Raw genomic sequence first — 115,343 nt, forward strand, 5'->3', positions numbered from 1 at the left:
ACCATTCGTAAAGACGGTGTGCTTAATCTGGCAGAGGGTAGCGTAGCAACCAGCACCACCCTTGATGGCGGTGAATTTAATATTAAAGCTGGCGCGATTGCCAATAAAACTGACCTGATTAGTGGCACTTTGGATCTGGTGAACGGTGCCCGCGCCAATGAAACCACCATTCGTAAAGACGGTTTGCTTAATCTGGCAGAGGGTAGCGTAGCAACCAGCACCACCCTTGATGGCGGTAAGTTTATTATTCAAGTTGGTGCTATTGCCAATAAAACTGATCTCATCAATGGCACTTTGGATCTGGTGAAAAATACCCGCGCCAATGAAACCACCATTCGTAAAGACGGTGCGCTAAATCTGGCAGAGGGTGCCATAGCCACCCACACTATCATTGATGGCGGCGTGTTTGATGTTAAAGCCGGTGCTATTGCACAAAATACTGTGCTTAAATCCGGCAACTTCCAGCTGATTGACGGGGCTACCGCCAATAACACCACCGTCAATGGCGGCGTATTTACTCTGGCTGAGCATGCAGAAACCATCGGCACTATCATTGATGGCGGCGTGTTTGATATTAAAGCCGGTGCTATTGCACAAAATACCCGACTTAAATCCGGCAACTTCCAGCTGATTGACGGGGCTACCGCCAATAACACCACCGTCAATGGCGGCGTATTTACTCTGGCGGATAAAGCAGAAACAACCGGCACTATTATAGATGGCGGCGTGTTTGATATTAAATTCGGTGCTATTGCACAAAATACCCTACTTAAATCCGGCAACTTCCAGCTGATTGAAGGGGCTACAGCTAATAACACCACCGTCAGTGGCGGCGTATTTACTCTGGCGGATAAAGCAGAAACTACCGGCACTATCATAGATGGCGGCGCGTTTGATGTTCAAGCCGGTGCAGCCGCCTACGATACACTGGTGAAAAAAGGTAAATTTAACCTGATGGCGCTTGCGCAGGCCCATAAATTGGTAATTGAAAGCGGTGACGCCCTGATTGCTGGCCTGTTAACCGGCAATACTGAGCTGAAAGGGGGCACCACCACTTTCGATAAAACAGCTAATGTTAGCGGCTCTATTAATGCCGCTGAAAATAGCATTATCAACCTGCATGAGGGTGCAACAACAAAAGATTCAGACCTGGTCTTAGCCGGTCACATGACCTTGCTTTCCCCGGCACAAATTGCTGCCCAAACCCCTGGCCGCGCTGTTTTTGCCCGCTCAGCCTTTGCTGGTAATAATGGTCAGCCTGCACAGTTCGCCTTTAAAGATGTGAATCTGGCTGGCGGTACTATTGATTTGAGTAAGTCTCCCGCTAAGTTGACTATGGCGTCACTGACGGGTAACGGCCGCTTTAACTTAAGTACTAACCACAGCAGCGCGCCGCTAGCTGTTACCGGTAATGCTGAAGGTATGTTCGACATTCAACTTGATAGCAATGGTATTACCCCGACTAATCTGAATGTGATTGATGTAGCAGGAACCAATAAAGCCAGATTTGCACTGGTAAATGGGCATGTAGATTTGGGCAATTACCAGCATACATTGGTGAGTGACAACAATGGCGGCTTTAAACTGGTGGCCAATAAGAGTGCCATGACGCCAAGTGCGGCCGGGGCTTTAGCAATAGCAAACACCACGCCAGTTATCTTTGATGCCGAATTAAGCTCAATTCAGAATCGTCTTGATAAACAAAGTGTTTCTGCCAATGAAAGTGGTGTTTGGGGCACTTATCTGAATAACAATTATCAGGTTAAAGGGACTGCCACTAATTTCAGTCAGAAACTGAATGGCATGACATTGGGTGGCGATAAAGCCTTTGAAGTGGGCAATGCTATCTTTAGTGTCGGTGGTTTCGCCAGCCACAGCAGCTCAAACATGAAATCTGATTACCAGAGCACCGGTAGCATTGAGAGTAACTCTTTGGGTGCTTATGCCCAATATCTGGCTAACAGTGGTTACTACTTTAATACTGTGTTGAAAACTAACCAGTTTAAGCAAAACCTTAATGTGGTATCGCAAGGTAATAACGCCACCGGCACCACTAACTACTCTGGTCTGGGGGTTGCCGCAAAAGTGGGTAAACACATCAATATTGATGCAATGTATATTTCTCCTTTTGTTGGCCTGAGTAGCTTCACCTCCGGTAAAAGCACACAGCAGCTGTCTAACGGCATGAGCGTTCAGAGCCAGGGGTCAAGTAAGACCACTGGAACCATAGGGGTTAACTCCGGTTACCGCTTTATCTTAAATAATGGCGTAGCTTTAATGCCATACGGGACTTTCTCGTTAGATAGTGACCTGGTCAATAACAATGAAATCATGATTAACAATGAGAATTTTGATAATGGCCAGAAAGGTAGCCGTGCAAATGCGGGTGTCGGTGTGAATGTAAACCTGACCCCTAACCTGTCAGTCAACTCTGAAGTAGCAGTATCTAAAGGCAAGAATATTGCGACACCAATGACCATTAATGCGGGGGTTGCTTACTCCTTCTAAGTTACGCGATAAGTTATTCATGTAGCAATGATAAATATGCGTAATAAAATGGGAGCCTATATTGGCTCCCATTTTTATTAATGATTGGTCGATGGAATCACATTCCGTAGCCAACTGCCCCACTTACGTTGGTAAAACGCCTGAGTGTGGGTCATCAAATAATGACTTACTCCGCGCTCTTTCTCACTTACCACACAAAAATCTACCGGCTCATCATCCGGGGCATGGTCACTGGCCACATTACCGGCTTCTTGAATCAGTTGGTCAATCTCATCATCAGTGCCATCGACTTCCAATCCCACCAATAAGTTAGGCTTTTCATCCACACTTTTATCATGCATCAGCGCCAAAAATGCTCGCCGCACGGGTTTACGCTGGCTGAATAATTGGATCAGCGCATCAACCATAGCCGCAGGATATTCTGTTGGCTGCCCTAATAGAATTTGGCTCTCTTTATCCACAACCATTTCAGCCGGTTGCGCCAAACCGCCATTTTCCAACAGCATTGCCACTTCTTGCGGCCAGAACTCTTTGCCGTGCTCTGATTTAGGGTTCAAAAACAGGTGCGCGCCCTGCGTCATTTCAAATAACACCCGCACCGGCATGGCAACAAAGGGCTGTTTTTCACTGTCAGTGTGGTTGTCTTCGGCAATCTCCAGCGCCTGTTGTAGCACCTCTACTGAGGTAAAAAAAGGAATGACGGATTCGCCATCCTGCTTTTCCCAATGCAGAATATTCACGCCATTGCCCGCCGTGAATGTCATCGCACCATCCTCAGCGCGCTGCTCTGCATCATCCACCAGCACTAATACGGTAGCATCCAGCAAAGCACGGAAAAAAGCCGTGCGATACATGGATTCCGTTGCTGCCAGCTTTAACAGGGACTCAAGATTGTGGTCATTCTCATCATGGTGGTGATGGTCATGGCCATCATCAACAGGGGGTTGCGGCAAACTCATGTTCTACTCCGAAACTATCTTACGATGGGTAAATGGGCGGGGAGAGACAGCAGAATAAACTGTTCGCGCCACGAATGGCGCGAACCTAACCTATATGGCTTTCGCTAGCTATTTTGCTTTCGCTAACTATTTTGCTTTCGCTAGCTATTTTGCTTTCGCTAACAACAGATTAGCAATTGTGCGAACCCCTAAACCGGTGGCACCGGCAGACCATTGCTCAACCGCACCTTTGCGGTAAGTCGCAGAGCAGTCAATGTGCAGCCAGCCTTGCTGATAATTTTTCACAAAATGGGATAAAAATGCTGCGGCAGTGCTGGCACCCGCACTGTAGGCGGCACCCGCTACATTATTCAATTCAGCAAAATTAGACGGCAATTGGCTGCGGTGGAACTCAGCCAAAGGCAAGCGCCAGAAAGGTTCATGCTCGCTTTGCGCACTACCAAGTAACTCTTGCGCCAGTTCATCATCAAAGCTGAACAGTGCATGGTAATCATTGCCCAAGGCGGTTTTTGCCGCGCCGGTTAAAGTCGCTGCATCAATAATCAATGGGGCCTGCTGCTCAGAGGCATCAATCAGGCCATCAGCCAATACCAGACGCCCTTCTGCATCGGTATTCATGATTTCGACCGTCTTACCATTGCGATAACGAATAATATCACCCAACTTGAAGGCATTACCGCTAACCATATTATCCGCACAGCACAGATACAGTTTCACGCGCTGTTTTAAACCACGGGCCGCCGCCAAAGCCAGGGCTCCGGTCACTGTTGCCGCGCCGCCCATATCGGACTTCATCGAATCCATAAATCCGCTCTGTTTCAGGCTGTAACCACCTGAATCAAAAGTAATACCTTTGCCGACCAGACAAGCCATAACTGGCGCATCTGGGTTACCGGTTGGGTTATAGTCCAGCGCTAACAATACTGGCGCGCGATCAGAACCGCGACCAACAGTATAAATCCCGGCATACCCCTGCTCGCGCAGATCTTCACCTTTGGTGATGCGGTAGGTGACAGCATCACAGGACACCGCACACAACAAATCAATGGCGTTTTTAGCCAGCTGTTCTGGCCCTAAATCTTCGGCTGGCGCGTTAATGGTATCGCGCACCCAGTCAATAATCTTCAGCCGGTGCTCCAGCTCAGTTTTTTCTTGCTCTGGCAGTTCTGCCCACGCCACATTGCGCTGGCCTTTTGGCCCGCGGAACCCTTGCCAGAATGCCCAGCTTTGTTCCAGACCCCAGCCCTCACCGGCCAGTTTTACTTGTTTGATTCCTTGCCCATCGATTTTGCGGGCTGCGCGTTGAATAGCATCCAATTCACCCTTCCCCGTCAGGTGAATCGTGATGCCTTCTGCATCGGTACTGAGCAGGGCTTTCTCGCCCCAGCGGGCATCTGCCGGATTATGGGATAGGGATATTTGCATCATTTCTGTTGTCATGACAACCTCTTCATTATTATTTTTTACTGTTATTCAGCGGTTTATGCGCAGGTCTATATTGACCGCGGCGGATACCCATCTTGCTGTAAAATACTTAACTTACTTACGTAGACTTCTAAGGTATCAGATCAGATACAAAAAAGGGCCGCTTCCGCGACCCTATTGATATTTATTCGAACTCATCTAACCAAACGAGCAGAATCGCTTCCAGTATTTTTTCATTTGATCCCTGCGGGGAGTCATCGAAATCTTCCAAATCACAAATCCATTGGTGCATATCAGTAAAACGCACCGTTTTAGGATCAGTATCCGGGAACTGGTCGTAAAGGGCTTCGCCAATCTCGCGAGTATCTTGCCACGTTAAGCTCATATCAGTGTTCTCGTGCATGGTTAATGGTATAACGCGGGATCTCAACCACTAAGTCTTCGTCAGTCACTCTGGCCTGACAACTCAGACGGCTTTCCGGCTCCAAACCCCAAGCTTTATCCAGCATATCGTCTTCCAGTTCACTGCTTTCTGGCAGAGAATCAAAACCTTCGCGCACTACACAGTGGCAAGTCGTGCAGGCACAAGATTTCTCACAGGCATGCTCGATATCAATTCCATTGCGCAAGGCAACGTCCAGTATAGTCTCACCTTGAGTTGCTTCCAGTACTGCGCCATCCGGGCAAAGATCTTTATGGGGCAGAAATACTATTTTGGGCATGATTAAACCTCATCCACTGAATGGCCAGCCAAAGCACGGCGAATAGAAGCATCCATCCGGCGTGCGGCAAAATCTTGCGTTTGTGCATCTAACACTTTGATCGCAGCTTCGATTGCCTGTGGGTCAGAGCCCTGCATCTGCTGCTGTAATGACGTTATCGCCTGAGCGATAGCGTGACTTTCTTGCTCACTGAGTAATGTAGCGTCTGTGGCCAATGCGCCTTGTAAGCTTTCCAGCACCCGAGACGCTTCGACCTGTTGCTCCGCCAGCTTACGCGCGCCAATATCACTGTGCGCATTCGCCATCGAATCTTTAATCATATTGGCAATTTCATCATCAGATAGCCCATAAGATGGCTTCACCTGAATCGATGCCTCGACACCCGTGGATTTCTCCATCGCCGTGACACTCAATAAACCGTCAGCATCAACCTGGAAAGTCACCCGAATATGTGCCCCACCGGCAGGTAATGGTGGCAAGCCCCGTAAGCTAAAACGCGCTAAAGAGCGGCAATCTTGCACCAACTCGCGCTCGCCTTGCAGCACGTGGATAGCCATTCCAGTTTGCCCATCTTTAAAGGTGGTGAATTCTTGCGCGCGGGCTACCGGAATAGTGGTATTACGTGGAATCACTTTTTCCACCAAACCGCCCATTGTTTCCAGCCCTAATGACAGCGGGATAACATCCAGCAGCAGCATGTCACTGTCAGGTTTATTCCCCACCAGAATATCTGCTTGAATAGCCGCGCCAATGGCGACCACTTTATCGGGATCAATCGAGGTCAATGGCGTGCGGCCAAAGAATTTCCCAACCTGCTCGCGCACCAAAGGCACACGGGTCGAGCCGCCAACCATCACCACTTCCAAGACTTCATCGGCGCTGACACCGGCATCTTTTAATGCACGGCGGCAGGCCATTAATGTGCGTTTGACCAGTGAGCCAATCAAGGTTTCAAACTGTGCGCGGGTAATTTTCCCTTGCCAGCCAGCGACCGAAACATCAACAGTGTCGGCATCACTTAACGCAATTTTAGCCGCAATAGCCGCATCAAGTAATTGCCGCTGAATCCCGTGATCATCACGTGAATCAATACCGGCTTGCTCACGCAGCCAATCTGCCAATAAATGGTCGAAATCATCGCCACCAAGCGCCGAGTCGCCGCCCGTCGCCAACACTTCAAACACCCCACGGCTCAAGCGCAGAATAGAGATGTCAAATGTCCCGCCGCCCAAGTCGTAAACAGCAATCACCCCTTCCTGACCTGAATCCAGGCCATAGGCGATGGCGGCAGCGGTGGGTTCATTTAGCAAACGCAACACATGCAGCCCAGCTAGACGGGCAGCATCTTTGGTTCCCTGGCGCTGTGCATCATCAAAATAGGCGGGAACAGTGATAACGACGCCGTCCAACTCCCCTTCCAATGCTGCTTGCGCCCGCTGTGCCAGTATCTTGAGAATGTCCGCAGACACCTGCACCGGATTGACCAACCCGGCTGCGGTTTGGATCATTGGCAAGCCATTTTCACTTGGCTGGAATTGGTACGGCAGATTAGGGTAACGCTGGAGGATATCCGCTAAAGAGCGGCCCATCATACGTTTGACTGAGCTGATAGTGTTGGCCGGATCTAACGCCGCTAAATCACGCGCATTCCAACCAACATCAATGCCATGTTGTTGATAATGAACCACTGAGGGCAGCAAGTCCCGCAGCTGTTCATCTTCCAGTGTTTGCGCTTTACCGCTGCGCACTGTCGCTACCAATGAATTGGTGGTACCTAAGTCTATTCCTGCGGCCAACCGGCGTTGATGTGGTGCCGCTGTTAAACCAGGCTCACTAATTTGTAATAAGGCCATGTTGAGCTTCCATCAATCATGAATCTATATCCTCAGTCCTTAAAGCCACAGGAGCTAGACGCTTTTACTCATTCGCATCACTTATATATGTAAGTGCATTTGAATGTGCTTAATTGCAGCCTACCTGTCACTCCAAGTTCGTTGGCTATATAAAAAATTTGGCGACACGCTCTAATAAGAATCAGTCGGACATTATAGTAATCAATAACTTTATTTTTATTTATTCTTATCAATGAGTTGAAAAAATCTCACTCTATTAAATTTCGTATTCTTCTAGATAATCAGGCAAAATCGTCAAACAGGCGCTCTTCCAATTGCTCAACCTGCTGCTGTAATTTATCCAAAAAACGTAATTTTCGGACGGTATCAGCTGCAAGTTCCCACTGTTGGTTATCCAGTTGTTCGACCATCAGTTGGCTACGCGTGCCAGTCATCAGGGTAAGGCGATGACTGAAAGCCTCAAGCCGTGTTTCGGCATCAGACTGGTGCTCAATAGCATCAAGCTCTTCGCGCAGTTCTAATTGCTCCATCAGAAAAGCGGTATCGCGCATCGTGTGTTGTTCATTACCTAAATCAAAACCCTGCAAAGATAGCATATACTCGGCCCGTTTTAATGGGTGCTTGAGGGTTTGATAGGCATCATTGATGGTCGCGGCCTGCTGTAAAGAGGCTAAACGTTCGCGTTCTGGCTGGTTGGCAAAGCGATCGGGATGGAATTGGCGTTGCAATTCCTGATAGCGGGCAGTGAGTTGGTTACCGTCAATCCGGTACTGAGCCGGCAACCCGAATAATGTGAAATAATCCATAGCATGCTCTGGGAGTTAACACCCTTCGTCTTTGAAGTTGCAGGGCGGTTCGCCGGAGTCCTCCTAAAATGACTTACTTAAGTAAGCTTATTAGGATTTTCTTACTGGCTGATGACCTACAACTCCAATGATATTAGGTATATATGAAGCATCAAATGCCTAAGGCAGGGACAAAAACAGGTATTAGACGTTAAAGCTTTCGCCACATCCGCACTCACCAGAGACATTCGGATTGTTGAACTTAAAGCCTTCATTCAGCCCTTCTTTGACGAAATCCAGTTCGGTACCGTCAAGATAAACCATGCTTTTGCCGTCGATGATCACTTTCACACCTTTGTCTTCAAAAACGATATCGTCATCGTTCATTTCATCAACAAATTCCAGGACATATGCCATACCGGAGCAGCCCGACGTTCTTACGCCCAAGCGCAGACCCAAGCCCTTACCACGGTGATTTAAAAAGGCGCTGACCCGTTGTGCAGCACTGTCGCTGATTGATATCGACATACAACTACCTCAACTCTTAAAAACTGCCCATAGAGACAATATCGCAATATGGGCTAGCTATTAATAACCTATTTTACAACTACTTAGCAGTATGTTTGCTTTTGTAGTCGGCGATAGCTGCTTTGATGGCATCTTCTGCCAGAATCGAGCAGTGAATTTTGACTGGCGGCAACTCCAGTTCTTCTGCGATCTGGGTATTCTTGATAGCAGAAGCTTGATCGAGAGACTTGCCTTTCATCCATTCAGTTACCAGAGAGCTGGAAGCAATGGCAGAACCGCAACCATAAGTCTTGAAACGTGCATCTTCAATGATGCCGGCTTCGTTAACTTTGATCTGCAATTTCATGACATCACCACAAGCAGGTGCGCCAACCATGCCGCTACCAATGGTAGGATCTTCGTTGTCGAATGACCCAACGTTACGTGGGTTTTCGTAATGATCTATTACTTTTTCGCTGTAAGCCATGTGATTACTCCTGAGTCTTAAAGTCTGGAATTAATGGTGAGACCATTCAATGCTGCTGATATCCACGCCCTGCTTGAACATATCCCACAACGGAGATAAATCACGCAGACGACCAATGGATTTACGCACCAGCGCAATGGCGTAGTCGATCTCTTCTTCAGTGGTGAAACGCCCCAAAGAGAAACGAATTGAACTGTGAGCCAGTTCGTCGTTCATCCCTAACGCACGCAACACGTAAGAAGGTCCAGACTCGCGGAGGTACAGGCTGAACCAGATGAAACAGCCAAATCTTTTAATGCCATGATAAGCGATTCACCTTCAACATAGTTGAAGCTGACGTTAAGAATGCCAGGTGCACCATTCTCCAAATCGCCATTCAGGTAAACTTCTTCGATATCTTTCAGGCCATCCCACAAACGCAGACGCAGTTTACGCAAGCGCTCAGCTTCGCTTTCCATCTCTTCTTTAGCAATACGGTAAGCTTCACCCATGCCAGCGATTTGATGTACTGGCAAGGTGCCGGAACGCATACCGCGCTCATGACCGCCGCCGTGCTGCTGTGCTTCAATGCGAATACGTGGTTTGCGACGCACAAAAAGTGCGCCAATGCCCATCGGGCCATAAACTTTATGGGCAGAGAAGGACATCAAATCCACTTTCAGCTTGCTTAGGTCAATAGGTAATTTACCGACACTTTGGGTGGCATCAACATGGAAAATGATCCCGCGGCTACGGCACATTTCGCCGATTTGGGCGATATCCTGCACCACACCGATTTCATTATTCACATGCATGATAGAAACCAAAATGGTGTCTTCACGCATTGCTGCTTCCAGCTGTTGGAGATCGATAATACCGTTAGATTGTGGTGCCAAATAAGTCACTTCGAAGCCTTCGCGCTCCAATTGGCGACAAGTATCCAGCACAGCTTTATGTTCGGTCTTACAGGTGATGATGTGCTTGCCTTTCTTCTGGTAGAAGTTGGCTGCACCTTTAATTGCGAGGTTATCAGACTCAGTTGCACCAGAGGTGAAGACTATCTCGCGAGGGTCTGCACCAACTAATGCGGCAATATCATTACGTGCAATATCAACAGCTTCTTCTGCCTGCCAACCGAACTTATGAGAACGAGAGGCCGGGTTACCGAAAATACCGTCCAGAGTCAGGTATTGCATCATTTTTTCAGCGACACGAGGGTCTACCGGGGTCGTTGCTGCATAATCCAGATAGATCGGTGTCTTTATTTTTGATTCGGTCATTGCTCTTATGCTCCGTACATCACTTCCAAAACGAAAAATTCCGCAGATTCTGCTTATGCGCGCAGATTGACGTTAATCGTCTCTTGCGGTCGGCCATTGGCCGTACGGCGCGTATCGTTATTTTGACGATCCGCTACCTCAAGAATATCTTGGTTATTAACCAGTTCTGCCAACGTGATGTTGTTGAGGAAGCTGCTGATGCGCTCACTCAAATCACGCCACAAGGTATGCGTAAGGCAACGATCGCCCCCTTGGCACCCTTCTTTACCCTGACAACGGGTTGCATCGACAGATTCGTCAACTGCGGTAATCACTGCACCTACCGCGATTTCTGATGCATCTTTCCCCAGCAGGTAACCGCCACCTGGACCACGAACGCTGGCAACTAAGCCATTTTTGCGTAACCGTGAAAAAAGCTGTTCCAAGTAGGATAACGAGATCCCCTGACGTTCAGAAATATCTGCCAGAGGAACTGGCCCGTCCTGGGAATGTAATGCCACATCAAGCATGGCGGTTACAGCATAACGGCCTTTGGATGTCAGTCTCATAGCTAAAATTACCTGTTGGTGAAAACGAGCCAGAATTTTGACATTCTTGAGTATTTTAGTCAACTATTTAACCTAGTAATTTACTCAAGTATTATTTGTCTGCCTCATTCTCAATAACACTGGGTGATTTGTAATTTAACTAATTGATATATAACATTATTTAATTTCTTTATGCTCACTGTCATCTGTAGCACGTGGTGGACATTTATCTTGTTTTTCAATCGATGTCAGCATCCCACGCAAAATATTCAGCTCTTGAGCTTCTGGTCGCGCGCGGGTAAACAGGCGGCGTAATTTGCTCATAATCTGGCCCGGATGTGCCTGGCGAATAAAACCGGTATGAGATAAAACCTGCTCCAAATGTAAATAGAAACGCTCCAAATCATCCACCAAAGGATAAGGGGCTTCCACTTCTTCTACTAGAGGAGCTGCTGCCTGTTGGCGGTCAAGGAATGCCACCCGCACTTCATAGGCTATAATTTGTACGGCCATTGCCAAATTCAGTGAGCTGTATTCTGGGTTTGCCGGAATCGCCACATGATAATGACATTTTTGCAGCTCTTCATTAGTAAGACCAACACGCTCACGGCCAAACACCAATGCCACTGGAGCATGCTCTGCTTCGCGTGCGCTGCGAACCCCACATTCGCGCGGCTCTAGCATCGGCCACGGCAAAGTACGAGAGCGGGCGCTGGTGCCGACCACCAGATTACAACCTGCTAATGCTTCATCCAATGTATCAACGATGGTGGCATTGCCAATCACATCGCTGGCACCGGCGGAGAGTGCAATAGCCTGAGAATCCGGTTTTACCAAAGGATTGACCAGATATAAATTAGATAATCCCATGGTTTTCATGGCTCTGGCTGTTGAACCCATATTGCCGGTGTGTGAAGTCTCAACCAAAACGATACGAATATTGTGTAACATACAAACTCTGAGGATAACGGGGAATCGCCATATCTTAACACAGACATAGGCATTTATCAGATCCCCTGCTATACTACGCGCCGTTTCTCGTTCTTTAACATCCTAGTGGAAGATACCCATGCATCCGATGCTGACTATCGCCATACGCGCTGCGCGTAAGGCCGGTAACCTGATTGCCAAAAATTATGAAACTCCGGACGCTGTCGAAGCGAGCCAGAAAGGCAGTAATGACTTTGTTACTAACGTTGACCGTGACTCAGAGAGTCTAATTGTTGATGTTATTCGTAAATCTTACCCAAAACACACCATTATTGGTGAAGAATGTGGTGAGTTAGTTGGCGAAGACGATGATGTACAATGGGTTATTGATCCACTGGATGGCACTAGCAACTTCATCAAACGTCTCCCTCATTTCGCAGTTTCTATCGCAGTACGCATCAAAGGCCGTACCGAAGTCGCGGTAGTTTATGACCCAATGCGTAACGAACTCTTTACAGCAACCCGTGGTCAAGGCGCTCAGTTAAATGGTTATCGCCTGCGTGGCACCAATGCCAAAGATTTAGACGGCACCATTCTGGCGACCGGTTTCCCATTCAAAGTTAAACAACACGCACCGGCCTATCTTCGTGTCGTGGGTAAACTGTTTGAACAATGTGCTGACTTCCGTCGTACCGGTTCTGCGGCACTGGATCTGGCTTATGTGGCTGCAGGTCGTGTCGATGGTTTCTTTGAGATTGGTTTGAAACCTTGGGATTTCGCCGGTGGTGAGCTGTTAGTTCGTGAGTCTGGCGGTATCGTGACTGACTTTGCTGGCGGTCATAACCATTTCAGCTCTGGGAATATCGTTGCGGGTAACCCACGTATTGTGAAATCTATCGTTCAAGCAATGAGCGATGAAATCAGTGATGCATTGAAACGTTAATATTTCACATTGCCGCTGTGTAGCTCTATAGCGAAAACCAGTCTGTTAACCCTGACTGGTTTTTTTATGCCTAAATTTAGCGGCCAAATGGCCTTATCCCCCCAATGGCTTCGGGCTGACTGGAAAGATAAAGCAACACTCCGGCAAATAACAAAATGATGCCACCGGTTAATGCTAATGTCGCCCAAACCAAGGTTCCCCAAGCCGCAGGGGCGCGGTTTCGGCTAAGATGCACAGCTAGTCGTCGCGCATAATGGACAAACAATGCCAGCACCGAGATAGTTAATGATGTTCCTATTGCCATAGCAATGGCTGACAAAATCCCCCACCAATAAACACCAATTACTTTGGCAAACAACAACACCATAATTGCACCAGAACAAGGTCGCATCCCCATTGCCAATACAATGGCCAACCGGGTGCGCCAGTCACCTCCGGCCTGCAGTTCTTGCGCACTTGGCATATGACGATGCCCACAGCCGCAACTATCACTGTGAATATGATTATCAGCTAAAGGTTGTATCCGCTGAATACTCATCTTCTGTGGCTTTAACATTTTTATCTGTTGATATAACCGCTTTAGAGCTCGAAAACACAACAAAACCCCCAGCGCAATAACCAACAAGAAGCTGCCTTTTTCCAGCCAGAAACTGCTTTGGTGTAAATAGCGGGAGGACAGTTGCAACACACCGAGCAGCACTGTCACTAGCAAGATAGCCACACCGCCTTGCAGTATCGACGCGGCAAAGGTCAGCTTCAAACTGCTTTTTAACTGTGCCGGATGGGTCGCTAAATAGGTCACGATCACCACTTTGCCGTGCCCCGGCCCCACCGCATGCAGCACACCATATATGAGGCTAAACATCATCAGCGCGAGGCCCGCCTGGTGTGGATTGGCTTTAACCTGTTGCAATAGCTGAGCCATTTGCTGATGCATATTTTTTTGCCAGACCACTGTTTTAAACAGCAGTTCCGGCCAATAGAGCCAGGCGACATAACCTGCACCGACCAGAAACACGAAAAAAAGCAGCAGTGGCCATAAATTTATCAGCCAATTTCGTTGCCGTGAAGCGACAGCTATCCCTACTGACATTGCACAGTGACCTGTTGTGCAAATTGCTTACCCAGTTCCATATCTTCTCCCGGTGAATCACTCTTATCCAATGACAACGCATAGCTTTGTAATGAGGCATTTGGATTTGGCGTAAATAAGGTTAATTTGCAGTTTTTTTCCATTTCTGGCGATAACCTTACGGCCTGATTACCTGCATAACTCATATCCACAAAATATGTAGGGTCGTAAGTCGAGATACTAAAAGGTTTCCCAGCCAAAGGCTGTGGTTCTGCCAGCGGCAAAATAAATTCCAACACGGCCTGATGGCCCTTACGAGATAAATGATATTCTGTCGGTAAATTCTTATATTTCACTGGGTTACCATCACGGTATATATCAGTGAAATAATGCTGCCCAAGCACATTGGCCATCACTTCGGCTGCCAGTTTCTTCCAGATTTCAGAGTCACTTTTGGCATTTTCTGCGTCATACAACAGATCGGCAGAAGTAATCTCATCCATCGTCCAGACCATTTTCACTCCCACCAGCTTCTGTTGTTCACTGACGAAAGTGGCATCCATATCAATAAAACTGTGGGGATGAGCCTCAACTAACTGACTGTAAATAGCCATATACCCCACGATTAATAAGGCTATCAATCGGTTAACTACAGATAATTTGTTATAACATAACATAACCTGCATAAATCAATCCTTTGGAATTCCACGATAACTGTGATGTAAGTTGTAAGTCGATGTAAAAGCCCCTGGCCCCAGTAAACTGAATAGAATCTCTTTTGCTATGCTTGATAATGATGAATAACAGCAAATCCATCATGGAAGGTTATATGCGACTGGACACTTCTTCTGAGCCCCAATTACCTGATCAAGAGTTGCCCAATAAATCGCTATCCGGCCAACAACGCCGTTGCCATATGTTATTGATGCTATTTATGCCAGTGCAAACAGTACAGCTGGACACTATTAGCCAACTTAACGGCGTCGGAGTACCGACTACTCGGGAAGATATAGCCGAGGTAGCCAATGAAATCCAGCGTTTCTACCATTTGCAGCTCAGTAGCACTGCCGAAAACTGTTTGATTTACGGCAACCGGCTCGATCAACGGCTCTGCTTTATTCACTGGCTGCGCCGTGGAATACGCTATTGCCCTGAGTTTGTTGAAAACTATTTTGCTCCGCGTTTATATAATGCACTCTCATGGGATAACCGGCTGATATCAGAGGAATTACCTGAAATTATCGCGCAATGCGAACCTTATCTGAACCGCCAACTCAATGAGAAAGACCGCCTGTTTTTGCAACTTTATTTGGCCCATTGTGCTTTTGAGCATCGGCAACAAATGTTACCGGAGTTATCTCTCGCCCAGCAGCAGTGGCTGGTACGCAAGCCCGCTCTGGCCGCCGCTGACCATTTATTTGATTCATTTAATCCGCTGTTAAGTAACCCACTCGATAAAATAGAACGAGACGTGCTAATACTGATGCTGACAATGATTAAAGCGCACAGTTATCACAGCACTCAATCAGTGGAGGATTTACGTCTAATCAATGCTATCAATCAGTTAGTTATGCGTTTCCAACAGTTTTCCGGTATGACATTGAGCAGTAATGAAATGTTGATGAGCCAGCTATTCGCCCATCTTGCTCCCGCGATTGAGCGCTGTTATTTCAATATCGGAATTGATAATTCATTGTTGGAAGAGGTTATCCGTAAATATCCCCGGCTATTACGAACAACCCGGCAGGCGCTCGCCGCTTTCGAGCAGGAATACCAAATTCAATTCTCTACCGATGAAGTCGGCCTGATTGCCATTAGTTTTGGTGCCTGGTTAATGCAGGATAATGCATTACAGGAAAAGCAGATTTTACTGTTGACGCAGAATAATCCAGCATTAGAACAACAACTTGAGCAGCAAATTCGTGAGTTAACCCTTTTGCCGTTACATATTAAATATTTGCCCCATGAGGTGTATTTGCAATCAGGTGCACCTGCCGGCACGGCAGTGGTGCTAACCCCTTATGCTGTACAGCAACCTGAATCAATGCCCCCATTGATTCAGGTGCTGTTACCGCTGACTGCGCAACAAAACCAACAGTTACGCAGTCTATTAGAACTCCCCTAAGTGGCGGGTTCTTCTGGTATCGCAACCACCTGAGGGCGAATAAACAGCGCTGGGATCACTATCAATGCCATCACCCAGAACACCCCGCCCTGGTAATGCTCAAACAAGAAACCAGAAATTACCGTCATCACTGCAATCCCACCGCCCATTGCCAGTGCAGAATAAATCGACTGCAAGCGAATTACATCAGGCCCGCGCCGGGCTGCAATGAAGCGCATCGCCGCCAGATGGCAAACAGTAAATGAGCCACAGTGGAGGATTTGAATAAAAATCAACCAGGGCAACTCGGTAGTGGAAGCCATCAGACTCCAGCGAATAATGCCACTGATGGCGGAAAGCAGTAACAGGCTGCGGGCCGTCCAGCGGCGGAAAAGAACATTACTAAATGCGAACACCAGAATTTCGGCAACCACACCTAATGACCACAAATAGCCAATGGTGGCGGCAGAATAACCGGCATCCTGCCAATAAATAGAGCTGAAACTGTAATAACCGGCATGTGCGCCTTGCAATAGGGTGACACAGAGTAAAAAGCGCCACACCTGCGGCTCAGACAACAATATTTTCCAGCGCGTGGCGGCAACATTAGAGTGTTTAACCTCCCCTTTCGGCATGACGCTAGGTTTCAGCAATGACCCCAATAACATGGCTGAGACACCGAAAAGTAAACTATAAAGAATGGCCGGATGCCCCCAAACAGAAACCAACTTACCGGTCAATGCCGAGCCAATAACAAAGGCCAGCGATCCCCATAACCGGACTTTGCCGTAATCCATGGTTATCTGCTTTTGCCAGGTGCCGGCCAACGCGTCTGTTAGTGGCACTAATGGGCCAAAAAATAAGTTAAAACCAGCAATAATCACCATCAACCAAGCCCAGCCATTACCAAACCAAAAACCGACAGCAAAAGCTAAAGTCAGTAATGCCAAAATTCGAATGGCAGTCACCAGGTGAGAAGGATCTTTAACGCTGGGAGCAATAATCAAGCTGCCGAGAAAACGGGAAATTAATCCAGCCCCCAGCAAAATCCCAATGGTTTCAGGGGGTATTCCTTCCCCTTGTAACCAGATGCCCCAAAAAGGCAGAAAAATGCCATAAGAAAAGAAATAGGTGAAATAGCTGAGCGACAGCCAACGTGTTGATTGCAATACCATGAATCCCTCCGAGGTCAGCCGTCACTGTGACAGAGCTCCCGTCAGCTAGCAATATTGTAATCATCCAAACATAGGGTTTGCGATGAAGTTCACGTTTCAATTACATGAATTACATATCACCAACAAAAGGTGCGGCAGCCCCCGCAACATATTCATGGCCTTATTTAGCGGTCTGACATGCATAAAAAAACCCGCATTACGCGGGTTTTTATTAGTTAAAGCCGATCGCTAGCAATTATGCGTAAACCGGGAAACGGGCACAGATTTCCAGAACTTTTTGTTTGATGCGTTCGACAGTCGCTTCGTCGTTGATGTTATCCAACACATCACACATCCAACCCGCCAGTTCACGAGATTCTTCTTCTTTGAAACCACGGCGGGTAATCGCCGGAGAACCAATACGCACACCGGAAGTCACAAACGGGCTTTTCGGGTCGTTAGGAACGCTGTTTTTGTTCACAGTAATATTGGCACGACCTAAAGCGGCATCTGCATCTTTACCAGTGATATTTTTATCCACTAAATCAAGCAAGAACAGATGGTTATCAGTCCCACCAGAAACGACTTTGTAACCACGATCCAAGAAGACCGCAACCATAGCTTTTGCATTTTTAGCCACTTGTTGCTGGTAGACCTTGAACTCAGGTTCCATTGCTTCTTTCAATGCAACCGCTTTGCCAGCGATAACATGCATCAACGGGCCGCCCTGGTTTGCCGGGAACACCGAGGAATTTAATTTTTTATACAGCTCTTCATCGCCACCTTTTGCCAAAATCAAACCGCCACGTGGGCCAGCTAGAGTTTTGTGGGTGGTGGTGGTAACAATGTGCGCATGTGGAACAGGGTTTGGATAAACGCCCGCAGCTACCAGGCCCGCAACGTGAGCCATGTCGACAAAGAACCATGCGCCGATGCTATCAGCGATTTCGCGCATTTTTGCCCAATCAACAATACCGGAATAAGCAGAGAAGCCGCCGATGATCATTTTTGGTTTATGAATTTCGGCCTGACGAGCCATATCTTCATAATCAATTTTGCCAGATTCATCAATGCCATAAGGCACGATATTATAAAGTTTGCCAGAGAAGTTTACTGGTGAGCCGTGGGTCAAATGACCGCCGTGTGCCAGATTCATCCCCAGAACAGTATCGCCTGGTTGCAGCAAAGCAGAATAAACGGCTACGTTGGCCTGAGAACCGGAATGCGGTTGAACGTTGGCGTAATCAGCACCAAACAATTCTTTAGCGCGATCAATGGCTAATTGTTCAACGATATCAACATATTCACAGCCACCGTAATAACGTTTGCCCGGATAACCTTCAGCATATTTGTTCGTCAACTGGGAACCTTGCGCCTGCATAACTCGCGGGCTGGTGTAGTTCTCAGAGGCAATCAGTTCAATGTGCTCTTCCTGGCGCACCACTTCTTGCTGCATTGCACGCCATAGATCTGCATCATAATCGGCAATGTTCATTTCACGCTTTAACATCCGGCTCTCCTGACTTAGCTAAATATTCCTATACCCAACGTCATTGGTGTTGCCACTTGGCGACCAATGAGCGAGTCCCGATGAGCTGACCCACGCCAGTGATTCGGGTAAGTGAGAGCAGCTAGCACCGCTGCAGCTTCAAGTACGAAGGGTATAGTGGACCACCCGTTTGGGTTCTGTCCCACAGTGTAAACTGTTTCCCCCCCGTTAAGATAGGCCTTGACAGAGGTTTTTACGCAAACGATTGGCTACAGACGGCGTAAGGCTTTGACCTGTTCATACTTCATCCAAAGCAATGGAATTATCCTCATATTCAATATGTGATTTTTTCATCTTCTGTGAACTGGCGCGCGAGCTAATCCCTTATAAGTGCAATGTGCATTTACAAGTTAGGATGCAATCTATAAGATGCATATTATATACATGTATTGATTTGTATCTTATAAGCCCGAGTTCTTGGTGCTAGCTGTGCCAAAAATGAGAGGGATAAAATAGTTAAGGAGACACCATGCTAGACCGCCAAACCATCGCTACCGTTCAATCCACCATTCCACTGCTTGCCGCCACTGGCCCCAAATTAACAGCACATTTCTATGACCGCATGTTCGAGCATAATCCTGAGCTGAAGCATATTTTCAATATGAGCAACCAGATTAATGGCGATCAGCGCGAAGCCCTGTTCAATGCCATTTGTGCTTATGCAGCAAATCTGGAAAATCTGGCGGCGTTACTGCCTGCGGTGGAGAAAATCGCGCAGAAACATACCAGCCTCAATATTCAACCCGAGCATTATTCTATTGTCGGTCATCACCTGATATGCACCTTGGATGAAATGTTCTCGCCGGGTCAGGAAGTCCTTGATGCCTGGGCGAAAGCTTATGGGGTGCTGGCGGATGTCTTTATTCAGCGAGAAAGCCAGATTTATGCGGACGGTGAAACCCGCACTGGTGGCTGGCGAACATTGCGCAGTTTTCGCATCATCAAAAAAGAAATGCAAAGTGAGGTTATTTGCAGTTTTGAGCTAGCGCCAGTAGATGGCGGGCGAGTACTGGATTTCAAACCCGGCCAATATCTGGGAATTTATATTGAAGATGACCAATTGGAATATCAAGAAATCCGCCAATACTCACTGACTGCGGCACCCAATGGTAAAACCTACCGCATTGCGGTAAAACGGGAAGCACAAGGCACGGTTTCTAACTATTTGCACCAACAGTTAAAGGAGGGAGATACCCTGCGCGTTGCTCCTCCTCGTGGTGATTTCTTCCTAGATATCTCGCCTGATACACCGGTGGCATTAATTTCTGCCGGTGTTGGCCAGACCCCAATGTTAAGTATGCTCAATACCTTACATAGCCAACAACATTCCGCCCCGATACATTGGCTGCATGCCGCGGAAAATGGCCGAGTTCATGCTTTTGCCAATGAAGTTTCTGCTATTGCCGACCAGATGCCAAATCTTAGCCGCCATGTGTGGTATCGCGAACCGGAGGCACAAGATAATCTGGGGGAAGATTATCACAGCCGAGGGATAATGGATCTTAGTTCGCACCAGTGGCTGGCGGCCGATCCCGACCGACATTATTACTTCTGTGGCCCATTGGCCTTTATGCAATTTGCTGGCCGCCAATTATTAGCCCAAGGGGTTGCATCCGAGCGGATTCATTATGAATGCTTTGGCCCGCATAAAGTTATTTAACGTTTTAATTTAATTTATATTATTTCAGGGCGGCTCATTCGAGCCCCCTCCATTCCCGCTATAAATATTATCCGACTAATGGCTTTTACATTGGGTAAAACGTGATTTATATCCCATATACCCTAATTTATTATTGCCACGAAAAGGCATTGGGATGAATGTCTATATTAAAGTCATTGGCGTTGTAGCCGAGCAGCCAACGAATAAATCATGCTGAGCTGGCTCGAATCAGTGATGCGGGTGACCATTCTGTCGGGAGCAGCGAACCACGTTGCAATTTTAAGTAAAAGGGATAGATATTTATATAACTGAATATTAGTCGTATGGATAAATTGTCCCCTTACTATTTATGGCCCAGTAATATCTTTGACTACTGGGTGACTTAAGGCTGAATTTACCTACCATGAGTAAGAAATTCATAAAAAAAGAAGGGTTGGCATTGGTCTCTATGGCGCGCTATTTAATTGGTGAGCGCGCCGGTAATCGGCTTAAAACTATTGATGAGTTATCCGATAATTTTAATATCTCAGTCGGTGTCATTCAGCATGCTTTAAAAGTGTTGGAAGCCGATGGCGCAATTATTGTTGAGCGTCGTGGTCGCAATGGCACCTTACTTATTGATTTGAATATGCCATTGTTACTGCAACAAGCTGATTTAGGCAATATGGTGTGCGCAATGCCGCTGCCCTATACCAAACTTTATGAAGGTCTGGCGAGCGGTTTAAGAGAACAATTTACCTTACTGCCTCTGTATTTCGCCCATATGCGCGGGGCGCATGTCCGTATCGAATGTCTAATAAACGGTATTTACGATATGGCGGTGGTCTCGTATCTGGCAGCAAAAAATCATCTGGAGCAAGGGAAAGTCACTGTGGCACTAAATTTAGGTAATGGCTCCTACGTGGAGGGTTACCAACTTATTTGTCGTCGTGGCGAACAGCATAATATCCAGCGGGTCGGGCTAGATCCACGTTCACCGGATCAATGCCTACTAACAGAGATTAAATTTTCCGGTCAGCCAATTGTATTGGTTGAATTACCCCACAATGATTGTATTGCCCATATTGATCGCGGCGATATTGATGCTGCTATTTGGGCGCTACCAGACAATATTCCCCATGAACATTTGCAAGCCATTAAATTGCAAGGTGACGAGCGCTATATTCAAGCTACACAGGCGGTCATTTTGACCCGACCAGATAATCACCCGATAAAATTGTTGTTGGAAAAAGGCATTAATGGCGCATTACTGCTCAACCACCAGCAGGCGGTACAGAATGGCGAAATAGAACCTCGCTATTAATTTGCGCCACAGGGTGGCAGCATAGAAATAAAAAGAAAACGCCCGTTTGTCGTGAAACAAAGCGGGCGTTTTCTTTTTCGTCACCAACTCAATTAAATCGCTTCTTCGTCCTGCTCACCGGTACGAATACGCACTACGCGGGAAACATCAAAGACAAAGATTTTACCATCGCCGATTTTACCGGTCTGAGCCGTTTGCATAATCGCTTCGACACAGGTATCGACGATATCGTCTGCAACCACAATTTCAATTTTTACTTTTGGCAGGAAATCCACCATATACTCAGCGCCACGATATAGTTCGGTATGCCCTTTCTGGCGGCCAAAACCTTTTACTTCTGTTACCGTCATCCCGGTTATTCCGACTTCAGCCAGCGCCTCACGGACATCATCGAGTTTGAATGGCTTAATAATCGCGTCAATTTTTTTCATGGTGAATCCCTGTTTTTACCAATTCTTGCGGCCAAAGCCTGATGTAATCGGGTAGCGTCGATCTTTACCAAAATTGCGGGCGGTGATGCGCGGCCCGACAGCTGACTGACGCCGTTTGTATTCATTGATATCTACCAGGCGGATGACTTTACGCACGATAGCTTCATCAAAACCGTCAGCAACCAAATCGGCAACCGACTTATCCTGCTCGACATACCCTTCGAGAATGGCATCCAAAATATCATAAGGTGGCAAGCTATCCTCATCTTTCTGATCCGGCGCGAGCTCGGCAGAAGGTGGACGGGTGATAACCCGCTGCGGAATAACATATGAAACCGTATTACGATATTCTGATAATTTGAACACCAGAGTTTTTGGCACATCTTTTAGGACGTCAAATCCGCCCGCCATATCACCATAAAGAGTGGCATAACCCACCGCCATTTCGCTTTTATTACCCGTGGTTAATACAATGCTGCGGCGCTTGTTCGACAACGCCATCAACACCACACCACGGCAACGCGCCTGAAGGTTTTCTTCTGTCGTGTCGCGCGCAGTTCCGGCAAACATGGGTGACAATTGGCCCATAAAGGCATCAAACATCGGCTCGATGGAGAGCACATCAAATTCGATACCCAAAATTTCGGCTTCTTCTTTGGCATCCGCAATACTGATATCTGCGGTGTATCGGAACGGCATCATTAATGCCTGAACCTTATCTTTACCCAGTGCATCCACAGCGATTGCCAGTGTCAGTGCCGAGTCAATCCCGCCGGATAGGCCCAGAACCGCACCATTAAAGCCATTTTTAGTGACATAATCGCGCACCGCTAATACCAGTGCTTCATAAACCTGTGCTAAAGGCGGCAACTCTGCTGCCGGGGCAGCCATCGGCACCACTTCGCATTCATTGAGTTGCAACATTGTGGTTTGTTCAACAAATGCAGCCAGACGATGAGTCATAGTGCCTGCGGCATCAAATACTTTAGAACAACCATCAAAAATCAGCTCATCCTGCCCACCAATCTGGTTGAGATACACCAGCGGCAACCCGGTTCGCTGGCAATGAGCCGCCATCAGCGTTTTGCGAATATAAGGTTTTTCACGATTATAAGGCGAGGCATTGATAGACAGCACCACTTCCGCACCGGCGGCTTTAACCGCATCGACCGGGCCATCAAACCAGAGATCTTCACAAATAAGCAGACCCAAGCGGTAGCCTTTTAGCTCCACCACACAAGTGTCGTGACCCGCAGAGAAATAGCGTTTTTCGTCAAACACCCCATAATTGGGTAATTGCTGTTTGAAATAGCGCGCTTGTAACTTTCCGTTAGCAAACAGCGACAACGCATTATACAAGTTGCCCTCTTCGCGCCACGGATGCCCGACCAACACGGCTGTTGCCATCGAAGCCGCCTGCAAACGATCCAGTTGTGCTTCACAACGTTGATAAAAATCATCACGATACAGCAAATCTTCTGGCGGATAACCGGACAAAGCCAGCTCAGAGAACATGACAAGATCAGCTCCCGCCTTCTGCTGCTCGTGCAAGGTTTGCAACATTCGTTCAGTGTTGCCTTCGATATCGCCGACCAGCCAATTCAATTGGGCTAATGCAATGGAAAGTTTTCTGCTCATTTGTATTTAACTCTGCTTCAGTTTTATAGCCATTATTTTGCAAACCGCAAAAGTGTTGGCTCTATCAGGAAAAACTTTTGTCAGTAACTCACTTTGCCAGCCACTAACCACTATTATTCTTTAAAATCATTGGCATCCAGTTCATGGCGTGACAATAATTTGTAAAATTCAGTCCGGTTACGCCCGGCCATTCGCGCCGCCTGAGTCACATTACCTTTCGTGATTTGCAGCAACTTACGCAAATAATTCAATTCAAATTGATTGCGTGCCTCCACGAAGGTGGGCAAGGCGGTATTTTCCCCTTCCAGAGCCTGCTCAACTAAAGCTTCACTGATAACTGGGGCCGAGGTTAATGCCACACATTGCTCAATCACGTTAACCAATTGGCGCACATTACCCGGCCAACTGGCTGTCATCAGTCGTTTCATGGCATCGGTTGAGAAGCTACGGACAAATGGCTTATGCCGCTTGGCAGATTCACGCAGCAAATGGTTAGCCAGCAGCGGGATATCTTCTGAGCGCTCATGAAGCGCTGGGATTTTTAAGTTCACTACATTCAAACGATAGTAGAGATCTTCCCGAAATTCATTTTTTGCCATGGCTTTAGGTAAATCGCGGTGAGTGGCTGAAATCACACGCACATCAATACTTAAATCACGGTTGCTACCCAATGGGCGCACTTTGCGTTCCTGCAATACTCGCAGCAGTTTTACCTGCAAAGACAGTGGCATATCGCCAATTTCATCCAGAAATAGCGTCCCACCTTCGGCGGCCTGAAACAGCCCTTCGCGGCTACTGACAGCCCCCGTAAATGCCCCTTTGGCATGACCGAATAATTCTGACTCCAGTAATTGTTCAGGTAATGCGCCACAGTTGATGGCGATAAAGGCTTTTTTTGCCCGTGGGCTAGCGGCATGAATAGCTTGCGCCAATACTTCTTTACCGGTGCCACTTTGCCCATTGATAAGCACACTGACATCAGATTGCGCCACCATTTTGGCTTGCTCGAGCAAACGCAACATTACCGGGCTGCGGGTGACTATCTCTTCGCGCCAGGTATCATCACCAGCAGGAATAGAAAGTTCTAGCGCTGCATCAATCGCTTTATATAACGCATCGCGATCAACAGGTTTGGTCAAGAAGCTAAACACTCCTTGCTGAGTGGCAGCCACAGCATCAGGAATCGAGCCGTGGGCCGTCAGAATAATCACTGGCATGCCCGGCTGATGCTTTTGGATTTCAACAAACAGCGCCATGCCATCCATTTCATCCATCCGCAAATCACTGATAACCAAATCAATCTTCTCACGCATTAACAGACGCAATGCTTCCTGCCCGCTTTCAGCGGTGGTGACATTAAATCCTTCACTGGTCAAACGCATCCCCAGCAGCTTAAGTAAGCTGGGGTCGTCATCAACCAGCAGTAGATTGGCCGGTTTGCGTGGCGTCATGAGATTCCTTATTAGTCACAGGTGGGACATCAGTGGGTGGTACAGCTGGCGGAGTGTCTGCATCCGTCGGTTTTTTTACTGATTGTGGCGCAGGCTGGGTCTCTGCTGGTGGTTCTATTGGCTGATTATCAGCAGGTTTAGCCTCGGCTGGCTTAGTTTCTGCTGGTTTAGTTTCTGCTGGTTTAGTTTCGAGTGATTGAGTTTCTGCTGGTTTAACAGACTCAACTTTTGGCTGAGGTTTAACCTCGGCAGGTTTTGGTGGCGCAGATTTGCTCTCCGCATCAGTATCAGGAATTTCATTCTGTAACTGTTTACGGGATGAAAGCTGCCGCTCGATATCAGTGAGATTTTCCAGCTTGCGGGTGGTATCCATTAAGCTATATTGCAAGCGAACCTGGTTTTCACGTAGCCGGTCAATTTGTGCGTCTGATTCCTGCTGCAAGCGCTGATAACGCGTGCGCTCTTCAGCCAGCGAGATGCGCAGTACCTGTTGCTCACGCCACAGCTGAATCAATGGCCGCACTGCACCGGGAATACTTTGGCTGTAGCTATTTAGCTGTTCAACTACCTGACGGCGCTCGGCGATTGAAGGGTCAGAACTGCTCAGTAAAATTCCCTGTTTAAAGGCGGATGACCAGTTCTCGGCAGGAATTGTTTTCACCAGCGTTCGTGCTTGAGTCGACCCAAGCCGCTCAGCACAATCCATTGCCCGTAACCAGTAAAGAGAGTTTTCAAGTGTCTCTTTATCATCCAGATCCCACAGCACATCACAGGATAAAGTGCGGTAATCAACAATTTTCGTTTCCGGTATTACCATCTGAACCGCTTGTGAAAAACGGCTGCTGGCCGGTTTATCCGTACACCCAGTCAGTAATAAAGGGGCCAGCAATAAAGCTCGCCAAAAAGTGCCCATCCCCAACCTGCCCGCTGGCACTACAGCCGCAGTCGACGTCGGACAGGTTAAGAAGACGGTCTTTTTAATGATGTTGCGCATAGACCATTTGTACATTATTTATTCATTCTCGGCGGTTAATGGCAATTCAATACGAAAGCATACGGCGGCGTAATCCACAGACACTAATTGCAAGTCGCCCTGCATACGTTTGATACAGTCCTGAGCAATACTCAGCCCCAGCCCACTGCCTTTGACGGCCCCTTTTCTCTGATGGCTTCCCTGGAAAAAAGGCTCAAATATCATTGTTTCTTCTGATGCCGGAATTGATGACCCGGTATTGGCAATATCAATTTGCACGCGGTTATTCACCTGGCGGCTGCGAATCCAAATGGTACCGGATTCCTCGCCATAGTGCACCGCATTGGAGTAGAGATTATCTAATACCCGCATTAATAATGTTGGATCTGCCCAACAAATGTCCGCCTTCAAGTCCGTCTCTGTGCGAATCAGCTTGGCTCGCGCCGGTAAACTATGAGACGAAATGACATCTTCGACCATTTCTGCCAGCGCCACATTCTCAAGCTCACCGGGGCCGTCAGCCAATTTACGGTTATAGTCTAATAATTGCTCGATTAATAATTGCAGATGGCGGCTGCTGTTATCAAGAATAGCGACCACCTCTTTTTGATCTTGGGTCAATGGCCCCGCAACCTCATCGGCGAGTAATTCGGTTCCTTCGCGCATACTGGCTAATGGCGTTTTCAACTCATGAGAAATATGTCGTAAAAATTCGTGGCGCTGTGATTCCAACCAGGCTAACCGTTCACTGAGCCAAATAATACGCTGCGCCAATGAGCGTAACTCTCGCGGCCCTTTAAATAAGGCAGTATTGCCCAGTGGCCGCCCTTCCCCCAGCCGATTAATCATTCGTTCGATGCCTTTAACCGGCCCGATAATCATACGAGTGAATAACACCACCAGCAGCACACTGACCAAAAACAGTAACAGGGATTGCCAGCCAAAGAATTGTCCGCGTTCGGCGATATCTTTTTGTAGCTGTTGACCACGGGAGAAAATCACATCACGGGTCACCTGTACCATTTCGGCATTTGAGCGAGAAAATTGCTCTAATAACAGAGAAGCATTCTGTTCTGGCCCACTATTTTTACATTGAATATCAGAAAGTTGTGCCAATAACTCACTCTGAGTCTGGTAATAGCGGGCATCGGGTAGGATATGTGCATGAGTCTCAAGCATCTGGGCATATTGCTTACGTTGATGCTGATAGAGTTTTGCCAGTGTTGCATCGCCTAATACGCAATATTGACGATAACTGCGCTCCATTTCGAGCGCAATACTGGTCATTGCCTCACTGCGCCGGGCATCTGCCAGGGTGGTGCGATTAATGTCGGCCGCTTGTGCGCTTAAATGGTCAAGACTTTGATAAGCCTGATACGCCAGCACCAATAAAGGAAGCAGCACCAACAGAAATGCCATGAGCACCAATTGACGTAAAGACCGAGGGAACAAACGCCATCTTTTCAACGAAATCATCTCATTGCCTATCATTCTGTTGTGATGCTAACTGACTCTGTCAGGATTACAACTCTATTAACACCTTAATATCCAGAGTAGAGATAAAAAAGTCTCTATCGCATTGCTCTGGTCAGGCCAAGATGCTGATTTGACCAAGCTAATGCGACAGAACACCCTCTTGAGGGGATTAAACAGAGTGTATAGCAAACAAGATAACAGGCAGAAATATCAGGTAAGCACCTATAGATAAAGAAAGCGCTTCCGTTGCAAAAAATACGTTAACCTTATATTTTTCAGCTAAAATGACCGTCGTATTTGGAATTGGCAATGAGCAGATTAACATTGTAATTTTAATCATCTGACTATCAATAGAAAATAACCACCCCAACCCGAGCACGACTATCGGTGCCACAATAAATCTGAATATCACGACAAAGCATAGCGCTCTGGTTATTTTTATATTTTTTAAGCCAGACAAAAAAATTATCGTGCCAACCACAAGCATCGCTAGCGCGGACGTCATTCCCCCCAGAGTAGTCAGAAACTCCTTAATAACACTGGGAAGCCTAAATCCGATTAGAAGCAGGCCAACGCCAACAAAAAAAGCCAGCAGTGGCATATTAACTATGTCTTTAATGACGGTTTTAAAAGTACTTTGACCACTTTGAGCCTCGGACTTCCCCATATCCAGAAGATAGAGTCCGAGCGTCCAATATATTACCGTCTGCGAGGCGTAGGTCATCAAGGCATAGGGTAAGCCATGACTTCCATACACCGCCAGCGTAATGGGGATACCAAAGAAAATAGTGCTGCTCATTGAGCATAAGCCGATAAATAAGCCCAGATCACTGCGCTCGACTTTGATGACTTTTGCCACCGCAAAAGCCAGCCCCATTAAGACTAAAATTACCGTCGTGGGCAAAATAATATCGGGCAATAGTTTAATAAACTCGCGACGCGTAAAATCACTGCTGATCGATAAAATCAATGTCGCGGGCAGAGCAATATTAAGCAGCAGCTTGGTAAAGACAGTATTGGTTGAGGCATTTAACCACTTTGCTTTTGTTAGCGCAGCACCAAGGCCTACAACTAAAAAAAGCACCATCACATTCAGATAATCATGCAACATAAAAATTCCTTTACCGCCAAAGGATATCAATGGCTTTATCGCATTAGTGTAGTCAAATTAGCAAAAATTGTGCTGCCGACTTTATTTAAGTTGATAAAAGATAAACTGTTCTGTCGGGGATGCCCCCACTGCCTAGCCGTGATTTCGAACCCCAGCATCCGGCGTATTCACTCTTTGAGACTCCGGTGGCTCTGCCCCTGTGCGCGAAAAACCTCCCCCCGCGAACACACTGGGCCATAACAGCGATGTAATAATACTGATAAGTGAAGGGATGTCGGATCAGAGATAACAGCAGGAAAAATCACAAAAAAAATAGCATCTGCCCCAGCAGATTAATGCGACAGAACAAAAAAAAAGCACTCAGCGTTTAGCGAAGTGCTTTTAATTGATGCGCCTTGTCCATTATCGTCAGAATCATTTCAGATCTGCTTTTAGAGTAATTTGCAGCGAGAATGGCAAGTTTTACTTATTTTTCATAATCATAATATGTGACAACGGGGCAATAAATTGCCCCGTTGCAGAATATGTGGATGCCCTTGAGTATCGTCTCCAATGTGATGAAGCCGAGGCAATCATCGGGAGGATGAGACGAATAGCATCCAGACATGTCCAAGATTGATGAACAATTCATCACAGTAGGACATAGGCGGCACCTCACTCAACGTGTCGTCCGATGCTTGATATGTGTATTCACACAATATCGGTTTAGGTGGACGATAGGTACCAGTCTTAGGCATCATTCGATGGCTTATGAAGCGCATATTCCGCTTTACAGCGGGACTATCATAAAAAGTGAATGAGCAACTGTAAGTAATAATGCAGGTTGCGTGCCAAGTTTATAATTTAATTTTCAACGTGTTGATTTTAAATCAAAATAATAAAAAAAAGACCGCTATTACGACTATATGATTAATCAAATAAGGTGGTTAAGTTGCATTTTGTCGCTGTTACCCGACACTAAATCTGTTATTAAATAAAATCATTATAAATCAATAGATTAAATGTCTCCTTTTTGAGACAACCTCAATGCCCGTTGTCGCAATTTACCGACAAATCAATTTACACATTAATAATCAAATAGTTACGCAATCAAAATTCACATTTTATTTCATTGTTTTGGCATATAGAAAAAGGGGCATAAACTCATGCCCCTTCGTTACCAATCAAAACAAGGCTATTTAGCCTAACTGCTTACGCGCATTACGGAACATACGCATCCACGGGCTATCCTCGCCCCACTCTTTTGGATGCCATGAGTTACTGACAGTGCGGAAAACACGTTCTGGATGCGGCATCATGACAGTTGCCCGGCCACTGGCACTCGTCACCGCCGTAATACCATGAGCTGAACCATTCGGGTTAGCTGGGTATTGTTCGGTTATTTCGCCGTGATTGTTCACAAAGCGCAATGCCACCAGTTGGTTCTGCTCCAATGTGGCCAAATGCGCCGCATCACGGACTTCAACCCGCCCTTCGCCATGTGAAACCGCAATTGGCATACGGGAACCGGCCATATCCTGCATAAACAATGATGGGCTATTTGCCACTTCCACCAGACTGAAACGTGCTTCAAAGCGGTCAGACAGGTTGCGGACAAATCGTGGCCAATGCTCAGCACCCGGAATAAGTTCGCGCAAATTCGACATCATCTGGCAACCATTACACACCCCCAGCGCCAGGGTTTCTGGGCGATGGAAGAAGGCTTCGAACTCATCACGTACGCGGTCATTGAACAGAATAGATTTTGCCCAACCTTCACCCGCGCCCAAAACGTCACCGTAAGAGAAACCGCCGCAAGCCACTAAGGTTTGGAAGGATTGCAAATCAATGCGCCCCGCCAGCAGGTCACTCATATGCACGTCAACAGCATCAAAACCGGCACGGTGGAAAGCGGCCGCCATCTCAACGTGAGAGTTAACCCCTTGCTCACGCAGTACGGCAACTTTTGGTCGCGCCTGTTTGATAATATAAGGCGCGGCAATATCTTCAGAAAGATCGAAAGTCAGTTTCACATTCAAACCAGGATCAGTTTCATCCTGTTTTGCCTGATGCTCCTGATCGGCACACTCCGGGTTATCGCGCAGACGTTGCATTTGCCACGTGGTTTCAGCCCACCAGCAGCGCAAAGTGCTACGTTTTTCGCTGTAAACCACCTCAGAACCGCTGTGGATATCAAAACTATCCCCTTCAACAGCGCGGCCCAGATAGTGAACGCAATTGGCCAAGCCATGCTCTGCCAGCACGTTTTCCACCGCTGCGAGTTGCTCGGCCCGCACCTGAATTACCGCCCCCAGTTCTTCATTAAACAAGGCCGCCAGCGCATCATGACCCAAAGATTGAATATCGGCGTGCACACCACAATGGCCAGCAAAAGCCATTTCAGCTAAGGTCACCAGCAAACCGCCATCAGAGCGGTCGTGATAGGCCAGCAATAGCTGATCAACCACTAAGCGCTGCATGGCATTGAAGAAACCAGCCAGTTGTTGCACATCGCGTACATCGGCGGGTTTATCCCCCAGTTGGCGGTAAACCTGCGTCAGTGCGGTGGCCCCCAGTGCATTGTGGCCCGCGCCTAAATCAATCAGCAGCAGCGCATTGTCACCCATATCGGTATGCAATTGCGGCGTCACGGTGTGACGGACATCTTCGATACGAGCAAATGCCGTGATAACCAGAGACAGCGGCGAAGTCATTTCGCGCTGTTCATCACCTTCCTGCCAGCGGGTTTTCATCGACATGGAATCTTTGCCCACTGGAATGGTAATTTCCAGCGCTGGGCACAATTCTTCACCGACCGCGCGCACCGCGTCATACAAACCCGCGTCTTCGCCAGGGTGACCCGCAGCGGACATCCAGTTAGCCGAGAGCTTAACGCGCTTGAGCTCACCAATTTGTGTCGCCGCGATGTTGGTCAAAGCTTCACCTACTGCCAGACGGGCAGACGCGGCAAAGTCCAGCAAGGCCACGGGCGCACGTTCACCCAGAGACATGGCCTCGCCATAGTAGCTATCAAGGCTGGCGCTGGTTACCGCGCAGTCTGCTACCGGGATTTGCCACGGGCCGACCATTTGGTCACGGGTGACCATACCGGTAACCGTGCGGTCGCCAATGGTAATCAGGAAGGTTTTCTCAGCCACTGCGGGCAAGTGCATGACGCGTTTCACCGCATCCGCAATGCTGATTTCCGCCAGTTGCAGCGCCTCGCCCGGTGCTTGCAGACGAGTGACATCGCGCAGCATTTTCGGTGTTTTGCCTAACAACACATCCAGCGGCATATCAATAGGTTGATTGTCGAAATGGCGGTCATTCAGTGTTAAATGCAGCTCTTCGGTGGCTTCACCAATGACCGCATAAGGCGCACGTTCACGGCGGCAAATTTCTTCAAATTGCGCCATTTGCGCTGGCGCTACTGCCATCACATAGCGTTCCTGAGACTCATTGCACCACACTTCCAGCGGGCTCATGCCCGGTTCGTCGTTAAGAATGTCACGCAGTTCAAAACGGCCACCACGACCACCGTCACTGACCAACTCTGGCATCGCGTTGGACAAGCCACCCGCGCCGACATCATGAATAAACAGAATTGGGTTGTGTTCACCTAACTGCCAGCAGCTATCAATCACTTCCTGACAGCGGCGTTCCATTTCCGGGTTATCGCGTTGTACCGAAGCAAAGTCCAAATCCGCATCTGATTGGCCAGAGGCCATAGAAGAGGCCGCACCACCGCCCAAACCAATATTCATGGCTGGGCCGCCGAGTACCACCAGCTTGGCACCCACGGTTATCTCGCCTTTTTGCACATGATTGGCACGGATATTACCCAGCCCGCCGGCCAACATAATGGGCTTATGATAGCCGCGTAATTCAGTGCCATTATGGCTGTTAACGCGCTCTTCATAGGTACGGAAGTAACCCAGCAGTGCCGGACGGCCAAATTCGTTATTAAATGCCGCACCGCCCAATGGGCCTTCGGTCATGATATCCAGTGCGGTAACAATGCGCTCCGGCTTACCAAAATTTTCTTCCCACGGCTGTTCAAAACCCGGAATACGCAGGTTGGAAACGGAGAAGCCCACCAAGCCGGCTTTAGGTTTAGCACCCCGCCCGGTGGCACCTTCATCACGAATTTCGCCACCAGAACCGGTCGCAGCACCCGGCCAAGGTGAAATAGCCGTTGGGTGGTTATGGGTTTCAACTTTCATCAGGATATGAGTTTCTTCCTGATGATAACCATAAACGCCGTTTTCTGGCGCAGCAAAGAAGCGCCCGACCTGAGAACCTTCCATCACCGCCGCATTGTCTTTATAAGCAGACAACACGTAATCTGGCGTGTGTTCAAAGGTGTTTTTAATCATTTTAAACAGTGTCTTAGGTTGAGCGACACCGTCAATAATCCAATCCGCATTAAAGATTTTATGGCGGCAATGCTCGGAGTTTGCCTGAGCAAACATGTACAGTTCGATATCCGTTGGGTTGCGGCCCAGGCCAGTAAAGGCAGCCAGCAGATAATCAATTTCATCCGGTGCCAGTGCCAGACCCAATTTAATATTGGCCTGTTCCAGTGCACGACGCCCCTCGCCCAGAATATCCACCCGCTGAACCGGGGCGGGCTGATGATGAGAAAACAGCTGTTCGGCCTGCTGCAACTCGGTAAAGACCCTTTCCATCATCCGGTCATGTAACAGCGCTGAGAGCTGCTGCCATTGGCTTTCACTCAGGTTCGGGCCTTGGATATAGAAAGCCAGACCGCGCTCAAGGCGCAGCACCTGCGGCAAAGCGCAGTTATGTGCAATATCAGTCGCTTTGGAAGACCACGGCGAAATTGTCCCCGGCCTTGGGGTAACCAGCAGTAAACGCCCTTGTGGCGCATGTTCGGGGAGAGATGGCCCATATTGAAGCAGCCGCTGGAGTCTGGCGTGTTCATCAGCACTCAATGGGGCGCTGACATCGGCAAAGTGAACATATTCTGCGTAGATATCATCTACTGGCAGGTGAGCGTCCTGGCAACGGGACAGCAGTTTGGTAATACGAAAAGCCGACAAAGCGGGCGAACCACGCAGTATTTCCATAATCTAAGTTTCTCTCGTCTTCGAAGCGACTGAACCAGCACTTCATTGGGCGCAACAGGGGAAAACGCGCGCCATTATAGTGAATCTATGCCGCCGACGAAACCGTTTGCGTATCTATTATTCATAATTGCGTAAGAAACAGCGATTAGAGATATAGGTTAAATACACAATAAATAAGCTCGCAATAAAGTTGCACACTGACGATTTGTTGCGCAAAATGCCACTCCACTGGGGATTTAACCATGTTGATTTCAGCTTTACTACATACCTATAAAGAGCGCTGCCGAGAGATAACTATTTGACGCGCATAAAATTAAACTACTTTGTTATCGGCGTAGTTGCCTTACTTCTGGCCCTTGCATTGTGGCCTAATATTCCTTGGCGTAATGGCCAAGAAGGGCAACTCGAACAGATAAAAGCCCGTGGTGAGCTGCGAGTTGGCACCATAAGCTCACCACTTATATACTCGACCGGAAAGGATGGCCCTTCCGGGCTCGACTATGAGCTGGCAAAACGTTTTGCTGACTATCTGGGGGTTAAGCTGGTAATGACCCCGCATCACAATATTAATGATTTGTTTGATGCTTTAGACAGCAACGACGTAGACATGCTGGCCGCTGGGCTGATTTATAACCGTGAACGCCTGAATCGGGCGCGCACTGGCCCTGCCTATTATTCAGTGTCACAGCAATTGGTGTACCGGCTGGGTCAACCACGACCAAAATCATTTAGTGATTTAAAAGGCCAGCTGATAGTGGCCTCTGGCTCGGCGCATATGACCACATTGAAGCAACTTAAAGAGAGCAAATATCCGGCCCTTAACTGGGGCTCTTCTATTGATCGAACCGGAAAAGAGCTGCTGGAACAAGTGGCTGATGGCAAACTCGATTATACCCTTGGCGACTCGGTCACCATTGCCCTGCTGCAACGTATTCACCCGCAATTAGCGGTGGCTTTTGACGTCACCGATGAAGAGCCGGTAACCTGGTATTTCTCGCAAAGCAATGATGACAGCCTGTATGCTGCCATGCTCGATTTTTACAGCTCAATGGTGGAAGACGGCAGTTTGGCGCGGCTAGAGGAAAAATATCTTGGCCATGTCGGCAGCTTTGATTATGTCGACACCAAAACGTTTCTGTCTGCCATCGACAATGTACTGCCCACTTTCCGGCCCTTATTTGAAAAACATGCAGGCGAAATTGACTGGAAATTGCTGGCGGCCATTGCTTATCAGGAATCCCATTGGAATCCACAGGCGACCTCTCCGACCGGTGTTCGCGGTCTGATGATGCTGACACGCGCCACCGCCAGTGGATTGGGGGTCAACGACCGGGTAGATCCTGAAGAGAGCATTAGAGGCGGTTCTGTATATTTGCAGCGGCTGATGAAAAAAGTACCAGAGACCATTCCGGAAGATGAGCGAATCTGGTTTGCACTGGCGGCATATAACCTGGGTTATGGCCATATGCTGGATGCGCGCAAACTGACCAAAAGTCAGAATGGCAACCCAGACAGTTGGGTTGATGTCAAAATGCGGCTGCCCATGTTGAGCCAGAAGCGCTATTACCCGAGCACCACTTATGGTTATGCTCGCGGTCATGAAGCTTATAACTATGTAGAAAACATCCGCCGCTATCAGGACAGTTTGGTGGGGTATTTGCAGGAGAAAGAGAAAAAAGCCGCCCAACATGCCGCTATTGAAGCTGAACTGGGCAAAGCTTATCCCGTTATCGGCCCCGGCTGGTCAATCAATAATTAGCCGGGCTTTGGGGTATAACAGGCTGCTGGCCGCCTTGATTCGCAGGGCAATGTGCTGAACCAGCCATCGCCCCGGTTGACACCAAGCAAGTCAAATGCAACTTACTTATCGGTTACTGCGCGATCGGTAGCTGCGCGTTTCAAGGCTTTTTGTTGCTCGCGGCGCAGGCGGAAAAACGCGCTCAATTGGTGAGAGCAGGACTCTGCCAGCACACCGGCACAAACCTCTATCTGATGATTCATCCCTGGGTGGCGTAAAATATCCAGCAGTGAGCCAGCGGCACCGGTTTTCAAATCGTTCGCGCCATACACCAAGCGGCGGATCCGGCTATGTACCATAGCCCCGGCACACATCACGCAAGGCTCCAGAGTGACATATAAAGTGGCGTCAATCAGGCGATAATTCTGTACGGCTTGCCCACCTTGGCGTAGCGCCATGATTTCTGCATGCGCGGTGGGGTCATTATTGCGAATCGGCCGATTCCAACCTTCACCAATGACCTGATTATCCAGCACCAAGATTGCCCCCACAGGAACTTCGCCCTCTGCTTGCGCGCGTAATGCTAGCGCCAGCGCGCGCTGCATCCAGTATTCATCACTGTATTCAGCCGGTGACGCACATTCAGAAGACAAATTATTCTCAGTTGACACATTAACCTCTTTGGCACTTTTGCGGCCTGCATTATACATAGCCAGTGGCAGCCGCTCTAGTTGCTACTGCACGACGCTATTTTTAACATAGCCCAACTCATAATGATTGATTAATGTTTCGGCAGGATAGGAATTATTTCTGATTTAAATAAAATGTATCTATATAGAAATCACATCAATAAATCTCAGTAAAAAAATACCGTCGTGGTGCGCAAAACACTCAATGGGGTAGCCCGCGAAGGGGCCATTCCCGAGGAGGTTACTCAAGTAAGTGATTCGGGTCAGTGGGCGCAGTAAATCGCCTGTAACTTCCAAGACAAAAATTCACTCCAGTTGCTGTAATTCACCCGTTTTACTGACCCGCCAGCGATGCTCACAAAAATGTAGCAGCGGGTTATCTTGCTTGCTGTCACTGTAGCCACTGTAGAGTTGCAATGGCGACCCCAAGCGCTGTTCCAATTGCACTACTTTCTCTGGCCCTAAACAGCGCAGCGGCAATACCCATCCGCCATTGCGCCGTGCCATACGGCTGCCCACCAATCTTAAATGGTGAATAAATTCTGAGTCGTGATAAACCTGTTCGACCAGCCGCTGTGGTGATCCGGTTATCAGCCATACCTCGGCATCATTACTGACCAAATATTGGCGCAAACGCATCATAACCACTGGGAATTCTGTCACTTTCTGGCGAAACTCATTCACAAAACGTAATTCCAGCCCCTTCAGATGCGCTTCAGAACGGCCAAAGGTAATCGCCCACAATAACAGGCTCATCGGCCAACGAGCGCAACGCCCTTTGATAACGAATCCCAACCCGATAATCGGCAATAGCGGGATGACCAACAATAGATTCAGTGGTAAATGGCGCAGGAGAAAACGCACAAAACTGCCAAACATATCCTGTTGATGCAAAGTGCCATCTAAATCAAAGAAAACCACACGTTTGGTGCTTGCCGAATGTGGCTTTTCAGTCTTTTCAAAGGCGGGTGCCGCCTGCTCTACGCCCAAAACATAACTCCTATTATTAACTCTCATATACGTCTTATAACGCGGCGCGCAAATAACCATGATGTTGCAGGAGATCCTGACGTGCTTGTTCAGCACTAACACCTTTTAATATCATTAAAATCGCTGGTTTTACTTCAAATTCAGTTTGTGACAGTGCATTTTCAGCCTCAACACGACTGGCACCGGTAGCTTCAACCACAATTCGGCAAGCCCTATCAACTAATTTCACATTAGTCGCTTTCACATCGACCATCAAATTTTGATAGACCTTACCGAGCTTGACCATTGCACCGGTGGATAACATGTTCAGCACTAATTTCTGGGCCGTGCCCGATTTCATCCGAGTCGAACCTGTCAGCGCCTCCGGCCCGACTACCGGTGAAATCGCGACCTGAGCTTCCTGGGCAATAGGAGAATCTGGATTGCAGGAAATCGCAGCGGTTGGGCAACCCAATTGGCGGGCATAGCGCAGCGCGCCAATAACATAAGGGGTACGGCCCGAGGCCGCCAGCCCCACCACCATATCCGCGGCTGTCAGTGCTAAAGCTTGCAGATCCCGCTCGCCAAGTGACATATCATCTTCGGCCCCTTCGACGGCTTTGAGCAATGCCCCAGGGCCTCCGGCAATCAAACCTATCACTCTGCCATGAGGAACACCGAACGTAGGCGGGCACTCAGAGGCATCCAAAATCCCAAGTCGCCCGCTGGTTCCGGCACCGAGGTAAATTAGCCGCCCACCTTGCTTTAGAGCCGCTGCCGCTAAATCTACCGCCTGAGCAATGGCGGGAATAACTAACCGAACCGCTTCTGGTACTTTGCGATCCTCATCATTAATGCAGGTCAACATCGCCACTGTGGAGAGCTTATCCAAATCCATTGTGGCCGGATTGCGGCTTTCAGAAATCAATGCGCCCAAGTTCATGATTTTTCCTTATGGTACTTTTCACTCATAATGACTGAGTTGTTATCAAAGTAGGTGTTTTCTTGTTCCAATCACCGGATTATCGCAAAAAAAGAGTGCTATGCTCCATGACTTGGCCTTTGATTTCATCTTTTGGGCATTATTAGCCACTTTGGCGAAATAACTTCCCCTTTCAGGAACTGATTTATGAGTAGTCTTCTTCGCATCCGTCAGATCTATCCAACGCTGGCGCAAAATGATCGTAAGTTAGCCGATTTTATATTGGGTAATCCTGAGCTGGCACGTCAAATCAGTTCACAAAAAATGGCACAGCAAACCGGTGTCAGCCAATCTGCCGTGGTTAAATTTGCACAAAAATTAGGCTACAAGGGTTTTCCGGCACTTAAACTGGCACTCGCCGAAATGGCCTCCGCCCCAGACCAAGCAGTCACCCTGCACAACCAGATATTAAGCACTGACAGTTTAAAGACCGTTGGCGAGAAGTTACTCAGCGAAAAAGTAGCCGCCCTACGTGCAACACTGGATATCAATAGCGAACAACGCCTTGCACAAGCTTTAGAAATGTTACGGGGAGCGCAACGGGTTATTTTGACAGGTCTTGGAGCCTCTGGATTAGTCGCAAAAGATTTGGCTTATAAGTTATTGAAAATTGGTGTTATGGCCGTTTCTGAAACTGATATGCATGCCCAATTGGCTGCGGTGCAGGCATTAGATGCTCGGGATTTACTGCTGGTTATTTCTTTTTGCGGCGAACGCCGTGAGATAAATCTGGCAGCAGAAGAAGCACAGCGCTGTGGGGCCAAAGTGCTGGCTCTGACCAGTTTCACCCCCAATAGCTTGCAGCAACGCGCCGACCACTGTTTATATACTATCTCGGAAGAGCCCATCATTCGCAACGCGGCAATATCCTCCAGCACGGCACAATATGCGCTGACTGATTTGTTGTTTATGGCGATGATCCAGCAAAATCTTGAAAGTGCACAAGATCATATTAAACACAGTGAAGCGCTGGTGAAAAAACTGGTCTAAATTCTGATGGGGGAGTCATCCCCCGCAGTTATTTAACATATATTTCACCAGCCCTATAATAGTGATTAAAACTTATATTTACCTTCGCTTTCATTAAGAATGAAATAACAATAAATACAATAAGTTATATTAATCTATGACTTAATTTTCATATTTAAATCAGAGTGGCATCTTGATAGGAATGAAAGCTGATGGCCATCCTGATACGAATAAAACGGGTTCTTATCATCCCAGTTTTATTTTGAATTTTTAGTCTCATCATTAGCGCAAACTTGGCGTAGAATAGTGCACTGTCCTATGTTCAATAGATTTCCAGTTGCAGGTAGACGGCAACAGAATAAATCCAATGGGTTGATATAACTCAATAAGTTGGGTAAAACATGCAGAAAGCAGATTTCAACGCGCTGGTAATAAACAAAAATACTCACCAAACAATATTAAAATTTAAACAGGCAATTCATTGAAATGGCTTTAATAATTACTAAACGCTGCATAAATTGTGACATGTGCGAGCCGGAATGCCCTAATGAGGCAATTTCTATGGGTGCAGAAATCTATCAGATTGACCCAATGCGCTGTACCGAATGTATCGGCCATTACGAAACGCCCACCTGCCAGTTGGTCTGCCCCATTGATAAGACGATTTCTATCGATCCTGATTGGGTAGAAACTAATGAACAGCTTTGGGACAAGTTTGTTCAATTGCATCACGCCGATCGTCTGTAATCTCCGTGAGATACATTATCAGTGCTTCCATCGAAGCACTGATAATTGACTATTAATCAGCAGTTAAACAAACATGCTGATAATCAACACCACGACCAAACCCACCACTGAGTTAGTCAACTCCAGCAAGCCCCAGGTTTTCAGTGTGTCTTTAATCGACAATTCGAAATAACCTTTAAACAGCCAGAAAGACGCATCATTAATATGCGTAAAGGTATTAGAACCCGCCGCTGTCGCCAGCACTAATAGCGCTGGATCGGCTCCCACAATGGTATGTGTAACTGGATCCATTATTGCAGCACTAATGATCCCCGCCGCCGTCATTGCCGAAACCACCCCCTGCCCAGTTGACAGGCGAATAAGCACAGTAATCAACCAAGCCATAATATAAGGTGATATACCACCGGCAGACATCAGCATGCCAATAGTGTCGCCAATGCCGGTATCAATAATGACCTGTTTTAGCGCCCCACCCGCACCAATGATCAAAATGACCATGGCAATCCCTTTCACCGCTCCCTCAAAGGAGTGCATAACCCATTCCATTTTATGACCGCGCCCGGTGCCAAAAAGAACAAAAGCAACCAGCATCGCGATAAACATGGCGATAGGTGACGAGCCAAAGAAATTGAGAATGGTGTATGAAGTCGTCCCTTTAACCAGCCAGATATTGGCAATGGTCGTAAAAATCATAATAAAAGCAGGGATTAGCGGAACCAGAATTGAAGTGCCGAATGACGGTAAATTGTTCTCATCAATCGGATTGTCTGCCTTTAGGAACGTCGGGACTGGTCGCTCAAGGTTACCCAGAAATTTCGGTAAAATCAGACCAGCACAAACAACTGAAGGAATGGCAACCAAAATACCGTAGATATAAACCATTCCCATATCAGCGCCATACGCGCTAACCAGTGCTACTGGCCCCGGTTGTGGTGGGAACAATGAGTGCGCTGTGGTTGCTGCAGCAACCGCCGGGATCGCCAGTTTGAGGAATGGGATCTTGGCTTCGACTGCGATGGCAATGATCAATGGAGCCAAAATTATAAAGGCAACTTCATAGAACATCGCCAAACCAAAGATCAGGCCGATGATTATGACCGCAAACTCGACATACTTTAGCCCAAATCGGCGTAACAGTGTTTGAGCTATCTGATGAGCTGCGCCAGAATCGACCATAAGCTTGCCGATAACAGCACCAAATACCACGATAATAGCCAGTTCGCCGAGCGTGCCGCCAAATCCTGCTTTAATGGTATGCAGAAGTTTGAGCAGATCCATCCCGGCGAGCGTTCCCACTAGCAGAGCGGCTAACAGCAGTGCAATCATTGAGTTAATCTGATAGCGGATATTGAGCAATAGCATTAAGCCTATGCCCAGCACAACCCACAGGATATTAATCCATTCCATCTTTTACTTCCCCGATAGTTAAACATCAAATTTATTCTGGTATCACTATTTTTATATTGGTCAGACCAAACGTAGTGAACTTTGTTGATGAAAGAACACACAGATACTGAAACTCCGACTTACTCTTGATATTCACAAGTAAAACCTCTGATTAGATGAGGAATTTGGTACTACAAATATCACTAATTGGCTGACCAAATGAAGTATTGGTTAGTCAACTTGTCGGACAGATCGCAAAATTAAGTTTTTCTCGCGAGTTTCTTCACGGCACTTACACCGCGTCTGTAGGGAGAAATAGAGCAGAGAGAGAGGAATAATGCTGGAGGGAGCCAATAAAAAAGGGGCGGCATCTGCATGCTCGCCCCTCAATATCTATGCTCCTTATTTGGCAGCAATAGATTAAATCAACTTTAAAAAACTTAGCTTTCGATAATCACAGTTGCACAGGCATAACGCCGCTCATCCGCCAGAGTTACATGCAAAGATTTGACGCCCAGCTCAAGCGCTAATTCAGCTGCACGTTGATGTAAACGCAATGTCGGCTTGCCCAATGCATCGTTAACCACTTCGAACTGATTGAATGCCAAACCATTTCGGATGCCGGTGCCAAAAGCTTTCGCGGCAGCCTCTTTGACCGCAAAACGTTTGGCCAAAAAGCGGATTGGTTGTTGGTGCTGCTGATAATGTTGCCATTCAGAAGGGCTAAGAATGCGACGAGCCAGTTTTTCACCGCTGCGTTCAACTACGGCTTCAATCCGGGAAATCTCAACAATATCAGTGCCTAGCCCTAGAATTGCCATTAACGACGCGCTTCCCGCATTAAGACTTTCATATCAGTAACCGCAGCAGCAAGGCCTGTCATTACCGCCTGACCAATAATTGCATGACCGATATTGAGCTCGTGCATCTCCGGTAACGCAGCAATCGGTTGAACATTATGGTAAGTCAGGCCGTGACCGGCGTTAACTTTCAACCCTTTACCTGCGGCATAAGTCGCCGCCTTGGCAATGCGGACTAATTCAGCCTGGCGTGCCAAATCTGAAGAAGCATCCGCATAAGCACCGGTATGAATTTCAATATAAGGCGCACCCACCGCCACAGCGGCATCAATTTGGCGCATATCAGCATCAATAAACAGTGAAACCAGAATCCCTGCCTCAGATAATCGGCTAACCGCGATAGTCATTTTATCTATTTGACCGGCAACATCCAGCCCGCCTTCGGTAGTGACTTCCTGACGTTTTTCCGGTACTAAACAGCAAAAATGGGGTTGCAACTCACATGCAATTCCCACCATTTCATCGGTGACGGCCATTTCCAGATTCATGCGTGTCTGGATTGTCTCACGCAAGATACGCACATCACGATCCGTGATATGGCGGCGATCTTCGCGTAAATGCACGGTAATTCCGTCAGCGCCTGCTTGTTCGGCAATAAACGCCGCCTGAACAGGATCTGGGTAAATGGTTCCACGTGCATTTCGTAGTGTCGCAATGTGATCAATATTAACGCCCAACAACAAATCAGCCATGACAGCCCTCCAGATATGGATGCATCTTTAATAGGTTAACAAGCACAAGCATGCCCGCCAATAAACGCAGTCTACACTGAGAGGACTGCCAGCGGATAGGCTAGCGAGTGGGAAAGTTGATCATGGGCGTGTAAACACAAAAGGCTAAGTTCTAGGGCAAGGGCTCTGCTGGCGGTTTAATTACAAATTGGCGAAACAATTCACGACTTTTAAGTGGCTTACCACCCAGATAAGGTTTCAGTGCAATGCGAGTGAATCGCTTGGCAGCACGCAACGTATCAGCATCAGGGAATTCACGATTCGCCAATGCTAATAATTGGCGGCCAGTAAAACTGTAATGATCAACCACCAGACTGGCAATAAACCCTTTTTCTTCGCGATAGCGATAAGTCATGGAATCTGATACGGGTTGACCACTGCCGGCACAATGCAGAAAATCCACGCCATAACCAAGATGGGCCAGTATCGCCAATTCAAATTGGCGCAAAGCGTATTCAGGCGATCCATCGCTACCTGCTAATGATTGTAAACAATGCAGATAATCGAAGAATAAAGCAGAGTAATTAGTTTGTTGTTCGAGAACGCGGGAGAGCAGCTCGTTAACATATAAGCCGCTGTACAACATAGAGCCGCTCAATGGAAGAGCCAGAGAGACTGGTTCAGCACTGCGTAATGTTTTGATTTCACCACGCCCGACCCAGCGGACCAGTAATGGTGTAAAAGGCTGCAAGCAGCCTTTTAGATTGGAGCGGCGACCCCGCGCACCTTTTGCCAACACCCGCATGCGACCTTCCCCTTCAGTGAATAAATCCAGCATTAAACTGGTTTCACTGTAAGGACGCCCATGCAGGACAAATGCGCGTTGCCAACCTTCCATCGGCGAGTCTTATTTCAGGTCGTCGGTATAGCCTAAGCTGCGCAATGCACGTTCGTCATCTGCCCAGCCTGATTTCACTTTCACCCACAACTCAAGATGCACTTTAGCATCGAACATCTGTTCCATGTCCTGACGGGCTTCAATACCAATCGTCTTGATTTTTGAACCTTTATTACCGATGACCATTTTTTTCTGGCCTTCGCGTTCAACTAAAATCAAACCATGAATGTTATAGCCACCACGTTCATTAGGAACAAACTGCTCAATTTCAACCGTTACTGAGTAAGGTAATTCTTCACCCAAGAAACGCATCAATTTTTCACGAATGATTTCTGACGCCATAAAACGCTGAGAGCGGTCAGTAATGTAATCTTCCGGGAAATGATGCCCTGCTTCCGGCAAAAGTTTGCGCACAATACCGGCAATGGTATCCACGTTCAACCCTTTCTCCGCAGAGATTGGCACAACGTCGAGGAAATTCATCTGCTGGCTTAAGAACTGGATATGCGGCAACAGCTTAGATTTATCTGTTACGTTATCAACTTTGTTAATGGCTAATAATACCGGGCATTGCAAACTGCGCAGTTTATTAACGACCATTTCATCGTCGGCAGTCCAGTTAGTTCCTTCAACAACAAAAATCACCAACTCCACATCACCAAGAGAGCTGCTGGCCGCGCGATTCATTAAACGGTTAATGGCGCGTTTTTCTTCAATATGCAGCCCTGGGGTATCAACATAAATGGCCTGATAAGGCCCTTCAGTATGGATCCCCATAATACGGTGACGTGTAGTTTGCGGTTTACGTGAAGTGATGGAGATTTTCTGCCCCAGCAATTCATTCAGCAAGGTAGATTTACCCACATTTGGGCGACCTACAATTGCAATAAAACCACAATACGTTTTTTCTACTTCGCTCATTCAAGCTCCAACTGTTTCAGCGCTTGTTCCGCTGCCGCCTGCTCAGCTTTACGGCGACTTGAGCCGGCACCTACTACCGGTTCACTCAAGCCACTCACTTGGCAGTGGATAGTAAATTCCTGATCATGTGCTTCACCACGAACCTGCACAACCAGATAAGAAGGTAATGGCAGATGACGGCCTTGCAAGTATTCTTGCAGGCGCGTTTTTGGGTCTTTCTGCTTATCACCAGGGCTGATTTCTTCTAAGCGACTGCGATACCAGTCGAGAATCAGCCGTTCAATTGTATGAATATCGCTATCTAAGAATATACCGCCGATTAAGGCTTCTACTGTATCTGCCAAAATTGATTCGCGGCGGAAACCGCCACTTTTCAACTCACCCGGCCCAAGGCGTAAACATTCACCGAGGTCAAACTCACGGGCCATTTCGGCTAGCGTATTGCCTCTAACCAATGTAGCGCGCATCCGACTCATATCCCCTTCATCCACCCGAGGGAAACGACGATACAACTCATTGGCAATAACGAAACTTAATATAGAGTCACCCAGGAACTCCAAACGCTCATTGTGTTTACTGCTGGCGCTACGATGAGTCAGTGCTTGCAGCAAGAGCTCCTGCTGTTGAAAAGTGTAGCCCAGCTTCCGCTGCAGCCTATTTATTACGATGGGGTTCATGAGTTACCAATAGATCAAGAATGCGTCAAAAACTACAGCAGACGGAACAGGTCTGATCGGTAAATATTACCAAAACAAAACTGTTTCGTTTGCAGTGGCTCCCATAAAAGAGCCAACTTTTATCGCTCGAAAGGTTATTCTACAACGAGTAGAGATATAATGCTGCGTTTAAATACCCTGCTTATTTAAAGTTACGACGTTGTTAGCTCTATGGCTAACAACGCCGCAATGCCAATAGCTTTGGGTATGGTCGGTATTAATGAATTCCACCAATCCGACTTAAACGCACTCCCGTTGGCCATTCACCTTCTTGCTTTTCAAAACTCATCCAAATAGCAGTGGCTTTGCCTACTAAATTACGTTCTGGCACAAACCCCCAGTAGCGGCTATCAGCACTGTTATCCCGGTTATCGCCCATCATGAAGTAATGGCCTTCAGGGACAACCCAAACACCGAGTGGTTGGTTATGTTGCTGATAATATGCGCCTAACTGCTCCTGACGGCCAGGAACAGTCAGAATTTGATGCGCAACTGGCCCTAAACTTTCAGTGCGCTCACGTAAACGTACGCCACCATCTGGTACAGGCTCGTTTGTCGGGATCTGGAAGAACCCGGCAGAAGCCTCGCCATTACCGCTATAACGGAATGTTTGCACAAAATCACTTGGCTCAGATGCACTGTAAGTAATAGGCAACGCGCTGTCACACGAAGTCCCCGTATTACACGCAGGTTGAACCGTCACTTCTTTGCTGATTGGATTATAGCTTACCCGATCCCCCGGTAACCCCACCACGCGCTTGATATAATCCAATCTTGGATCTAGTGGATATTTAAACACGGCAATATCACCGCGCTTTGGATGCCCAGTCGGAATCAGCGTAGTTTGGGTAATCGGGTCTTTAACACCGTAAGCAAACTTCTCAACCAGAATAAAATCACCAATCAAGAGCGTTGGCATCATCGAGCCAGATGGGATCTGGAAAGGTTCGTAAATAAACGAACGCACGATAAAGACCAGAGCTAACACTGGGAAAACTGAAGCACAAGTCTCAATCCAACCCGGCTGTTTTGCCACCGGTGCTAGCGTCTTGTTGTCTACAGCAGAACCCGTTTGTGCCTTGAGCTCCGCAGTTTGCGCATTAACAGCCGCAATTTTTGCCTGACGTGCCGGGCCCCACTTGAACCGCTCGAAGCACCAGATAATGCCAGTTACCAGTGTTGCTATCGCTAAAATCAAGGCAAACATGTTAGCCATTAAAACTCCTTATTTACTGTCTTTTCCGACATGCAGAATAGCCAGGAAAGCTTCTTGCGGTAATTCAACGTTACCGACTTGCTTCATACGTTTTTTACCGTCTTTCTGTTTTTGTAGAAGTTTTTTCTTACGGCTAACATCACCGCCATAACACTTCGCCAGTACGTTTTTACGTAACTGTTTTACAGTTGAGCGGGCAATAATGTGATTACCTATCGCTGCCTGAATAGCAATATCAAATTGCTGACGTGGGATCAGCTCTTTCATCTTTTCAACTAAATCACGACCACGGTACTGAGCATTTTCGCGGTGAGTGATTAGCGCCAATGCATCCACGCGTTCGTTGTTAATTAACACATCAACACGCACCATGTCAGAGGTCTGGAAGCGTTTGAAATTGTAATCCAAAGAGGCATAACCGCGAGATGTTGATTTCAGACGGTCGAAGAAATCGAGCACCACTTCAGCCATCGGAATTTCATAGGTCAGCGCCACCTGATTACCGTGGTAAACCATGTTGGTCTGCATACCGCGCTTTTCAATACACAATGTAATGACGTTACCAAGGTATTCCTGTGGCAACAACATATGACATTCAGCAATAGGTTCGCGCAGTTCTTCAATATTATTCAGGGCTGGCAGCTTGGAAGGGCTATCGACATAAATCGTTTCCTGAGCCGTCGTAATCACCTCATACACCACTGTGGGTGCCGTGGTGATAAGTTCCAGGTCATACTCACGTTCCAAACGTTCCTGAATGATTTCCATATGCAGCAAACCAAGGAAACCACAACGGAAACCAAAGCCCAAAGCAGTCGAGCTTTCTGGTTCATAGAACAAAGAGGCGTCATTAAGACTCAACTTGCCCAATGCATCACGGAAAGCTTCATAGTCATCTGAGCTAATTGGGAACAGACCGGCATAAACCTGTGGTTTTACTTTCTTAAAACCAGGTAAAGATTTTTCAGCCGGGTTACGGGCCAATGTCAAGGTATCGCCAACCGGTGCGCCCAAAATATCTTTAATCGCGCAAACTAACCAGCCAACTTCACCGCAGTTCAGCATATCGCGATCAACACGTTTAGGAGTAAAAATACCAAGGCGATCAGCGTTATAGGTCTGCCCGGTGCTCATTACCTTAACTTTATCGCCTTTACGTAACGAACCATTCTTGATACGGATTAATGACACTACACCCAGATAGTTATCGAACCAGGAGTCAATAATCAGTGCCTGCAATGGCCCATCAGGATCACCTTGCGGAGGCGGAATATCGCGCACTAAACGTTCCAGAATATCAGGAACACCGACGCCCGTTTTGGCCGAACAGCGCACGGCATCAGCCGCATCAATCCCGACGATATCTTCAATTTCTTCCGCAACACGTTCAGGATCGGCTGCTGGCAAGTCGATTTTGTTCAAAACTGGAACAACTTCCAGATTCATTTCCATCGCGGTGTAGCAGTTTGCGAGTGTTTGAGCTTCAACACCCTGCCCGGCATCAACCACCAATAACGCCCCTTCACAAGCCGCCAAAGAGCGAGAAACTTCATAAGAGAAGTCAACGTGACCGGGGGTATCGATAAAGTTAAGTTGATAGGTTTGGCCATCTTGGGCGTGATAATCAAGTGTCACACTTTGTGCTTTGATAGTAATACCGCGCTCACGCTCCAGATCCATAGAATCCAGGACTTGAGCGGCCATTTCACGCTCTGATAAACCGCCACAAATCTGAATAATACGGTCCGACAGCGTCGACTTACCGTGGTCAATATGGGCAATAATAGAAAAGTTTCTTATGTGCTTCATTTATATGAATTTTTCTCTAGTCGTTGTCTTTAATTGATTATTGGTGGACACAGCGATGGACTCAAACCCAAAACTACCCACATAAATATGCACGCATCTTACACTGTAAGTCAGCCTCGTGAAAGGCATCACACTTAGCTTGTTGGTCGATTTATCCTGTCAAAATGTATTAGCGCCGTTCCGCTCGTTACCATAGACAAGACGTAACCCGGATCCTGCGGTTCAAACTTTCTTATTTCAGTACGAATATTGATTAAATCACTTTAGGAAAATGCTCATTTACCTCACCAGTGAATAACTTAATGTATTAAAGGCATTTAATTACAACCAAGTGAAATATCCTCTTGGCGACTAAATGGAGAATATTATGATTGATGAAGGAAAAATACTTAGTCGCCATGAGTTAATAACAAAAAACTCAAAATTAAACATTGGTACAATAGTATTTATATTAGCACTAAGCATTGTCATAATCTTACTATCAATTATAACATCTATTTTTTCAACACCTTCAATACTCTCTATTTTATGTGTTGCTATTGCAGGGATTTCATTAAGTGCACTGTTATATTTGCGTTTATACAACAACCCGATGTTTACCTATTTTCTTTACGAAAAAGGCGTTCGTGTATTCAATCATCATGATGGTAACGTCTATTTTATTTCATTTGATAAAATCAAATACATTTATAAATACCATTCAGGAATATCACCTGGCAATAAAATAAACTCAATGGCATTTCGCACATCAAAAAGCCAACCTTGGTGTGTTATCGTAAATAATATAACCAATGCCTACCCTCTTATAAATACGATAATCCACCAACAAGTTATGCATGTTGGATTAATAAGCTTAAATACATTATCCAGAGGAGAAACAATCGTATTCGATATAGTGAAAAAAAATGATAGCCAGCTTAACACACTAATTTTTAACTCTATTAAGATGAAGAAACTTCAGATTAATACGAGCCCAATATCACTCAGTGCACAATCGTTGACAACGGACGAGGGTAAAATTAACATCGAAGATATTTTGCGTATCGAAACATTACGTGAAGCTCATCATGATAAGATACGATTATTGGGTGAGAAAGGAAATATACTCTTTTCAGCAGACTATTCATCACTTATCAGTGCTGACCTTTTTATTGCTCTACTGGAACATATGATACAGAACCGAATTCCAGCCTATTATGGTTAAAATAATTACTCTTGCTGGATACGTATAGCTGTTGGCGGTAAACCAATCTGCAAAACAGTCGGTTGATAATCACTTTTCCCTTCAATTTTCGCCGCTAATGTGCGGGCTAATAGAAAACCTAGCACTGCACCAGAAACAGCACCAAGAGCAGTAAATGCATCCGTGATTAATAAAGCCTGAAATAACGCTCCACCAGAAATCAATCCTGCTAATGGGGTTAAATAAACCAAAGAAGCTGAACGTAATAAGCTACCTTCACTAATTCCGACCTCAACCTTTTGTCCTGGTTCAAGCGGCTGCGAAATTGCGACTTTTAATTGATGTTCAGACTCTGGCCCCAATTCATTTAATAGATTACTGCCGCATCCAGAACGCGCATTACAGCTCCCACAGCCAGAGTGAGGTTCGCAACGTAACAGCGCGACCCCATTTTGCCATGAGATAACCGTCGCCCATTCTTTCATCATTTTGCAGACTCCAATATCACACTATCGGCAATACGTTTTGCAGTTGAAGGAGGCAACTCACCCACCACAGTAATTTCTACATTATTACGGGTTTCAGTATGGACTGTACGACGCCCTTGACGCATAGATTGCTCTGAAGGCGCATCTTTCGCAACCGGGTTAACATTGATAGAGAAACTGAATAATCCATCGGTATATAACCGTGACTCAGTTGGCTCATCCATGTTAGGTAATGTGCGGCGACTACGTGAAACCTCAGTAATTCCCTCAGGTAACCAACGAGGGGCCCAAGCGAAATCCACCTTAGTTTTAGCAGGCAATGCCAGTAATGGCGGCAAGGACAGTTTTAGTACACCTTGCAGAATCTCTTGAATAGGTTCGCCGACAGCAAAGGAAATCACCCGAAACTGTTCGATAGTCTCACCATCGCGATCTAACAAGTCTATTCGCATTGGGAGTTTTGTTGTTTCATCCATCCAGATAATATAGCTATATCGCGTGCTGTCACGAGCCACAACTCGAATAACCTGACATGGACGATCCGCTACACGGGCACGACCGAGAGCAATATAGTTATAGTGCTTTGATAATTTTTCAAAATCGGAGAAAACAACAGAAGGCAAAGCATCGACAATATGCTCACCGCCCAACGTGAAAGAGTCAAATCCTGGCTCGAAATAACTTATCTCATTGCCACGTTGAATTATCTCAGTCCGTGGGCCATCCATACGCAGTAATTGCGCTAGCGTTTTTTTATCCTGGATAGCATGACGGTAGCGAAGAGAATCAATCCCTTGCTTATTAACATTGATATATGAAAGCTCATAGTTGAGCAATTGACTGGCGCTGTTCATTTCTTGCAACATTGCAATCGGCGCTGTTTCCGCCGATGCAATTGTTGACATGAACAGGCTGCCCGTCATTAAACAGACGGAAAACCAAAGTTGCTTCATTACTGCTGCTGCATTCCTAAGGACTGAGTTCCAGGGACTTGAATCGCGGCTTGTGTCGATGCTGAAGGTTGCTGCAACACATCAGTTTGTGGCAAACGGCGTTGCAATTCAAAATCTTGCAATTGAGTCATCATATTGACACGGCGACGTTGCTCTTGAACCTGATGCTGTTGAGATGTCCCGAAAGAGCCATCCGCAGGCACACCAAAGCTAACAGGTGATGCTTTACCCATCATCGGTAATGTATTAAATGCAGGTGATTCCGGCTGTAAATTGCTGGATGTAGGTTGGTTATATTGCTGAACCCCCACAATTACAGCAAGAGACACACAAGCGGCAACCCCAACCTGAGTGATTTGGCTGGCCCATGGGCGAATTTTTTGCCAAAAAGGCATTTTCTGCCAAACATGAGGTTGTGGCTGAGATTCAGGCACCGCAATAGGAACAAAACGAGCAGGCTCATTTTTGAGCGCCTCTGCGACACGGCTGGCGATATCCAGATGCAAGACTTCGCCAACATCCCCCCGCAGAGTATCACGGATTAAATGATAGCTCTGCCAGCTTTGCTGCAATGCTTTATCTTTCGATAAAGAACCAATCAGCTCACTATCGAGAGTTTCTCCGTCCATCAGAGCGGAAAGCTTTTCTTTCTGCATGCCAAATACCCTTTATGTGTCCGCTTATCGCTGAATCAGCGGCTGAACTTTATTATCGATAGCCTCTCTGGCTCGGAAGATACGAGAACGAACAGTACCCACCGGACAGTCCATAATCACAGCTATCTCTTCATAGCTTAGACCATCTAACTCCCTGAGTGTAATCGCCATGCGGAGATCTTCAGGAAGTGAGTCTATGGTTTTAAAAACTATCTGCCTCAATTCTTCAGACAACATTAAGTTCTCAGGGTTCGATATTTCTTTCAATGCACCCGCATTTTCGTAATTTTCAGCATCATTTGCATCAACATCACTAGATGGCGGACGCCGCCCCTGAGCAACTAAGTAATTTTTTGCTGTATTAACAGCGATACGGTAAAGCCAAGTATAAAATGCACTGTCGCCACGAAACGACTCAAGCGCACGGTATGCCTTAATAAAAGATTCTTGAACTACATCAGGAACATCGCCCTGAGGCACATAACGGGATACGAGGCTCGCAACTTTATGCTGGTATCGAATCACCAGTAAATTGAACGATTGCTGATCACCTTTTTGGACCCGTTCGACCAGCATCTGATCCGTTAACTGCTCGCTCATCCGAGGTAAACTCTCCCGAAATCTATCCCCACGCTAAAAATAGTACTGCCAGCCATATGTTTATTTTCCTGAGCAAGCACACGCTTGGAGTTTATAAAAATTGCAAAGTTCCATGTTGCCAGATTATTTGTCTGAATATTCTTTAGACATCTTATAGCCATAGCTTTTGCTCTGGCAGATAGGCTAACATGAATTTCACTCTTCTTCTGCACACATCATACGATATGCCATCATCATCTGAACACGTAAGCGATGTCTTGATCATCGGGAGTGGCGCTGCCGGTTTGTCACTGGCTTTACGTCTTGCGCCACATTGTAAAGTCACTGTTCTGAGCAAAGGGCCGCTTAATGAAGGCGCCACTTTTTATGCTCAGGGAGGAATTGCTGCCGTTTTTGATGAAACCGACAGTATCAGTTCACATGTTGAAGACACCCTGATTGCCGGGGCCGGGCTTTGCGACAAAGATGCCGTAGAATTTATCGCCAGTAACGCCCGTTCTTGCGTGCAATGGCTTATTGACCAAGGTGTCCTTTTTGATACCGAAACCAATGCCCGTGGCGAAGAACGTTATCATCTTACCCGTGAAGGCGGTCATAGCCATCGTCGCATACTACATACGGCAGATGCGACAGGTAAAGAAGTAGAAACCACCCTGGTTGGCAAAGCAAGTACCCACCCTAACATTTTAGTGAAAGAGCGCTGCAATGCGGTCGACCTCATCACATCAAATAAAATTGGTCTTGCCGGGACTAAACGCGTCGTTGGCGCATATATCTGGAACCGCGAGCTTGAAAAAGTTGAAACTTTCCGCGCTAAAGCGGTCGTTTTAGCGACAGGCGGAGCCGCTAAAGTTTATCAATATACCACCAACCCAGATATCTCATCTGGCGACGGTATCGCCATGGCATGGCGGGCCGGATGTCGGGTTGCTAATTTAGAATTTAACCAATTCCATCCTACCTGCTTATTTCACCCACAAGCACGAAACTTTTTACTGACCGAAGCATTACGCGGTGAAGGTGCCTATCTGAAGCGCCCTGATGGTAGCCGCTTTATGCTCGATTTTGACGCGCGCGGTGAACTTGCTCCACGCGATATCGTCGCTCGTGCCATCGACCATGAAATGAAACGTTTGGGTGCGGATTGTATGTATCTGGATATCAGCCATAAACCCACTGATTTCGTGATGCAACACTTCCCAATGATTTACGAAAAACTGTTGTCATTGGGTATCGACCTGACCAAAGAAGCCATTCCTATTGTTCCAGCCGCTCATTATACCTGCGGCGGTGTCATGGTAGACCAGCACGGGCGCACGGATCTGGATGGCTTATATGCAATTGGTGAAGTCAGCTATACCGGATTGCATGGCGCTAACCGTATGGCATCTAACTCATTACTCGAGTGCCTGGTTTACGGCTGGTCTGCCGCCGAAGATATTCTATTGCGCTTACCTACTGCCAAATTAGCCAAACATTTGCCAGACTGGGATGAAAGCCGTGTTGATAACTCCGATGAACGAGTTGTCATCCAGCATAATTGGCATGAATTGCGCCTATTTATGTGGGACTACGTCGGCATTGTTCGTACCACTAAACGTCTCGAGCGCGCCTTACGGCGAATTAATACCTTGCAGCAAGAGATTGACGAATATTATGCCAATTTCCGTATCTCAAATAATCTGCTGGAGTTACGCAACCTGGTACAGGTCGCAGAGTTAATTGTGCGTTGTGCCATGGAGCGCAAAGAGAGCCGAGGATTGCACTATACCCTTGACTATCCAGAACAAATTGAGAATCCAAAACCGACCATTCTCCATCCGTAATAACTGTTTAGGGCGCGATATTTTTCAAAAAAGTATCGCGCCCTATTACCCCGCTTTCACACCTTCATCGCCACCAGCCCGGCTAGTAGTTTAGGTAGAAATCGCTGATTAGCGCGCAGAACTCTGGCGAATACACCCCTTCCGACTGGCGCAAACTCAGCTGCTGGTATTGAGTCTCACCAGCTTGTCGCGCTAACTTTAGCAACATGCGATGCAGCGGTTTCCCGGGGCGGTCTCTAATATCAACCTGGCAATGTATAAACCAGCGCTGCTCCAGCGCAAGGCGAGCAAACTCGACGCCTAAGTCATGGGGCAAAACCACACAAAAAATACCCTCTGCTGTGATAAGCTTCTCAGCACTGTTCAGTAAGGCGTCGTGCGTTAAAGAGCCGGTATAACGTGCAGTATCGCGGGCTTCATCACGACACGCGACCGCCGGAGCAAAGTAAGGTGGGTTACTGACAATAAGGTCATACTGATGAGAATGATTTTCGGCAAACAGATGCACATCTTGCTCATAAATATGAACCCGCTCAGCCCAGGGAGATTGCGCCGCATTGCTGCAAGCTTGCGCCGCGGCCTCGGGTTCCAGCTCTACACCGTCAATCACGACTTCTGTGGCCGTTCGCTGAGCAATCATCAGGGCGATGAGCCCGCTGCCACAGCCAATATCCAGCACTTTGCGGGCTTTTTCTACCGGCACCCAAGCCCCCAGCAAAACACCATCAGTGCCCACTTTCATCGCGCAGCGGTCATGCGCCACAAAAAACTGTTTAAAAGTGAAACCACCACCACGCAACGCCGGTTTTTTTTTCAATTGTTCGCCCACATTAGTCACCAGAATCTATAACCGGCGTAGCATAGGACAATATGATTGAAGGGAAAAGACATCATTACCGCTTAAACAGGTGAAGAATTCGGCTAACCCGTCTATAATCGGCGCCCCAAGTAGAGGAAGACCATGACTGTAACCAATTTCTCCGAACTCGATCTCGATGAACGCCTAATTGACGCACTGCGCGACAAGGGCTATGAGCGCCCAACTGCCATTCAAGCTTCGGCTATTCCGCCAGCTATGGATGGGCGCGATGTATTGGGTTCGGCACCCACAGGCACTGGCAAAACTGCTGCCTTTTTGCTGCCAGCCTTGCAGCATTTGCTGGATTTTCCACGCAAAAAATCTGGCCCACCGCGTATTCTTATCCTGACGCCAACCCGTGAGTTAGCTATGCAGGTTGCGGATCAAGCGCGCGAACTGGCCAAACATACACAACTGGATATCGCGACCATCACTGGCGGCGTGGCTTATATGAACCACGCGGAAGTCTTTAGTGAGAATCAGGATATTGTGGTGGCGACGACTGGCCGTTTACTGCAATACATCAAAGAAGAAAACTTTGACTGCCGCGCAGTAGAGACGCTGATTCTGGACGAAGCTGACCGTATGCTGGATATGGGCTTCGCACAAGATATTGAAACCATCGCCGCAGAAACTCGCTGGCGCAAGCAGACATTATTGTTCTCTGCCACGTTGGAAGGTGAAGCAATCCGTGAGTTTGCGGAACGTATTCTGGATGAGCCGGTAGAGTTAGAAGCCGACCCATCGCGCCGTGAACGCAAAAAAATTCAGCAATGGTATTATCGTGCGGATAATATCGAACACAAAACCGCCTTGCTGGTGCATTTGCTCAAGCAGCCGGAAGTGCAAAAATCTATCATTTTTGTACGTACCCGTGAAAAGGTACACCAACTGGTCAGTTGGCTACGTGAAGCTGGCATTAACGCCTGGTTCCTCGAAGGTGAAATGGTTCAGGCCAAACGCACAGAAGCAGTGATACGTTTGAGCGATGGGCGAGTTAATGTTCTGGTTGCCACTGATGTGGCTTCACGCGGCTTAGATATCGACGATATTAGCCACGTATTTAACTTTGATCTGCCGCTGACTGCGGATGTCTACCTGCATCGTATTGGCCGTACAGGCCGTGCGGGCCGCAAAGGTGTAGCCATCTCACTGGTTGAAGCACACGACCATTTATTGCTGGGCAGAATTGGCCGCTATCTGAAAGAGCCTTTGAAACCTAGGGTAATTGATGAATTGCGCCCAACCAGCAAAGAGCCAAGTGCAAAATCGACCGGCAAACCTTCTAAGAAGGTTTTAGCCAAACGTAAAGAGCTAAAAGAAGCCAGCAAAGAAAAAGCCAAAGTTAAGGTTCGTCATCGTGATGCCAAAAATGTGGGCAAGCGCCGCAAACCAAAAGACAAAGCTGATACCAAATAACGTGCCGAGAAGTTCAGCACATTAACAAAAAAGCCGCTGATAACTAGCGGCTTTTTTTATTCGTCGAGTAAATTAAGCATTTTTATTGATAAATTTCTGCCCGTTTTTTATTCCTAAGCCACACATTCAATCGCTGATATTTTTGCTGCATTTCGGCACTTTGCCTATTAAATGGCGTGCTCGCCAGATACTGTCGGAACGTCGCCCCCTGCTTGTTACGTAGCTCAGGATCAGCTCCGGCTTTTAGCAAACGCAGTACTAAATCAGGTGCTTTCGCCTTAGCGGCCAGATGTAACGGCGTGTCTCCCATGCTATCCGCAAGATTTAGATCGACACCAGTAACCAGCAACAAAATAACCTGAACCTCGCGTCCAGCCATAACTGCCACTGCCAAAGGGGTGGCTAATGTCACACTATTTCTAACATCAGGGTTTAGAGGGTTTTCAAGCAGGATATGCATGTAATGTGCATCCCGAACTTTCGCGGCAGTATGCCAAGCGGTATCCCCCCACATTCCGGGCTGAGAGGGATCGGCATGTTCTTGCTGCAATGCCCGTAAGCTTTCCGGTTGTTGGTTGAGTATTGCCCATTGCATCAAAGTCATCGACTGCTCGCCCTGCTGTTGTAGCAATACTTTGTTGGCGAGCTGGTGAATCTGCTTCACATCTGCGTGAGCAATCGCATCAGCTATTGGCATTACCGATGGGTCGGCAAAAACCGGAGCAATATCTGTCATGGCCTGCCCGTCAAAACTGACTAATGGCATTAAAGCGCCGTAGATGGCATAACGCAGATGACGTTTCACCCTCATTGTCAGTGTTGATTCAAGCATACTGCGGCTCCCAAGACTGTTATTTAGTTATAGAATAGTGGTCGGCTATCGCATTAAGCAGGTTATCAATCCCCAGCGCCAGCAAACGCCCTCCTATCAGTTTTCCCTAAGGCGACTTCCCTGACAGGGACTAGAGCCTAAACATCTTTCGCGAATAATACTAATGAATCCTCTGTTTGCTGTGATCCTCATCTACTTGAATCAAGGTATTAACTTAGAAAGTAGAAATTCTTTGATTACATGGCAAACCTCGGTAAGCCCGCGTACAAAAATAAAACGGATCAACTGCCAGATGGATTGCAATAAAGAGTGATGGATTCCTCCCATGGCCTACCCTGCACCGTCACAGCCTTTTATTTCACCTGTAGCAATGTTGTTATTTTACTCATCACTCATCTTAGAAATCAAATGGGCAAAGATACCCATACAGCCCAATTTCTGGCGGATAATTCTCATATTAAGTTAGAGGCAATAGTTTTACCTATTGGTACACTGGAGAGGATTTTATTATAATAATTAAGATTTATTTATCTAATTTGAAAACGGCGACCCTAACCTAATCTCTCGAAGCATAAATCATAGAGATAAAAAAAGGGAGCCGAAAAGGCCCCCTTGATATTTTTGAGATGTCATTGCTATAACAAAAATTACAGACTTTCAGTGAAAGTACGGGTAATCACATCACGTTGTTGTTCAGGTGTCAGTGAGTTGAAACGTACGGCATAGCCGGAAACACGAATCGTCAACTGAGGATATTTTTCTGGGTGTTTAACTGCATCTTCCAGAGTTTCGCGGCGCAGAACATTCACGTTCAGATGCTGACCACCCTCAACACGTACAGTCGGTTGAACTTCCAGTGGAACTTCACGATATTCAATCTGGCCCAACTCGCTTGCTGGAACGATTTGGTCTTCTGCGTAGCCTGATTTAGCGCAAACACAACGCAGTTCATTTTTTTCATCATCCAACAGCCAGAAAGAGTTCAGCAAGGCTTCATTGTTAGCTTTAGTAATTTGAATACCAGTAATCATTTGGTGCCTCCGTAATACGGCTATAAATTCCAAGGGGAGAAAACTATCTTGGTTATTTGGTAAAACCATTGTTGTCTTATTGTTCTATATACCAGCCACGCCGCCATGAATCTTTGACTTAAATCAATATTTCAGCCACCACGGCGATCATCACTCGAGCAAATTTATGTTTTATATCAATTTTATCACTCTGGCTGATCGCAATTTTTTTTTGTAAATTTTCAACATTTTTTGCACTTCACGGTCAAAAAAACATCACAACATCACAGAGTCTGGTTTAACAGTTTCACTCGCAAGGTTGAACAGTTAAGCTAGCGCACATCAATATTTTACCGAAACCAAGGAGAGTGTTTATGTCCGCCTCCCTTAGCTGGCACGATGTGATCGGCCAAGAAAAAGAACAGCCTTACTTCAAAGATACGCTGGCTTATGTGGCAGCAGAACGCAGCGCTGGTAAAACTATTTATCCAGCACAACAGGATGTCTTTAATGCGTTTCGACTGACCGAATTGGATAAAGTCAAAGTGGTTATTTTGGGCCAAGATCCCTACCACGGCCCTAACCAAGCGCATGGATTATCATTCTCTGTTTTGCCCGGTGTCCCTGCGCCCCCCTCTTTGGTGAACATCTACAAAGAGCTGGTCACAGACATTCCTGGTTTTCAGCGCCCTAACCACGGTTTTTTACAAAGTTGGGCCGAGCAAGGCGTGCTGCTCCTTAACACAGTGCTAACCGTTGAAGCCGGTAATGCGCATTCTCACGCCAATCTTGGCTGGGAAACCTTTACTGATAAAGTCATTGCTGCGCTGAATGAACATCGTGACGGAGTGATTTTTATGTTGTGGGGAGCACATGCGCAGAGAAAGGGCCGCATCATTGATGCCCAGCGCCACTTTATTTTAAAAGCTCCACATCCTTCACCACTCTCCGCACACCGTGGCTTTCTTGGCTGTAAGCACTTTTCACAAGCTAACCAGCTATTACAGCAGCAAGGTTTGCAACCAATTGACTGGCAACCTACTCTGCCAGAATCTGAATAAACGTTATTTGCCTTAAAAACAAATAAAAAAGGCACCGCGAAGGTGCCTTATTCGGTCAAGACACCTTAAGATTTCGCTTTAGATACCGCAACCATCGCTGGGCGTAACAGACGGCCATTTAGCGTATAGCCTTTCTGCATTACCATCATGACGTGATTAGGTTCGTGATCCGCAGACTCTAACATCGTCATCGCCTGGTGGACGTCAGGATTAAAGGGAACGTTAGTATCACTGACCACTTCAATACCGTATTTACCTACTGCATCCAGCAGTGATTTTAGGGTCAACTCGACACCCTCAATCATTGAAGTCAATTCGGCATTGTTCTTATCAGCGGTATCTATCGCACGCTCCAGGTTGTCAATCACAGGCAATAATTCAGCTGAGAATCGCTCCAAAGCAAACTTATGCGCTTTTTCAACATCCAATTCAGTACGACGACGGATATTCTCAACTTCAGCCTTGGCGCGTAGCAAGCTTTCGCGCTCACGTTGTAAGGCTGCAGCCAACTGTGCTTCAAGCTCGGCAACACGCGGCTCTACACCTTCACCTGTCTCTTGTGTTGCTTCCACTTGCTGCTCTGCTGCATTTTCCATTTCTTCCGAGACTTGCTCGTTTGGTGTTTTCTGTTCTTTACTACTCATGGATATCTCCGCGTTTTAGCATTAATCTCGCTACTTGGCTTATTATGGGGATCAAAACCGGGGATTCAAGGGAACCGGTCATAATGTGGGGTAAAAGACGCCCCAGAGAGGAAAATCACGGCAATGAATAATAAAAGATTCAATTGTATTGGTATTGTCGGTCACCCACGGCACCCGGCCGCTCTTGCCACCCATGAAATGCTTTACCACTGGTTAAATGCCAGAGGTTATAACGTAATGGTTGAACAACAGATTGCTAAAGACCTCAAATTAACTCACGCCGTTACCGGTAGTTTGGCTGATATTGGCCAAAAAGCCGATTTAGCCGTCGTCGTCGGCGGTGATGGCAATATGCTCGGTGCCGCCCGGGTACTGGCCCGTTATGATATCAAAGTCATCGGTGTCAACCGGGGCAATCTGGGGTTTTTAACCGACTTAGACCCAGATAATGCTCAGCAGCAACTTTCTGACGTGCTAGAAGGTGAATACCTCAGCGAGCAGCGTTTCTTGCTAGAGACTCAAGTTACACGGACAAACCAGCAAAGCCGTATCAGCACAGCAATCAATGAGGTCGTTTTGCACCCGGGCAAAGTGGCTCATATGATTGAATTCGAAGTGTATATCGATGACCGCTTCGCATTTTCACAACGGTCTGATGGCCTGATCATCGCCACCCCTACCGGTTCTACTGCTTATTCACTCTCTGCGGGCGGCCCCATTTTAACACCAACACTGGATGCCATCGTCTTAGTTCCCATGTTTCCTCACACGCTGACTGCTCGCCCACTGGTTATTAATAGTAGCAGCACAATTCGCTTGAAGTTTTCTCAAATTACCAGCGACCTGGAAATCAGTTGCGATAGCCAGATAGCTCTACCCATTCAGGAAGGCGAAGAAGTTTTAATCCGGCGCAGCGATTTTCATCTCAATTTAATCCACCCCAAGGACTACAGTTATTTCAATACGTTAAGTACAAAACTGGGCTGGTCAAAAAAATTATTCTAAAAAGTGTCGCAAGGCCTTTACTGTATATAAAACCAGTTTATACTGTAATCAAATACAGTCATGTGTTTATGTACAGGAGATTTACCATGCTGGCCCAATTAACCATCAGTAATTTTGCTATTGTGCGTGAGCTAGAAATTGATTTTCAACCCGGAATGACGGCAATTACTGGTGAGACTGGGGCGGGTAAATCCATCGCCATAGATGCATTAGGGTTATGCCTTGGCAGCCGTTCAGATGGGAGCATGGTACGTTTGGGGGCAACTCGTGCAGATATCTGCGCCCGATTCTCACTGGCTGATACACCATCAGCTCGCCAATGGTTAGAAAACAACCACCTTGATGACAGCAATGAATGCCTGTTGCGACGTGCAATTGGCACCGATGGCCGCTCAAGAGGATTTATTAATGGAACAGCAGTGCCGCTGTCCCAATTAAGGGAGTTGGGCCAGCACCTGATCCAAATTCACGGCCAACATGCTCATCAATTATTATTAAAACCCGACCATCAAAAGCAATTGTTAGACGCCTATGCAAACCAATCTGCCCTGCTGGCTGAAATGAAAGCCGCCTATCAGGTCTGGCACCAAAGCTGTCGTGCACTCGCATTGCATCAGCAGCAGTCACTGGAACGTAATGCTCGCCATGAATTGCTGCAATATCAGTTGAAAGAACTAAATTCATTCGCCCCACAAGCTGGGGAATATGAACAAATTGATGTCGAATATAAACGTTTATCAAACAGTGGACAGCTGTTGTCGCTCAGCCAACAGGCGCTACAGATACTCGCGGATGATGAACAAAATAATATCCTTCGCCAGCTGTATTCAGCTAAACACCAATTGACCGAACTGGCAGGAATGGACGAACAATTTAACAACCTGCTGAATATGTTAGAGGAAGCCTCCATCCAAATCAGCGAAACCAGTGATGAATTGCGCCACTATGCTGAACAATTTGATATGGATCCCAACCGCATGTATGAACTGGAACAGCGGTTATCTCGTCAATTAAATCTGGCCCGCAAGCACCATGTTGCACCAGAAGAATTACCGCAGTTCCATCAACAGCTGTTAGATGAACAAGAACAACTCTCACAGCAAGAAAATGATCATGAACAGCTCAGCCATGCAGTAAATACTCATTATCAACAAGCATTGGCTATTGCCAAGCGCTTGCATGAGGAACGCCAGCAGTATGCTAACGAATTAGCCGTACTGATTACCGAAAGCATGCATGAGCTATCCATGCCACACGGCAAATTCACCATAGAAACCCAATTTGAACCTGAACACCTCAGTGCGGAAGGCGCAACTCGCATTGAATTTTGTGTTACCACTAATCCAGGTCAGCCACTACAACCATTGGCTAAAGTTGCCTCCGGAGGTGAGCTATCTCGCATCGCATTGGCTATTCAGGTCATTACAGCGCGTAAAATGGACACTCCTGCGCTTATCTTTGATGAAGTGGATGTTGGTATCAGTGGGCCGACAGCAGCCATAGTGGGCCGCATGTTACGTCAGTTAGGTGAATCAACGCAGGTAATGTGTGTTACTCACCTTCCACAAGTTGCAGGTTGTGGTCATCAACATTTCTTTGTGAGTAAACAAACTGATGGCACTGAAACCGAAACCCATATGCATCGATTAGATAAAAAAGCCCGCTTGCAAGAGTTGGCGCGCCTTCTGGGCGGTAGTGAAGTGACGAAAAATACCCTGGCCAATGCAAAAGAATTGCTCGCAGCATAGAAAAGATTAACTTTTTTCCTTTCCAGAGGTCATACAGGTGCCCTGTAAAGGTTCCCAACTGCTGCAAGGTCTATTATCATCGTCATCCTACGCCCTAAAGGAATGTGATTACTATGCGCTGTAAAATGCTGACTGCCGCCGCTGTAATGCTTGCAATGCTTACTGCGGGTTGTTCAACGCTGGAGAAGGTGGTCTACCGGCCTGATATTAATCAGGGTAACTATTTATCACCTAATGACGCGTCCAAAATTCATAAAGGTATGACCCAACAACAAGTGGCATATACCTTAGGCACGCCAATGTTACAGGACCCGTTTGGTACTAAAACCTGGTTCTACGTATTCCGCCAGCAACCTGGCCACGAGAAAGTCACGCAACAAACATTAACGTTGACCTTCGATAGCAGTGGTGTGCTGACTGATATCAAAAACCAGCCAACATTAGCAGGAAATTAATTTATCCGAAGATTGCAGAGTAGATTGAGGAAATGAATGCTAGTTAAGGTGTTAGGTGCGAATCTATTAATGTTTATGCAGCTGCAGAATAGCGTACGTTTTCGTCAATAGCAGTCCAGGGCTATAACAAAAAATAAGGCGCAGTTTGTGCCTTATTTTTTTGCTTGCTCCGCACGCTGGCGTCGCAATTCTTTAGGATCTGCTATTAATGGGCGATATATTTCAACTCGGTCACCATCATTAAGCTTATCGCTAAGCTTTACCGGGCGGCTGTAAACACCCACCTTATTCTTTTTTAGATCAATATCTGACCGTAACTCAAGTAAACCAGAAGTATTAATAGCATCCTCAACAGTGCTTCCCACATCAAGGGAAACCGTGCGCAAGTATTGGCGTTCAGGTAAGGCGTAAACCACCTCTACGCGAATATCAGACACTATAAACCTCTTTAGCTCGCTGGGTGAATGCTTGCACCATGTTCCCTGCTAATTCTTTGAAAATTTTACCAAAAGCCAATTCAATTAACTTATTGGTAAATTCAAAATCGAGGTGTAGCTCAACCTTGCAGGCATCAGCACTTAATGGCGTAAAATGCCATCCGCCCATTAGCTTGCGAAACGGCCCATCAACCAGTTGCATATCAATACGCTGGTTATCAGTTAATATATTGCGTGTTGTGAACGTTTTACTTATTCCGGCCTTAGCAACATCGACGGCAGCCGTCATTTCATTTTCAGTAGCATCAATAACCCGGCTTCCAGTACAACCCGGTAAAAATTCTGGGTAAGAGCGAACATCATTAACCAGTTGATACATTTGTTCTACGCTAAATGGAACCAACGCAGAGCGGCTAATTTGTGGCATAACATTTCCTGTGAGACATAAAACGCACTGATAATACCATTTATCCACCGCCATACAAAAAATCTGCTAGATATTCCATGCAACAAATGAGACAAAATGCACAGACATCCTGCGAGAAAGGATTTCATTCGCCACCGCATACAGTATAATGATCAACACTATGACAAAGAAAAAAGCATACAAACCCGGTTCCGCAACCATTGCGCAAAATAAACGTGCCCGCCACGAATACTTCATTGAGCAAGAATTTGAAGCAGGTCTTTCGTTGCAAGGTTGGGAAGTAAAATCTCTGCGTGCGGGCAAGGCCAACATCAGTGATAGCTACGTCACCTTTAGAAACGGTGAGGCTTTCCTATTTGGTGCGACTATCACGCCGCTTAACGTAGCTTCAACACATGTTGTCTGCGAACCTATGCGCACGCGCAAATTACTGCTGAACAAACGTGAGCTGGACTCATTGATCGGCAAGGTTAATCGTGACGGTTTTACCGTAGTTGCCCTTTCCGTGTATTGGAAAAATGCTTGGGTTAAAGTTAAAATCGGCGTCGCAAAAGGTAAAAAAGATCACGATAAACGCGATGATATCAAAGATCGTGAATGGCAGGTCGATAAAGCCAGAATAATGAAACACGCCAATCGTTAAGTCACTGGCATAACGAGTTATAGTTCTGGTATACTACACAAGTTCTTTGGGGCTGATTCTGGATTCGACGGGATTTGCGAAACCCAAGGTGCATGCCGAGGTGCGGAGGCCTCGTAAAAAACCGCAAAAAAAATAATTGCAAACGACTCGCAATACGAATCTGCTGCTTTAGCAGCTTAATCAGCCTAAGAAACTGAAGATTCCCTCTCTCCCTAGCCTCCGCTCTTAGGACGGGGATCAAGAGAGGTCAAACCTAAAAGAGATCGCGTGGACACCTTGCCTGGGGTGAAAGCGTTAAACCCAATCAGGATAGTTTGTTAGTGGCGTGTCCGTCCGCAGCTAACCGGCGAATGTAATGACTGGACTAAGCATGTAGTGCCGACGGCGTAGTAATTTCGGACGGGGGTTCAAATCCCCCCAGCTCCACCAAAATCTTCAATCGATGATTACCAGAGTCATCCGATAAAGTCTAAAGAGCCCGCATGGCACAAGCCCTGCGGGCTTTTTTGTGCCTTCAATTTGTCCCGCGAAGTCTGAAGCCAACTAATTAAATCCGAACCTTTTAGGCACCTTGTTAGGCACCTCATAAAGCTTTATTGTTTTTGAGGTGCCTAAAACTATGGAAACCCGGCAATGGCAAGACAAACCAAACCTCTATCCGTTAAAGAAATCGAATCAGCCAAATCCAAAGAAGCGGACTACGTTCTCTATGATGGCGATGGTCTTGAGCTGCTCATCAAATCAAGTGGCAGTAAAATCTGGCAGTTTCGCTACATTCGCCCAGTCACCAAGAAGCGTGCGAAAAAGAGTATTGGGGCTTACCCATCAGTTACCCTTGCTGATGCGCGAAGCTATCGGGCAGAGGTTCGCGTTCTCCTTGCAAAACAAATCGATCCGCAGGAGCATCAGCAAGAACAACTTCGCAGTACTCTTGAAGCCAAAACCAATACCTTCCAACTCGTAGCTGAACGTTGGTGGAATGTGAAGAAAACCAGCGTAACAGAGGACTATGCGGAAGATATTTGGCGCTCACTTGAAAGAGATGTTTTCTCAGCAATTGGCGATATGAGCATCACTGATATTAAAGCCCATACTCTGGTCCAAGCAATTCAACCCGTTCAGGCTCGTGGAGCATTGGAAACTGTCCGTCGCCTGTGCCAACGCATCAATGAGGTCATGGTTTATGCTCAAAACACAGGTCTGATTGATGCTGTCCCAAGCGTCAATATTGGCAAGGCATTCGAGAAGCCTCAGAAAAGGAACATGCCAAGCATCCGTCCAGACCAACTACCGCAACTCATGCAGACTATGCGTACCGCCAACATTATCCTACCAACACGGTGCCTGTTCATGTGGCAACTTCTTACTATTACCCGCCCTGCCGAAGCGGCTGAAGCTCGCTGGGACGAGATAAACCTGGAAGCACGAGAATGGAAAATCCCAGCATCACGCATGAAAATGAACCGTGACCACACTGTTCCATTGTCAGATCAAGCAATGGCCGTTTTAGAAATGATGCAACCGCTATGCGTAAATCGAGAGTTTGTCTTTCCCAGTCGTATCAAACCGACTCAATCAATGAACAGTCAAACGGTAAATGCGGCGCTTAAACGTGCCGGATTAGGCGGAATACTCGTCTCACATGGTTTGCGGTCTATTGCCAGCACAGCACTCAATGAGCAAGGTTTTTCACCAGATGTCATCGAAGCCGCTCTTGCTCATGTTGATAAAAATGAGGTTCGCCGCGCTTATAACCGCAGCGATTACCTTGAACAACGTCGCCCAATGATGCAATGGTGGGGTGATTTTGTTAATTCAGCCGACAAGGGAGCTATAATTACGCCAAACTCTGGTATCCTGAGACTTGTTGGATAAAAATCCGTAGATTTGTTACATGAAAAATAGCGTGAAAATCACGCTATTTTTTTTTACCACGCTTAACTCGTACAGTTGCTTCGAAGGCCGCCCTCACCTCACTATCTTCACGAGCCCAGCGAACCATAGTTGCGCTAAGTTCATCTTCATTAAGATCCAATCCCTCATTATGGGCTTTCATTTTTTCCACAAAACTCATTAACTCCAACTCTATAGCTCGCGCGGCTACGGTTCTTTTTTGCCATCCGCCATCTGGGGGAGCATTTTTGTGAAGTAACCTTATAACTTCTTGCTTTACTGGAATATAGTGCTCAGCTTTTGCCTTTCCACCTTTAATAGCTGACTGTCGCCTACCCGCACTAACCTTTTTTTCTCTATCAATCAATTGATTAAAATCCACACACCCACGACATTCATTCAAAATTCGGTTAGCATGTAAAAAGGACTCAACCGCCATTTCTTGGTCGACTTCCCATATGTCTCTTCCCCAGAGCTGAAATACGCCAGCAGCGAACAGCTCATCTTTGAAGGTCTGTTTCAATCCTATAGCCGAGTGCATCAAAGGTATGGTTGTCCATTTTAGCTTTAGCTGCTTCCAGCACGCATCATGGTCGATGTACCGAGATCTGAACTTTAAGACCTCGTCTTTTACTTCATCACTATCCTCCTCAAGAAATGATAGCCCCTCAATTAAAGCATCTTTAAACGGCCAATCTGAAGACGCAAGAAGCCTATGCAAATCCCTGCTCTGAGCTACAAATTCCCTGCAAAAAAGTTTTAACATACAATTGCAACACTATGTTTTTTAGACCATTAAAGTAACAACAGTATTGTAAAAAAAAACTTTTTGGCAAGTTGATTTTTTTTTAAGCGCATAAAAGTTATCTTCATTTCGTCCCATAACACACAACCTAAGAGAAATGTTGATGAACATATCCAATGCAAAAATGATACGGATTACATCTGTAATGATAAAAATTGGCGTGGCCCGCTCGACCATCTACGATTGGATTAACCCAAAATCCCCACGTTACGATGCAACGTTTCCAAAACGACGCCGTCTTGGTAAACAATCTATTGGTTGGCTTGAGTCAGAGATAGATGAATGGATTTTGCTCCGAGAGCCAGTATCTTCCTGAGCCCCCATAAACACGATTATTTATTAGCCATAATTGGCACTTGAGGTATCTTAACTCATGCATAAATTAGAAAATAATATTCAGAATTTTTATTAAAAATGCAATTTTATAAATTCCAAATAAACATTAACAGGTTAATTAAAGCATGAAAAGCCTCGTAAACACCTCTATATTTATCACTATGCACTTTTAAAAAAACAATATTCAAATAGGAGTCCTATCATGCTCAAGAGAGTCACATTTTCAACCAATTATACATCAACAATTGATTATTATAAAAGAGTGAGTGATGTCTCAGGACGCTCTCTATCATCTATTTTATCAGAAGAGTTACACAGAGCGTCACAGTCACATGCAAAAAAAACAATCCCCATGATTACGGATAAATCTAGCAAAAAAAAAGCGATATGGAATTTTACGAGGAAATTTGGCGAAAGAGTATTTTAATACCTCAAAATATTATTGATGCAATGGAACTTAAGAAAAATGTTAACACAGGCAAATTGAGCAAATTTGAAAAGGAAAAAATTAAAGAAAAACTTGAATGTATGATTAATGATGGAGACATCAGAAATGCGGTTTATATCTATATAAACAGAGAGGCAAACAATGAAAACAGATTATCTGTCGGAATTGGAACAATACTACTTATCAGGAAAACAGTTCATGATAATATTTTTTTTGACATCAACAAAGCCATATTAATTCCGATTATTGAATTGATTTCATGCAGGATGGATAGCGTTCTTGAAAATCACGCTGTAAATACTTCTTTCCCACACATTTGCTGGATTCCAATTTATTACATTAACAGCAAGGCAGTCATGATACCTGTTATTAGGAAATGTGATAGTTCATTGATGACTAAGTCAGAAGGCGAAATCATTATAATTAACCCATTTATTTAATGAACTAAAAATAAAGGAGATTAGTAAACAACTGATGCGCAGGTCTGAAAAACATGGTGTTAAACGAGTGGACGATTGTATTGCTATTTTAAGGTGAGAAACAAGCTTTCAGTCTGAGGCAGGTAGCATCAATTAATAACTGACACTGGAGTTATGCTGTATGACTCATTTTTTTTATCATCAATGCAAGGATTTGAGAGAAGTCGAGGAGTTTGGAGACAAAACTGAGGTGGTAGAAATCCGAAGAACTCTGTTGATAAATTCCGGAAAGATAATTATCGATAGACAACTATCCCCAGGCAGTTCAGATGTTTTGAAAAAACTGATCAATCGAGACATGAATACAGGGGATGACTTAGTTATTTTAGATCTTAACAGTCTGGGGAATAATGCAGAAATGATTCAGGAGAATATAATACGATGCGCTAAAAAAGCTATACGCATTCACTGTTACTTCCCTCAAAAGAAGTTAACCCCGACAGTTGATGGGTATATTTTTACTTTATTACTTCCAAAGATACAAAATGAATGCAGGAAGGTTAATTTATCAGCATTGAAGACTAGAAATATCACTAGACCACTAGGAAGAACAGAGGGAAGCAAATATCGTGAAAGCATCGAGCTAGCTAAACGCAGAGGGCTGACTCAATCACAAACAGCAAAAGAACTGGATATAAGCATATCGACAGTTAAACGTAATTGGAACAGCGGAATTATCGGTTAGTTCTAAAAGCTAATTAGAGAGTGACTTTTATACAGCCATCACAGGCTGGGGCTAACTTTATCTCAAATTTAGATGTTGGATAGGTATTATAATGGCTATCTACTCTTAGTTCTAACTAATAGTCGTCTAAGGGTAGAATTACTAATCAAGTAATTATCAGATCATAACAGTATGGGGATACTGAGATTTGATTCCAGTATATACCTTAATCATCAGTAAGGTACAGCCCTGCCTGTGTGGCAATAACTAATACGGTTTCTGGCAGACCGTAGGACCAACCACATAGGTATATTGATATGAAATATGTACAGCTTTATCGGATGAAGATTAATGCATTATTGAATGCTCTGACGAATAAATATCCACGAGTTACGGCGGTAAGGGTGGATTTCCATTTTCCAGGTATCGTCGATGATGGTGATAACATTTGCTGCTTCCCTAATCTGGAACCGGGAGTAATATCGCGGATGCGCGGCTCCCTAAAGGCTAAACTGGAAGCTGACAAAACTCGTAAGCAACGAGAGGGTAAACGTATCTATCGTTGCCCTCTGTTTATTATGTGGGCGAGGGAATTTTCAGAATCAGGTAAATGCCATTACCACATTTGCCTGTTGTTCAACAAAGACGCCTACTACCATCTCGGTGATTACAATCAGGAAGACAACTTGAGAGGAATGATTACCGGGGCATGGTACAGTGCCTTGGGGCTGGAACTCGACGATCACCAAGGTCTGGTGCATTTTCCAGATGATTGCCGCTACGTGCTGGACACTAACAGTCCTGACTTCGACGAACATTACCAGGACCTGCTTGATCGTCTGGATTATCTGAGCAAAGTTGAAACTAAAGTGTTTGGGGAAGGGGATCGTAACTTCGGTTGCAGTCAAATCGATCTGTAACTTACTTATGGCCTTCTCTGCGTGAGAAGGCCTTTTTTATATTAGGAATAATGTGCCACGTCCCAGAATCACACAGCTCGATCCAATAGCTGCCTTCCGCTTACATGTGCGCGAAAATCAGCGATGTAGTAAATTTACGCAGCCACTTAGATTATTCATTCATATCCTCCAACGTTCCACCAGTGTCATATGTGTCTTGAAATATCAGACTATCCACTGAGGGGATCGGAATGTGCGAAGGTTGAATCATAGTTCGACTCTTCAGGATGCTATGCTTAAAGTAGCGCTTGCAATCTATCCCTCTGTCGGTTGGAACCCAATGAGCTGCCTCAGGAAATAGCGCAGGATTGATTGGATGCAGTGCGTTCGGGTTGTGGAACACCTCCATCTCCGCAGTCCACGGCTCATAACCATATGGCTCCCATAAACTACGATACTCGTCGCTGTTTACGTCCATACTGAAGGGAATACCACGCAATGCACCAGGGCTGTCGTCAGCGAACTCACCGACTCTCACATAGCGGTAGTCTTCACTTTTACCGCCGAAGGAAACAGGCACTCGACTCAATTTGCTCAGAGTTGCTGCGTTAGAAAAAATAATAGCCGACAGGGTTATGTTTTCGAAGGAAGAGAACAAACCGGCCTTGATATTGGGATCACTTGGCAGTTTATCGAGAGCTTCGGCTACAGCCACAATCTTTCCTTCCTCCGCTACTTCTCTGACATAAAATCCGTAGAGGTAGGAAATGAGAGCCTCACGGCTCCACATCATTGACCCAGGTGAGTAAAAGTCTGCTATCGCAATGGCAAACGGTTTGCCAACGACATGAGTCATTTCGGTATAGTTCTTGCATAGCTTATTCCGCAAGGTCCGAGCATAGCGTTCAGTTACAGTTCCTAATTGTCTTTCGCGTCGATCTTGAGGAAACGGAGCTACCACTGCGCTGGCATGGTCATATCGCTCTGGTGGATTGACTGTCACAGCTTCCACCCAGGCATCTCCGCCAGCTTTATTCGTCACGTGAAAGTCAGGAGAGGGATAATCTTGAGTCACTATCAACCCCTGCTCACGAAAACTAGCAAGAAGCAGAGCCTCCCAGAGCCGAGTGTGAAAATTGCCTGTCTGGCAGTCTCTTGCCCAGTTTGGGTCTGGATTGGGCATTGCTAGATACAACTGATTGAGCACCCATGCGCCACGCTCTCTACATGATTGTCCTAGCAGCTTAAAGATGCCACTCGGCTCACATCCATTAGTGTCCCAGAGAGGTGCGCGCCTGCGAGTTCCTGAAGGCACGGGAACACGGCAAGAAGGCTCATCGCACGCCTGACGAATGATTGTCAGGGCTTCTTCTTCGCTATAAAAATCTACTTTCCTATGCAACACTGCCCATACGTCGTCCTCTCGACGCCGCATGATGAGAACACCGTGCCTCCCGCTATAGCAGTTCTTCATCAGTGCACCTACTGTTAGATGATCACTGCCGCTCCATGCGCATAATGGAGGATCGTCACCAAATCCCAAGCCTTTCGGCAACGACAAGGCATAAATATTGAAGATAAAAGGTTGAAGTGGGATCACGTTTCACGATGTCCTTTGGAGTTAGGGATTGTGTGGTGTTGAGTAGTTTTTTTAAGCATTATCCTTGTTCTCACAAAGTAGCTTACCAATCCACCATATGGAGTGCCCAACGTTGTGAATAAGCTGCTCCCCCTGTCGCAAAGGTGATCGACTCTCATCAATACCTGCTAGTTTCAAGGCTTCACCAATCTTTGATCCCGTTGGATGCGCATCACCAAGTCTTAACTCGTAAGCGCCGACAATTGGACCAAGTACCAACCGGGCTTTATCTTCTCCAACGTCATTAGCCAATATATCTTGAAGTAGTTTGTTAGAGCCAAGTTTATCCTTGTCCGTGTGAGTCGAGAGTCTGCGTAACTCGCGAACATTTAGACGATCCGAAAACACGCGAATGATCTCCTTCGCGAGACGCAGCAATGACGCTTGGTCTCTACACAGGAAGCGAGTGACCAGCTGCATAACCGCTTCGTCATCTATATCGTGATTGAACAAGTTGATTTCAAATCTTTTACGAAAGCCTTGTTCGAGCATCCGTATGCTCACAAAGAGCAGCTCTTCAACAGCATGTGTAGAAGCCACTTGCGCCTTGACTTGTGACGACAGCAGTTCCACAGAAACCTTCCCGTCCGGCGCAACATTGTGAGCAGCCCATAGGTGCTGTTCCCAAGCGGCAAGACGAGCGATGTCATACGCATAGACTGTAACCAAGTCAGCGGTATTAATACCGAAATGTGTGGTATATCCAGAGGTAGAACGAATGCCACCTGTTTCCGCTGTATACCACTTTAAGATGAAACCGCGATGACTTAAAAGTTCAAGCACAACGCTTGAACGAAACCAAAGCCAACGACCAACATCTTCACTGTTGAGCGTTGAAGATGCAGCTCTTGTTCCATCAGTTTCAATAATGAAATTCGGTAATGTTTGATCGGCATCGCCACGGATACGTATACTTAAATCTTGATGTTCAATCCATTCATCTCTCCAAAACTCCCCTTCAATACGTACCCCATCGGGACCAGTTCGCATACCTTCAGATTGCTCAAAACCCGTATTTTCATCATCCTCTGGGCCAAGAACTGGTGCATCCTCTTCTTCATCAACATCAGTTCTCCAGACGCGGAAAGATGCCCAACTACCTCCGTACACATCATTGAGGCTGCGAATTAGCAATTCGAAGCGCCCTTGATCGCGCTCACTTTGATGATTCTCTAAGCCTTCGTAACTACTGCCTTCAAGTGTAGAAACAATCTCTACGCGTTGCCGGTAGTAGGAAAGACGCAATGTGAGGCCCCTGGCGGCCAGGTAGTCAATGAGAAACGCCCGCTTGATCTCAATCAGCTGGTATTTTCCATTTTCATCAATAATTTCTCGAGCTACGACCACAAAGTCCTCTTCAGGCCTAACCCAATTGTTCCCTTCCTTAATTAAGCCAAGAGCAACGACCAAGTCAGGGTTTAATATCCATATAGTTCCGCCGACAACAGGTTGATCGTGCACGAATACAAGCTCAACTCCAATTGGCTCCTTGTCATTGTATTGGTACTCATCAATAGGCGAGTAGTGACCATCCTCGTAGGCGTATGGCCTCGCACTGTGTGCAATCCCAAGATCACCCCAATTCAATCGCTCAGCAACTTCTCGTTGCTGTGGTGGGAATGCTACCGATCCGCACCCGAAGAACTCCCCAACGTAACCAATTTCAGTATCCCGCATTATGTCGCGGGCTTGCTCTTGGGATGCCCGCAGAGGCACCCATGTAGCATTCGCGAAAGCTCGGCGAGTCTCGCTGGTTTGAAGTATCCAGTCTCTATTCATTAATAGTGTCACTCAAGAGTGTGTACGTGTTAAAAAAGGATGCATTGCTGAACAAGTAGGAGTATTTCATCTTTCCCAATCTCATAAATTGCACTACGTCGCTTCTTCTCAATAGAACATTTTTTATCATATTGAGCACGTGGACATTTACCCATCCAATATAGGTAAGGGCATTCAGATGAGTAGATTAATACCTGGATAAATTTTGTACCATTGGTGACAAGAGATAATAAGCAAGGGCAGAAAATGAGATTAAATATCAACAAAAATTCGAATACCTTGGTTGAAACAAAACACGCTGGTTTCTTGAGCATGCTCTTCTTGCTAAAATCGGCGGCATTAGAGGGAAGAGTAAATGTACATCTCAGAAATTAGGATTGAGAACTTTCGGCTGTTCGGCTCCGCTGAAAAAGCCTTTGTGCTGTCACTAAATCCTGGGCTTACCGCATTAGTTGGCGAGAATGATGCAGGAAAGACGGCTGTGGTTGATGCGATCCGGCTGGTGCTTGGCACACGTGACCAAGATTTTCTGCGTATTGACCCGGATGATTTTCACCAAACCATGCCGAACGCTGAACGCGCGGACCAGGTAGTAATTCGACTGACATTTAGTGGACTTACCGTGGTAGATCGTGGTGCCTTTTCAGAATTTCTGACCTATGAAACGATTGGCGAAGCAGTCGAAACTGTACTAATCATCACTTGGGTGGCAAAACGCAACACCAAAGAAGGAAGCTCACGCCGGGTGCTTCCACCCGAATGGCGTACTGGCGCTATGGGGGACGGACCATTTCTTGATCTTGGAGCGAGATCACTTTTAACCGCGACCTATCTCCGTCCCCTTCGCGATGCAGAGCGTGCGATGAGCGCAGGCCGAGGATCACGATTATCACAAATCCTCCAGCACACTAAGGAAATACGTGACACGGGCATCGCATTCAACCGACATGTCGATCCGCCAGTCGACCCGAAAATGTTGAGTGTTCTCGGGCTCGGAGATTATGCCAGCTATTTATTTGGTGAGAGCGAAGGGATTAAGCAAGCGCATAAACGTCTCAATGAAGAATATCTCGCTCCACTGTCATTCGCCAACGATAAGCTGTCGGCACAGATAGGCGTCGCCAACACGCAGGAAGACAACTTCAGACTACGCCAACTACTGGAAAAACTTGAGCTTACCTTGACTGGTTCTGCCGAAGCCGATAGCCATATTAGTCGAGGACTTGGTTCAAACAATCTATTATTCATGGCCTGCGAGTTACTACTGCTCGCAGCCGAAAGCGACGGCTTTCCATTACTATTAATTGAAGAGCCTGAAGCTCATCTCCATCCTCAGCGCCAACTTCGCCTCATGTCATTCTTGCAAGAACAAGCAAAACAAGAACGAGCGGACCATCAACGCATCCAAATCATCGTCACAACACATAGCCCTAACCTCGCCTCAGACCTGCACCTTGACAATATAGCCTTAATAGAAGGTGGTCGAGCCTTTCCTCTATGCAAAGGCAAAACTAAGCTTAGCCCATCAGACTATCGCTTCCTTGAACGCTTCCTAGACGTGACCAAGGCTAATTTATTATTTGCTCGGGCTGTAATGATTGTTGAGGGCGATGCCGAAAATATTCTATTGCCAGTGTTAGCAAGACTGCTCGGCCGCGATTTCCATCATCACGGAGTGTCAGTGGTTAATGTTGGCGGCCTCGGTCTTGGCCGCTATGCGCGAATCTTCATGCGCCAGGATCCCGAGAAGGACGGAGTGATAAACGTTCCAGTTGCATGCATCACTGACATGGACGTAATGCCTGATTTAGCGCCATGGATCGTCGGCAAACTCGAGGCGGGCCAACCAGTGCCGGTTATGCCCCCATCGAAACGACAATGGCGAATCAAGGCAGATTTTCCCGGTAATGCATTAGAGGAGCGCCGTATTAATCGACGAGCTAAAGCTTCGAGTCAAAAAGTCGAGACTTTCGTGGCGGACGAATGGACGCTCGAATATGATCTCGCTTTTCACGGCCTCGGAAAGCAAATGTATAGGGCTGCATCGCTTGCACTTGCTGACGACCGACTCAATGTTGGTACGGCCATCAAAGCCGACATCATCAATGCTGCTGACGCTGCCTATGAGGCTATCGTGGATACTTCGATTGACCAAGAGATGCTCGGATCGCATGTATATGCTTTATTCGAGTCTGATGGAGCATCGAAGGCTATCGCTGCACAGTATCTGGCAGAGCTAATAGAGAAGGATGTCGAGAGTGGTACGTTGGACTCTGACACTCTGCTCAATCTGTTACCCCCCTATATCGTTGCAGCTATCTCACATGTAACTTCACCATTCGATATAGCGATCAATGACTCTGTGACTGAGGACTAACTTCAATGTTTGATGGCCTTATTCGCGAACAGGATATTGCTTGGGCAGCAGCACTGATGGGACTGGGATCAGATGGATTTGCTCCGGTCGGCGGCGACGATAGTCGGCTAAAAGCAATGCTCAATCTCGACACGACCGATTTCGAAGCATGTCCGGGTAGTGGGAAGACAACCTTGCTTGTTGCCAAACTAGCGGTACTGGCGATACGTTGGCCATACCGCCAGCAAGGTATTTGTGTGCTTTCGCACACCAATGCAGCTCGTAACGAAATTAGCGCTAAACTCAGTAACTCAACCGCTGGTATCGCACTCTCACGCTATCCACACTTTGTTGGAACAATCCATTCGTTCGTCAATGAATTTCTGGCCCTGCCATGGCTACGTTCGAAGGGTATAGCGGTGCGCTGTATCGATACGCAAATCGCCCTTATGAAGCGCTGGAATATGCTTCCGAGTAATATGCGTTGGGCGTTACAGCAGAATCGGTTAACGGAAGCATGCCTAATCTATACCCAGCCCGACTACTCTGGTGGCATTACTGGCAGATTCGGGCCGCAGACCCCGACTTATCAGGCGATACTCGAGGCTCGTCGCACTGTTAGCGAGCAAGGTTATTTCTGCTTCGATGAGATGTTTGTGTGGGCTAATGAGTTGCTCGACAAGAATCCTGAGGCAGCAATGGATCTGCGTCGGCGCTTCCCCCTAGTATTCATTGATGAAGCACAGGACAATAGCGAGGAACAATCAGCTCTGCTGCACCGCATCTTCTGCGCTGGCGATTCACCGTCGCGGCGGCAAAGATTCGGCGATTCGAATCAAGCAATCTATTCACGGGCCGGACTAGAAGGTGCGAGCACCGATCCGTTCCCCGGCACCGTCGTCCATGTTCTTCCGCGAAGCTATCGCTTTTCCCAAGAAATCGCTGATAAAGTAAAGGGCCTCGGCGTCGCGCCGCAAACATTAATTGGTGCTGGTCCGCCGCCCCGAATAAATGCTGAACCAAAAGCGCCAACAATTTTTCTATTCGACGATGCATCAGTGCAATTAGTCATTCCCCGCTATGGCGAATATCTTATTGAATCCTTCGACGCTGCAGCTTTAGAGCGTGGAGTGTTTACCGCAATCGCAGGAGTCCACGAGCTAAAAGAGGATGGCCTCGTACCCCACGCCATGGGGCATTACGTACCTACCTATGATCCCTATAGCGTGCGAAAGGAAGCAACTCCGAACAGTTTCGCGCAATATCTGGCGCGCGCATGTTTCGAAATTATGGACAGCACCAACAGCGAAAAGTTGGTTAATGCAACAGCCTCAGCATTGCTGGCTGCAAGTGAGTTGTCAGGTAGCATACACGGAAGAATATCGCGAAAATCACCGCATCGTCGAGTTGTTGAGCTTTTAGACGAGACCGAGGTAATCACAAGCTATACGGCGCTGCAAGAGATGATCCTGACAAGTCGTGGAAGAATTACACAAGACGATTGGAACACAACAGTACTCCCATTGATTATGTCATGCATTAAGCAGTTGAGCGGCTCTGCAGTACTTGGCGGCAGTGTCACAGCTTTCCTGGCTTGGCCACAGATCAACACGTTGCAAGAAGGAGAGACAATTCTCACACGGAGCACTAATCTCGTATCTTTTCCAAGAAATTCCCCCCAGGTCCAAATCCGATTAGGGTCAATTCATTCCGTTAAAGGCGAGACGCACACTGCGACACTTGTACTTGATAGCTTCTACTTCAATCATCATCTCCGCGAACTAAAGCCCTGGTTACTCGGAACGAAGGCAGGAGGCTCGACAGTTAATAGGAGGGGGAGAACAGTATTTGAGGGTTCACGTATGCTTAGCCGATTGAAGCTCCATTATGTAGCTATGACACGCCCAACTCACCTCTTGTGCCTAGCGATGCGCAAAGATGCATTTGTAGATGAAGAACTTAGCGTTCTCGTAAATAGTGGGTGGAAAATTATCGATTGCGGTGCTTCTACAGTTCCCTAAAAAAGCTATTGATAAGCGACTTTTGGAGCCGCGTATCAATAGATACATAGAACATCTTTTTTAAATATTACGTTGCCGGAAAAACCTTGGCGGCTTATTACGAAATTTATTGTGTTCAAATATTTCAAAGAAAACAAGCCCCAGCATAGCTGGCACTGCAATAATATATAGTGAGTATATACCTAGCCCCCATCCATCCGGAATGGAAAAATTAAAGTGAGAATTCAAAAAACTTGGAATCCCAAAATTTAGTGCTCCACCAACGAGTGCCCCAAGAGTTCCCCCTCGTATCCTAGCATTAGTAACTTCATGTTTTGTAGCATCATACGCAACTTCTGCCTGGCAGCCAATACATACCATCTGACCTTGGGCAACAAAGGTATTACAGTGACCACAGTACCATCCTGGGATTTTAGGCCCTTCATCTCCTAAATGCCCACCTTCAAGCTCTTGCCTGATTTTACTCTCAGTTAGACTTTTCCATCCACGAATTACAACTTCAGTATAGATTTGTTCATCGTTATCAATAAGTTTTGCACAATTCTGGCACAGCCATATTCCATTGGATATATGTTTACGTTCTTCGCTTGAAACAAATGGATTAAACCTAGGCCCATTCTTAGCAGCAGCTGTTATATGTGCTGCAACTCCAATACGCGTAGCTTTTTCCTCATCATAATTGGGGCCAGATGTCAGGCAATTACAACCTGGGTTAGAGCAACGATTTGCGACTCTTTCCTGAAGTGTTTTCTTTACTTTTTCAGTAAATTCATCACGAGTGTTGACCATAGGGTTCCCAGTTAGCCATGCTTGTTTTTATAACATGCCATGTAGGTGATACGGTAAGTGTCAAGGTAGTTGGCACCCTTGGTTAATTTATGCTGCCTGTTTTTCTCGTTCTGGATTCAGGGTTACTGAACCTTTTGGTTGCCAGTTTCTTGTCTTTCCTGACCAGCGTTCGGGATGTGCTTTTTGTGCCTGACGATATAGTTCATCACGTTTCTTCAGCAGTTCTCTATCTTCACCACGATGCCTTTCTGCTGGCGTGACATAGCGTATTCCACTGTGACGATGCTCTTCGTTATACCAACGGGTAAATTTATTCACCCAGTTCCGTGCCTCTTCCAGCTTTTTAAAGCCAGATGACGGCCATGTGGGAACATATTTTAAGGTACGGAACAGAGATTCTGCATACGCATTATCATTACTGACCCGCGGCCTGCTGTGAGACGGCGTGATATTCAGTTCGTGCAGTTTCATCTGCAGCGTCTGTGATTTCATCGCCGCACCATTATCAGCATGTAACACCAGGGGCTGACGCCAGCAGCCTTCCCGTATCACGCTGCGCTGCATAAGCGCCGCTGCCTGTTCACCACTTTCCGTTTCATGGACCTCATACCCGGTAATTTTTCGGCTGTACAGGTCGAGTATCAGATACAGATAAAACCAGCGCCCCCGCACTACCGAAGGCAACCAGGTGATGTCCCACGACCACACCTGGCAAGGCCCGGACGCTATAAAGGTTGTCGGGACTGATACCCTCTGCTGCCGTGCCTGACGTCCTCTGCGATGAACTTCACCTGAGCGACGCAACACCCGATAGAAGCTTGACTCACTGGCCAGGTAAACACCCTTATCAGCCAGACGCGGCACGATTTGTGACGGTGGCAGACTGGCATATTCCGGTTCATGGCAGATATCCCGGATCAGAGTTTCCTCCTCCTGACTGAGTCGGTTAACGGGCTCAGGCCTTGATGCCTCAGGCCGCTGATCACATGGGTTATTCATCCATCGTCGCCAGGTACGCAGACTGATGTTGACTTCCTGGCAAGCAATCGGCCGTCGTGCACCCGAAGTTACCGCTTCATTTATCCAGAGAATAAACTGCCGTCGTTCGTCTTCAGAGGTCAGTCGTCCCCGTCTGTTTCCCCGTAGTAGTCCGTGAGCTTTTTTCGCAGCACCAGTATGGCTGCCGCCTCCGCCAGGGCTTTTTCTTTACGGTGCAGTTCTTTTTTTAGCTGTTTGTTTTCTTTCTGACTCTGCTTCAGTGCTGCTTTATCATTGGGATTTTCAGTCTGCATAAAGGCCTGTTTCCATTGAATAAGCTGCTCAGGATAAAGTCCTTTTTTACGGCAGTATTCTGCAACTTCTGCCTCACTGAACGTAGCGGTTTCGACGATCACCGCAAAGCGTGCTTCTGCTGACCACTGATCTGTTGTTTTCTCTGCTCCGGGCACCGGTTTTCCCTCTGATCTAGCCTGATTACGCCAGTTATAGAGTGTAGCTTCGGATATTCCCTCCATCTGTGCAACCGCGGCAACGGTCATATTGTAGGGCGGTAGCAGTTTTGCCAGTATTCCGGTTTTTCGTTCAGGGGAAATACGTTTCATTTGTCACTCCATCACCCTCGAATTTATTTTCAGAGGGGGTGACAACTATGCTGACACTGAGGGGATATGACTTACCATCTAAAATTTTTTATAATATTTCTAGTGGTTTAGCAAACACTTAAACTAATTTAGCAGATTGTACCCCGCCACGGATAACACTTCTGCCCCAACGTTGGACTGACTTAATCACGATTGAAGACCCATTGCCATCTTCTGACACACAGCACTTGTAACAATCCCCTATGCTCTTGTGACTAAATAGCTGAAAATCAATGTTTTTATTCTATAGGCGATCTATTTTATTCTAACATTTCTCTATGCTAATCAATATGAAGAGGGGCATTTGGAAAAACAAAAAAGTCCGAAAAAAACATTTGTTACTTACCCGGATTGCGGTTCAACTGAAATCTAGCCGAGTCCAAGCATTAAGTGACAATACCATGTAAACATGGCTGTCACCTCAAGCTCCCCCAACAGTCCATGGTGACAGCCTGACTCAGTTAACAGGGTCCGTCATTTTCCGCATCATTCCTGAAAACGTGGGCGCTACGTTCTTACATGAGTGTCTCAATGTCCTGCATGAGCTTGCTATTCAGAGGGAATTTTCTGTCAGAAAGGCTGTGCAGATAGCGAAGTTTATCCAGCAATCTGGGGAGATCAATACCTAACTTAGCCACTGTACCTTTGAGCGTCGCTTCAGTTATGCCATTAGACAAACAACTTGAGAGCAACAGACTTAAATCTGTCGGTTCCGCCTTGTAGTATTCTAAGATATCCGAGATATCTGGCTGAGAATCGGAAATGAACAGGTCGCGATCGGGCCGATTGATAATCGACTTATCCCAGATTAGCCGTCTCAGACACAAATGTAGATAGAGATTTTTCCAGTGCGGGACATTAATCGTGTCATCCAATGCCATCATTTCCTTCAGGGCATTATCCAAATGAGTAAACAGGTTGATGGCGTCGGTTAATGCCACACTGTCCCCATTGCTCACCTCATAAGCGAGTCTATCGAACGCCGCCATCCCTATGCTGCACAATATAAGCATCAGAGCGCCCGCATCATGCCTGTCAGAATAGTCATCGGAAGCGCTGTCACGGCTGCCAAACTCGGCGACCTCACGCATGAAATACGATGACTTCCACATCGTTAACCAGTTATCCGATGTCTCACCTGGCTTGATAAAAGGATATGCGAAGGCATGTGAAGTTAAGCCGGGAACCGCGGCCCCCTCTCTACGAAAATACAGAGACAGCTTTGTTTTTGCATGTGTTAAAGCTGGGAAATAATCGGAACTTTTCGTAGCGCGCCAGAGACCCTGAAACACATTCAATGGTGGTGCTGCATGGCCCCCTTCATGGGCGAAGCTTGAGCGTAATGCGAAGTAACACATGCATTCCCAGGATGCACTTTCCGGTGGGCTGGTGTCAGGAAGACAAACACGCGCAGTGTTGCGACCTAATGCGTCCACCATCATTCCGTATAGATAAAAAGGGCGCTTTAGGTTATTGATTTCCGCTTCGCCAAGCATAAAGTTACGCATCAACCATGATCCCCAGCGGGTGATGATTCCGGCAGAATCATCTCTAGTGGAGATAACTTTCCCAATGTGCGCCGTGACTTCATCTAATTCCGCTTTAAACTCATCCTCGTCGAGTTCAAACTCATTAAGCAACTTACCGGGCATGCTCGTCAAGCGGGCATAAATATGTGACAGCAGTAAAGGTAGTAAAAGCTCACCAGTCCAAGTACCGCTCTCATTGAAAGAAGACGGCGCGCGGGCCATTAAAAAATCCCAGAAGTCGAGCCGCGGTGAGAAATGACCGGCTCCCGATACATCCAGCGCGGACTGGATTACAAAGGGATCTTGGGAGCTAGCAAGCAACTCCGCAAACCCATTTGGATCGGTGGTTGCCAGAACCGAGAATAAGCACGACTCCTCGATTGACAACGAATCAAAGCGTCTGAGCTGCCACCAAATTTCCTCCAATCGGTTATTCTGCTGCGACCAATACTCAATGAGGTTATTTCTCTCTTTTTCCCTGTTTTCAAACTGAGACCTCAGTGTGTTTGTCTCTACTGCGTGGAAAATGTCTTTAATCAGCCTAGAATATATTCCCGAGATGGATGACTGGGTCTTGCAAAGCGCGAGCATCGCATTACCAAGCCAATTTTCGGCAGCCCAAGAATTGGCGATAATCTTTCTGATGACTTTCCAGGACTCAATGTCGGGTGAAATACTGAGCACACTGGCACACATCAGAGTAAGGTAAATATCATGTTCATCTTCAGTGATTTTGCCGTTAGCCCTGTTGCTAATGAACGAGAGAAGGGTTTCCGCATCCTTATGATAGCCAGCCTGGACAGCGCTTTCTGCACATTCCTGTACCAGTCCGGGAAATACCATTAGCCAAGAGAAGAAATCCTCTACGCGTTTATCAGACGATGAGTGGTGTGGGCTATTCTGTAAGGCAAGTTTAGTATCAGGCCACATCATGTTTTGATCCTCAGGCTCTTTCCCAAGCCAATTCAAAGAATTCAATTGCACCAGTTTCTCGGGCACACCATCCGCGGCTTACCGCACTAACTTTTTTCTGATAGCCCCCCACGGTTCCCCCAAAATGCCATAGCTCGTTGTCAATGACAGCAAACCGATCATGAATGTAGCTAAACTTACCCGATGTGAGGTTTGTTTTGATTGCTATAGTGCAGACAGTCTGGCGCTTTGGCTGGCTGCGGTTGATATCATCTGCCTGCATGCGGACCAGACTGAGTTCGTCCACCGAAACTTCATCGTGTGATCCCGTCAGTATCCGGATATCTGTCGCCTTCAAGTCTTTGTGAAACCACTTGCAGATGTCCGAAATATGGTTGGTCGTTTTAATATTATTGCTACCGGATGTGAAAAAATACTCATCAACTATCCACACGCGCTGAACTGCATTTCGTACTGCATTGACGAAAACCGATAATGGCATGGGCACTTCGGAGCATCCTCGTAAGCGAATATCAGATTCAGTTGGGAACCTACGGTCATCGCCTGCAGACGAAGTTCCCCAGTAAATTATTTTTTCATGCAGAGGTTGCTCAGGCGGTGCAGCCACTATCGCACCGATAGTGTTGTTAAACATCCGACTCTCCCTCTATGTCGAGGGGGATCTCCTCATCCGTAAACGATGAGAAGGGGGTGCCTTTATCAATGAGGTCAATCAGTTTTTTGATGACGCTTTCCGGTTGAGGTAGCCTGACCACCATTGACGACTGAATACCAACCGAGTTGAGCGAGTTTCCGGATAACCACGCGTTATCATCAATAACTATAAACCTGTCATGTAAGCAGTTTGATGGCAATAAATAGGCCTGAACATTTATATTCTGGTCCTGTTTAAGCTGCGCTAAACCCCGTCTGAAACGTTCGATACTCTCTGCATCGGACTGGTCGTTAAATGCTCGTTTGGTCGATAGGATTGTGACCGGCACGGTATATGGTTGTACGGCATAAAGATACTGTGCCAACTGAATGTCTTTAAAATAAGGATCGGCGATGAGTACCCTTCTCTTCGCTTGTTTAATCAAACCTTGAAAGAAGCGAATAGCTTCCTCACGACAACCTTCCTCGAACCAGTGCTGTTGAAATTTTGCCGCTTCAATTTTTTGCTCACGCCGATGGTAGTGGCTTCTGCGCTTAATTCTGAACTCTTCGGATTCAGTTAACGGGTCTCCAATCAGTGAGTCAGAATATTCAACGTGCTCAGTGGCTGGATAAGTCAGAGTTTCTGAGCGCTTACCATCGCTAGAAGGAACCTTGACGAGCCGACTCTGTCCGCTTGAGACCCCCATTCGCATGCCAATTCGACGGATAAACCCTGAAGGCGGAGAGTACGCTAGAATACCGTAATCAGGATGACGTGCGATAAATCCGTACTGCCCGTCACAGATTCCTTTTTCCAGATCGAGCAAACCATCTTCTTTCAAAACATAGGTCTGGAAATCAGTCAGCAGATTTGTGTCCATATCAAAGGTAGTGATCTTCACCCCTTCAACAGTTTGCCCCGCTCTGGGAACGAAGCGATAAACAACCCGCTCGGTTTTGCCATCCTGCTCTGGAACCATGAAGCATTCAATGTACCTAAACAGGGGCTCGGGGCTAACAAAAGCCGCTCCTCCGAGGTACTCTTGATACTCACGCAAATCTACGTGCATGTGCCGCTCAACAAATTTCACCGCATCGTTGTCCAGCAGAAATACCTCCGGTGCTTCAAAGGTGGCGAACTTACGATGGATACGACCACTTTGATTTCCCATAAAAGGGGCAGGGTGATTCAGGGAGGAGGGATGAGAAAACAGCCCTTTGCCGACGGGAAAACTGAAGTTTGGCCACGTTCTTTCATCAAATAAAGTTGACAGTGCTAGGGGCTTATTATCTTCAATTGTTCGTGATGTAACATCAGCAGGTATAGGCGTCAGGGCTTCTCCCTTTCGCAGTGATAAGTACCACTGGATTGCGGCCTCTTTTGTCATAACCACTCGTTTGAAATACACCGTGAATTCATCATTAATGGTGTGCGGTATGGCGCGCGTCATTTCAGGCGGTTGCATTCTATCAAGCGTCAACAAAGTAACCGTTGCGAATAACAGCCTCGGCGTATGGTCTTTTTGACTCAGCGTGGCCAAACGAACTACGGCCAGTTCTGAGGGAAACGCTTTTATCTCCATTACACTTACCATCCGTATCTTTAGCCATGGCATGAAGATTTCATGATAACGTTGATGAGTCGGCATGTGAATGATCTTAAGTTTCTTACCTGTTTATACGTCGCCACTATTCTTCATAAGCAGATCGTTCAATACTATCGCGCATCCTGATTCTTAATATGTTGTTTGTTAGATATTTAATAGAATCTCTCTATGACGTGTTCGAATTAGTCAAAGATGAAATTAACGTATTTGAAATCGATAAAATCCCCTTAAAAAGCAAAAGCAGTAACCACCTCCAATCCCTAATTAACTTCGAAGCTCTTTTTGGCTCTATTCAGAAAATGGCTTCTGAAATACAGCCAAGCCACCTGCTAGGCCCCATCAATCCATAATTGTTACCAAAGCAGACACTAGTTTATGACTAGCATCTCAAATAATTTCAGATTGATATTATCATCGTGAATCCCCCCGCATTCTTACCGAATTGCGGGGGTTTTAGTTTTCACGCCGAGACCTATATATGACAAAATTTGAAGGCTTAAATGCCATAGAGAAGCCGCTGGCTTCTCTACCCCCTACCATCTGCAACCATATTCTTAAACGCCTCCGCAGTCTTATGCAGTACGAACCGGTGATTGGCATCATGGGCAAAACAGGCGCGGGAAAATCGTCACTTTGCAATGCGCTGTTCCAAGGTGAGGTCACGCCCGTTAGCGATGTAAACGCCTGCACTCGTGACGTGCTTCGATTGCGTCTTAGCAGCGGTGACCATAGCCTGATACTGGTAGACCTACCCGGTGTAGGCGAGAGTGAGCAACGTGATGAGGAATATGAATATCTGTATCGCAAAGTCCTTCCTGACTTGGATCTCATTCTGTGGGTTATTAAAGCTGATGATCGCGCTTTTTCCGTGGATGAACGTTTCTATCGTCGGGTGATGTCTGACCACCAGCAGCGAGTGCTCTTTGTCGTTAACCAGGCTGACAAAATCGAGCCATGTCATGAATGGAACGCCAGCAGCAATGCACCATCACCGCTTCAGTTGACTAATATCGTGACCAAGCTGGACTCCATTCGCCAGCTGTTTTCACCGAGCCATCCAGTGTGCGCCGTTTCAGTCAGAACAGAATGGAATTTGCCATCAATGGTAGAAACCATGATGTGCTGCCTACCTGACCGTGCCACCAGCCCGCTGGCGACACAACTGCACGGGAGGTTGTGTAGTGAACCGGTAAAAAAGCAGGCGCGTGAGAGCTTTGGCGATGCAGTGGGGGAGGTGTTTGATACTGCGGAAGCGGCATCATTTATTCCCTCGGCGCTAAAAGCGGTCATTCGTTCAGTCCGTGAGACCGTGGTATCCGTTGCTCGTGCCGTTTGGGACTGGATTTTCTTCTAACTTTGGCTCACCTGCAGTTATCGCCGGGACATACCCTGTCCGTTCGACGTTTTATAAACTGCTGAATTCCGCCTGCTTTCTCTTTACGCCCCATCACGACTGATTTCAGCAATAATAAAAAAAACGTCTTCCTGTGTCCATTCCCTGTCCCACCCTCTCGTTAAAATAATTGTTTTATTTTCAGCTAATTATCTCACTGGAGAATCTGTCTCATGACCCAGGCTGAACGCCGTCATGACCGGCTTGCCGTCAGACTGTCATTAATTATCAGCCGCTTGGTGGCGGGTGAAACGCTGGATTTGCGAACGCTGGCAACTGAATTTGGTGTGTCGGTTCGTACTCTGCGCCGGGACTTTCGGGAACGTCTGATGTATCTGGATCTGGAGTATCGCAAAGGTCAGTGTCGCTTGCTGTCTGGAGGTCGACAGAGAGAGCTGGCGGTGATGATGTTTGCTCGCCAGTCGGGCGTTGAAGCTCTGTTTCCTGATATGGACAACCATCTGGCCAGTTCACTTTTGAGCGGCCCTATGGAGGCTCCCTGCCTTATTTGGCTGGGAACTGCGCAGGTGCCATCCCCAGACTCTGGCGTGTTCGCCCAACTGGTGAATGCGGTGTCAGAACACAGGAAGGTGACGCTACTGGGAAACGGTTGTCGCTGTACGGGTCTTGCTCCCTACCGTCTGGTTTTGCGTGATGGTGAGTGGTATCTGACAGGCGAACATCAGGCCCGGATAGCAGTATTTCCCCTCGCGGAAATCCGAGCTGTCACGCTCCATAACGACAGCTTTACCCTTGATACCGCCGTACGCGACATCCTCTCCTGTCCAGATTTTCTTCAGGCGTTACCTCACTTTCGGTTCATCAATGACGTGATATCAACCTTCAGAGCCGAACTACATTGACCATAACTTTCAAGAGATTAAAGATGAGTTACCTTCAAAATATTAATACGAATTTGTTCCGTGCCATATATTGCACATCCGCTCTAATAGCTTTCACTGCAAGTTTTATGGCCAACCAGGCTCATGCGAATATCGAGAGTGGCTGGTCTGGCTCTATTCAAGGTGGTATCCCGGCTATCACGCGTGAATCCAGCTCCGGTAAACCTTTCTGGTGTAATCAGTATGGTTTGCTGCACAAAAAATGTCGCGTAGTCGACATATCGCCTAGCAAGCGGGTTGCAATCGTCAATCAACCTCGCCCAGATGCCAACTGTCCTAACGGTGTCTGGGGTATTGTTGACCGTGAATCAGGCATCGCCAGATCCATTGTGCCCGACAATCACAATAAAGTGACTTTTGAGCAGTATTGTCGCGGTAACTTTAATATCGGTTTTGTTAAAACTAGCAATCCAAATGTTCTGGCTAAGGTTGTGGTGTATTTTAATAACCAGCCTGTTGACTCGTTGGAATACGCTACAAAGTAGAATGCCTCCCAAAGGGATCAGTAAAATTTATTTAAGGAGAAAATTATGCGGTTATTTTACGGAATTCTTATGGTGTCAATTCTGGCATCAGCAACAACGGCTCAGGCTATACCGAACATGTGGGCCAGTGGCTTTGGTCAGGGCATAACTGAATACCTGATCACCAGCCCGGAAAATGTCGTTTTTAACCTTAACTGCACCATGAACCCGGATGAGCAGAATATCTTACAACATAATGTGCTCATCGACCTGCCGGACGGTACACGCGCGGATTCACATGATGACAAAACAGCAATAACGATTGTGACCGATGACCAACAGTTTCCATTACCCTCTTCGCTGGGCTGGCGAAATGGCGATAACGCCTGGATTCAGTTCATTGATGCGCTTGGCAATGCCGCAACGTTCGATGTTTATGTTAATGACAAAAAAGTAGGGCATTTTAGTCCCGGTATTAAGAATACGAAAAAAGAGCTGGAGGACCTTAGCGGTTGCAGGAATACCGCAGGTTAACTTTCTTTATTAGTAGCCAAACGATCATCATACGGGTCATGCCTCCTTCGGGAAGCATGGCCTTTTTGTTTTTAATCTCCGAAAAAGGAATTAACCATGACTCGATTAGCATCTCGTTTTGGAGCGGTAAACCTCGTGCGCCGCGACCGCCCGCTAACCCGCGAGGAACTGGCACATTACGTGCCAAGCGTCTTCAGCGAGGAGAAACATGAATCCCGCAGCGACCGGTACACCTACATCCCTACCATTACCCTGCTCGATAACCTGAAACGTGAAGGCTTCCAGCCGTTCTTTGCCTGCCAGACTCGAGTGCGGGATCAGAGCAAGCGAGAACATACCAAACACATGCTGCGTCTTCGTCGTGAGGGCCAAATCACCGGCAAGCAGGTGCCAGAAATTATTCTGCTTAACAGCCATGATGGCTCCAGCTCATACCAGATGCTGCCGGGGTTATTCAGATCGGTTTGCCAGAATGGACTGATTTGCGGTGAGAGTTTTGGTGAGGTGCGCGTGCCGCATAAAGGCAATGTGGTAGAAAAAGTCATTGAAGGGGCTTACGAAGTACTGGGGATATTTGACCGCGTGGAAGAGAAACGCGATGCCATGCAGTCGCTGCTGTTACCGCCACCGGCCCAGCAGGCAATGGCAAAAGCGGCATTAACCTATCGCTTTGGTGAAGAGCATCAGCCGGTGACGGAATCTCAGATTCTTTCCCCGCGCCGCTGGCAGGACGAAAACAATGACCTGTGGACCACTTACCAGCGTATTCAGGAAAACCTGATTAAAGGCGGGCTGTCGGGGCGAACGACCAAAGGCAAACGTGCCCACACCCGTGCTGTAAAAGGTATCGACGGTGATGTGAAGCTTAACCGCGCCCTTTGGGTGATGGCCGAGAATATGCTGCAGCTTGCCTCATGAGCCTTTTTATTATCCCTTCCCTCAGGCCTTGCCAATAAACCGGCGAGGCTTTTTATTTTAAGGAGCAAATATGTCTGTATTCAATTTATCGCCGGTATTTCCTGCAAACGAGCAACTCGTCATTCGTCGGGCGTTACGCCTGCTGGAGAAATACCAGCGTCAGCCGAGTGAGTCATTTACCTCCACCAGCTATACAAAAACCTGGCTGCAACTACAGATGGCTCATCAGGAGCGTGAGGCCTTTATCGTGATGTATCTTGACAACCAGCACTGTCTACTCGAACGCGAAACACTGTTTACCGGCACGCTCTGCCATACCGAAGTGCATCCCCGTGAAGTGGTTAAATCGGCCCTGAAGCACAATGCAGCTGCGGTAATTCTGGCTCACAACCATCCATCGGGTACGACAGAAATCAGCCAGCAGGATAAACATATCACCCAGCGGATCGTAAAAGCGTTGGCACTGGTGGAAGTGCGGGTGCTGGATCATCTCGTAGTAGGGAGCGAAGTGGTTTCTTTTGCCGAGCGTGGTTTGCTTTGAACGGAGATTTTCATGCCATTTACACCATCCCATGAGTGGGGGTTACAAAGCGATATCACCCCAAGATTTGGAGCCAGATTAGTTCAGGAAGGCAACAGGCTGCATTACCTGGCTGACAGGGCTGGGTTGACGGGGAGTTTTAGCCCGATACATCTGCAGAAATTAGATCTGGCTTTCCCGCTATTTGTAGAACAACTGGAAAATATGCTGCGTGCTGGCGAACTAAATCCACATCAGCAACATCAGGTGATCATTCATCTTACGGGTTTAACCTGCATAGCTGATACCCGTGGTAGCTGCGGCTACGTTTACATTTCAATTTATCCAGCCCAGTAAGGCCTTCTCTCTACTTCTTTTATCAGGAACCCAAATTATGCACATTTCATCTGTACCGGCCACGGTGTCGGTTTCGTCACGCCTGTCGCCCGTGCAGGTGTGGCAGCAATTGTTAACGTATCTGCTGGAGCACCATTACGGCCTGAAGCTTAACGACACGCCATTCCATGAAGACACGGCCATTGAGGAGCATATCGATGCAGGAATCACGCTCGCCGAAGCTGTTAATTTTCTGGTGGAACGTTATGAACTGGTACGCATCGACCGTAAGGGATCCACTTGGCAAGAGCAAACACCATTCCTGACCGCCACCGACATTCTCAGAGCCAAGCGAGCTACGGGGATAATAAGCACTTAAATAGTGTCAGCCTTCTTCCCTATCTCTCTTCCTTTTACTCATCAAAATAGGGTGAAAAAACTTTTAGGCACCTAAATAGGCACCAACGAAAAGTTGAACTAGAATTTACCAAAGTAAATTCAATGAATTACAAAACCAATTCAGACTCCCCCAGCCCACCAAATAATGATCCGGGTATTACCAGATAAGTCCGGAGAAGTACGGAAAGCCCGCACCCCACCTAGGTTTGCGGGCTTTTTTGTGTCTGTAGTAGTCCGAGGATATCCGCCTGAAACCGGCGTCTATTGGTATACGAATTACAGGGGAGAACCTTGCATGGCGCGGACTACACGCCCCCTCACCCACACCGAAGTACAAAAAGCAAAAGCCATCGATCCTTTGATAGGACAGTGACCGGACAGTATCATATAAACCAGTAACTTACGATGATTGACCGGACGAAGCACTGACCTAGTTTGGACCCAAAAGGATACGCAAAAGATACGCGGCTCTTTTAAAGATTAAGAACCTCTGTTAACCCAGAGGTTTTTTTTCGCCCTTAGAGCACCGTCATGGGGTGTCGGGGGGCGAAGGTTAAAATCCTTTCATGCCGACCAAAATACCTTAATAAAACCAACCTGTTAGGGTTTGTTTTTTTGTTTGTGGGATTTGAAAATGGTAAAACAATGGTAAAACCCCGTCCATTTTTACATTCACCTGGCAACGGGTAACCAACAACAAAAAATTGAATACTTAGCCCACCGAGCCTCGCGTGGTTTTTTTTATGCTTAGAATCTGACTATCTAATGAAATATGGCATCGGGTAAAAGCTATCTGCGCCATGCAATTTCAGAATTTAGCTCGCTCTTATTGCATGGAGTAATCATCCATAATCCAATATGCTGAACAGGAATTAATATGGCAATAACAAGGAAAAGTTATGGATACGTTCGAGCAGGTGAGTGGTTATTATTTTAAAGGAATGGATAATCTCTCTAAAGGTGAGTTAGCTTTTTGGGTTACTGTTGATGAAGTAGAAAAACAATTCAGTGGGATAGATATCGTTGCTTTTGCTTTTATTATTGGAGGGTTGAACATAATCCCCGTTCCAGGTAAACCAAGTACAGCTACACCTGGAACCAGCATACTATCATTAAGTCTCCGCCGCATGATCTCATACCGTCTTAGCAGCCGCTGGAAATCACCTACATGGAAGACATTAATTGGTGGTGGCTGGGCAAGAACATCAAGCCTAGGCGGACTCATCGGCAGATGGACTCCTTGGGTAGGTGTAGCGATAACTGCTGGCGATATTAGTATTATCGGATTTAGAAGCATTCGTCGCTACAATCTCATTGTTGAATCAAGGGATCGCTTATAATGGATACTGATGAGGAAGTACTACAATTTGTCAAAGATGAATTGCGCTGTCGCCAATTGCAGGCAAACTCATCACTCAGTAGTGGTGAACATCAAACTGTACCAGAAGATATTTATGAACTGATGGATAAGTATTCAGATAAATTTAACGTCGATTGCAGCAATATATATTGGAGACGCTATTTTCCCAAAGTGGTTTTCCCTTTTTTGCCAAACGCAATTCTTTGTGAGCGCTTTAAGTCGGATCGGCATAAAGCGGAGCCATTTACCGTTCAAATGCTTATCGAATCAGCCAAAGCTGGCCGATGGCTGTACGATTGAATAGACCGGGCCATTAAGCCCGGTTTTATGTTTTACGCTTCAGTCAAAGCCGCTTCTGGTAACACTGGCCACTTGATATTCGGCGCAAGAGAAACATCGATGTTTTTCACCGCTACACGATATTGCTTCCACGCTTTTAAATCAGTGCGAAGCTTTTCCGGTGCATTATCGTCGTTGTCCTCCAACCCCTCTATCTCATCTGACAATGCACCAATCATGTCTGTCGCGTGAGACATTAAATCTGACCTTTGTAAATTGACAATAGCGATCTGTGCTTGTTTGATGTTTTCAATGTCTTCATCTGATAGCCCACCCGTTTCTGCCCATGTGCCGCCAGCTATCTACGCGAGGCAAAAACTGAACGGAGATCCTCAGTGGCGGTGGTACTAAAAACCGGAGGGATTACAGTATCAACGTACTTGACGATACTACTCAATATAAAAGTTCCTGCAACTCCACTCGGTAGGAACCCTAAAATGACATGAAACCATCAAGAGTAACTCTCGATAACTCGACTCTGCGTTAATGTAAAGGGTTTCGATTTAACACTATAAAAAACAGAGGAATTGTCGATATAGTCCTGTATCAAATCGCCCGCATTATGCAAGTCGCCGCCTTGGAACAGGTTATATATTTCTTTAGCGTCGCCAAGAAACGCCTTGATCTTAGTCTTGTCATCGCCAAAGGCTTCTTTTAAAACCGGGCCATAGAGGGCAATAAAGTCATGGAAAGAGAGTTTCGATGTATCTACAACTGATTTCACAGCCGTAACTGCGAATACATTCTCCATATACTTGAAAATACTTTCTGATTCGATGTTTCGATACCAGAATTTGAAGTCAAATCTGACTATGGCAGGATATTCGGCGATGACTTCATACATCTCGCTTACGCCCTCCTGGCCCTTGCCTACTCCCATCATGGCCTGAAAAGCTTTACCCACAATACTAGAGATACTTTTGATAACTGACTCATCCCCAGCAAACAACTCGCTAAAGGACTTGCCAATTTCTTCTATGATATCAGAACGATTAGAAGTTACTGCTCGGTATTCTTTCTTACGGCTAATCACTTTTGTTATTGGCACATTGAGGTTATCAATGGTCTTACCCGTGATCAGGTTATTATCGATTTGATTTTCGAAAAGTTCAGCTTTCGCTTCAACCATGTCCATCAGGATTTTCAATGTTTCTTTCGTCTCTGCACTAGCCTCTGTACTTTGGTCGACACTTTTGACGATATCTCTGATTGCAGCCATGCTACTCCCCCTCACTAATTGATTAAATAACTTACTATATTTAAATGAGGATAATCTACAGAACCTGTCTGACATCACAGTAATTAATGTGGGAATCCCCAACTAATATTAAAGTAACATTATGTTTGTTAAACATAATTTACAGTCATAAGTTAGTTAAAGAATATTCCCGTGTAATTAAACAGCACAAGCACTGGCTAATCTTTTTCCACAAATAACTGATAAATTAACAATGGCACATTAATTTTATTTATACAACTTTATGGGAAGCTATTAATATTCCATCTCGACAAGCGGGGGGTGTCCACACGCAGCTCAAGCAATTAAAATCCAAAAGACGGCATCAGAACATCCGATTAAACCAACTCGGTATAGTGGTGGGGGTCGTCGGCAGAACTGCCACACCCACAATACTGTTGGGGTTTAACCCACTTAAGCCACTTGGCGCTTTCCCACGGTACTGCTTCGGAATACGCATAAAACTGGCGGGTGGCGCATCATCAATTTTCAGCGCCAGCCCCCTCTTAACTAACTCCAGCTTGGTTTCAATGATTAGTGTCGGACTCGATGCCCAGGTGATATACCAGCACAGGCAAATTGAGCGCTGGCCTTAATGTAATATTGCGAGATTAAGGTCATGAGTATCGTCCGGATCGCAAAATCCGATTCTACTTGCCCCCCAATACACATTTTAAGCTGAAATATTCAACTTAAGTGTATTAACTAAAATATTAAAAAATACACATTATCTAATTATTTTAGCTTTTAAAAAAAGCAATATACAATTAATATCCATTGACATAAAAAACAATATTAATAAACATAAGTATATTTTACATCTGCAAGGTGCTTATAAATATGTGCCCCATCACCTTTATTACTGTTGATTAAAATTGAGATATTTTGCTTGGCATTAGTGCATCTTCCGAATTTATTCCAGTTGTTACACGTTGTTGTCGTTGTTTCGGTAGTAAAGAATTTTTGAACCTTTTTGCTACTTAACTCTCTGTTATCATTTCCATAAGTGAACTCTTCGGTCGTTGAACCAGATGAGGTTTGTGTTAAACGGTTTTGAGAGTCATAATTATATACTGTATTGACATTGTCATTTTTCAGAGTGCTAACTCGTTTTGATTCGGATAATCTTCCTTTATCATCAATTAAAAATTCTGTTACTGACCGACCAAACTCATGGTTATTTCCGACAAAAATATTGGAGGTATCTTCAGCTTTATTAATTTTCCCATCACTACCTGTCAGAAATTTCCCCTTCATTTCCTGTATCATCAGATTCTTTGCAGATCCTCCTTGCTCAAGGGTATGCATTTTAAATGTCATATTGTAATCCCAATTTACATCATTTTTATCCATAACAGTATTAACTTGGACGACTAAAACATGGTCTTTATTTCGTGTTTTAATTATTCTATTGTTGCGTAATTTTAATAATGCTCCACAACCATCAAATTCCACATGCGAATTATCATTTATATAATCATCCTTGCTTTCTATATGCATATAGACTTTCTTTATATCGTCATTAAATGATTGTTCTTGAATTAAGATGAAGTTGTTAAAAGCATTAGAGGAAACCATATCCTTGGAACAGACCTGTTCACTTGAATGCACGTTATATGAAAAAATAAACGTCAGACATAGCAGCAATGATTTTTTCAAAACTTAGACTCCTTATAATACAATAAGTTATTACCATCTAATAACTATACATAACGATGGTAACTTACTGCAACACAGAGAGATATAAGTTACAAATCCGAATTCTGCAGCGGCTAGAGCCTATTCTAAATAGGGATTGGCCTGTAGCCATACACCCAGTACAGCCGTGGTTGGTTTTGACAAGATCAATGGCACAATTCAGTAGTGAGGTTATGAACGCCCCTTCTCAATGCAGCCTATCCCTGCTTTTACTTATCCCCTTTAATCTGAAAGCCACTATAGCGACCAAAAATAGTGCAGCGGCAAAATTTTAATTATCTTGCAAACATACCGGCTCTTTCGGCAATAATACTCACCTAACATGGTCAAAAAGAAGATTGCCCCATGAGTGCCGGATTTATTCTGTTGTGTATTTACCTGATTGGAGCTATTACCTCCATTTTTATCATTTTCCCCCTCACACGCGACCAAAACTTAGCCATAAGGTGGATATCATCATTTCTTATCGGTGTAACCTGGCCCTTGAGTTTGCCGGTTGCTTTGCTGCTCTCAATGTTCTGATGATGTATAGTCCGGAGATGTAACCCGTGTTAAAAGTATGAAACTGATTGGGTGACCCATAGGCTAAAAATAAAAAGGCCCACCCAATGAGGTGAGCCTAAATATTGGGCACTGTTTTGCCAATATGTCGGTTAAAAATGAAGCTGATACTCTCTATTCAATTTGGCCAAACAGCAATGTGGTTGTCTGTTTGTCAACGGCACCGCTGCGTTTCCCATCGACACCATAATAACGGTCTTTACGGCACAGTCGTTCTTTTACATCACAGAATATGCCATTGGCAAAGGTAAATTGTGTGTGGTCGAATTCACCTTGGGCAGCTAACCGCTTACTTTTGTTCTTACCTAAATATTTTTCAGTCAAGGATAGTGAAATCCCCTCCTTGGCATCTGCGCACACAAAATTATCACAAACCACACCAGAAGCAGGCGATTGCAGTAATTTTGGCGACGATGCTGCATCAATATAAGTCGCAACAAAAAACAATGACATAGCCAATATACCCAGCGAGTTTTTCATTACACTTTTTATGAACATTGGAATTTCCTATTAGCTTTAAAATACAGATGACCTTAGCACTAACATATAAAACTTCATCTGTATTTAATCATAATGGATGCTTTTATCGTAGTTTAAATAAGCCCCCCACATGGGGTTATGTAGGATATTCTCCGACCATAGCAATGGTCACCAGAACTCACTGAGGTATTTCTGCTATTCAACAATCCAAATATGACCCCAACCGATAACCGCGCTGTTCAATCGCCTGTTTTAATGACGGAGACGTCAGGACATCTAATTCAGTTAACCTTGGGTAGCAATAGCCGCTGGTCATCAAGGTTTTATCGATAAATGCCGGATGGCACATAACCTCAAGTGAGTGAATTCCTTGTTGGTCTGCGCAGTCCAGCAAATGCAAAAATGACGATTCCGAGAGTTCCTCGCCATAAAAACCGGCATCAAATCCGTCGGTACTGCGGGGGGTATTGAGCAAAATGCCCTGCTGCTCTGCTTCGTGGCGGTCAATTCGCAGCGCAAGCCCTTTTTGGTGGGCAAAAGATTCAACTAGTGGATAAATCTGCGGCAACATATGGATATGGTGATGGCTGTCGACATGTGTGGGAAGACGGCCAAAAACAGTGACAAATTTATCAAACTGCGCAGCCAGTTCTTGGGCTATTTCATCCAGATTGAGTTCCCCCGCCTCGCTGCGTTGCCACAGCCATTTGCCCAGTTCACCCTGATTATTGACCAAAGAATGTGCCGCCGTTAACGGCTGGCCATAGGTCAGAACAAAATGCATCCCTACCGCTAATCCGGGATGTTGCTTGCTCAGTTCTGCCGCGTGATAAATACCTGCGCAGTTCATCATTGCCGTGGTTGAAGAAACAATACCATGCTGGAATGCTTCAATAATTCCATAATTTTGGCCCTTGCAAAGACCAAAATCATCCGCATTAACAATAAGTAACTTTTCCATTGGGGTGCCTTATAAGCCTATTCCAGCACAAAAATACTCCACCGGAATTAATCGGATAATCCCTCTCTGACACTGTTGAATTTCTTGCGGTAATTCCCTGGCGTAAAAGAGGTCAATTTTTTGAAGTTTTTGATAAATAAGGTGGTATCGCTATATCCCGCGTCAAAGGCAATGTCGGAGACAAAATAATTGGTCATTTCAAGCTGGGTTTTAGCAAAGTTAATTCTAATTTCATTAATAATCTGCATCGGCGTTTTCTGATAATAACGCCGGGTAGCACGGGTCAGGTACTCTTGAGTTTTGCCGGAAAGCTCAATCATATTCACCAGCGCTTTCTCACCAAACATCGATTTATCATGCATTTTGTCGATGCTATTTTTCAACCACTGTGGAATATCGTCGTTGACCTCAGTTTCTTTGTAATGACTGATGCGGTTAGTGACATAAAATGTCAGCAGCTCTACCAGTTCAGAAAGTTCGTCTTCCCTAAAGTGTGGCGCAGAAATAGCAGATTCAATATAAGAAAGAAAATCACCTTTGAGCCGATAAGCTTGTGAAGCGACCATCGGCCTTGAGAGCAAATGAGAATAGTGCTCTTCAAAAAATGTTTTTCTGATACCCACATTAAGAATTCGGGTGGCACCAAATTCATAGAAACTTTGATGATGGGAACCCATAGGGATAAAAACAAAATCCCCCCGTTCTAAAAAAACTCGCTTACCATTAATTTCCTGATAACACATGCCGGTTAATATCAGGGTATATTCATAATAATCATGCTGATGTAAGCCAGTGGCACTTTCCGTTTTGTTATAAATAAACAGATGGAATTCTTTTCCGTTAAAAAAATCCTTTTCACGTACTAATCTGACTTCCATCGTATTTACCTTCAGCTATTTATTTAAGAGCAGAGCTAGTGATGCTGAAGCATCAACTCAACTTTTGATGTAATTCAATCAGCTCAGCTATTAATTCTCGGGCTAGCATCGCATTCATTAAATGATCTTGGGCATGTACCAATACCAATGTCACGCGCGTTTTTCCCTCGCCTTGATCGGCTTCAATAAGTTGAGTTTGCACTAAGTGCGCCTCATTTAGGGCCTGACGTGACTGCGCCATTAAGGCTTCCGCTTGAGTAAAATCGCCCGTTTTGGCATGCTTTAATGCCTGGTAGGCCAAACTGCGCGCTTGCCCGGCATTAATAATCAGCCCCATGACCACATCTTCTAACTCATCAGTGGGCAAGACATCATCAATAATTTTATCTAAATCAAACATGCTATTACTCCGTTAATTAAAGCCGTTTTGCTTTGCGACGTCCGCAAACCAATAACCACTTTTCTTGATGACACGCGTCTGATCCGCGAGATTTAATCGTACTAATCCGTAACGATTTTTATAAGCATTGAGCCAAGACCAGCAATCAATAAATGTCCACAAATGGTAGCCCTGGCAATTGCTGCCCTCTTGTATTGCCTGATGCAACCACTGCAGATGCTCACGAATAAACTCAATGCGATAATCATCTTCAACCCGACCTGATGGGGTAAGAAATTGCTCTTCACCCTCAACACCCATGCCATTTTCAGAGATATAACAGGGGATATTGCCATAATTCTGCTTCAGATTGATAAGGATGTCATACAGCCCTTTTTCATAAATTTCCCAACCACGATGCGGGTTAATTTTGCGCCCCGGCATCTGATAAAAACTAAATAGGTCTTCTGGTGTATTTATCTGTCCTTGGGGCGTTGGCACCTCTTTCGCCTGTACTCTTCGCGGCAGGTAATAATTAACCCCTAATAAATCGATGATCCCACCGGCAATAAGTTGGCAATCACCGGGTTCAATTAGGGGCAATAAATTATGTTCGCGCAATAAGGCAACAAGTTCGTCCGGATAAATACCCTTGGTGACGGGGTCGAGAAAACTGCGGTTCAGTAACAAATCGGCTTGGTTAGCGGCCACCAAATCAGGCGAGCTATCAGAGCGAGGATAGGTTGGGGTGAGATTTAAGATGATGCCAATTTCACCATTTTGTGCCAATTCGCGATAGTTTTTCACCGCCTTGGCATGGGCCAGCATCATGTGGTAAGCCACGGTCACCGCGCGTTTGAAATCAACCACACAAGGATAATGCAGGTCATTCAGGTAGCCGGCTTCTACCGGCACAATTGGCTCATTAAATGTAAACCAGTGTTTTACCCGGTCACCAAACAAGGTAAAACAGAGCTTGGCATAGCGCGCATAGGCTGCCACAACGGCGCGGCTTTCCCAGCCTCCTTTCTGTTGCATGCACAGTGGCATATCAAAATGCTGGAGGTTGATAAATGGCGTGATGCCATGCGCCAGTAAGGAATCAATTACCGCGTTATAAAAAGTGACCGCTTTAGGATTAAGCTCGCCATCACCATCAGGAATTAATCTTGACCATGAAATCGAGGTTCGGAATGTGTTATGCCCCAGTTGCTGCAACAGCAAAATATCCTGCTGGTAATTTTCGTAAAAGGTGGAGGTGTTTTGCGGGCCAATTTGGCCATGAAAACGCTCTGGCGAAATATCATACCAATAATCAAAGATGTTCTTGCTCTTGCCATCCTGCAATGACGCCCCTTCAGATTGGGTTGCAGAAGTGGCGCTACCCCACCAAAAATTATCGGGAAATTGATACTTCATTCCAGCCTCCAACCTTGCACGCTAAGTGGTTATAATGATTAGAATTTCAAGCTGTCCGCTATCTCTTCTTCACTTTGAACTTCACGGTCTATCTCGTTTTGTGCTTTATTGGCCAGAATCACGAATGGCAGATAAATCATGGTGGCAACCCCCAGGTTGAACAGACTTAACAGCATCGCCGCAATACTGCCGTTGGTGTTAAAGAATGCCCCCAAGCCGACTGGCATAGTCCAAGGTGCAATATTGGTGATAGGGGGAATAACACCGGTGTAATACGCCACCGAAGTTATGATTGCTAAGACCGGCTGCACCAGAATAAAAGGGATAAAGAACAGTGGGTTCATGATGACCGGCAGGCCAAACAAGATGGGTTCGTTGATCTGGAAAATACTCGCCGGCGCACCCAATTTTGCCACTTGACGATAATCTGCACGGCGGGAACCAATAAAGATAGCAATAACCAGCCCAAGTGTGGCCCCAGTGCCGCCCAGGAAGATATAGGAATCAACAAAGGGTTTAGCCCACATATGGAACTCTTTGCCCGCGGCTACTGCGGCAGCAACTGAGCCATATTGGGTATAAGTGGCCACGTTTTCCAAGGCGAATGGCATCATAATACCACTTTCTAACGCCGATAATGCCATCGCACCGTGTATCCCGAAGAACCACAGCAATGAGGAGCACATGACATACACCCAGCCCACTACGCTGCCCATTTTCGACAGTGGCGCGGAAATAGTATCCATAATTATCTGGTGGAAGTTGGTGCCATGCAATCCAAGGAAATAGGCCATCACGCCCATAATGGAAAGAATGATAAAGCCGGGAATTAAGGCGGAGAAAGAGCGGGAAACGGATGTTGGCACACTGTCCGGCAAGCGGATAACCCAGTTACGCCGCACAATAAAGGTAAAGACCTCCGCAACTACTAAGCCAATAATAATACCCGAGATAATATTAGCCCCACCTAACCAATTAGCCCCGACGGCGTAAGCATCGCCCACACTGTAAGGTGTCACTGTCATAAAGGCGGCAATCGCCAGCAAGGCCGCAGCCAGCGGATCGACCCTTTTCTCTTCGGCCAAGGCCATACTGATAAAGAATGGCGTCATTAACGACATGATCCCGAGGGTGCCGTTATAAACATTGCCGCCTATTGCTTTCAAACCATTCAGGGTGGTGATGGTTTCAGCATCTAAACGGATACCCATTGAGAAAAAGAAAGATCCTTCGCCAAAACTTAAGAACACGTTATTGATAAGAACAAACATGGCACCGGTCAGGGTTAGCGGCATCAGCCGAATAAACCCATTCTTGATGGCATTAATATGCTGCTGTTTGCCAATTTTAATGGCGAAGGGCAAGATGGCCCTTTCCAGTGAATTAATAAATGCGCTCACCATGTTCCCCTTATTGTTTTGCTTTTTTTATTGCGGCAACAGCAGCTTTTAATACCCCTAAACCATCGACCTTGCCGTAAAGGATTGAGTCAATCACTTCAACAGGTTTGTGGGGGTACATTTTTGTGATTTCAGGCAACATGTAAGCAATTTGCGGCCCTAACAGGATAACATCCGCATCGGTACCATGCTGCGCGGCCAGAGCTTCCGGATAAGCATTAATAATAACCGGCACTTCATACTTCTCTGCTTGCACTTTCATTTTGGAAACCAGTAGCGAGGTCGACATCCCAGCAGAGCAAAATAGATATATTTTTTTCTTTTCCATTCCCAACACCTTTTGAGGTTCAAAAGACACAGTTATTTATATGCCAGTGCAATGGTGAATTCCCTTTACCTATACTTTGTCATGCCCCTTGCCAGCCCCATTGTTTCTGGTTGTCGGCAGTATACGGAGTTGACAGCTAAGCCAGTAATTCAAGTGCTACAATAATCGTCTCTAATTGACTTTTCACATTGATGCCCTTCACATTTCTTAGTAATTACAATGTGATGTTTATCGCAAAATTACTATTTTTTTTCTCAGCGAATTAAGTTTAAATCATTTGTATTTCATATGGTTAGTTTTTATTAGCCGAGTATGAAACCGCGAGATAAAAGACAAAAAGCATATTAAAACTTACAGCAGAATAAGTTAGAGAATCTTATTGGTTTGATAATAGTTTCATCCAAGCTTTCCCACTTTTTTTCGTGAGTTAGCATGCCGGCTTTATTCGTGGAGCGAAGTCCAGAGCGGCTATTCTGCTCTCGACTGCCGCCAGTAACGCATATTTTCGCTTATAAAATAGCCGCATCCCTATTAATACTCTAAAGTTAACAGGTGTTTACATATTTAAGGAGTGAGTGATGAGGTTATTTGGGAATAAAACACCGGCTTACCAACTGAACATTCAGTTATTAACATTATTATTTCTCAGTCTGTTTATTTCGACATCTACCTTGGCGGCCTTAGCCCCTACAGTGACAGTAACCGAGCTACAAGAAGGGCTGGAAAACCCTTGGTCGCTGGCTTTTTTACCGGACAATGGGGGGATTTTGATAACCGAACGTTCTGGACAATTACGTTTATGGCGACCCGATAAACCGCTATCAGCGCCCTTAAAAGGGGTGCCAGCCGTGTTTGCTAAGGGGCAAGGTGGTTTATTCGACGTCGCATTATCGCCGAATTTTTCCCAAGATCGCCGCATTTACCTTAGTTTTGCTGAAGAGGGAAAAGAGGGGAAAGCCGGTACGGCGGTGGGTTATGGCCGCCTTAACCCCCAGGGAACCGCCATAGAAAATTTCACTGTGTTTTTCCGCCAACAGCCAAAATTATCGACCGGCAACCACTTTGGCGGCAAGTTGGCGTTTGATGAGCAAAACCATCTTTTTATCACTTTAGGTGAGAATAATCAGCGCCCTACCGCACAGGATCTAAGCTTGCATCAGGGTAAAATTGTGCGCCTCACCCTTGATGGTAAGGTGCCAAACGATAATCCTTTTGCCCATAAATCGCCGGCAAAACCAGAGATTTGGTCTTATGGTCATCGTAATCCGCAGGGGTTGGCACTTAATCCGTGGAGTAACGTGATGTGGGCCCATGAGCATGGGCCTAAAGGTGGCGATGAAATAAACATCCCAATGGCTGGAAAAAACTACGGTTGGCCCTTGGCAACCCAGGGGATAAATTATTCCGGTCAACCTATCCCAGAGGCCCAAGGTACACATGTTGAAGGTACCGAACAGCCGATTTATTTCTGGGAAAAGTCGCCAGGTATCAGTGGGATGGCATTCTATGATGCCGCACGTTTCCCCCTCTGGCAGCATTCACTGTTTATCGGTGCGTTGGCTGAAAAAGAGTTAATTCGCTTGCAACTGGATGGCGATAAAGTGATTGCAGAGGAACGCCTACTTGGCGATCGTGGCGAACGTATCCGCGAGGTGCGCATTGGCCCTGATGGCTATGTCTATTTGTTGACAGATGAGAGTAACGGTAAGTTACTGAAACTTGGTCTGGCGGCACACGAATAACCTGCCAGTAATAAATGTTATTGCCAACAAAAGCCGGAGAAATTTTCCGGCTTTTTCATCATGCCAAATATTGACTCAGTAACATCAAGAATAAAGAGAGTTACCTGTCTGATGAGGCTTGCCACAGATTAAGCTGTCCATCAGTAACATGCTGATCAATAGCTCTTAATTCTTCAGCAGTGAAACTGAGATTGTTGAGCGCGGCACAATTCTCTGCTAGCTGCTCTGGGCGGCTGGCCCCTATCAAAACTGACGTCACACGGTTATCTTTCAACAACCAGCTTAATGCCATTTGCGCTAATGATTGCCCACGTTGTTCAGCTAACTCATTCAGCTGTTTAATGCTACGCAGATTGGCCTGCGACAACATATGTTCCTTCAATGAACCACCCGCTTCTTTTTTCATCCGCGAGTCATCTGGAATACCATTAAGATATTTGCCGGTTAATAGCCCCTGCGCCAAAGGTGTGAAGGCAATACAGCCGACACCATGTTTATCTAATGTCTCTAAGAGATTAGTCTGCTCGACCCAGCGGTTAAGAATATTATAAGAAGGCTGATGGATAAGAAGCGGGATTTTCCATTCCTGCAATAACGCCACCATTTTGGCCGTTCGCTCAGAAGAATAAGATGAAATACCCACATACAGCGCTTTACCACTTTGAACTGCCTGCGCTAATGCGGATGCAGTTTCTTCCATCGGTGTATTTTCATCCACACGGTGAGAATAGAAAATATCCACATAGTCCAGCCCCATACGTTGTAAGCTTTGGTCCAGACTCGCCAACAGATATTTTCGTGAACTACCCGCACCATAAGGGCCAGGCCACATGTTATAGCCGGCTTTTGTCGAGATTATCAGCTCATCACGATAAGGTTTAAAATCCTGTTGCAGCAATTTACCAAAATTTTGCTCGGCTGAACCCGGCGGTGGGCCATAATTATTAGCCAAATCGAAATGGGTAATTCCCAGGTCAAAGGCTTTGCGCAGCAATACACGTTGCGAATCTAACGTGTTGTTAAAACTAAAATTATGCCAAAGTCCAAGAGATAGAGCGGGTAACTGTAAGCCACTTTTTCCACAAAAACGATATTGCATCTGGTTGTAGCGGGCAGAGTCTGCGTTATAAGGCATGATGGCATCTGTCTCCATTTATTGTATTTTTGAAACGGCATTTCTATTTTAGCGCTATCTACTTCCCACTAAAGTGATCTCTTCGAATGTTTACAACATTATTTGTACTACAATTATGCTTACTCTGACGAATTGCCATTGAGGGCATTGTTATGACTGCAATAGATATAATGTGGGTAGGGCTTGGCGGCGGCATCGGGTCACTTTTACGCTGGGGGATAGGGCTGGGTGTCGGCAAAATATACAAAGGTAATTTTCCTCTCGGTACTTTTTTGATCAATATTTCAGGGGCATTTGTTATTGGTTATCTGAGTATTCTTTTCAGTGTTGACTGGCGAGATCGTTACGGCGATTTACTTAATGCTGCGGTTTTGACCGGTATTTTAGGTGGCTATACCACCTTCAGTAGCATGCAATTAGATGCAGCTAAACTGGCTACTGCCCGGGGCAGAGCAATGGCTGCCGGATATCTGATTATTTCTGTTTTGGTCGGTTTAGCAGCAGCGGCATTTGGTGCCTGGCTGGCTTATTAAACAGAGAATGGGTTTATTAATCGGAGAAAATGACTATGCCGAATCTTATTATTTTAGTTTTTGTGGGTGGTGCCTTTGGTGCCATGTGCCGTGAATTTCTTATGCTATCTGTACCAAGGCTGGCCGATGGTTTCCCTATGGATATCTTTGCCGCCAATATTATCGCAGCGTTTTTATTAGGGCTGGCAACCTCTTACTTTAAAAATGGGAAAATTAATCAATATGTCCATTTGATGGTGGGGACGGGAATTATGGGCGGCCTGTCCACATTTTCCAGTTTTGTCTTTGGGGCCGTCGAAATGATGAAAACACCGAGCGGAATTTTAGTTTCAATCTGTTATCTGGTCGTCAGTCTGATTGTCGGTTTTATTGCCGTTGAATTGGGCTTAATGGTTGGCCCAAAAGAAAAACCTAAAGATCCACCGGTTGCTGCAGAATAAATTCCGTTGAAATTAAACACAAAAACACCCTCATAATGAGGGTGTCCGAACACCGCTAACAACCCTGTAACTCCAAGAACGAAGGGTAATGGATTAATCTAATTTCTGGCAATGACCAAAGAACATCTCTGTAATAAGTTCATTATTAATGGTATCGCCATTTAAAGTTCTGACTAGCAGTTCACTGCCTAATAGTGGCAGTGAGAAGACCATGTCAGGATTAACCCGCTGTACTTTCTTCATATTCGCGGTTTCATTGACCAGTGCCAGTGTTTTAGTCGATTCACCTGAAATTTCTTTAGCTGCAAGAATAGTGAAGGTGTTTTCTGCATCGCTGTCACTTAGCGCAATAATATATTTTGCTTTATCGGCACCGGCTAATTTCAGTGTTGGAACTGAAGACGGGTCACCCTCGATAATATCTGCATCTGTTGGATAACTGTGTTGGCTACCGACGTCACAGACCACTGTAACTTCATCACCACGATCACGTAGGCCGTTATATACGTTCAGTGCCAGAGAACTGATACCTACAATAATAAAATGATTTTTACGTTCCACGTCAGAAGTCCTACCTTTAACTATGCGTTTGATATTATTACTGATCATCGGCCCGGCGATAGAAGAAACGGAAGCAGCAAAGACAGTAATACCGGAAATAATCACCGTAAGTGTAAACATCCGAGCCACCGTGGTATGTGGGATAATATCCCCAAAGCCTACGGTTGACATACACACAATTGCGAAATAGAAGGCTGTGGGTAAATCCGTCACTACCGGAGCGAATTCATCGCCGATGTAGAGCGTACCCAGCATGCTATAAACGATCAGCGAAGCTATGCTAACAATCGCAAAAAACGTTCCACTCGCAAGGCTGTGATAATTAAATTTTCGCCAATAGAAGAGCAAGGCGACAATAACCACTATGGAATAAGTCGTCAGTGCATTGTGATCTTTTAGAATAAAGAGATTGATAGTCACGACAGTAAACAGTAGTAATACTGTGAAAAACCATGCAATACGGGTTTTCATTGATAAAACCATCGCCATCAATATCAGTACAAAACCGATCATAAATCTTGGAATTTCAAACAGTTCAAGAAAACTTAATGCCTCCTTCCAGGAGCTGAACTCATTCGGCTCGGACATAAAATGATCAATAGTCCGGAGAAGCACCGGATTTAAAATCAGAAACCCATTAATTGCCACCATAATAGCCAGACAATAGGGTATCGAAACCTTAGATTTAATTTCCTGTAATATTTTCATCAATAGAGTGACTAAAATTGTTATAGGTAAATTGAGTATAGATAAAATCTCAGATAATTCATGCTAAATTTAATTATTTTTGATAAAAATCAAATGATAAACTATGCCGTTATCGGAAATAAAAACTATAAATTATAGCAAGCTAATATTAACGATAAGTGACGAAATAAAAAAAGGCAGCATAAAGCATAAAAACCCCCGTGGCGGTAATTATTTAAAGCTACTTTTACACTGTGTAAATTTATGCATACTGCAAAGTGAATGGAAATATTAAATTTAATTATTGGCATTAATTAGATTTGCAACTAATATTATACATGCACTTCGGCATTTAATAATGCTAGAGTTAGTATACCTGAGTGATATCTATCACCCTTAATTTTATTCTGTGTTATATAACAGACAAATAAGGAAGTAAGCATGTCCTACAAATCACTTCGTAATATCGCATTGACTGGTTTATTGCTTTCCGCTGCCGCTACCTCTTTTGCAGCGACCACTAGCGCAAAGGGTACTACCCCGAGTGATATGACCTGCAAAGAATTCCTGGATCTGAATCCTAAGTCATTCACTCCTGTAGTTTTTTGGGTATTAAATGATGATACTCAATATAAGAAAGGCGATTATGTTGATTTGCAAGAAACTGACACTATCGTGACACCAAAAGTGGTCGAAGTGTGCAAAAAATCACCTGAAAGTAAACTGTCAGAAATAAAACAGGATATTGTAGGTTTTGCCAAGAAACATATGTAACCTAGAAATGTAAATATAATAAGTAAGGGGCTAATTAAATAAATTAGCCCCTTATACTTTTGGCAATACAGTGATTAGTTAGCGGCTGATACTTAACTTATCATAACCACGGACGTAATAATTTACTGCAGAAATCAGCCAGCACAGTATAAATAACCCAATAATCCAGTAACCTATTTCACCTAGATTCTCACTGATATTATTGATTGGCGTCCAGATCCCCCCCGTTAAATTAAGCTTATCTGCAATTAGCCCTAAAGCCTCAATCCCACCGATGAAGAAAGCAATAATAACGGAAGCTGCTGTGATAGTAATATTGTAATACAGTTTTCTTACTGGTTTAGAAAATGCCCAACCATAAGCACCTATCATCACAAAATTATCAAGTGAGTCGATTAAGGCCATCCCAGAAGCAAATAAAATGGGGAATACCATAATTGACCATAAATTCATACCATGACTTGCGCTGGCAGCTGAAATACCTAATACACCAATTTCAGTGGCCGTATCAAAACCTAAACCAAATAAAAATCCGACCGGATACATATGCCAGCTTTTATTAACCATGTTAAAGACACGTTTGAAAAGCCTGGCAAGTAATCCGCCATTATTGGTGACTAACAAATCAAGCTCGTCATCTTGGTAGACATGACCCGCTTTGACCTGCTTGAATTTTTTGTACACTGATATCAGGATGGTTAAATTAAGAAAAGCGAACAGTAACAAAAATACCGATGAGACCAACGTACCAATTAGCCCTCCGGTTTCATGAAACCATGCCATATTATTCTTAAACGCCATTGCAGTTGCGGCAATAGCTAATGACGCTAATATCACAATAGTTGAATGGCCAAGGGAGAAAAACGTTCCGACCGCAATCGGGGTTTTTCCCTGCTGCATGAGTTTGCGGGTGACATTATCAATAGCTGCAATATGGTCAGCATCGACTGCATGGCGTAAACCAAAGCTATAAGCCAGGAACGCCATGCCCATCAACACCGCATTATTATTAAATTCAATAAAAGCCCAAACCCATGCCAAGCCGTTAACCACCAGTAAGCCAATCAGCAAATAGATGGCGCGACGTTTCGTTTGCTGATTACCAAAGGCACTACGTTTCTCTATTCCAGCCGTCATGTTTGTACTCCAGAATATACTTTTGTACTTGAAGCTACAGGTAGTCAGCAATGACTTTGGGTAGCAGGCCGCTATTGTCTATGTGCTGGCATAATATCTTTATTCGGCACCAAGAATAACCATGAGGCCAAAACAAATGGCATGGTCAAAGTAGGAATACCGATAGGCAACAGCAGGACATTTAGGGCACCTTGGACCAGCACCGTAAAAATAACGCCGATGATGGTATAAACCAAAACACGCCAACTGGGTTTATTAAATGTCGATCCTAATGCGATGGCGGTCAGTGCAGCACTGAATGCATAAAGGCCGACATCAATACTGTGAGGTTCGGCACCAAGGAGTATCGCGGTGAAAATAGCTAATAACGACCCACCCAATCCAAATACTGCCGCCCAAAGTGATTCCACCGCCAGCCCGATGACAAACAAAATACCGCCAATCAAGCTACTTAATAAGAAGACTTCGGAAACACCATTAAACATGCTGACAAAAACATTCCTGCCAATAGCAGAAGTCTCAGCATCTAAAACAAAAGGATGGGGTAGCACTGGTGTAGGTAACCCGCTGCCATTTAGACCGGAAAAAGCATAACTGGCCAGTAATATTATCCAGGTGGTGAGAACAAATGGTGCGGTTAATGCTGCCACTTTCCAGGTTTTTAAAAAATCGGCAATACAGACCATTACGATAACGGACACTATGCTGCCAAGCACAATACAAGCCCAAACTAGTGGTGTAACGACCAAAAATGTCGGTAAGGCTGCCCCTACCAAACATCCGTTATAGCCATATAATCCCGAACGCCATGATTTACGATCACTTAAGTTTAACCCAGCGAGGGTCGCCACCACAGTGCCCAGCACACAACCATATGCTACTGCCGGGTTCCCTTCCCCGTAGGCGCCGACAAATATCGCGATAAAGAAGAATAAGCCCGTCAGTGGGTTATTCTGGAACATAACCTGAGCGCAGCCGCGCAGTGTGGTATCGATAAATTCAATGAAAACATTTGAGTTGCTGAGTTTTTCCCAGCTAGATGGGGTGCCCGTTTTCGCATTCATCATTTTACCCTTATTACTTGAAGTTACAGCTGTATTAGCTATATTTTCTCCCCCGAATCACTGATCTGAGTCAACTCATCGGGACTCATTCATTTGCCACCTTGCTCCAACTCCAATGACTTTGGGTAATCCCTTATTACTTGAAGTTACAGCTGGTTTAGCTGCACCCACTGGCTGTTGCAGCCGTTTTAGTGACTGCAACAGTGGTTAACCTTGGGTGACACCTTAGCGCCACAAGAATTTTTCCGGCAATGTAATGCCGAGAATCTCCTCACGCGCTATTTTCCAGAACTGCCGAATTTCATCCTTAACCCCACCGCTGTCAATGCCCAGCGCTTTAAACACCAGACCACAATCATTCGGTAAACGCGTTGCCCCACTGGCAATGCCGCCCTTAATATCAAAACGGGCCGGCACTCGCGCCAAAATGCGGTCATGATGCTCTTTCGGCGTTAATAAAATCACATTGGCAAATGTATCAAATGATTGCATTACACCAATGGCATCAAGGCTTTCGGATTTTGGCTCCAGCACATATTTTTCAACAAACAGCTCCTTGCCGTTCAAATCATGTGCGGCCACGCGGGATGAATAAACGTCAAAACCAAAGCGCTCATCCACATGGTGATATTTACGCCCAGACATCAGCACCTCGGAATAAATCGCGGTCGCCGTAGGATGAATATGAATGGTGGTATCAGTAATAAAACGTGAATTACGATGCGGAATAAGTGGGTCTGGCATAAATTCCAGATAGCCGCCCTCTTCCACCGTAAAATTCTGTACCTGGGAAGCATAGTTCGCATTCATCATGTGAACTTTGGTTGCCGATTGTGTAGTCACATGCGCACAAGCGCCTGCCTCGACCAGCACATCCGTGGCCAGCCGGTCACCTTGTAAAATGCACCCAGAGGTCGAGATCATGGTGACACAAGGTAATTCCGGCATTTCTTCATCCCAGTACAGCGCTTTTTGCACCAACGATGGCACCCGTCTTTCCATTTCTGCCAAAATACTGCGATGTTCACGTTTAGCAAATCTCAGCTTGAGATAGCCACTTTTCCCTACAGCTCCGCTACGCATTTGCGCCGGTTCATCCTGATATGGTGCTAATTCCGGTGCGTTAACACCTAATGCGTGAGCACGAACCCGTGAAGGAGTTTCCACGATATTCTGGCTCTGCGATGTCATGCGTGCTCTCCTTGCGTTTGTACGTGAGTAAACAGGAAGTCGCGCATAATCATATCCACCAGCTCTTCAATGCCTTGTCCGGTTTTGCAGTTGGTCAGGATATAAGGGCGCTCGCCTCGCACCACTTTGGTATCACTTTCCATCACCGCCAGACTGGCACCAACATAAGGCGCGAGGTCGATTTTATTGATGACCAGAATATCTGCCTGAACCAGGCCGGGGCCATTTTTGCGTGGGATTTTTTCACCTTCAGCCACATCTATAACATAGATATAGAAGTCAGCCAGTGCCGGGCTGAAAGTCAGTGTCAGGTTGTCACCGCCACTTTCAATCATGATAAGGTCGCTTTCAGGGAAGCGCTCTTCCATTTCTTCCACGGCGGCAATATTCATACTTGGGTCTTCGCGCACCGCAGTGTGCGGGCAAGCACCGGTTTCCACTCCAAGAATTTTTTCTTCATCCAAAATGCCTTTCAGGGTGCGCTTCACCTGCTTGGCATCTTCGGTGGTGACGATGTCATTGGTAATAATCAGTGGCTTGATGCCGCGTTTAATCAGGATTGGAGTAATAACTTCGATAATGGCGGTTTTACCTGAACCTACCGGGCCACCAATACCAATTCGGGTTATCTTTTTACGTTTGTCGGTTGAATGGCTAGTCACGGGAAAAATCCTCTTTATTTTAATCTATAGAAAACCCAGAACTCAGAATGTATTTTTATCAATTACTGAATAAGCGAACATGCGCTTTGACATGAACGGCTGCCAACACATCGACAATAGGGACATAAGATGACATTTGATCGATGTCGCCCAATTCGGCAATGTCGCAGAATTTTTCAATATCATGATTTAATTCAAATAAAATGTGCTGGGTATCAAAATGAGTGACGCGCATTAACCGCATGGCCGCACTTAATATCGTCATAGCCACGCCATACTGATGCATCACCACCACTTCCCGCTGCCCAATCCCTTGTGCCGCCATAACGACTGCTTGAGTCGCCGGATAGGTTCCAGCGGTATTGCCATTTTTTATCTGTTCCAACCACCAACTGATGAGCGGGTGCTCCACCACATGAATGGACATCTCGGCCAATTTTTTCCCCATGCGGGTTGCCATCAGGCGGCTTTCTTCATTTAACTTACGGTTATGTATCGCCCAGTCAGCCCGGATAATGCCGTCACGGTCATCGGCTACCACGGCACGATGGGCGGCAACCACCCCCATGCCATCACAGCTGGCGGCCTGCTTTAGTGCGGTCAGGACAAAGCCTTTCAAGGTCGGCACGTCATGCACCACGCCGGTCTGGATAGCGGACTCCACACCATTGGAAAACGTAAAGGCCCCGACTGGCAGTACGGAATCACCAAACTGCATAATACGAATGAGATCTGATGCATTCATTGCGGTGCCTCCCTGCGCGAGTCAGTGTTTATGGTCGTGATCGTGATTATGGTCATGATCGTGGTCGTCGTGACTATGTGAATGCCCATCGCCGTGGGAATGAATGCCATGAATATGTAAACCGGAACCATGGGGTTCATCTAAGGGGCTGGCCACATGCACATGGGTATCCGTGTCTTCTGCGCCGCCAAACAGTAACCGGGCTTCAGAATTGCTGAGTCGTGGCAAAATCTCCGCGCCCTTAACAAAACGGAAAGGCAGATGTTGGAAACCGTGGGTTCTCATGACCGAGTCCATCATGGTGGTGGCCACGGTGAGAGGCACATAGACCTCGTTATTTTTCGTGACCGCTTTCCAGTGCTGATTCCCCAGTGCGTGTCCGAGTTCAAAGCAGGTTTTAATTAATTCATCCGGTGAACGGGTTTTCAGTTCACTTAAATCAATGACCATCACATCACGCAAATTGATTTGTACCACTACCGCGACATTGGTTTTTTCATCCCATGCCAGCACATCACCATCAGCAAGAACAACGTGTCGGTCGAGAGAAATACCGAGATCCAGACCTTGGGTGCTGGATTTACGGCAGCGACTTTTCTGCGCTTCTCGTTGATCCAAAACCAAGAGATCAAAAGTGGCATTTTTAAGTTTCGCCTGCCAAACCGGATCTTTTTTCACATTGCCAAGAATGTGCTCTATCAAAATCATGTTATTGACTCCTTGCGTCAGCCAGTTGCTCAAGGTAGTGAAATCCTTTTCTGTGTCATCCAACAGCTAAAAGACACTTACCCTGAGCAGACTGAATAATTAAACCAACTGGATTGGTGTCCAGAGTCATCCATTAGCCAAAGAAATAGCGCTGGTTCATTGACGCTGTATCAATAGGTTCACAGGTGGCATGCACGCCATCCACTTTCACCGCAAAGGTTTCAGGGTCGACTTCAATTTTTGGTGTTTGGTCATTGCGCACCAAATCATACTTAGAGATAGTCCGGCAATTTTTAACCGCCATAACTTGACGATCCAGCCCGGCTTTCTCTTTCACACCATCATCAAGTGCGGCCTGAGAAACAAAGGTAACGCAGGTGTCTTGCATGGTTTTACCCATGGCACCAAACATTGGGCGGTAGAACACCGGTTGAGGGGTAGGTAATGAGGCGTTAGGATCGCCCATTGCAGCCCAGTTGATCATGCCACCTTTGATAACCATCTTAGGTTTAGCAGCGAAGAAGCGCGGATCCCACAGCACCAGGTCGGCCATTTTGCCCACTTCTACTGAGCCAATAACATGGCTGACACCTTGCGCAATCGCTGGGTTAATGGTGATTTTTGCTACATACCGCAGTACACGGAAGTTATCATTGCCCGGTGCATCTTCTGGCAATTTACCGCGCGAGGCTTTCATCGCATTGGCGGTTTGCATCACACGCAACCAGTTTTCCCCAACACGGCCCATGGCCTGGGAATCACTGGAGAACATGGAGATGACCCCCATATCGTGCAGTACGTTTTCTGCTGCAATGGTTTCTGGGCGCACACGGCTTTCTGCAAAGGAGACGTCCGCTGGCACATTCGGGTTGAGGTTATGACACACCATAATCATGTCAAACAATTCAGCCTGACTGTTCACACCGTATGGCAGGGTTGGGTTAGTCGAACTTGGCAGAACGTTGGGTTGGCTGGCAACACGGATGATATCCGGCGCATGACCACCACCCGCACCTTCAGTATGGAAGGTATGGATAGTGCGGCCTTCGAATGCATCAATGGTATCTTCCACATAACCACATTCGTTCAAGCTGTCGGTATGCACTGAAACCTGAATATCCATTTCATCTGCCATGCGCAATGAATGCCGTATAGCATTGGCGGTAGCGCCCCAGTCTTCGTGAACTTTATAACCGGCAACACCGGCAATGGCTTGTTCAATCAGCGGGCCACGGCCATAAGAGTTACCTTTACCGAGAATACCGATGTTGATAGGCAAGCCTTCAACCGCACGCAACATCTGACGAATATTCCAAGGGCCAGGTGTTACTGTGGTGCCGTTGGTGCCATCAGTTGGGCCAATACCCCCACCAAAGAAGGTTGCCACGCCATTGGATAAAGCATGGTAGGCCTGTTGTGGTGAGATCAAGTGAATATGTGAATCAATACCCGCAGCGGTGAGAATCAAATGCTCACCAGAAATCGCATCGGTACTGACCCCGACCACCAATCCTGGTGTCACACCGTCCATCACTCCGGGGTTACCACTTTTACCGATACCGGCAATTTTGCCATCACGGATACCGACGTCTGCTTTAATTACCCCTAAACGGGCATCAACAATAGTGACGTTGGTTATGACTAAATCCAGTACACCGTTATCGCGGGTCAGATGGTTATTTGCTCCCATCCCGTCACGCAATGATTTACCCCCGCCGTATACAGATTCATCACCGTATCCACGCAGGTCTTTTTCAATTTCGATAAATAGGTTGGTATCACCCAAGCGGATTTTATCGCCGGTCGTTGGGCCAAATAGACCCGCGTATTCTTGCCGAGAAATTTGAGGCATCTGTCGCTCCTTTCTTTTTCCGGTGCGTGTAATGGATGACTTAATTACACGTATGCGAATTTCGATGATTTTTATTGAAACAAGGTATTATTTCGATGACTTGAAACCACGGGCTGCTGCACGGCGGATAGCTTCAAGCTTATCCGGGCGCTCGCTATTAGGAACCACGCCTTCGCCAGTCCAGCCATCAACCAGGTTGTTAAAGCCATACAATGTTTGTTTGCCACCGAAGGGGATCAGCGGAACTTCAGTTTCATCACCGGGTTCGAAACGGATTGCGGTAGTTGAAGAGATATTCAGTCTCTTGCCATAGGCCGCAGGGCGGTCAAACTCAAGTGCTCGGTTAGCTTCAAAGAAATGAAAATGAGAACCCACCTGAATGGGTCGGTCACCCGTATTGCGAACCTTAACTTTGGTTACCGGCCTATTCTCATTAAACG

At 46.2% G+C, this 115,343-nt stretch carries 108 protein-coding genes, 1 other RNA gene and 2 pseudogenes (1 of these 111 running past the window's edge); 39 read left to right on the forward strand and 72 right to left on the reverse strand.

The features are described 5' to 3' along the window. Positions 1 to 2,508: autotransporter outer membrane beta-barrel domain-containing protein (locus tag YROHD0001_RS12390; protein WP_248631001.1), on the forward strand; the 2,508-nt coding region annotated here is incomplete at its 5' end. A 77-nt stretch (positions 2,509 to 2,585) separates the two neighbouring features. On the opposite strand, the gene sseB is transcribed toward YROHD0001_RS12390, so the two are convergent. The 11 genes and pseudogenes from sseB to trmJ form a co-directional block, all read right to left on the reverse strand. Continuing rightward, positions 2,586 to 3,467 (reverse strand): enhanced serine sensitivity protein SseB, encoded by an 882-nt coding sequence (sseB, locus tag YROHD0001_RS12385; protein ID WP_004713936.1) that lies wholly within the window; start codon positions 3,465 to 3,467, stop codon positions 2,586 to 2,588. Positions 3,468 to 3,611: 144 nt separating this feature from the next. After that, on the reverse strand, positions 3,612 to 4,907 hold the full coding sequence (gene pepB / locus YROHD0001_RS12380; protein ID WP_004713937.1) for an aminopeptidase PepB: 1,296 nt from the start codon (positions 4,905 to 4,907) through the stop codon (positions 3,612 to 3,614). Between the two features lie 169 nt (positions 4,908 to 5,076). Next, a complete protein-coding gene (iscX, locus tag YROHD0001_RS12375) occupies positions 5,077 to 5,277 on the reverse strand; it encodes a Fe-S cluster assembly protein IscX (RefSeq protein ID WP_004713938.1) in 201 nt (66 codons plus the stop codon). Position 5,278: 1 nt separating this feature from the next. Continuing rightward, a complete protein-coding gene (gene fdx, locus YROHD0001_RS12370) occupies positions 5,279 to 5,614 on the reverse strand; it encodes an ISC system 2Fe-2S type ferredoxin (protein WP_004713939.1) in 336 nt (111 codons plus the stop codon). A gap of 2 nt (positions 5,615 to 5,616) precedes the next feature. Then, positions 5,617 to 7,467, reverse strand: coding sequence for a Fe-S protein assembly chaperone HscA (gene hscA, locus YROHD0001_RS12365; protein WP_004713940.1), 1,851 nt, complete (start codon positions 7,465 to 7,467; stop codon positions 5,617 to 5,619). Positions 7,468 to 7,748: 281 nt separating this feature from the next. Continuing rightward, entirely contained in the window at positions 7,749 to 8,273 is a 525-nt protein-coding gene (gene hscB, locus YROHD0001_RS12360) for a co-chaperone HscB (protein WP_004713941.1), read from the reverse strand. A gap of 183 nt (positions 8,274 to 8,456) precedes the next feature. Then, the gene (gene iscA, locus YROHD0001_RS12355; RefSeq protein WP_004713942.1) at positions 8,457 to 8,780 is read right to left on the reverse strand and encodes an iron-sulfur cluster assembly protein IscA; all 324 of its coding nucleotides are present in this window, start codon (positions 8,778 to 8,780) and stop codon (positions 8,457 to 8,459) included. Positions 8,781 to 8,859: 79 nt separating this feature from the next. Further along, positions 8,860 to 9,246, reverse strand: coding sequence for a Fe-S cluster assembly scaffold IscU (gene iscU, locus YROHD0001_RS12350; protein WP_004713943.1), 387 nt, complete (start codon positions 9,244 to 9,246; stop codon positions 8,860 to 8,862). A gap of 30 nt (positions 9,247 to 9,276) precedes the next feature. Beyond that, a pseudogene (locus YROHD0001_RS19275) lies at positions 9,277 to 10,490 on the reverse strand (IscS subfamily cysteine desulfurase). A gap of 68 nt (positions 10,491 to 10,558) precedes the next feature. Beyond that, positions 10,559 to 11,053, reverse strand: a complete 495-nt coding sequence (gene iscR, locus YROHD0001_RS12345; protein WP_032816388.1) for a Fe-S cluster assembly transcriptional regulator IscR — start codon at positions 11,051 to 11,053, stop codon at positions 10,559 to 10,561. A 156-nt stretch (positions 11,054 to 11,209) separates the two neighbouring features. Continuing rightward, positions 11,210 to 11,983: a tRNA (cytosine(32)/uridine(32)-2'-O)-methyltransferase TrmJ gene (gene trmJ, locus YROHD0001_RS12340; RefSeq protein ID WP_004713947.1), complete on the reverse strand. Its 774-nt coding sequence runs from the start codon at positions 11,981 to 11,983 to the stop codon at positions 11,210 to 11,212. Positions 11,984 to 12,101: 118 nt separating this feature from the next. Here trmJ and suhB point away from each other — a divergent pair, with 118 nt between their 5' ends. Further along, positions 12,102 to 12,905 (forward strand): inositol-1-monophosphatase, encoded by an 804-nt coding sequence (gene suhB / locus YROHD0001_RS12335; protein WP_004713948.1) that lies wholly within the window; start codon positions 12,102 to 12,104, stop codon positions 12,903 to 12,905. Between the two features lie 76 nt (positions 12,906 to 12,981). Here suhB and YROHD0001_RS12330 read toward each other — a convergent pair whose 3' ends face one another. Continuing rightward, positions 12,982 to 13,998 (reverse strand): nickel/cobalt transporter, encoded by a 1,017-nt coding sequence (locus YROHD0001_RS12330; RefSeq protein WP_032816390.1) that lies wholly within the window; start codon positions 13,996 to 13,998, stop codon positions 12,982 to 12,984. Then, a complete protein-coding gene (locus YROHD0001_RS12325) occupies positions 13,989 to 14,654 on the reverse strand; it encodes a DUF1007 family protein (protein WP_186373548.1) in 666 nt (221 codons plus the stop codon). Before YROHD0001_RS12325 ends, YROHD0001_RS12330 begins: the two co-directional genes overlap by 10 nt. A 152-nt stretch (positions 14,655 to 14,806) precedes the next feature. On the opposite strand from YROHD0001_RS12325, the gene csiE reads away from it, so the two are divergent. Further along, positions 14,807 to 16,102 carry a stationary phase inducible protein CsiE gene (gene csiE / locus YROHD0001_RS0117495; RefSeq protein WP_032816488.1) on the forward strand — a complete coding sequence of 432 codons (1,296 nt, stop codon included), beginning with the start codon at positions 14,807 to 14,809 and terminating at the stop codon, positions 16,100 to 16,102. On the opposite strand, the gene YROHD0001_RS12320 is transcribed toward csiE, so the two are convergent. Beyond that, positions 16,099 to 17,256, reverse strand: a complete 1,158-nt coding sequence (locus YROHD0001_RS12320) for a 3-phenylpropionate MFS transporter (RefSeq protein WP_004713951.1) — start codon at positions 17,254 to 17,256, stop codon at positions 16,099 to 16,101. The two genes, csiE and YROHD0001_RS12320, sit on opposite strands and share 4 nt — an antisense overlap. Positions 17,257 to 17,491: 235 nt before the next feature. After that, positions 17,492 to 18,745, reverse strand: a complete 1,254-nt coding sequence (glyA, locus tag YROHD0001_RS12315) for a serine hydroxymethyltransferase (RefSeq protein ID WP_032816394.1) — start codon at positions 18,743 to 18,745, stop codon at positions 17,492 to 17,494. A gap of 508 nt (positions 18,746 to 19,253) precedes the next feature. Between glyA and hmpA the strand changes: the two genes are divergently transcribed. Continuing rightward, positions 19,254 to 20,444: an NO-inducible flavohemoprotein gene (gene hmpA, locus YROHD0001_RS12310; protein WP_004713953.1), complete on the forward strand. Its 1,191-nt coding sequence runs from the start codon at positions 19,254 to 19,256 to the stop codon at positions 20,442 to 20,444. A gap of 403 nt (positions 20,445 to 20,847) precedes the next feature. Next, the gene (gene yhfZ / locus YROHD0001_RS12305) at positions 20,848 to 21,747 is read left to right on the forward strand and encodes a GntR family transcriptional regulator YhfZ (protein WP_004713954.1); all 900 of its coding nucleotides are present in this window, start codon (positions 20,848 to 20,850) and stop codon (positions 21,745 to 21,747) included. 92 nt (positions 21,748 to 21,839) lie between these two features. Here the strand turns inward: yhfZ and glnB are convergent, their stop codons facing one another. From glnB to purL, 7 genes are all read right to left on the reverse strand, one after another. Continuing rightward, positions 21,840 to 22,178, reverse strand: a complete 339-nt coding sequence (gene glnB, locus YROHD0001_RS12300) for a nitrogen regulatory protein P-II (protein WP_002231018.1) — start codon at positions 22,176 to 22,178, stop codon at positions 21,840 to 21,842. 15 nt (positions 22,179 to 22,193) lie between these two features. After that, a complete protein-coding gene (locus YROHD0001_RS12295) occupies positions 22,194 to 23,816 on the reverse strand; it encodes an NAD+ synthase (RefSeq protein ID WP_004713955.1) in 1,623 nt (540 codons plus the stop codon). 113 nt (positions 23,817 to 23,929) lie between these two features. Next, complete coding sequence (glrR, locus tag YROHD0001_RS12290) at positions 23,930 to 25,267, reverse strand: two-component system response regulator GlrR (protein WP_032816395.1); 1,338 nt, start codon at positions 25,265 to 25,267, stop codon at positions 23,930 to 23,932. Next, positions 25,230 to 26,261: a two-component system QseEF-associated lipoprotein QseG gene (qseG, locus tag YROHD0001_RS12285; RefSeq protein ID WP_144404270.1), complete on the reverse strand. Its 1,032-nt coding sequence runs from the start codon at positions 26,259 to 26,261 to the stop codon at positions 25,230 to 25,232. Before qseG ends, glrR begins: the two co-directional genes overlap by 38 nt. Before the next feature lie 18 nt (positions 26,262 to 26,279). Next, entirely contained in the window at positions 26,280 to 27,716 is a 1,437-nt protein-coding gene (locus tag YROHD0001_RS12280; protein WP_032816398.1) for a sensor histidine kinase, read from the reverse strand. A gap of 169 nt (positions 27,717 to 27,885) precedes the next feature. Next, the gene (locus YROHD0001_RS12275) at positions 27,886 to 28,827 is read right to left on the reverse strand and encodes an AEC family transporter (RefSeq protein WP_004713959.1); all 942 of its coding nucleotides are present in this window, start codon (positions 28,825 to 28,827) and stop codon (positions 27,886 to 27,888) included. 1,178 nt (positions 28,828 to 30,005) lie between these two features. Then, the gene (gene purL / locus YROHD0001_RS12270) at positions 30,006 to 33,896 is read right to left on the reverse strand and encodes a phosphoribosylformylglycinamidine synthase (protein WP_004713960.1); all 3,891 of its coding nucleotides are present in this window, start codon (positions 33,894 to 33,896) and stop codon (positions 30,006 to 30,008) included. A gap of 298 nt (positions 33,897 to 34,194) precedes the next feature. Here purL and mltF point away from each other — a divergent pair, with 298 nt between their 5' ends. Then, positions 34,195 to 35,655 (forward strand): membrane-bound lytic murein transglycosylase MltF, encoded by a 1,461-nt coding sequence (mltF, locus tag YROHD0001_RS12265; protein WP_004713961.1) that lies wholly within the window; start codon positions 34,195 to 34,197, stop codon positions 35,653 to 35,655. A 101-nt stretch (positions 35,656 to 35,756) separates the two neighbouring features. On the opposite strand, the gene tadA is transcribed toward mltF, so the two are convergent. From tadA to murQ, 3 genes are all read right to left on the reverse strand, one after another. Then, positions 35,757 to 36,344, reverse strand: coding sequence for a tRNA adenosine(34) deaminase TadA (gene tadA / locus YROHD0001_RS12260; RefSeq protein ID WP_004713962.1), 588 nt, complete (start codon positions 36,342 to 36,344; stop codon positions 35,757 to 35,759). 285 nt (positions 36,345 to 36,629) lie between these two features. Continuing rightward, positions 36,630 to 37,313, reverse strand: coding sequence for a phosphatidylglycerophosphatase C (yfhb, locus tag YROHD0001_RS12255; protein ID WP_004713963.1), 684 nt, complete (start codon positions 37,311 to 37,313; stop codon positions 36,630 to 36,632). 34 nt (positions 37,314 to 37,347) lie between these two features. Beyond that, positions 37,348 to 38,235 carry an N-acetylmuramic acid 6-phosphate etherase gene (gene murQ, locus YROHD0001_RS12250; protein ID WP_004713964.1) on the reverse strand — a complete coding sequence of 296 codons (888 nt, stop codon included), beginning with the start codon at positions 38,233 to 38,235 and terminating at the stop codon, positions 37,348 to 37,350. A 186-nt stretch (positions 38,236 to 38,421) separates the two neighbouring features. On the opposite strand from murQ, the gene YROHD0001_RS12245 reads away from it, so the two are divergent. Both YROHD0001_RS12245 and YROHD0001_RS0117500 read left to right on the forward strand, forming a co-directional pair. Then, on the forward strand, positions 38,422 to 39,264 hold the full coding sequence (locus YROHD0001_RS12245) for a MurR/RpiR family transcriptional regulator (RefSeq protein WP_004713965.1): 843 nt from the start codon (positions 38,422 to 38,424) through the stop codon (positions 39,262 to 39,264). Between the two features lie 465 nt (positions 39,265 to 39,729). Then, the gene (locus YROHD0001_RS0117500; RefSeq protein WP_032816400.1) at positions 39,730 to 39,990 is read left to right on the forward strand and encodes a YfhL family 4Fe-4S dicluster ferredoxin; all 261 of its coding nucleotides are present in this window, start codon (positions 39,730 to 39,732) and stop codon (positions 39,988 to 39,990) included. A gap of 63 nt (positions 39,991 to 40,053) precedes the next feature. Here the strand turns inward: YROHD0001_RS0117500 and gntP are convergent, their stop codons facing one another. The 8 genes from gntP to lepA all read right to left on the reverse strand — a co-directional run bounded on the left by gntP (position 40,054) and on the right by lepA (position 48,467). Then, the gene (gntP, locus tag YROHD0001_RS12240) at positions 40,054 to 41,397 is read right to left on the reverse strand and encodes a gluconate permease GntP (RefSeq protein WP_004713967.1); all 1,344 of its coding nucleotides are present in this window, start codon (positions 41,395 to 41,397) and stop codon (positions 40,054 to 40,056) included. A 419-nt stretch (positions 41,398 to 41,816) separates the two neighbouring features. Further along, positions 41,817 to 42,197: a holo-ACP synthase gene (gene acpS / locus YROHD0001_RS0117505; RefSeq protein ID WP_032816401.1), complete on the reverse strand. Its 381-nt coding sequence runs from the start codon at positions 42,195 to 42,197 to the stop codon at positions 41,817 to 41,819. After that, positions 42,197 to 42,928, reverse strand: coding sequence for a pyridoxine 5'-phosphate synthase (gene pdxJ, locus YROHD0001_RS12235; protein WP_004713968.1), 732 nt, complete (start codon positions 42,926 to 42,928; stop codon positions 42,197 to 42,199). Before pdxJ ends, acpS begins: the two co-directional genes overlap by 1 nt. 151 nt (positions 42,929 to 43,079) lie before the next feature. Continuing rightward, complete coding sequence (recO, locus tag YROHD0001_RS12230) at positions 43,080 to 43,805, reverse strand: DNA repair protein RecO (protein ID WP_004713969.1); 726 nt, start codon at positions 43,803 to 43,805, stop codon at positions 43,080 to 43,082. A gap of 9 nt (positions 43,806 to 43,814) precedes the next feature. After that, on the reverse strand, positions 43,815 to 44,726 hold the full coding sequence (era, locus tag YROHD0001_RS12225; RefSeq protein ID WP_032816402.1) for a GTPase Era: 912 nt from the start codon (positions 44,724 to 44,726) through the stop codon (positions 43,815 to 43,817). After that, positions 44,723 to 45,403: a ribonuclease III gene (rnc, locus tag YROHD0001_RS12220; protein WP_032816403.1), complete on the reverse strand. Its 681-nt coding sequence runs from the start codon at positions 45,401 to 45,403 to the stop codon at positions 44,723 to 44,725. The genes era and rnc overlap by 4 nt, the downstream gene beginning before the upstream one ends. A 256-nt stretch (positions 45,404 to 45,659) precedes the next feature. After that, the gene (gene lepB, locus YROHD0001_RS12215; RefSeq protein WP_004713972.1) at positions 45,660 to 46,658 is read right to left on the reverse strand and encodes a signal peptidase I; all 999 of its coding nucleotides are present in this window, start codon (positions 46,656 to 46,658) and stop codon (positions 45,660 to 45,662) included. Positions 46,659 to 46,667: 9 nt separating this feature from the next. Next, complete coding sequence (gene lepA / locus YROHD0001_RS12210) at positions 46,668 to 48,467, reverse strand: translation elongation factor 4 (protein WP_004713973.1); 1,800 nt, start codon at positions 48,465 to 48,467, stop codon at positions 46,668 to 46,670. A gap of 367 nt (positions 48,468 to 48,834) precedes the next feature. Here lepA and YROHD0001_RS12205 point away from each other — a divergent pair, with 367 nt between their 5' ends. Then, on the forward strand, positions 48,835 to 49,671 hold the full coding sequence (locus tag YROHD0001_RS12205) for a hypothetical protein (RefSeq protein ID WP_032816404.1): 837 nt from the start codon (positions 48,835 to 48,837) through the stop codon (positions 49,669 to 49,671). A gap of 5 nt (positions 49,672 to 49,676) precedes the next feature. Here YROHD0001_RS12205 and rseC read toward each other — a convergent pair whose 3' ends face one another. From rseC to rpoE, 4 genes are read right to left on the reverse strand one after another with little or no spacing between them, the layout of a single operon-like run. Further along, complete coding sequence (gene rseC / locus YROHD0001_RS0117510; RefSeq protein WP_032816405.1) at positions 49,677 to 50,138, reverse strand: SoxR-reducing system protein RseC; 462 nt, start codon at positions 50,136 to 50,138, stop codon at positions 49,677 to 49,679. Next, entirely contained in the window at positions 50,135 to 51,091 is a 957-nt protein-coding gene (gene rseB / locus YROHD0001_RS12200) for a sigma-E factor regulatory protein RseB (protein ID WP_032816406.1), read from the reverse strand. Before rseB ends, rseC begins: the two co-directional genes overlap by 4 nt. Then, positions 51,091 to 51,747 (reverse strand): anti-sigma-E factor RseA, encoded by a 657-nt coding sequence (gene rseA / locus YROHD0001_RS12195; protein ID WP_004713976.1) that lies wholly within the window; start codon positions 51,745 to 51,747, stop codon positions 51,091 to 51,093. The genes rseB and rseA overlap by 1 nt, the downstream gene beginning before the upstream one ends. Positions 51,748 to 51,771: 24 nt before the next feature. Beyond that, the gene (rpoE, locus tag YROHD0001_RS0117515; RefSeq protein WP_032816407.1) at positions 51,772 to 52,347 is read right to left on the reverse strand and encodes an RNA polymerase sigma factor RpoE; all 576 of its coding nucleotides are present in this window, start codon (positions 52,345 to 52,347) and stop codon (positions 51,772 to 51,774) included. 224 nt (positions 52,348 to 52,571) lie between these two features. Here rpoE and nadB point away from each other — a divergent pair, with 224 nt between their 5' ends. Continuing rightward, complete coding sequence (gene nadB / locus YROHD0001_RS12190) at positions 52,572 to 54,173, forward strand: L-aspartate oxidase (RefSeq protein WP_186373516.1); 1,602 nt, start codon at positions 52,572 to 52,574, stop codon at positions 54,171 to 54,173. Between the two features lie 82 nt (positions 54,174 to 54,255). Here nadB and trmN read toward each other — a convergent pair whose 3' ends face one another. Continuing rightward, positions 54,256 to 55,002: a tRNA(1)(Val) (adenine(37)-N(6))-methyltransferase TrmN gene (gene trmN, locus YROHD0001_RS12185; protein WP_032816410.1), complete on the reverse strand. Its 747-nt coding sequence runs from the start codon at positions 55,000 to 55,002 to the stop codon at positions 54,256 to 54,258. A 132-nt stretch (positions 55,003 to 55,134) separates the two neighbouring features. On the opposite strand from trmN, the gene srmB reads away from it, so the two are divergent. Continuing rightward, positions 55,135 to 56,451: an ATP-dependent RNA helicase SrmB gene (gene srmB, locus YROHD0001_RS12180; RefSeq protein WP_004713980.1), complete on the forward strand. Its 1,317-nt coding sequence runs from the start codon at positions 55,135 to 55,137 to the stop codon at positions 56,449 to 56,451. Between the two features lie 82 nt (positions 56,452 to 56,533). On the opposite strand, the gene YROHD0001_RS12175 is transcribed toward srmB, so the two are convergent. Both YROHD0001_RS12175 and grcA read right to left on the reverse strand, forming a co-directional pair. Next, complete coding sequence (locus tag YROHD0001_RS12175) at positions 56,534 to 57,187, reverse strand: ankyrin repeat domain-containing protein (protein WP_032816490.1); 654 nt, start codon at positions 57,185 to 57,187, stop codon at positions 56,534 to 56,536. A 743-nt stretch (positions 57,188 to 57,930) separates the two neighbouring features. Next, positions 57,931 to 58,314, reverse strand: coding sequence for an autonomous glycyl radical cofactor GrcA (gene grcA, locus YROHD0001_RS12170; RefSeq protein WP_004713982.1), 384 nt, complete (start codon positions 58,312 to 58,314; stop codon positions 57,931 to 57,933). 353 nt (positions 58,315 to 58,667) lie between these two features. Between grcA and ung the strand changes: the two genes are divergently transcribed. Continuing rightward, positions 58,668 to 59,354: a uracil-DNA glycosylase gene (ung, locus tag YROHD0001_RS12165; protein WP_032816411.1), complete on the forward strand. Its 687-nt coding sequence runs from the start codon at positions 58,668 to 58,670 to the stop codon at positions 59,352 to 59,354. A gap of 65 nt (positions 59,355 to 59,419) precedes the next feature. On the opposite strand, the gene grpE is transcribed toward ung, so the two are convergent. Next, entirely contained in the window at positions 59,420 to 59,998 is a 579-nt protein-coding gene (grpE, locus tag YROHD0001_RS12160) for a nucleotide exchange factor GrpE (protein WP_004713984.1), read from the reverse strand. Positions 59,999 to 60,121: 123 nt separating this feature from the next. Between grpE and nadK the strand changes: the two genes are divergently transcribed. The 3 genes from nadK to bamE all read left to right on the forward strand — a co-directional run bounded on the left by nadK (position 60,122) and on the right by bamE (position 63,206). Beyond that, the gene (gene nadK, locus YROHD0001_RS12155; protein ID WP_032816412.1) at positions 60,122 to 61,003 is read left to right on the forward strand and encodes an NAD(+) kinase; all 882 of its coding nucleotides are present in this window, start codon (positions 60,122 to 60,124) and stop codon (positions 61,001 to 61,003) included. Between the two features lie 86 nt (positions 61,004 to 61,089). Then, positions 61,090 to 62,751: a DNA repair protein RecN gene (gene recN / locus YROHD0001_RS12150; protein ID WP_004713987.1), complete on the forward strand. Its 1,662-nt coding sequence runs from the start codon at positions 61,090 to 61,092 to the stop codon at positions 62,749 to 62,751. A 113-nt stretch (positions 62,752 to 62,864) separates the two neighbouring features. After that, the gene (bamE, locus tag YROHD0001_RS12145) at positions 62,865 to 63,206 is read left to right on the forward strand and encodes an outer membrane protein assembly factor BamE (RefSeq protein ID WP_004713988.1); all 342 of its coding nucleotides are present in this window, start codon (positions 62,865 to 62,867) and stop codon (positions 63,204 to 63,206) included. A gap of 152 nt (positions 63,207 to 63,358) precedes the next feature. Here bamE and YROHD0001_RS12140 read toward each other — a convergent pair whose 3' ends face one another. Together YROHD0001_RS12140 and YROHD0001_RS12135 are read right to left on the reverse strand one after the other, a co-directional pair. Continuing rightward, positions 63,359 to 63,643 carry an RnfH family protein gene (locus YROHD0001_RS12140; RefSeq protein WP_032816413.1) on the reverse strand — a complete coding sequence of 95 codons (285 nt, stop codon included), beginning with the start codon at positions 63,641 to 63,643 and terminating at the stop codon, positions 63,359 to 63,361. Continuing rightward, the gene (locus YROHD0001_RS12135; protein WP_032816415.1) at positions 63,636 to 64,070 is read right to left on the reverse strand and encodes a type II toxin-antitoxin system RatA family toxin; all 435 of its coding nucleotides are present in this window, start codon (positions 64,068 to 64,070) and stop codon (positions 63,636 to 63,638) included. The genes YROHD0001_RS12140 and YROHD0001_RS12135 overlap by 8 nt, the downstream gene beginning before the upstream one ends. A gap of 160 nt (positions 64,071 to 64,230) precedes the next feature. Here YROHD0001_RS12135 and smpB point away from each other — a divergent pair, with 160 nt between their 5' ends. From smpB to YROHD0001_RS12125, 3 genes are all read left to right on the forward strand, one after another. Beyond that, the gene (gene smpB / locus YROHD0001_RS12130) at positions 64,231 to 64,713 is read left to right on the forward strand and encodes an SsrA-binding protein SmpB (RefSeq protein WP_032813945.1); all 483 of its coding nucleotides are present in this window, start codon (positions 64,231 to 64,233) and stop codon (positions 64,711 to 64,713) included. Positions 64,714 to 64,761: 48 nt separating this feature from the next. Then, positions 64,762 to 65,142: a transfer-messenger RNA gene (gene ssrA, locus YROHD0001_RS19600) on the forward strand. A gap of 204 nt (positions 65,143 to 65,346) precedes the next feature. Then, positions 65,347 to 66,588 carry an integrase gene (locus tag YROHD0001_RS12125; protein ID WP_004713992.1) on the forward strand — a complete coding sequence of 414 codons (1,242 nt, stop codon included), beginning with the start codon at positions 65,347 to 65,349 and terminating at the stop codon, positions 66,586 to 66,588. Between the two features lie 43 nt (positions 66,589 to 66,631). Here the strand turns inward: YROHD0001_RS12125 and YROHD0001_RS20020 are convergent, their stop codons facing one another. Next, positions 66,632 to 67,372 carry a hypothetical protein gene (locus YROHD0001_RS20020; RefSeq protein ID WP_004713993.1) on the reverse strand — a complete coding sequence of 247 codons (741 nt, stop codon included), beginning with the start codon at positions 67,370 to 67,372 and terminating at the stop codon, positions 66,632 to 66,634. A gap of 142 nt (positions 67,373 to 67,514) precedes the next feature. Here YROHD0001_RS20020 and YROHD0001_RS19610 point away from each other — a divergent pair, with 142 nt between their 5' ends. The 4 genes from YROHD0001_RS19610 (at position 67,515) to YROHD0001_RS12120 (ending at position 70,258) form a co-directional block, all read left to right on the forward strand. Next, a complete protein-coding gene (locus tag YROHD0001_RS19610; protein WP_071817867.1) occupies positions 67,515 to 67,727 on the forward strand; it encodes an AlpA family phage regulatory protein in 213 nt (70 codons plus the stop codon). Between the two features lie 407 nt (positions 67,728 to 68,134). Further along, entirely contained in the window at positions 68,135 to 68,635 is a 501-nt protein-coding gene (locus YROHD0001_RS0117530; RefSeq protein ID WP_032816419.1) for a hypothetical protein, read from the forward strand. Positions 68,636 to 68,795: 160 nt separating this feature from the next. Beyond that, positions 68,796 to 69,359 carry an ECF-type sigma factor gene (locus YROHD0001_RS20720; protein WP_235427893.1) on the forward strand — a complete coding sequence of 188 codons (564 nt, stop codon included), beginning with the start codon at positions 68,796 to 68,798 and terminating at the stop codon, positions 69,357 to 69,359. Positions 69,360 to 69,655: 296 nt separating this feature from the next. Next, positions 69,656 to 70,258, forward strand: a complete 603-nt coding sequence (locus YROHD0001_RS12120; RefSeq protein ID WP_032816420.1) for an inovirus Gp2 family protein — start codon at positions 69,656 to 69,658, stop codon at positions 70,256 to 70,258. A 151-nt stretch (positions 70,259 to 70,409) separates the two neighbouring features. On the opposite strand, the gene YROHD0001_RS12115 is transcribed toward YROHD0001_RS12120, so the two are convergent. Then, on the reverse strand, positions 70,410 to 71,837 hold the full coding sequence (locus YROHD0001_RS12115; protein ID WP_004713996.1) for a hypothetical protein: 1,428 nt from the start codon (positions 71,835 to 71,837) through the stop codon (positions 70,410 to 70,412). Between the two features lie 51 nt (positions 71,838 to 71,888). Beyond that, positions 71,889 to 73,553 carry a hypothetical protein gene (locus YROHD0001_RS12110; RefSeq protein ID WP_235427894.1) on the reverse strand — a complete coding sequence of 555 codons (1,665 nt, stop codon included), beginning with the start codon at positions 73,551 to 73,553 and terminating at the stop codon, positions 71,889 to 71,891. A gap of 457 nt (positions 73,554 to 74,010) precedes the next feature. On the opposite strand from YROHD0001_RS12110, the gene YROHD0001_RS12105 reads away from it, so the two are divergent. Then, on the forward strand, positions 74,011 to 76,032 hold the full coding sequence (locus YROHD0001_RS12105; RefSeq protein WP_004713998.1) for an ATP-dependent nuclease: 2,022 nt from the start codon (positions 74,011 to 74,013) through the stop codon (positions 76,030 to 76,032). A gap of 5 nt (positions 76,033 to 76,037) precedes the next feature. Further along, positions 76,038 to 78,032, forward strand: a complete 1,995-nt coding sequence (locus YROHD0001_RS12100; protein ID WP_004713999.1) for a UvrD-helicase domain-containing protein — start codon at positions 76,038 to 76,040, stop codon at positions 78,030 to 78,032. A gap of 60 nt (positions 78,033 to 78,092) precedes the next feature. Here the strand turns inward: YROHD0001_RS12100 and YROHD0001_RS12095 are convergent, their stop codons facing one another. The 5 genes from YROHD0001_RS12095 to YROHD0001_RS12075 all read right to left on the reverse strand — a co-directional run bounded on the left by YROHD0001_RS12095 (position 78,093) and on the right by YROHD0001_RS12075 (position 85,142). Further along, positions 78,093 to 78,821, reverse strand: a complete 729-nt coding sequence (locus YROHD0001_RS12095) for a hypothetical protein (RefSeq protein ID WP_004714000.1) — start codon at positions 78,819 to 78,821, stop codon at positions 78,093 to 78,095. Positions 78,822 to 78,908: 87 nt separating this feature from the next. After that, positions 78,909 to 80,422 (reverse strand): IS3 family transposase gene (locus YROHD0001_RS20025; RefSeq protein ID WP_428837339.1). Its coding sequence is split into 2 segments (ribosomal slippage): positions 78,909 to 79,987 and positions 79,987 to 80,422, totalling 1,515 coding nucleotides; the frame shifts between segments, so codons are not numbered across the junction. A gap of 554 nt (positions 80,423 to 80,976) precedes the next feature. Continuing rightward, on the reverse strand, positions 80,977 to 82,923 hold the full coding sequence (locus tag YROHD0001_RS12080) for a hypothetical protein (protein ID WP_032816422.1): 1,947 nt from the start codon (positions 82,921 to 82,923) through the stop codon (positions 80,977 to 80,979). Positions 82,924 to 82,933: 10 nt separating this feature from the next. Next, the gene (locus YROHD0001_RS0117540) at positions 82,934 to 83,557 is read right to left on the reverse strand and encodes a hypothetical protein (protein ID WP_032816423.1); all 624 of its coding nucleotides are present in this window, start codon (positions 83,555 to 83,557) and stop codon (positions 82,934 to 82,936) included. Continuing rightward, positions 83,550 to 85,142, reverse strand: a complete 1,593-nt coding sequence (locus YROHD0001_RS12075; RefSeq protein ID WP_144404251.1) for a VPA1262 family N-terminal domain-containing protein — start codon at positions 85,140 to 85,142, stop codon at positions 83,550 to 83,552. Before YROHD0001_RS12075 ends, YROHD0001_RS0117540 begins: the two co-directional genes overlap by 8 nt. Positions 85,143 to 85,644: 502 nt before the next feature. Between YROHD0001_RS12075 and YROHD0001_RS12065 the strand changes: the two genes are divergently transcribed. From YROHD0001_RS12065 to YROHD0001_RS0117545, 10 genes are all read left to right on the forward strand, one after another. Then, on the forward strand, positions 85,645 to 86,520 hold the full coding sequence (locus YROHD0001_RS12065; RefSeq protein ID WP_032816426.1) for a GTPase family protein: 876 nt from the start codon (positions 85,645 to 85,647) through the stop codon (positions 86,518 to 86,520). Positions 86,521 to 86,732: 212 nt separating this feature from the next. Next, complete coding sequence (locus YROHD0001_RS12060; RefSeq protein WP_004714007.1) at positions 86,733 to 87,422, forward strand: WYL domain-containing protein; 690 nt, start codon at positions 86,733 to 86,735, stop codon at positions 87,420 to 87,422. 107 nt (positions 87,423 to 87,529) lie between these two features. Beyond that, the gene (locus YROHD0001_RS12055) at positions 87,530 to 87,946 is read left to right on the forward strand and encodes a hypothetical protein (RefSeq protein ID WP_004714008.1); all 417 of its coding nucleotides are present in this window, start codon (positions 87,530 to 87,532) and stop codon (positions 87,944 to 87,946) included. Positions 87,947 to 87,991: 45 nt separating this feature from the next. Then, positions 87,992 to 88,459: a hypothetical protein gene (locus tag YROHD0001_RS12050; protein WP_200891553.1), complete on the forward strand. Its 468-nt coding sequence runs from the start codon at positions 87,992 to 87,994 to the stop codon at positions 88,457 to 88,459. A gap of 96 nt (positions 88,460 to 88,555) precedes the next feature. Further along, the gene (locus YROHD0001_RS12045; RefSeq protein ID WP_032816428.1) at positions 88,556 to 89,377 is read left to right on the forward strand and encodes a DUF932 domain-containing protein; all 822 of its coding nucleotides are present in this window, start codon (positions 88,556 to 88,558) and stop codon (positions 89,375 to 89,377) included. A 70-nt stretch (positions 89,378 to 89,447) separates the two neighbouring features. Next, on the forward strand, positions 89,448 to 89,918 hold the full coding sequence (gene radC, locus YROHD0001_RS12040) for a RadC family protein (RefSeq protein ID WP_004714011.1): 471 nt from the start codon (positions 89,448 to 89,450) through the stop codon (positions 89,916 to 89,918). A 12-nt stretch (positions 89,919 to 89,930) separates the two neighbouring features. Then, the gene (locus tag YROHD0001_RS12035) at positions 89,931 to 90,254 is read left to right on the forward strand and encodes a type IV toxin-antitoxin system YeeU family antitoxin (protein WP_004714012.1); all 324 of its coding nucleotides are present in this window, start codon (positions 89,931 to 89,933) and stop codon (positions 90,252 to 90,254) included. A gap of 37 nt (positions 90,255 to 90,291) precedes the next feature. Further along, positions 90,292 to 90,612 carry a TA system toxin CbtA family protein gene (locus tag YROHD0001_RS12030; protein ID WP_032816429.1) on the forward strand — a complete coding sequence of 107 codons (321 nt, stop codon included), beginning with the start codon at positions 90,292 to 90,294 and terminating at the stop codon, positions 90,610 to 90,612. 919 nt (positions 90,613 to 91,531) lie between these two features. Then, the gene (locus tag YROHD0001_RS12025) at positions 91,532 to 91,972 is read left to right on the forward strand and encodes an STM2901 family protein (protein WP_004714015.1); all 441 of its coding nucleotides are present in this window, start codon (positions 91,532 to 91,534) and stop codon (positions 91,970 to 91,972) included. Continuing rightward, positions 91,972 to 92,292 carry a DUF1493 family protein gene (locus YROHD0001_RS0117545; protein ID WP_032816430.1) on the forward strand — a complete coding sequence of 107 codons (321 nt, stop codon included), beginning with the start codon at positions 91,972 to 91,974 and terminating at the stop codon, positions 92,290 to 92,292. The genes YROHD0001_RS12025 and YROHD0001_RS0117545 overlap by 1 nt, the downstream gene beginning before the upstream one ends. A gap of 32 nt (positions 92,293 to 92,324) precedes the next feature. On the opposite strand, the gene YROHD0001_RS0117550 is transcribed toward YROHD0001_RS0117545, so the two are convergent. The 4 genes and pseudogenes from YROHD0001_RS0117550 to YROHD0001_RS12015 all read right to left on the reverse strand — a co-directional run bounded on the left by YROHD0001_RS0117550 (position 92,325) and on the right by YROHD0001_RS12015 (position 95,227). Next, complete coding sequence (locus tag YROHD0001_RS0117550) at positions 92,325 to 92,633, reverse strand: tail fiber assembly protein (protein WP_081452038.1); 309 nt, start codon at positions 92,631 to 92,633, stop codon at positions 92,325 to 92,327. Positions 92,634 to 92,782: 149 nt separating this feature from the next. Next, positions 92,783 to 93,550, reverse strand: a complete 768-nt coding sequence (locus YROHD0001_RS12020; protein ID WP_032816431.1) for a hypothetical protein — start codon at positions 93,548 to 93,550, stop codon at positions 92,783 to 92,785. Positions 93,551 to 93,906: 356 nt separating this feature from the next. Beyond that, positions 93,907 to 94,148 (reverse strand): annotated as a pseudogene (locus YROHD0001_RS21030) (DUF968 domain-containing protein). Positions 94,149 to 94,363: 215 nt separating this feature from the next. Beyond that, the gene (locus YROHD0001_RS12015; protein ID WP_235427895.1) at positions 94,364 to 95,227 is read right to left on the reverse strand and encodes a hypothetical protein; all 864 of its coding nucleotides are present in this window, start codon (positions 95,225 to 95,227) and stop codon (positions 94,364 to 94,366) included. Positions 95,228 to 95,611: 384 nt separating this feature from the next. On the opposite strand from YROHD0001_RS12015, the gene YROHD0001_RS0117555 reads away from it, so the two are divergent. After that, complete coding sequence (locus YROHD0001_RS0117555; RefSeq protein ID WP_032816432.1) at positions 95,612 to 95,788, forward strand: GhoT/OrtT family toxin; 177 nt, start codon at positions 95,612 to 95,614, stop codon at positions 95,786 to 95,788. Positions 95,789 to 95,941: 153 nt separating this feature from the next. Here the strand turns inward: YROHD0001_RS0117555 and YROHD0001_RS12010 are convergent, their stop codons facing one another. From YROHD0001_RS12010 to YROHD0001_RS11980, 7 genes are all read right to left on the reverse strand, one after another. Beyond that, positions 95,942 to 96,307 carry a YcgJ family protein gene (locus tag YROHD0001_RS12010; protein ID WP_004714020.1) on the reverse strand — a complete coding sequence of 122 codons (366 nt, stop codon included), beginning with the start codon at positions 96,305 to 96,307 and terminating at the stop codon, positions 95,942 to 95,944. A 199-nt stretch (positions 96,308 to 96,506) separates the two neighbouring features. After that, complete coding sequence (gene chbG, locus YROHD0001_RS12005; RefSeq protein ID WP_004714021.1) at positions 96,507 to 97,268, reverse strand: chitin disaccharide deacetylase; 762 nt, start codon at positions 97,266 to 97,268, stop codon at positions 96,507 to 96,509. 47 nt (positions 97,269 to 97,315) lie between these two features. After that, on the reverse strand, positions 97,316 to 98,146 hold the full coding sequence (gene chbR / locus YROHD0001_RS12000; RefSeq protein ID WP_004714022.1) for a transcriptional regulator ChbR: 831 nt from the start codon (positions 98,144 to 98,146) through the stop codon (positions 97,316 to 97,318). Positions 98,147 to 98,198: 52 nt separating this feature from the next. Then, a complete protein-coding gene (gene chbA / locus YROHD0001_RS11995; protein WP_004714023.1) occupies positions 98,199 to 98,546 on the reverse strand; it encodes a PTS N,N'-diacetylchitobiose transporter subunit IIA in 348 nt (115 codons plus the stop codon). Positions 98,547 to 98,558: 12 nt separating this feature from the next. Next, the gene (locus YROHD0001_RS11990) at positions 98,559 to 99,944 is read right to left on the reverse strand and encodes a glycoside hydrolase family 1 protein (protein WP_004714024.1); all 1,386 of its coding nucleotides are present in this window, start codon (positions 99,942 to 99,944) and stop codon (positions 98,559 to 98,561) included. Between the two features lie 38 nt (positions 99,945 to 99,982). Next, the gene (gene chbC / locus YROHD0001_RS11985; RefSeq protein WP_032816504.1) at positions 99,983 to 101,344 is read right to left on the reverse strand and encodes a PTS N,N'-diacetylchitobiose transporter subunit IIC; all 1,362 of its coding nucleotides are present in this window, start codon (positions 101,342 to 101,344) and stop codon (positions 99,983 to 99,985) included. 10 nt (positions 101,345 to 101,354) lie between these two features. After that, the gene (locus YROHD0001_RS11980; RefSeq protein ID WP_032816433.1) at positions 101,355 to 101,672 is read right to left on the reverse strand and encodes a PTS sugar transporter subunit IIB; all 318 of its coding nucleotides are present in this window, start codon (positions 101,670 to 101,672) and stop codon (positions 101,355 to 101,357) included. A 578-nt stretch (positions 101,673 to 102,250) separates the two neighbouring features. Here YROHD0001_RS11980 and YROHD0001_RS11975 point away from each other — a divergent pair. After that, the gene (locus YROHD0001_RS11975; RefSeq protein ID WP_004714027.1) at positions 102,251 to 103,414 is read left to right on the forward strand and encodes a PQQ-dependent sugar dehydrogenase; all 1,164 of its coding nucleotides are present in this window, start codon (positions 102,251 to 102,253) and stop codon (positions 103,412 to 103,414) included. Positions 103,415 to 103,514: 100 nt separating this feature from the next. On the opposite strand, the gene mgrA is transcribed toward YROHD0001_RS11975, so the two are convergent. Then, positions 103,515 to 104,549 carry an L-glyceraldehyde 3-phosphate reductase gene (gene mgrA / locus YROHD0001_RS11970; protein ID WP_032816435.1) on the reverse strand — a complete coding sequence of 345 codons (1,035 nt, stop codon included), beginning with the start codon at positions 104,547 to 104,549 and terminating at the stop codon, positions 103,515 to 103,517. Between the two features lie 152 nt (positions 104,550 to 104,701). On the opposite strand from mgrA, the gene YROHD0001_RS11965 reads away from it, so the two are divergent. Together YROHD0001_RS11965 and crcB are read left to right on the forward strand one after the other, a co-directional pair. Then, positions 104,702 to 105,082 carry a fluoride efflux transporter FluC gene (locus YROHD0001_RS11965; RefSeq protein WP_032816437.1) on the forward strand — a complete coding sequence of 127 codons (381 nt, stop codon included), beginning with the start codon at positions 104,702 to 104,704 and terminating at the stop codon, positions 105,080 to 105,082. A 35-nt stretch (positions 105,083 to 105,117) separates the two neighbouring features. Continuing rightward, positions 105,118 to 105,522, forward strand: coding sequence for a fluoride efflux transporter CrcB (gene crcB, locus YROHD0001_RS11960; RefSeq protein ID WP_032816438.1), 405 nt, complete (start codon positions 105,118 to 105,120; stop codon positions 105,520 to 105,522). Positions 105,523 to 105,615: 93 nt separating this feature from the next. Here the strand turns inward: crcB and kch are convergent, their stop codons facing one another. Then, positions 105,616 to 106,791: a voltage-gated potassium channel protein gene (kch, locus tag YROHD0001_RS11955; RefSeq protein ID WP_004714031.1), complete on the reverse strand. Its 1,176-nt coding sequence runs from the start codon at positions 106,789 to 106,791 to the stop codon at positions 105,616 to 105,618. A 420-nt stretch (positions 106,792 to 107,211) separates the two neighbouring features. Here kch and hdeB point away from each other — a divergent pair, with 420 nt between their 5' ends. Next, a complete protein-coding gene (gene hdeB / locus YROHD0001_RS0117560; protein ID WP_032816440.1) occupies positions 107,212 to 107,544 on the forward strand; it encodes an acid-activated periplasmic chaperone HdeB in 333 nt (110 codons plus the stop codon). A gap of 78 nt (positions 107,545 to 107,622) precedes the next feature. Here the strand turns inward: hdeB and YROHD0001_RS11950 are convergent, their stop codons facing one another. From YROHD0001_RS11950 to YROHD0001_RS11915, 8 genes are all read right to left on the reverse strand, one after another. Next, positions 107,623 to 108,681 (reverse strand): HoxN/HupN/NixA family nickel/cobalt transporter, encoded by a 1,059-nt coding sequence (locus YROHD0001_RS11950; RefSeq protein ID WP_004714033.1) that lies wholly within the window; start codon positions 108,679 to 108,681, stop codon positions 107,623 to 107,625. A gap of 71 nt (positions 108,682 to 108,752) precedes the next feature. Next, positions 108,753 to 109,745 (reverse strand): urea transporter, encoded by a 993-nt coding sequence (gene yut, locus YROHD0001_RS11945; protein ID WP_032816441.1) that lies wholly within the window; start codon positions 109,743 to 109,745, stop codon positions 108,753 to 108,755. Between the two features lie 225 nt (positions 109,746 to 109,970). After that, entirely contained in the window at positions 109,971 to 110,936 is a 966-nt protein-coding gene (locus YROHD0001_RS11940) for an urease accessory protein UreD (RefSeq protein WP_032816442.1), read from the reverse strand. Then, a complete protein-coding gene (gene ureG, locus YROHD0001_RS11935) occupies positions 110,933 to 111,598 on the reverse strand; it encodes an urease accessory protein UreG (RefSeq protein WP_004714036.1) in 666 nt (221 codons plus the stop codon). Before ureG ends, YROHD0001_RS11940 begins: the two co-directional genes overlap by 4 nt. Before the next feature lie 58 nt (positions 111,599 to 111,656). Further along, a complete protein-coding gene (locus YROHD0001_RS11930; RefSeq protein ID WP_004714037.1) occupies positions 111,657 to 112,343 on the reverse strand; it encodes an urease accessory protein UreF in 687 nt (228 codons plus the stop codon). A gap of 21 nt (positions 112,344 to 112,364) precedes the next feature. Then, positions 112,365 to 113,051, reverse strand: a complete 687-nt coding sequence (gene ureE, locus YROHD0001_RS11925; protein WP_032816444.1) for an urease accessory protein UreE — start codon at positions 113,049 to 113,051, stop codon at positions 112,365 to 112,367. A 133-nt stretch (positions 113,052 to 113,184) separates the two neighbouring features. Then, entirely contained in the window at positions 113,185 to 114,903 is a 1,719-nt protein-coding gene (locus YROHD0001_RS11920; RefSeq protein ID WP_004714040.1) for an urease subunit alpha, read from the reverse strand. Between the two features lie 87 nt (positions 114,904 to 114,990). After that, positions 114,991 to 115,343 carry the 3' portion of an urease subunit beta gene (locus YROHD0001_RS11915; protein ID WP_004714041.1) on the reverse strand. It continues 88 nt past the right edge of the window, so 353 of the gene's 441 nt are visible here — the last part of the coding sequence; its start codon lies beyond the right edge, outside the window — the gene reads right to left on this strand; its stop codon occupies positions 114,991 to 114,993.

This window comes from Yersinia rohdei ATCC 43380, from assembly GCF_000173775.1.
Lineage (GTDB): Bacteria > Pseudomonadota > Gammaproteobacteria > Enterobacterales > Enterobacteriaceae > Yersinia > Yersinia rohdei.

What these genes read in the sequence shown, in the direction of transcription:
- ung (WP_032816411.1), top strand. Translation starts at nt 58,668, where the DNA reads ATGTCCGCCTCCCTTAGCTGGCACGATGTGATCGGCCAAGAAAAAGAA.
- glrR (WP_032816395.1), bottom strand. Translation starts at nt 25,267, where the DNA reads ATGACGCCACGCAAACCGGCCAATCTACTGCTGGTTGATGACGACCCC.
- rseA (WP_004713976.1), bottom strand. Translation starts at nt 51,747, where the DNA reads ATGCAGAAAGAAAAGCTTTCCGCTCTGATGGACGGAGAAACTCTCGAT.
- YROHD0001_RS12030 (WP_032816429.1), top strand. Translation starts at nt 90,292, where the DNA reads ATGCACATTTCATCTGTACCGGCCACGGTGTCGGTTTCGTCACGCCTG.
- lepB (WP_004713972.1), bottom strand. Translation starts at nt 46,658, where the DNA reads ATGGCTAACATGTTTGCCTTGATTTTAGCGATAGCAACACTGGTAACT.
- hscA (WP_004713940.1), bottom strand. Translation starts at nt 7,467, where the DNA reads ATGGCCTTATTACAAATTAGTGAGCCTGGTTTAACAGCGGCACCACAT.
- iscR (WP_032816388.1), bottom strand. Translation starts at nt 11,053, where the DNA reads ATGAGACTGACATCCAAAGGCCGTTATGCTGTAACCGCCATGCTTGAT.
- YROHD0001_RS12325 (WP_186373548.1), bottom strand. Translation starts at nt 14,654, where the DNA reads ATGTTATGTTATAACAAATTATCTGTAGTTAACCGATTGATAGCCTTA.
- YROHD0001_RS0117555 (WP_032816432.1), top strand. Translation starts at nt 95,612, where the DNA reads ATGAGTGCCGGATTTATTCTGTTGTGTATTTACCTGATTGGAGCTATT.
- YROHD0001_RS12320 (WP_004713951.1), bottom strand. Translation starts at nt 17,256, where the DNA reads ATGGTATTGCAATCAACACGTTGGCTGTCGCTCAGCTATTTCACCTAT.
- YROHD0001_RS12295 (WP_004713955.1), bottom strand. Translation starts at nt 23,816, where the DNA reads ATGAGCAGAAAACTTTCCATTGCATTAGCCCAATTGAATTGGCTGGTC.
- YROHD0001_RS11980 (WP_032816433.1), bottom strand. Translation starts at nt 101,672, where the DNA reads ATGGAAAAGAAAAAAATATATCTATTTTGCTCTGCTGGGATGTCGACC.
- radC (WP_004714011.1), top strand. Translation starts at nt 89,448, where the DNA reads ATGTCTGTATTCAATTTATCGCCGGTATTTCCTGCAAACGAGCAACTC.
- YROHD0001_RS11990 (WP_004714024.1), bottom strand. Translation starts at nt 99,944, where the DNA reads ATGAAGTATCAATTTCCCGATAATTTTTGGTGGGGTAGCGCCACTTCT.
- YROHD0001_RS12110 (WP_235427894.1), bottom strand. Translation starts at nt 73,553, where the DNA reads ATGCGGGATACTGAAATTGGTTACGTTGGGGAGTTCTTCGGGTGCGGA.
- YROHD0001_RS11940 (WP_032816442.1), bottom strand. Translation starts at nt 110,936, where the DNA reads ATGACATCGCAGAGCCAGAATATCGTGGAAACTCCTTCACGGGTTCGT.
- glyA (WP_032816394.1), bottom strand. Translation starts at nt 18,745, where the DNA reads ATGTTAAAGCGTGAAATGAACATTGCCGATTATGATGCAGATCTATGG.
- YROHD0001_RS12205 (WP_032816404.1), top strand. Translation starts at nt 48,835, where the DNA reads ATGATTGATGAAGGAAAAATACTTAGTCGCCATGAGTTAATAACAAAA.
- YROHD0001_RS12025 (WP_004714015.1), top strand. Translation starts at nt 91,532, where the DNA reads ATGGATACGTTCGAGCAGGTGAGTGGTTATTATTTTAAAGGAATGGAT.
- crcB (WP_032816438.1), top strand. Translation starts at nt 105,118, where the DNA reads ATGCCGAATCTTATTATTTTAGTTTTTGTGGGTGGTGCCTTTGGTGCC.
- hdeB (WP_032816440.1), top strand. Translation starts at nt 107,212, where the DNA reads ATGTCCTACAAATCACTTCGTAATATCGCATTGACTGGTTTATTGCTT.
- tadA (WP_004713962.1), bottom strand. Translation starts at nt 36,344, where the DNA reads ATGTATAATGCAGGCCGCAAAAGTGCCAAAGAGGTTAATGTGTCAACT.
- YROHD0001_RS12175 (WP_032816490.1), bottom strand. Translation starts at nt 57,187, where the DNA reads ATGACAGATATTGCTCCGGTTTTTGCCGACCCATCGGTAATGCCAATA.
- YROHD0001_RS20020 (WP_004713993.1), bottom strand. Translation starts at nt 67,372, where the DNA reads ATGTTAAAACTTTTTTGCAGGGAATTTGTAGCTCAGAGCAGGGATTTG.
- YROHD0001_RS12125 (WP_004713992.1), top strand. Translation starts at nt 65,347, where the DNA reads ATGGCAAGACAAACCAAACCTCTATCCGTTAAAGAAATCGAATCAGCC.
- YROHD0001_RS0117540 (WP_032816423.1), bottom strand. Translation starts at nt 83,557, where the DNA reads ATGTTTAACAACACTATCGGTGCGATAGTGGCTGCACCGCCTGAGCAA.
- rseB (WP_032816406.1), bottom strand. Translation starts at nt 51,091, where the DNA reads ATGAAGCAACTTTGGTTTTCCGTCTGTTTAATGACGGGCAGCCTGTTC.
- rseC (WP_032816405.1), bottom strand. Translation starts at nt 50,138, where the DNA reads ATGATGAAAGAATGGGCGACGGTTATCTCATGGCAAAATGGGGTCGCG.
- YROHD0001_RS12330 (WP_032816390.1), bottom strand. Translation starts at nt 13,998, where the DNA reads ATGTCAGTAGGGATAGCTGTCGCTTCACGGCAACGAAATTGGCTGATA.
- YROHD0001_RS12120 (WP_032816420.1), top strand. Translation starts at nt 69,656, where the DNA reads ATGAAATATGTACAGCTTTATCGGATGAAGATTAATGCATTATTGAAT.
- chbR (WP_004714022.1), bottom strand. Translation starts at nt 98,146, where the DNA reads ATGGAAGTCAGATTAGTACGTGAAAAGGATTTTTTTAACGGAAAAGAA.
- YROHD0001_RS12100 (WP_004713999.1), top strand. Translation starts at nt 76,038, where the DNA reads ATGTTTGATGGCCTTATTCGCGAACAGGATATTGCTTGGGCAGCAGCA.
- trmJ (WP_004713947.1), bottom strand. Translation starts at nt 11,983, where the DNA reads ATGTTACACAATATTCGTATCGTTTTGGTTGAGACTTCACACACCGGC.
- nadK (WP_032816412.1), top strand. Translation starts at nt 60,122, where the DNA reads ATGAATAATAAAAGATTCAATTGTATTGGTATTGTCGGTCACCCACGG.
- hmpA (WP_004713953.1), top strand. Translation starts at nt 19,254, where the DNA reads ATGCTAGACCGCCAAACCATCGCTACCGTTCAATCCACCATTCCACTG.
- YROHD0001_RS11965 (WP_032816437.1), top strand. Translation starts at nt 104,702, where the DNA reads ATGACTGCAATAGATATAATGTGGGTAGGGCTTGGCGGCGGCATCGGG.
- pepB (WP_004713937.1), bottom strand. Translation starts at nt 4,907, where the DNA reads ATGACAACAGAAATGATGCAAATATCCCTATCCCATAATCCGGCAGAT.
- YROHD0001_RS12275 (WP_004713959.1), bottom strand. Translation starts at nt 28,827, where the DNA reads ATGTTGCATGATTATCTGAATGTGATGGTGCTTTTTTTAGTTGTAGGC.
- mgrA (WP_032816435.1), bottom strand. Translation starts at nt 104,549, where the DNA reads ATGCCTTATAACGCAGACTCTGCCCGCTACAACCAGATGCAATATCGT.
- bamE (WP_004713988.1), top strand. Translation starts at nt 62,865, where the DNA reads ATGCGCTGTAAAATGCTGACTGCCGCCGCTGTAATGCTTGCAATGCTT.
- YROHD0001_RS0117545 (WP_032816430.1), top strand. Translation starts at nt 91,972, where the DNA reads ATGGATACTGATGAGGAAGTACTACAATTTGTCAAAGATGAATTGCGC.
- YROHD0001_RS11920 (WP_004714040.1), bottom strand. Translation starts at nt 114,903, where the DNA reads ATGCCTCAAATTTCTCGGCAAGAATACGCGGGTCTATTTGGCCCAACG.
- YROHD0001_RS12035 (WP_004714012.1), top strand. Translation starts at nt 89,931, where the DNA reads ATGCCATTTACACCATCCCATGAGTGGGGGTTACAAAGCGATATCACC.
- YROHD0001_RS11930 (WP_004714037.1), bottom strand. Translation starts at nt 112,343, where the DNA reads ATGAATGCATCAGATCTCATTCGTATTATGCAGTTTGGTGATTCCGTA.
- YROHD0001_RS12055 (WP_004714008.1), top strand. Translation starts at nt 87,530, where the DNA reads ATGGCCAACCAGGCTCATGCGAATATCGAGAGTGGCTGGTCTGGCTCT.
- lepA (WP_004713973.1), bottom strand. Translation starts at nt 48,467, where the DNA reads ATGAAGCACATAAGAAACTTTTCTATTATTGCCCATATTGACCACGGT.
- YROHD0001_RS12010 (WP_004714020.1), bottom strand. Translation starts at nt 96,307, where the DNA reads ATGAAAAACTCGCTGGGTATATTGGCTATGTCATTGTTTTTTGTTGCG.
- purL (WP_004713960.1), bottom strand. Translation starts at nt 33,896, where the DNA reads ATGGAAATACTGCGTGGTTCGCCCGCTTTGTCGGCTTTTCGTATTACC.
- YROHD0001_RS12135 (WP_032816415.1), bottom strand. Translation starts at nt 64,070, where the DNA reads ATGCCACAAATTAGCCGCTCTGCGTTGGTTCCATTTAGCGTAGAACAA.
- era (WP_032816402.1), bottom strand. Translation starts at nt 44,726, where the DNA reads ATGAGCGAAGTAGAAAAAACGTATTGTGGTTTTATTGCAATTGTAGGT.
- YROHD0001_RS12105 (WP_004713998.1), top strand. Translation starts at nt 74,011, where the DNA reads ATGTACATCTCAGAAATTAGGATTGAGAACTTTCGGCTGTTCGGCTCC.
- smpB (WP_032813945.1), top strand. Translation starts at nt 64,231, where the DNA reads ATGACAAAGAAAAAAGCATACAAACCCGGTTCCGCAACCATTGCGCAA.
- YROHD0001_RS12065 (WP_032816426.1), top strand. Translation starts at nt 85,645, where the DNA reads ATGACAAAATTTGAAGGCTTAAATGCCATAGAGAAGCCGCTGGCTTCT.
- YROHD0001_RS20720 (WP_235427893.1), top strand. Translation starts at nt 68,796, where the DNA reads ATGACTCATTTTTTTTATCATCAATGCAAGGATTTGAGAGAAGTCGAG.
- gntP (WP_004713967.1), bottom strand. Translation starts at nt 41,397, where the DNA reads ATGGAATGGATTAATATCCTGTGGGTTGTGCTGGGCATAGGCTTAATG.
- YROHD0001_RS12245 (WP_004713965.1), top strand. Translation starts at nt 38,422, where the DNA reads ATGAGTAGTCTTCTTCGCATCCGTCAGATCTATCCAACGCTGGCGCAA.
- sseB (WP_004713936.1), bottom strand. Translation starts at nt 3,467, where the DNA reads ATGAGTTTGCCGCAACCCCCTGTTGATGATGGCCATGACCATCACCAC.
- acpS (WP_032816401.1), bottom strand. Translation starts at nt 42,197, where the DNA reads ATGGCAATTCTAGGGCTAGGCACTGATATTGTTGAGATTTCCCGGATT.
- YROHD0001_RS19610 (WP_071817867.1), top strand. Translation starts at nt 67,515, where the DNA reads ATGAACATATCCAATGCAAAAATGATACGGATTACATCTGTAATGATA.
- chbA (WP_004714023.1), bottom strand. Translation starts at nt 98,546, where the DNA reads ATGTTTGATTTAGATAAAATTATTGATGATGTCTTGCCCACTGATGAG.
- rpoE (WP_032816407.1), bottom strand. Translation starts at nt 52,347, where the DNA reads ATGAGCGAGCAGTTAACGGATCAGATGCTGGTCGAACGGGTCCAAAAA.
- YROHD0001_RS0117500 (WP_032816400.1), top strand. Translation starts at nt 39,730, where the DNA reads ATGGCTTTAATAATTACTAAACGCTGCATAAATTGTGACATGTGCGAG.
- YROHD0001_RS11975 (WP_004714027.1), top strand. Translation starts at nt 102,251, where the DNA reads ATGAGGTTATTTGGGAATAAAACACCGGCTTACCAACTGAACATTCAG.
- YROHD0001_RS12020 (WP_032816431.1), bottom strand. Translation starts at nt 93,550, where the DNA reads ATGGCTGCAATCAGAGATATCGTCAAAAGTGTCGACCAAAGTACAGAG.
- qseG (WP_144404270.1), bottom strand. Translation starts at nt 26,261, where the DNA reads ATGCGCAACATCATTAAAAAGACCGTCTTCTTAACCTGTCCGACGTCG.
- YROHD0001_RS11950 (WP_004714033.1), bottom strand. Translation starts at nt 108,681, where the DNA reads ATGACGGCTGGAATAGAGAAACGTAGTGCCTTTGGTAATCAGCAAACG.
- grpE (WP_004713984.1), bottom strand. Translation starts at nt 59,998, where the DNA reads ATGAGTAGTAAAGAACAGAAAACACCAAACGAGCAAGTCTCGGAAGAA.
- yut (WP_032816441.1), bottom strand. Translation starts at nt 109,745, where the DNA reads ATGAATGCGAAAACGGGCACCCCATCTAGCTGGGAAAAACTCAGCAAC.
- chbG (WP_004714021.1), bottom strand. Translation starts at nt 97,268, where the DNA reads ATGGAAAAGTTACTTATTGTTAATGCGGATGATTTTGGTCTTTGCAAG.
- YROHD0001_RS12060 (WP_004714007.1), top strand. Translation starts at nt 86,733, where the DNA reads ATGACCCAGGCTGAACGCCGTCATGACCGGCTTGCCGTCAGACTGTCA.
- murQ (WP_004713964.1), bottom strand. Translation starts at nt 38,235, where the DNA reads ATGAACTTGGGCGCATTGATTTCTGAAAGCCGCAATCCGGCCACAATG.
- glnB (WP_002231018.1), bottom strand. Translation starts at nt 22,178, where the DNA reads ATGAAAAAAATTGACGCGATTATTAAGCCATTCAAACTCGATGATGTC.
- rnc (WP_032816403.1), bottom strand. Translation starts at nt 45,403, where the DNA reads ATGAACCCCATCGTAATAAATAGGCTGCAGCGGAAGCTGGGCTACACT.
- YROHD0001_RS12045 (WP_032816428.1), top strand. Translation starts at nt 88,556, where the DNA reads ATGACTCGATTAGCATCTCGTTTTGGAGCGGTAAACCTCGTGCGCCGC.
- srmB (WP_004713980.1), top strand. Translation starts at nt 55,135, where the DNA reads ATGACTGTAACCAATTTCTCCGAACTCGATCTCGATGAACGCCTAATT.
- suhB (WP_004713948.1), top strand. Translation starts at nt 12,102, where the DNA reads ATGCATCCGATGCTGACTATCGCCATACGCGCTGCGCGTAAGGCCGGT.
- YROHD0001_RS12095 (WP_004714000.1), bottom strand. Translation starts at nt 78,821, where the DNA reads ATGGTCAACACTCGTGATGAATTTACTGAAAAAGTAAAGAAAACACTT.
- YROHD0001_RS12050 (WP_200891553.1), top strand. Translation starts at nt 87,992, where the DNA reads ATGCGGTTATTTTACGGAATTCTTATGGTGTCAATTCTGGCATCAGCA.
- YROHD0001_RS0117530 (WP_032816419.1), top strand. Translation starts at nt 68,135, where the DNA reads ATGGAATTTTACGAGGAAATTTGGCGAAAGAGTATTTTAATACCTCAA.
- nadB (WP_186373516.1), top strand. Translation starts at nt 52,572, where the DNA reads ATGCCATCATCATCTGAACACGTAAGCGATGTCTTGATCATCGGGAGT.
- kch (WP_004714031.1), bottom strand. Translation starts at nt 106,791, where the DNA reads ATGAAAATATTACAGGAAATTAAATCTAAGGTTTCGATACCCTATTGT.
- recO (WP_004713969.1), bottom strand. Translation starts at nt 43,805, where the DNA reads ATGGAAGGTTGGCAACGCGCATTTGTCCTGCATGGGCGTCCTTACAGT.
- grcA (WP_004713982.1), bottom strand. Translation starts at nt 58,314, where the DNA reads ATGATTACTGGTATTCAAATTACTAAAGCTAACAATGAAGCCTTGCTG.
- iscA (WP_004713942.1), bottom strand. Translation starts at nt 8,780, where the DNA reads ATGTCGATATCAATCAGCGACAGTGCTGCACAACGGGTCAGCGCCTTT.
- iscX (WP_004713938.1), bottom strand. Translation starts at nt 5,277, where the DNA reads ATGAGCTTAACGTGGCAAGATACTCGCGAGATTGGCGAAGCCCTTTAC.
- csiE (WP_032816488.1), top strand. Translation starts at nt 14,807, where the DNA reads ATGCGACTGGACACTTCTTCTGAGCCCCAATTACCTGATCAAGAGTTG.
- hscB (WP_004713941.1), bottom strand. Translation starts at nt 8,273, where the DNA reads ATGGATTATTTCACATTATTCGGGTTGCCGGCTCAGTACCGGATTGAC.
- YROHD0001_RS12080 (WP_032816422.1), bottom strand. Translation starts at nt 82,923, where the DNA reads ATGATGTGGCCTGATACTAAACTTGCCTTACAGAATAGCCCACACCAC.
- YROHD0001_RS12280 (WP_032816398.1), bottom strand. Translation starts at nt 27,716, where the DNA reads ATGATTTCGTTGAAAAGATGGCGTTTGTTCCCTCGGTCTTTACGTCAA.
- pdxJ (WP_004713968.1), bottom strand. Translation starts at nt 42,928, where the DNA reads ATGGCTGATTTGTTGTTGGGCGTTAATATTGATCACATTGCGACACTA.
- ureE (WP_032816444.1), bottom strand. Translation starts at nt 113,051, where the DNA reads ATGATTTTGATAGAGCACATTCTTGGCAATGTGAAAAAAGATCCGGTT.
- YROHD0001_RS12075 (WP_144404251.1), bottom strand. Translation starts at nt 85,142, where the DNA reads ATGGAGATAAAAGCGTTTCCCTCAGAACTGGCCGTAGTTCGTTTGGCC.
- iscU (WP_004713943.1), bottom strand. Translation starts at nt 9,246, where the DNA reads ATGGCTTACAGCGAAAAAGTAATAGATCATTACGAAAACCCACGTAAC.
- fdx (WP_004713939.1), bottom strand. Translation starts at nt 5,614, where the DNA reads ATGCCCAAAATAGTATTTCTGCCCCATAAAGATCTTTGCCCGGATGGC.
- recN (WP_004713987.1), top strand. Translation starts at nt 61,090, where the DNA reads ATGCTGGCCCAATTAACCATCAGTAATTTTGCTATTGTGCGTGAGCTA.
- yhfZ (WP_004713954.1), top strand. Translation starts at nt 20,848, where the DNA reads ATGAGTAAGAAATTCATAAAAAAAGAAGGGTTGGCATTGGTCTCTATG.